Source organism: Pseudomonas sp. NGC7, assembly GCF_047159675.1.
GTDB classification, from domain to species: domain Bacteria; phylum Pseudomonadota; class Gammaproteobacteria; order Pseudomonadales; family Pseudomonadaceae; genus Aquipseudomonas; species Aquipseudomonas kermanshahensis.
Window position 1 is genome coordinate 1,244,964 of sequence record NZ_BAAFZY010000001.1, and the last position, 113,706, is coordinate 1,358,669.

At 62.1% G+C, this 113,706-nt stretch carries 101 protein-coding genes, 5 tRNA genes and 2 pseudogenes (1 of these 108 cut by a window edge); 52 read left to right on the top strand and 56 right to left on the bottom strand.

All coding sequences use genetic code 11. The annotated features are described in order from the left end of the window. The 8 genes from ACMCNM_RS05640 to ACMCNM_RS05675 form a co-directional block, all read left to right on the top strand. Positions 1–792, top strand: the 3' portion of a protein-coding gene (locus ACMCNM_RS05640; protein WP_412764063.1) for a nitrilase family protein. 105 nt of this gene lie to the left of the window's left edge; only the last 792 of its 897 coding nucleotides appear in the window; its start codon lies off the left edge, out of view; its stop codon occupies positions 790–792. Positions 793–803: 11 nt separating this feature from the next. Further along, positions 804–1,955 carry a hypothetical protein gene (locus ACMCNM_RS05645; RefSeq protein WP_412764064.1) on the top strand — a complete coding sequence of 384 codons (1,152 nt, stop codon included), beginning with the start codon at positions 804–806 and terminating at the stop codon, positions 1,953–1,955. After that, a complete protein-coding gene (locus tag ACMCNM_RS05650) occupies positions 1,952–2,941 on the top strand; it encodes an asparaginase (protein WP_186704240.1) in 990 nt (329 codons plus the stop codon). The genes ACMCNM_RS05645 and ACMCNM_RS05650 overlap by 4 nt, the downstream gene beginning before the upstream one ends. Positions 2,942–3,031: 90 nt before the next feature. Next, the gene (locus tag ACMCNM_RS05655) at positions 3,032–3,583 is read left to right on the top strand and encodes a UPF0149 family protein (RefSeq protein ID WP_027594714.1); all 552 of its coding nucleotides are present in this window, start codon (positions 3,032–3,034) and stop codon (positions 3,581–3,583) included. A 173-nt stretch (positions 3,584–3,756) separates the two neighbouring features. After that, on the top strand, positions 3,757–4,386 hold the full coding sequence (locus ACMCNM_RS05660) for a glutathione S-transferase family protein (RefSeq protein WP_412764065.1): 630 nt from the start codon (positions 3,757–3,759) through the stop codon (positions 4,384–4,386). 28 nt (positions 4,387–4,414) lie between these two features. Then, a complete protein-coding gene (locus tag ACMCNM_RS05665; protein ID WP_412764066.1) occupies positions 4,415–6,445 on the top strand; it encodes a pyridoxamine 5'-phosphate oxidase family protein in 2,031 nt (676 codons plus the stop codon). An 86-nt stretch (positions 6,446–6,531) separates the two neighbouring features. Next, on the top strand, positions 6,532–7,428 hold the full coding sequence (locus tag ACMCNM_RS05670) for a LysR family transcriptional regulator (RefSeq protein ID WP_027594711.1): 897 nt from the start codon (positions 6,532–6,534) through the stop codon (positions 7,426–7,428). Between the two features lie 171 nt (positions 7,429–7,599). After that, entirely contained in the window at positions 7,600–8,895 is a 1,296-nt protein-coding gene (locus tag ACMCNM_RS05675) for an MFS transporter (RefSeq protein WP_186704238.1), read from the top strand. 147 nt (positions 8,896–9,042) lie between these two features. Here ACMCNM_RS05675 and ACMCNM_RS05680 read toward each other — a convergent pair whose 3' ends face one another. From ACMCNM_RS05680 to ACMCNM_RS05715, 8 genes are all read right to left on the bottom strand, one after another. Then, a complete protein-coding gene (locus tag ACMCNM_RS05680; RefSeq protein WP_412764067.1) occupies positions 9,043–9,912 on the bottom strand; it encodes an aldose 1-epimerase in 870 nt (289 codons plus the stop codon). A gap of 25 nt (positions 9,913–9,937) precedes the next feature. Further along, on the bottom strand, positions 9,938–10,861 hold the full coding sequence (locus tag ACMCNM_RS05685; RefSeq protein ID WP_027594708.1) for an EamA family transporter: 924 nt from the start codon (positions 10,859–10,861) through the stop codon (positions 9,938–9,940). A 53-nt stretch (positions 10,862–10,914) separates the two neighbouring features. Then, on the bottom strand, positions 10,915–12,195 hold the full coding sequence (locus ACMCNM_RS05690; RefSeq protein ID WP_027594707.1) for a TRAP transporter large permease: 1,281 nt from the start codon (positions 12,193–12,195) through the stop codon (positions 10,915–10,917). Beyond that, entirely contained in the window at positions 12,196–12,723 is a 528-nt protein-coding gene (locus ACMCNM_RS05695) for a TRAP transporter small permease (RefSeq protein WP_186681017.1), read from the bottom strand. 66 nt (positions 12,724–12,789) lie between these two features. Beyond that, positions 12,790–13,761, bottom strand: coding sequence for a TRAP transporter substrate-binding protein (locus ACMCNM_RS05700; protein ID WP_027594705.1), 972 nt, complete (start codon positions 13,759–13,761; stop codon positions 12,790–12,792). A gap of 63 nt (positions 13,762–13,824) precedes the next feature. Beyond that, entirely contained in the window at positions 13,825–14,703 is an 879-nt protein-coding gene (locus tag ACMCNM_RS05705; protein ID WP_339549826.1) for a glucurono-1,5-lactonase, read from the bottom strand. A 25-nt stretch (positions 14,704–14,728) separates the two neighbouring features. Beyond that, on the bottom strand, positions 14,729–15,535 hold the full coding sequence (locus ACMCNM_RS05710) for an NAD-dependent epimerase/dehydratase family protein (RefSeq protein WP_085272384.1): 807 nt from the start codon (positions 15,533–15,535) through the stop codon (positions 14,729–14,731). Between the two features lie 246 nt (positions 15,536–15,781). Beyond that, on the bottom strand, positions 15,782–17,020 hold the full coding sequence (locus ACMCNM_RS05715; RefSeq protein WP_027594702.1) for an OprD family porin: 1,239 nt from the start codon (positions 17,018–17,020) through the stop codon (positions 15,782–15,784). A gap of 542 nt (positions 17,021–17,562) precedes the next feature. On the opposite strand from ACMCNM_RS05715, the gene ACMCNM_RS05720 reads away from it, so the two are divergent. Then, entirely contained in the window at positions 17,563–18,783 is a 1,221-nt protein-coding gene (locus ACMCNM_RS05720; protein WP_412765903.1) for a type II toxin-antitoxin system HipA family toxin, read from the top strand. Positions 18,784–18,887: 104 nt separating this feature from the next. Here the strand turns inward: ACMCNM_RS05720 and ACMCNM_RS05725 are convergent, their stop codons facing one another. Then, the gene (locus ACMCNM_RS05725; protein WP_412764068.1) at positions 18,888–20,366 is read right to left on the bottom strand and encodes a PLP-dependent aminotransferase family protein; all 1,479 of its coding nucleotides are present in this window, start codon (positions 20,364–20,366) and stop codon (positions 18,888–18,890) included. A gap of 101 nt (positions 20,367–20,467) precedes the next feature. Between ACMCNM_RS05725 and ACMCNM_RS05730 the strand changes: the two genes are divergently transcribed. Then, entirely contained in the window at positions 20,468–20,932 is a 465-nt protein-coding gene (locus tag ACMCNM_RS05730; RefSeq protein WP_412764069.1) for an N-acetyltransferase family protein, read from the top strand. A gap of 312 nt (positions 20,933–21,244) precedes the next feature. Here the strand turns inward: ACMCNM_RS05730 and ACMCNM_RS05735 are convergent, their stop codons facing one another. The 4 genes from ACMCNM_RS05735 to ACMCNM_RS05750 form a co-directional block, all read right to left on the bottom strand. Beyond that, the gene (locus ACMCNM_RS05735) at positions 21,245–21,577 is read right to left on the bottom strand and encodes a Bro-N domain-containing protein (protein ID WP_412765904.1); all 333 of its coding nucleotides are present in this window, start codon (positions 21,575–21,577) and stop codon (positions 21,245–21,247) included. 107 nt (positions 21,578–21,684) lie between these two features. After that, the gene (locus tag ACMCNM_RS05740) at positions 21,685–22,935 is read right to left on the bottom strand and encodes a ribonucleotide-diphosphate reductase subunit beta (RefSeq protein WP_027594698.1); all 1,251 of its coding nucleotides are present in this window, start codon (positions 22,933–22,935) and stop codon (positions 21,685–21,687) included. A 646-nt stretch (positions 22,936–23,581) separates the two neighbouring features. Beyond that, positions 23,582–23,713: a hypothetical protein gene (locus ACMCNM_RS05745; protein WP_256208043.1), complete on the bottom strand. Its 132-nt coding sequence runs from the start codon at positions 23,711–23,713 to the stop codon at positions 23,582–23,584. A gap of 138 nt (positions 23,714–23,851) precedes the next feature. After that, complete coding sequence (locus ACMCNM_RS05750; RefSeq protein WP_027594697.1) at positions 23,852–26,731, bottom strand: ribonucleoside-diphosphate reductase subunit alpha; 2,880 nt, start codon at positions 26,729–26,731, stop codon at positions 23,852–23,854. A gap of 623 nt (positions 26,732–27,354) precedes the next feature. On the opposite strand from ACMCNM_RS05750, the gene ACMCNM_RS05755 reads away from it, so the two are divergent. Next, positions 27,355–28,053: a response regulator transcription factor gene (locus tag ACMCNM_RS05755; RefSeq protein WP_099455097.1), complete on the top strand. Its 699-nt coding sequence runs from the start codon at positions 27,355–27,357 to the stop codon at positions 28,051–28,053. Next, entirely contained in the window at positions 28,050–29,657 is a 1,608-nt protein-coding gene (locus tag ACMCNM_RS05760) for an ATP-binding protein (protein ID WP_027594695.1), read from the top strand. Before ACMCNM_RS05755 ends, ACMCNM_RS05760 begins: the two co-directional genes overlap by 4 nt. A 3-nt stretch (positions 29,658–29,660) precedes the next feature. Here ACMCNM_RS05760 and ACMCNM_RS05765 read toward each other — a convergent pair whose 3' ends face one another. Beyond that, a complete protein-coding gene (locus tag ACMCNM_RS05765; protein ID WP_027594694.1) occupies positions 29,661–30,362 on the bottom strand; it encodes a 4'-phosphopantetheinyl transferase family protein in 702 nt (233 codons plus the stop codon). An 80-nt stretch (positions 30,363–30,442) separates the two neighbouring features. Beyond that, positions 30,443–31,234, bottom strand: a complete 792-nt coding sequence (locus ACMCNM_RS05770; protein ID WP_252825573.1) for a dienelactone hydrolase family protein — start codon at positions 31,232–31,234, stop codon at positions 30,443–30,445. Positions 31,235–31,363: 129 nt separating this feature from the next. On the opposite strand from ACMCNM_RS05770, the gene ACMCNM_RS05775 reads away from it, so the two are divergent. From ACMCNM_RS05775 to ACMCNM_RS05790, 4 genes are all read left to right on the top strand, one after another. Further along, entirely contained in the window at positions 31,364–31,969 is a 606-nt protein-coding gene (locus ACMCNM_RS05775) for an outer membrane beta-barrel protein (protein WP_027594692.1), read from the top strand. Between the two features lie 130 nt (positions 31,970–32,099). After that, the gene (locus ACMCNM_RS05780) at positions 32,100–32,777 is read left to right on the top strand and encodes a response regulator (protein ID WP_027594691.1); all 678 of its coding nucleotides are present in this window, start codon (positions 32,100–32,102) and stop codon (positions 32,775–32,777) included. Beyond that, positions 32,774–34,120, top strand: coding sequence for an ATP-binding protein (locus ACMCNM_RS05785; RefSeq protein ID WP_186681005.1), 1,347 nt, complete (start codon positions 32,774–32,776; stop codon positions 34,118–34,120). Before ACMCNM_RS05780 ends, ACMCNM_RS05785 begins: the two co-directional genes overlap by 4 nt. A gap of 383 nt (positions 34,121–34,503) precedes the next feature. Further along, positions 34,504–35,826 carry a dicarboxylate/amino acid:cation symporter gene (locus tag ACMCNM_RS05790; RefSeq protein ID WP_027594689.1) on the top strand — a complete coding sequence of 441 codons (1,323 nt, stop codon included), beginning with the start codon at positions 34,504–34,506 and terminating at the stop codon, positions 35,824–35,826. 59 nt (positions 35,827–35,885) lie between these two features. On the opposite strand, the gene tsaA is transcribed toward ACMCNM_RS05790, so the two are convergent. From tsaA to rimO, 5 genes are all read right to left on the bottom strand, one after another. After that, the gene (tsaA, locus tag ACMCNM_RS05795) at positions 35,886–36,581 is read right to left on the bottom strand and encodes a tRNA (N6-threonylcarbamoyladenosine(37)-N6)-methyltransferase TrmO (RefSeq protein WP_412764070.1); all 696 of its coding nucleotides are present in this window, start codon (positions 36,579–36,581) and stop codon (positions 35,886–35,888) included. A 6-nt stretch (positions 36,582–36,587) separates the two neighbouring features. Then, positions 36,588–37,049 (bottom strand): DUF1456 family protein, encoded by a 462-nt coding sequence (locus ACMCNM_RS05800; RefSeq protein ID WP_027594687.1) that lies wholly within the window; start codon positions 37,047–37,049, stop codon positions 36,588–36,590. A 49-nt stretch (positions 37,050–37,098) separates the two neighbouring features. After that, on the bottom strand, positions 37,099–37,809 hold the full coding sequence (locus ACMCNM_RS05805; protein WP_412764071.1) for an rRNA pseudouridine synthase: 711 nt from the start codon (positions 37,807–37,809) through the stop codon (positions 37,099–37,101). Between the two features lie 112 nt (positions 37,810–37,921). Then, positions 37,922–38,380, bottom strand: coding sequence for a GNAT family N-acetyltransferase (locus tag ACMCNM_RS05810; protein WP_412764072.1), 459 nt, complete (start codon positions 38,378–38,380; stop codon positions 37,922–37,924). A gap of 262 nt (positions 38,381–38,642) precedes the next feature. After that, the gene (gene rimO, locus ACMCNM_RS05815; protein ID WP_027594684.1) at positions 38,643–39,974 is read right to left on the bottom strand and encodes a 30S ribosomal protein S12 methylthiotransferase RimO; all 1,332 of its coding nucleotides are present in this window, start codon (positions 39,972–39,974) and stop codon (positions 38,643–38,645) included. A gap of 236 nt (positions 39,975–40,210) precedes the next feature. Between rimO and ACMCNM_RS05820 the strand changes: the two genes are divergently transcribed. Further along, on the top strand, positions 40,211–42,121 hold the full coding sequence (locus ACMCNM_RS05820) for a potassium transporter Kup (protein ID WP_099455088.1): 1,911 nt from the start codon (positions 40,211–40,213) through the stop codon (positions 42,119–42,121). 245 nt (positions 42,122–42,366) lie between these two features. On the opposite strand, the gene ACMCNM_RS05825 is transcribed toward ACMCNM_RS05820, so the two are convergent. From ACMCNM_RS05825 to ACMCNM_RS05845, 5 genes are all read right to left on the bottom strand, one after another. Then, positions 42,367–43,659 carry a virulence factor family protein gene (locus tag ACMCNM_RS05825; RefSeq protein ID WP_085272412.1) on the bottom strand — a complete coding sequence of 431 codons (1,293 nt, stop codon included), beginning with the start codon at positions 43,657–43,659 and terminating at the stop codon, positions 42,367–42,369. After that, complete coding sequence (gene mprF / locus ACMCNM_RS05830; RefSeq protein WP_412764073.1) at positions 43,659–46,301, bottom strand: bifunctional lysylphosphatidylglycerol flippase/synthetase MprF; 2,643 nt, start codon at positions 46,299–46,301, stop codon at positions 43,659–43,661. The genes ACMCNM_RS05825 and mprF overlap by 1 nt, the downstream gene beginning before the upstream one ends. Positions 46,302–46,566: 265 nt before the next feature. Beyond that, positions 46,567–46,643 (bottom strand) — tRNA-Met (locus ACMCNM_RS05835). 133 nt (positions 46,644–46,776) lie between these two features. Continuing rightward, positions 46,777–46,853: transfer RNA gene (locus tag ACMCNM_RS05840), tRNA-Met, on the bottom strand. Positions 46,854–46,987: 134 nt separating this feature from the next. Beyond that, positions 46,988–47,064 (bottom strand) — tRNA-Met (locus ACMCNM_RS05845). A gap of 221 nt (positions 47,065–47,285) precedes the next feature. Here ACMCNM_RS05845 and dinB point away from each other — a divergent pair. Continuing rightward, entirely contained in the window at positions 47,286–48,344 is a 1,059-nt protein-coding gene (dinB, locus tag ACMCNM_RS05850; RefSeq protein WP_172961409.1) for a DNA polymerase IV, read from the top strand. A gap of 28 nt (positions 48,345–48,372) precedes the next feature. Here the strand turns inward: dinB and ACMCNM_RS05855 are convergent, their stop codons facing one another. From ACMCNM_RS05855 to ACMCNM_RS05865, 3 genes are all read right to left on the bottom strand, one after another. Then, positions 48,373–49,326 (bottom strand): hypothetical protein, encoded by a 954-nt coding sequence (locus ACMCNM_RS05855; protein ID WP_027594678.1) that lies wholly within the window; start codon positions 49,324–49,326, stop codon positions 48,373–48,375. Positions 49,327–49,346: 20 nt separating this feature from the next. Beyond that, positions 49,347–51,062, bottom strand: a complete 1,716-nt coding sequence (locus tag ACMCNM_RS05860; RefSeq protein ID WP_186680995.1) for a proline--tRNA ligase — start codon at positions 51,060–51,062, stop codon at positions 49,347–49,349. Positions 51,063–51,222: 160 nt separating this feature from the next. Then, complete coding sequence (locus ACMCNM_RS05865) at positions 51,223–52,506, bottom strand: OprD family porin (protein ID WP_085272416.1); 1,284 nt, start codon at positions 52,504–52,506, stop codon at positions 51,223–51,225. 765 nt (positions 52,507–53,271) lie between these two features. On the opposite strand from ACMCNM_RS05865, the gene ACMCNM_RS05870 reads away from it, so the two are divergent. Continuing rightward, the gene (locus ACMCNM_RS05870; RefSeq protein ID WP_097151314.1) at positions 53,272–53,694 is read left to right on the top strand and encodes an HIT family protein; all 423 of its coding nucleotides are present in this window, start codon (positions 53,272–53,274) and stop codon (positions 53,692–53,694) included. Between the two features lies 1 nt (position 53,695). Further along, on the top strand, positions 53,696–53,902 hold the full coding sequence (locus ACMCNM_RS05875; RefSeq protein ID WP_027594674.1) for a SlyX family protein: 207 nt from the start codon (positions 53,696–53,698) through the stop codon (positions 53,900–53,902). 39 nt (positions 53,903–53,941) lie between these two features. Here the strand turns inward: ACMCNM_RS05875 and ACMCNM_RS05880 are convergent, their stop codons facing one another. After that, the gene (locus ACMCNM_RS05880) at positions 53,942–54,535 is read right to left on the bottom strand and encodes a cold-shock protein (protein ID WP_027594673.1); all 594 of its coding nucleotides are present in this window, start codon (positions 54,533–54,535) and stop codon (positions 53,942–53,944) included. A gap of 277 nt (positions 54,536–54,812) precedes the next feature. Here ACMCNM_RS05880 and ACMCNM_RS05885 point away from each other — a divergent pair, with 277 nt between their 5' ends. The 18 genes from ACMCNM_RS05885 to ACMCNM_RS05970 all read left to right on the top strand — a co-directional run bounded on the left by ACMCNM_RS05885 (position 54,813) and on the right by ACMCNM_RS05970 (position 68,434). Continuing rightward, a complete protein-coding gene (locus tag ACMCNM_RS05885) occupies positions 54,813–55,286 on the top strand; it encodes a Dps family protein (RefSeq protein ID WP_027594672.1) in 474 nt (157 codons plus the stop codon). A 181-nt stretch (positions 55,287–55,467) separates the two neighbouring features. Next, positions 55,468–55,797, top strand: coding sequence for a ribbon-helix-helix domain-containing protein (locus ACMCNM_RS05890; RefSeq protein ID WP_027594671.1), 330 nt, complete (start codon positions 55,468–55,470; stop codon positions 55,795–55,797). Positions 55,798–55,889: 92 nt separating this feature from the next. After that, positions 55,890–56,111 (top strand): FmdB family zinc ribbon protein, encoded by a 222-nt coding sequence (locus ACMCNM_RS05895; RefSeq protein ID WP_027594670.1) that lies wholly within the window; start codon positions 55,890–55,892, stop codon positions 56,109–56,111. A gap of 93 nt (positions 56,112–56,204) precedes the next feature. Next, on the top strand, positions 56,205–57,980 hold the full coding sequence (gene aspS, locus ACMCNM_RS05900) for an aspartate--tRNA ligase (RefSeq protein WP_412764074.1): 1,776 nt from the start codon (positions 56,205–56,207) through the stop codon (positions 57,978–57,980). A 114-nt stretch (positions 57,981–58,094) separates the two neighbouring features. Continuing rightward, positions 58,095–58,841: a YebC/PmpR family DNA-binding transcriptional regulator gene (locus ACMCNM_RS05905; protein WP_027594668.1), complete on the top strand. Its 747-nt coding sequence runs from the start codon at positions 58,095–58,097 to the stop codon at positions 58,839–58,841. 124 nt (positions 58,842–58,965) lie between these two features. Beyond that, on the top strand, positions 58,966–59,490 hold the full coding sequence (gene ruvC / locus ACMCNM_RS05910; RefSeq protein WP_412764075.1) for a crossover junction endodeoxyribonuclease RuvC: 525 nt from the start codon (positions 58,966–58,968) through the stop codon (positions 59,488–59,490). Between the two features lie 109 nt (positions 59,491–59,599). Beyond that, positions 59,600–60,217 (top strand): Holliday junction branch migration protein RuvA, encoded by a 618-nt coding sequence (gene ruvA, locus ACMCNM_RS05915; protein WP_027594666.1) that lies wholly within the window; start codon positions 59,600–59,602, stop codon positions 60,215–60,217. Further along, on the top strand, positions 60,214–61,260 hold the full coding sequence (ruvB, locus tag ACMCNM_RS05920) for a Holliday junction branch migration DNA helicase RuvB (protein ID WP_027594665.1): 1,047 nt from the start codon (positions 60,214–60,216) through the stop codon (positions 61,258–61,260). Before ruvA ends, ruvB begins: the two co-directional genes overlap by 4 nt. Before the next feature lie 124 nt (positions 61,261–61,384). Then, positions 61,385–61,837, top strand: coding sequence for a tol-pal system-associated acyl-CoA thioesterase (gene ybgC, locus ACMCNM_RS05925; RefSeq protein ID WP_027594664.1), 453 nt, complete (start codon positions 61,385–61,387; stop codon positions 61,835–61,837). Between the two features lie 2 nt (positions 61,838–61,839). Next, positions 61,840–62,535, top strand: a complete 696-nt coding sequence (gene tolQ / locus ACMCNM_RS05930; protein WP_008090219.1) for a protein TolQ — start codon at positions 61,840–61,842, stop codon at positions 62,533–62,535. A 14-nt stretch (positions 62,536–62,549) separates the two neighbouring features. After that, positions 62,550–63,002 carry a protein TolR gene (gene tolR / locus ACMCNM_RS05935; protein ID WP_012273765.1) on the top strand — a complete coding sequence of 151 codons (453 nt, stop codon included), beginning with the start codon at positions 62,550–62,552 and terminating at the stop codon, positions 63,000–63,002. After that, complete coding sequence (gene tolA, locus ACMCNM_RS05940; RefSeq protein WP_033694212.1) at positions 63,002–64,126, top strand: cell envelope integrity protein TolA; 1,125 nt, start codon at positions 63,002–63,004, stop codon at positions 64,124–64,126. The genes tolR and tolA overlap by 1 nt, the downstream gene beginning before the upstream one ends. A 26-nt stretch (positions 64,127–64,152) precedes the next feature. After that, on the top strand, positions 64,153–65,424 hold the full coding sequence (gene tolB, locus ACMCNM_RS05945) for a Tol-Pal system beta propeller repeat protein TolB (protein WP_033694211.1): 1,272 nt from the start codon (positions 64,153–64,155) through the stop codon (positions 65,422–65,424). 54 nt (positions 65,425–65,478) lie between these two features. Beyond that, positions 65,479–65,976 carry a peptidoglycan-associated lipoprotein Pal gene (pal, locus tag ACMCNM_RS05950; RefSeq protein ID WP_008090230.1) on the top strand — a complete coding sequence of 166 codons (498 nt, stop codon included), beginning with the start codon at positions 65,479–65,481 and terminating at the stop codon, positions 65,974–65,976. Positions 65,977–65,982: 6 nt separating this feature from the next. Then, positions 65,983–66,798, top strand: coding sequence for a tol-pal system protein YbgF (gene ybgF, locus ACMCNM_RS05955; RefSeq protein WP_027594661.1), 816 nt, complete (start codon positions 65,983–65,985; stop codon positions 66,796–66,798). 159 nt (positions 66,799–66,957) lie between these two features. Then, positions 66,958–67,605 carry a 7-carboxy-7-deazaguanine synthase QueE gene (gene queE / locus ACMCNM_RS05960; RefSeq protein WP_186680983.1) on the top strand — a complete coding sequence of 216 codons (648 nt, stop codon included), beginning with the start codon at positions 66,958–66,960 and terminating at the stop codon, positions 67,603–67,605. 17 nt (positions 67,606–67,622) lie between these two features. Further along, entirely contained in the window at positions 67,623–68,297 is a 675-nt protein-coding gene (gene queC / locus ACMCNM_RS05965) for a 7-cyano-7-deazaguanine synthase QueC (protein WP_027594659.1), read from the top strand. Positions 68,298–68,358: 61 nt separating this feature from the next. Continuing rightward, positions 68,359–68,434, top strand: a tRNA-Lys gene (locus tag ACMCNM_RS05970). Positions 68,435–68,503: 69 nt separating this feature from the next. Here ACMCNM_RS05970 and ACMCNM_RS05975 read toward each other — a convergent pair. The 4 genes and pseudogenes from ACMCNM_RS05975 to ACMCNM_RS05990 all read right to left on the bottom strand — a co-directional run bounded on the left by ACMCNM_RS05975 (position 68,504) and on the right by ACMCNM_RS05990 (position 73,087). Then, positions 68,504–69,463, bottom strand: a complete 960-nt coding sequence (locus ACMCNM_RS05975; RefSeq protein ID WP_412764076.1) for a cation diffusion facilitator family transporter — start codon at positions 69,461–69,463, stop codon at positions 68,504–68,506. A 138-nt stretch (positions 69,464–69,601) separates the two neighbouring features. After that, the gene (locus ACMCNM_RS05980; RefSeq protein WP_371097899.1) at positions 69,602–70,357 is read right to left on the bottom strand and encodes a methyl-accepting chemotaxis protein; all 756 of its coding nucleotides are present in this window, start codon (positions 70,355–70,357) and stop codon (positions 69,602–69,604) included. A gap of 102 nt (positions 70,358–70,459) precedes the next feature. Next, a pseudogene (locus ACMCNM_RS05985) lies at positions 70,460–71,668 on the bottom strand (HAMP domain-containing protein); the annotation flags it as partial. Between the two features lie 66 nt (positions 71,669–71,734). Then, positions 71,735–73,087, bottom strand: a complete 1,353-nt coding sequence (locus ACMCNM_RS05990; protein WP_186680979.1) for an APC family permease — start codon at positions 73,085–73,087, stop codon at positions 71,735–71,737. A 473-nt stretch (positions 73,088–73,560) separates the two neighbouring features. Here ACMCNM_RS05990 and ACMCNM_RS05995 point away from each other — a divergent pair, with 473 nt between their 5' ends. Both ACMCNM_RS05995 and nadA read left to right on the top strand, forming a co-directional pair. Beyond that, on the top strand, positions 73,561–75,069 hold the full coding sequence (locus ACMCNM_RS05995; protein WP_412764077.1) for a YdgA family protein: 1,509 nt from the start codon (positions 73,561–73,563) through the stop codon (positions 75,067–75,069). 215 nt (positions 75,070–75,284) lie between these two features. Further along, positions 75,285–76,343: a quinolinate synthase NadA gene (gene nadA, locus ACMCNM_RS06000; RefSeq protein ID WP_027594654.1), complete on the top strand. Its 1,059-nt coding sequence runs from the start codon at positions 75,285–75,287 to the stop codon at positions 76,341–76,343. A gap of 118 nt (positions 76,344–76,461) precedes the next feature. Here the strand turns inward: nadA and ACMCNM_RS06005 are convergent, their stop codons facing one another. Continuing rightward, on the bottom strand, positions 76,462–77,898 hold the full coding sequence (locus ACMCNM_RS06005) for a M48 family metalloprotease (protein ID WP_412764078.1): 1,437 nt from the start codon (positions 77,896–77,898) through the stop codon (positions 76,462–76,464). Between the two features lie 120 nt (positions 77,899–78,018). Between ACMCNM_RS06005 and ACMCNM_RS06010 the strand changes: the two genes are divergently transcribed. Then, on the top strand, positions 78,019–78,258 hold the full coding sequence (locus tag ACMCNM_RS06010; protein WP_027594652.1) for a sulfurtransferase TusA family protein: 240 nt from the start codon (positions 78,019–78,021) through the stop codon (positions 78,256–78,258). Between the two features lie 20 nt (positions 78,259–78,278). Continuing rightward, positions 78,279–79,349 (top strand): AI-2E family transporter, encoded by a 1,071-nt coding sequence (locus ACMCNM_RS06015; RefSeq protein WP_027594651.1) that lies wholly within the window; start codon positions 78,279–78,281, stop codon positions 79,347–79,349. Positions 79,350–79,384: 35 nt separating this feature from the next. On the opposite strand, the gene ACMCNM_RS06020 is transcribed toward ACMCNM_RS06015, so the two are convergent. Both ACMCNM_RS06020 and ACMCNM_RS06025 read right to left on the bottom strand, forming a co-directional pair. Beyond that, positions 79,385–79,858, bottom strand: a complete 474-nt coding sequence (locus ACMCNM_RS06020) for a peroxiredoxin (protein WP_412764079.1) — start codon at positions 79,856–79,858, stop codon at positions 79,385–79,387. Between the two features lie 10 nt (positions 79,859–79,868). Beyond that, a complete protein-coding gene (locus ACMCNM_RS06025) occupies positions 79,869–80,429 on the bottom strand; it encodes a glycine cleavage system protein R (RefSeq protein WP_027594649.1) in 561 nt (186 codons plus the stop codon). A gap of 259 nt (positions 80,430–80,688) precedes the next feature. On the opposite strand from ACMCNM_RS06025, the gene dapA reads away from it, so the two are divergent. The 5 genes from dapA (at position 80,689) to ACMCNM_RS06050 (ending at position 84,384) form a co-directional block, all read left to right on the top strand. Next, the gene (gene dapA, locus ACMCNM_RS06030) at positions 80,689–81,567 is read left to right on the top strand and encodes a 4-hydroxy-tetrahydrodipicolinate synthase (protein WP_099430204.1); all 879 of its coding nucleotides are present in this window, start codon (positions 80,689–80,691) and stop codon (positions 81,565–81,567) included. A 17-nt stretch (positions 81,568–81,584) separates the two neighbouring features. Continuing rightward, the gene (bamC, locus tag ACMCNM_RS06035) at positions 81,585–82,703 is read left to right on the top strand and encodes an outer membrane protein assembly factor BamC (protein WP_027594647.1); all 1,119 of its coding nucleotides are present in this window, start codon (positions 81,585–81,587) and stop codon (positions 82,701–82,703) included. Continuing rightward, positions 82,704–83,462 carry an MBL fold metallo-hydrolase gene (locus ACMCNM_RS06040; RefSeq protein ID WP_027594646.1) on the top strand — a complete coding sequence of 253 codons (759 nt, stop codon included), beginning with the start codon at positions 82,704–82,706 and terminating at the stop codon, positions 83,460–83,462. A gap of 29 nt (positions 83,463–83,491) precedes the next feature. Continuing rightward, positions 83,492–84,202, top strand: coding sequence for a phosphoribosylaminoimidazolesuccinocarboxamide synthase (purC, locus tag ACMCNM_RS06045; RefSeq protein WP_012315794.1), 711 nt, complete (start codon positions 83,492–83,494; stop codon positions 84,200–84,202). Between the two features lie 92 nt (positions 84,203–84,294). Then, positions 84,295–84,384: transfer RNA gene (locus ACMCNM_RS06050), tRNA-Ser, on the top strand. A gap of 63 nt (positions 84,385–84,447) precedes the next feature. On the opposite strand, the gene ACMCNM_RS06055 is transcribed toward ACMCNM_RS06050, so the two are convergent. The 3 genes and pseudogenes from ACMCNM_RS06055 to ACMCNM_RS06065 form a co-directional block, all read right to left on the bottom strand. Then, positions 84,448–84,723: a DUF3077 domain-containing protein gene (locus ACMCNM_RS06055; RefSeq protein ID WP_412764080.1), complete on the bottom strand. Its 276-nt coding sequence runs from the start codon at positions 84,721–84,723 to the stop codon at positions 84,448–84,450. A 108-nt stretch (positions 84,724–84,831) separates the two neighbouring features. Further along, positions 84,832–85,095: pseudogene (locus ACMCNM_RS06060) on the bottom strand (hypothetical protein). Between the two features lie 384 nt (positions 85,096–85,479). Beyond that, the gene (locus tag ACMCNM_RS06065; RefSeq protein ID WP_186680972.1) at positions 85,480–86,097 is read right to left on the bottom strand and encodes a LysE family transporter; all 618 of its coding nucleotides are present in this window, start codon (positions 86,095–86,097) and stop codon (positions 85,480–85,482) included. A gap of 205 nt (positions 86,098–86,302) precedes the next feature. Here ACMCNM_RS06065 and ACMCNM_RS06070 point away from each other — a divergent pair, with 205 nt between their 5' ends. Beyond that, positions 86,303–86,494 (top strand): DUF4223 family protein, encoded by a 192-nt coding sequence (locus ACMCNM_RS06070; RefSeq protein WP_027594641.1) that lies wholly within the window; start codon positions 86,303–86,305, stop codon positions 86,492–86,494. Positions 86,495–86,579: 85 nt separating this feature from the next. Here ACMCNM_RS06070 and ACMCNM_RS06075 read toward each other — a convergent pair whose 3' ends face one another. The 3 genes from ACMCNM_RS06075 to ACMCNM_RS06085 all read right to left on the bottom strand — a co-directional run bounded on the left by ACMCNM_RS06075 (position 86,580) and on the right by ACMCNM_RS06085 (position 90,684). Further along, positions 86,580–89,021 carry a TonB-dependent siderophore receptor gene (locus ACMCNM_RS06075; RefSeq protein ID WP_412764081.1) on the bottom strand — a complete coding sequence of 814 codons (2,442 nt, stop codon included), beginning with the start codon at positions 89,019–89,021 and terminating at the stop codon, positions 86,580–86,582. Positions 89,022–89,183: 162 nt separating this feature from the next. Continuing rightward, complete coding sequence (locus ACMCNM_RS06080) at positions 89,184–90,149, bottom strand: FecR domain-containing protein (RefSeq protein ID WP_412764082.1); 966 nt, start codon at positions 90,147–90,149, stop codon at positions 89,184–89,186. Between the two features lie 4 nt (positions 90,150–90,153). Beyond that, positions 90,154–90,684 (bottom strand): sigma-70 family RNA polymerase sigma factor, encoded by a 531-nt coding sequence (locus ACMCNM_RS06085; protein ID WP_412764083.1) that lies wholly within the window; start codon positions 90,682–90,684, stop codon positions 90,154–90,156. A gap of 334 nt (positions 90,685–91,018) precedes the next feature. Between ACMCNM_RS06085 and mqo the strand changes: the two genes are divergently transcribed. Then, on the top strand, positions 91,019–92,656 hold the full coding sequence (mqo, locus tag ACMCNM_RS06090; protein ID WP_027594638.1) for a malate dehydrogenase (quinone): 1,638 nt from the start codon (positions 91,019–91,021) through the stop codon (positions 92,654–92,656). Between the two features lie 245 nt (positions 92,657–92,901). On the opposite strand, the gene ACMCNM_RS06095 is transcribed toward mqo, so the two are convergent. Then, on the bottom strand, positions 92,902–93,237 hold the full coding sequence (locus ACMCNM_RS06095; protein WP_027594635.1) for an ArsR/SmtB family transcription factor: 336 nt from the start codon (positions 93,235–93,237) through the stop codon (positions 92,902–92,904). A 49-nt stretch (positions 93,238–93,286) separates the two neighbouring features. Between ACMCNM_RS06095 and xenA the strand changes: the two genes are divergently transcribed. After that, on the top strand, positions 93,287–94,378 hold the full coding sequence (gene xenA / locus ACMCNM_RS06100) for a xenobiotic reductase XenA (protein WP_412764084.1): 1,092 nt from the start codon (positions 93,287–93,289) through the stop codon (positions 94,376–94,378). A 237-nt stretch (positions 94,379–94,615) separates the two neighbouring features. Here the strand turns inward: xenA and ACMCNM_RS06105 are convergent, their stop codons facing one another. Further along, on the bottom strand, positions 94,616–95,080 hold the full coding sequence (locus ACMCNM_RS06105) for a multidrug transporter (RefSeq protein WP_186677806.1): 465 nt from the start codon (positions 95,078–95,080) through the stop codon (positions 94,616–94,618). Between the two features lie 170 nt (positions 95,081–95,250). On the opposite strand from ACMCNM_RS06105, the gene ACMCNM_RS06110 reads away from it, so the two are divergent. Both ACMCNM_RS06110 and ACMCNM_RS06115 read left to right on the top strand, forming a co-directional pair. Continuing rightward, positions 95,251–96,036, top strand: coding sequence for a hypothetical protein (locus ACMCNM_RS06110; protein ID WP_412764085.1), 786 nt, complete (start codon positions 95,251–95,253; stop codon positions 96,034–96,036). 265 nt (positions 96,037–96,301) lie between these two features. Continuing rightward, positions 96,302–96,748 carry a hypothetical protein gene (locus ACMCNM_RS06115; protein WP_412764086.1) on the top strand — a complete coding sequence of 149 codons (447 nt, stop codon included), beginning with the start codon at positions 96,302–96,304 and terminating at the stop codon, positions 96,746–96,748. 80 nt (positions 96,749–96,828) lie between these two features. On the opposite strand, the gene ACMCNM_RS06120 is transcribed toward ACMCNM_RS06115, so the two are convergent. The 12 genes from ACMCNM_RS06120 to ACMCNM_RS06175 all read right to left on the bottom strand — a co-directional run bounded on the left by ACMCNM_RS06120 (position 96,829) and on the right by ACMCNM_RS06175 (position 112,964). Next, complete coding sequence (locus tag ACMCNM_RS06120) at positions 96,829–98,283, bottom strand: mannose-1-phosphate guanylyltransferase/mannose-6-phosphate isomerase (protein WP_274888465.1); 1,455 nt, start codon at positions 98,281–98,283, stop codon at positions 96,829–96,831. Between the two features lie 37 nt (positions 98,284–98,320). Further along, positions 98,321–98,968: an alginate O-acetyltransferase AlgF gene (locus ACMCNM_RS06125; protein WP_412764087.1), complete on the bottom strand. Its 648-nt coding sequence runs from the start codon at positions 98,966–98,968 to the stop codon at positions 98,321–98,323. A 20-nt stretch (positions 98,969–98,988) separates the two neighbouring features. Further along, entirely contained in the window at positions 98,989–100,146 is a 1,158-nt protein-coding gene (locus ACMCNM_RS06130) for an alginate O-acetyltransferase (protein ID WP_412764088.1), read from the bottom strand. Between the two features lie 11 nt (positions 100,147–100,157). After that, positions 100,158–101,615 (bottom strand): MBOAT family O-acyltransferase, encoded by a 1,458-nt coding sequence (locus ACMCNM_RS06135; RefSeq protein ID WP_412764089.1) that lies wholly within the window; start codon positions 101,613–101,615, stop codon positions 100,158–100,160. 190 nt (positions 101,616–101,805) lie between these two features. Continuing rightward, on the bottom strand, positions 101,806–102,909 hold the full coding sequence (locus ACMCNM_RS06140) for a mannuronate-specific alginate lyase (RefSeq protein ID WP_412764090.1): 1,104 nt from the start codon (positions 102,907–102,909) through the stop codon (positions 101,806–101,808). 7 nt (positions 102,910–102,916) lie between these two features. Continuing rightward, entirely contained in the window at positions 102,917–104,356 is a 1,440-nt protein-coding gene (locus ACMCNM_RS06145; protein ID WP_085273970.1) for an alginate O-acetyltransferase, read from the bottom strand. A gap of 13 nt (positions 104,357–104,369) precedes the next feature. After that, entirely contained in the window at positions 104,370–105,929 is a 1,560-nt protein-coding gene (algG, locus tag ACMCNM_RS06150; RefSeq protein WP_186702499.1) for a mannuronan 5-epimerase AlgG, read from the bottom strand. A 22-nt stretch (positions 105,930–105,951) separates the two neighbouring features. Further along, positions 105,952–107,430, bottom strand: coding sequence for an alginate export family protein (locus ACMCNM_RS06155; RefSeq protein ID WP_085273971.1), 1,479 nt, complete (start codon positions 107,428–107,430; stop codon positions 105,952–105,954). After that, positions 107,427–108,869: an alginate biosynthesis TPR repeat lipoprotein AlgK gene (gene algK / locus ACMCNM_RS06160; RefSeq protein WP_412764091.1), complete on the bottom strand. Its 1,443-nt coding sequence runs from the start codon at positions 108,867–108,869 to the stop codon at positions 107,427–107,429. The genes ACMCNM_RS06155 and algK overlap by 4 nt, the downstream gene beginning before the upstream one ends. A gap of 12 nt (positions 108,870–108,881) precedes the next feature. After that, entirely contained in the window at positions 108,882–110,048 is a 1,167-nt protein-coding gene (locus ACMCNM_RS06165; protein ID WP_412764092.1) for a PilZ domain-containing protein, read from the bottom strand. Positions 110,049–110,084: 36 nt separating this feature from the next. After that, the gene (locus ACMCNM_RS06170) at positions 110,085–111,566 is read right to left on the bottom strand and encodes a glycosyltransferase family 2 protein (RefSeq protein ID WP_172960386.1); all 1,482 of its coding nucleotides are present in this window, start codon (positions 111,564–111,566) and stop codon (positions 110,085–110,087) included. A gap of 81 nt (positions 111,567–111,647) precedes the next feature. Then, positions 111,648–112,964 (bottom strand): nucleotide sugar dehydrogenase, encoded by a 1,317-nt coding sequence (locus ACMCNM_RS06175; RefSeq protein WP_027595311.1) that lies wholly within the window; start codon positions 112,962–112,964, stop codon positions 111,648–111,650. Between the last annotated feature and the right edge of the window lie 742 nt (positions 112,965–113,706).

Genomic DNA, 113,706 nt, shown 5'->3' on the forward strand with positions numbered 1-113,706 from the left:
GCATTGGCCCGGCGCGCCGTACGCGAAGGTGCCAACCTGATTGTGCTGCCAGAGCTTGCCAACACTGGTTATACGTTCCACTCGCGGGCAGAAGCCTATGCCCATGCGCAGACTCTGCAAGACGGGCGCAGCGTCCAAGCCTGGGCGGACTTTGCGCGGGACCATCACATCTATCTGGCGGCGGGGTTCGCCGAACGGGATGGGATGAAGCTGTATGACAGCGCCGTACTTTTCGGCCCGGAAGGAATGCTTGGGCACTACCGCAAAGCGCACTTATGGAACCAGGAGAAGCTGTGGTTCACGCCCGGTAACCTCGGGTTCCCGGTGTTCGAAACCCCCATTGGGCGTATCGGCCTGCTGATCTGCTGGGATATCTGGTTCCCCGAAGTCCCCCGGCTGATGGCTGCACAAGGCGCCGACATCCTCTGCAGCCTCAACAACTGGGTGTGGACGCCGCCGCCGCTGTTCGATGAGGCCGGGCGCTGCATGGCTTCTTACCTGACCATGACCGCAGCGCACGTCAACAACGTCTATATCGCCGCTGCCAACCGAATTGGCAGCGAGCGTGGCGGTCGTTTTCTGGGCTGTTCGCTGATTGCCGGCACCAACGGCTGGCCGATCGGAGAAGTGGCAAGCGCGGAAGAGGAAAGCATCCTCTATGCCGATGTGGACCTCAGTGCGGCTCGGTCTGCGCCGATCTGGAACAGCCTCAATGATCTGCCGCGAGATCGGCGTACCGATCTTTATGACCACACCCTCGGTTATCGCCTGCATGCCCCGATGCCGCGCTGAGGAGGCAGAACATGAACGAGATAAGCATCCCGACCAGGCAAAGGCCACCGCTGGTGATATTGGCCTGCCTGACCGTATTGCTGATAGTTAGCCTGGTTTTCGGCCAATGGCCGGACTACGCACAGCTCACCGCCACCCTTGATCAACCCTTGAGCCGTTTGCGCTGGATAGTCGGCGACATCAGCGAAGTCGCTTTCTACAAGCACGAGTTGCCGGCTTTGGGCCTGCTGCTGGGGGCCTGTCTGGCGCATTGGGCTGGCATTCGTGGCTACCGCTGGCAAGGTTTTGCCATTTGTTATGGCACTGGGCTGTGGCCGTGGGTGTTCACCAGCTCGCTGCTCGGCCTGCTGCTCAGTCACGTCTTGTGGGGGTGGACGCTGGCTGGGGGAGGGTGGCAACCGACCTTCGTCGCTTTCGTGTCGCTGCCGGCTGCCATGGTATTGCTGTTTGGCGGAGGCTGGCAGGTGACGATTACCGGGGCGCTACTCGCTGCGCTGCTGGTAACGCCTGCCAGCCTGCTCCTGGTCAATTACCTGTGCATTCCTTTGCAGTTGCCGGTGGTCATCGGCAACGTTGGCGGCATGGCCGTGGCGAGCGTAGTGGCTTTCCTGCTGTGCAAGCGTTTCCCGTCATGGGTGCACCAAGGCAAAAGGCCCGCTGGGTTGCAGCCCGTCACCCGTCAACCTGACTACGGTGTGGTCTGGACCCTTCGACGTGTATTGGCTGACTTCAGTGAAGCGCCATTTTTCGGCAATGAGCTTGCCAGCCTCGGGTTGTTGTTGGGCCTGCTGTTGGCCTGCGTGATTGCTCCTGCTGCACCGGCCTACGGTTCGCAACTGGTCGTGCAGATGGTGGCAGGCCAGGCGCTGGCGTCATTGGTGGGGGTGCTGGTGTGGCGTCGTCAATGGCAGGCGCGCGGCTGGTACCCCACTTACATTCCCATTGTGTCGATCGTTCCGGCTGCCGTGCTGATGCACGGTGGTGACTGGCAGGTCGTGGTAACCAGCGCGGTGCTGGGTGCGCTGGTAGCGCCGCCATTGGCGGTGGCCATCAGTGGCCGGTTGCCAAGCTATATGCATGGCTACATCGGCAATGTCTTGTCCATGGCCTTCAGTACATTGGCGATCGTGCCGCTGGTGGGGCTGATAGGAGGTGCGGCATGACTGAGTCTCCACAGTTGCCTCGGCTGTCGATCGCCAGCCTGGGCGGCACGGTCAGCATGCAGGTCGATACGGTTGAGGGGGGTGTAACGCCAACGCTCGATTGTGAGAAGCAACTGTCCTTGCTGCCAGCGCTCAGGCAGATGGCGCACCTCGAAGTGGCGACGTTAGGCATGCTGCCCAGCGCTTCGCTTGGGTTTGTGACGCTGCTTGAAGTGCTGGCGTGGGCGCGTGGTCAGATAGCGCGCGGTGCGCAGGCCGTGATGCTCACTCAAGGGACCGATACGCTAGAGGAGACAGCTTACTTCTTCGACCTGCTCTGGCCATTCGATGCCCCCTTGGTGCTGACCGGTGCCATGCGTTCGGCCAGCCAACCGGGCTGTGACGGGCCGGCCAATCTACTGGCGGCCGCGCAAGTGGCGTTAGCCCAGGCCAGTCAGGGTCGTGGCGTGCTGGTTGTGATCAACGACCAGATCCACAGCGCCGCGAAGGTTCGCAAGGTCGCCAGCCTGGCGATGTCCGCTTTTGAGTCACCAGGCAGTGGCCCCGTGGGCGAAGTGGTCGAAGGTGTTGCGCGCTATCACCTCCAGCCTTCACCACGGGAGGTACTGCCACTGCCGCATCGTCTCGATCATCGCGTTGCCCTGTTGGAGGCCTGCCTGGATGCGGACACTGCCTTGTTACAGGCCTTGCCAGCGCTGGGTTACGAGGGGCTGGTGATTGCGGGGTTTGGTGCCGGGCACGTCTCGGGCGCCTGGTCCGAGATGCTGGGCCAGCTCACGCCTGGCTTGCCAGTGATCGTGGCTACCCGCACAGGCAGGGGGCCTACGGCACTAGCGACCTATGGGTTTGTCGGCGGCGAGATCGACCTGCAGAAAAAAGGGCTGCACATGGCTGGGCAACTTTGCCCGCGCAAGTGCCGAGTCCTGCTCTGGCTGCTGATCGGGTCAGGCAGGCAGGCCCTGCTGCCCACGTGGTTGCCACGCTAGCGAAACTGCCCGCAGCCTCGTCGCTGCGGGCAGCCTTCTGGTGCGTGCTGTGCTAGGGTGCTTGCACTTTTGCTTTTCAGGACAACCCCCATGCTCCCCGCGCTCAGCGAAAAAGAACTCGACCGCCTCGAAGACCTGCTGATCACCTACGGCAACGATTATTCGGTACTCAACCTGGCCGAGCTCAATGGTTTTTTTACCGCCCTGGCCAGTTCCCCCATCACCGTCCACCCCGAACAATGGTTGCCAGCCGTTGCGGGTGGCAAAGTGCCGAAATTCAAGAAGCCCGCGCATGAAGAGGCGTACACGGCGTTGATGTTGCGTTACGCCAGCCAAGTGGCGGACGAACTGGGTGACAACATCGATCAGTTCGAACCGCTGTTCGAGGAAAATGAAACCGACGATGGCGCTGTGATCATCATGGAAGAGTGGTGCTTCGGCTATATGCGCGGTACCCAGGTCGCCAGCTGGGACGCGTTGCCGCCTGAGCAGGATCAACTGCTCAAGGCCATTTCCCTGCATGGGCTGGAGGACAACTTCGAGTTGCTCGATCAAATGCGTGAAGAGGACATTCAAGCCTGTGTGCCTCAGGTGATCGAGGCGGCACGCCAGTTGTTCAAGTTCCATAATCAGCGGCATTGAGCCGAAGATGCAGCCTGTGCACTGCACTGTAAAAGCGGCCTAGCGCCGCTTCTACAAGCATTATTCCGCCACGCGAAATTATGGTTTCCCCCCAGCACTGATTCTGCTGCCAGTCGAATCGGTCCAACATGGCCTCCACCAGCCCATTCCGGCGCTGACCAGGAGCCAAGCCCATGTCGACCAAGATCAAACTCTACAACTTCCCCAAGTCTGGCCACGCACACCGTATCGAGCTGATGCTCTCGTTGCTGAACCTGCCGACCGAGCTGGTTTTCGTCGACCTGGCCAAAGGTGAGCACAAGCAGCCTGCGTTCCTTGCCCTCAACCCGTTCGGGCAGGTGCCGGTCATCGACGACAACGGCACGGTCATCGCCGATTCCAACGCCATCCTGGTGTACCTGGCCAAGAAATACGACAACGGCACCTGGTTGCCCGAGGAGCCCGAAGCCGCAGCGCGCGTGCAGCGCTGGCTGTCGGTCGCCGCAGGCCCACTGGCCTTTGGCCCGGCTGCCGCTCGCCTGGTGACCGTGTTCGGCGCCGCGTTCAACACCGATGAAGTCATCGGCCGTGCCCATACCCTGCTCAAGGTGATCGACGCCGAACTGGCCAAGGCCCCCTTCCTGACAGGCAGTGAGCCCACCATCGCCGACGTTGCCAACTACTCCTACATCGCCCACGCACCAGAGGGCAATGTCTCGCTGGAGCCGTACGCCAACGTGCGCAGCTGGCTGGCACGGATCGAGGCGCTGCCAGGTTTCGTGTCGATGCCGCGTACCGCCACGGGCCTGCAAGCCGGCGATTGAGCTCAACCCCCCTTCGAGGAATGCCACCATGCACCAGCTTCCAGGCCATCGCGCGTCACCTTGGCACAGCGGTGAGAAGATCCTGCAGGAAAAGGTCGGTGTGTCGGAGCGCATGGAGGTGTTCGGGCAGAAGGTCATTCGCGACTTCATGCCAGACCAGCATCGCGCGTTCTATCAGCAGTTGCCGTTCATGGTGGCGGGCAGTGTGGATGCCCACGGCAGGCCGTGGGCAACCTTCCTCGAAGGCCCGCAAGGCTTCGTCAGCTCGCCCGACCCACGCCAGTTGCTGATCAACGTGGACCTGAAAGCGGATGACCCCGCAACACCAGGGCTGGCGAGCGGGCAGGCAATTGGGCTGCTGGGCATCGAGTTGCATACGCGCCGGCGCAACCGAATCAACGGCCTGATCGGCCAGGCACTTAACGGGCAACTGGAAGTGACGGTAGAGCAGTCGTTCGGCAACTGCCCTCAGTACATCCAGCTGCGCGAGTACACGCGTAGCGATGAGCTGGCAAAAGGGCGCGTCGATGCCACTGCACTGGATGCCCGCGCGGTTGCCATGATCGAAGCGGCCGATACCTTTTTTGTTGCAAGCTACGTCGAGCAAGACGATGGCCAGCGTTCGGTCGATGTGTCCCACCGCGGCGGTCGGCCTGGGTTCGTCAAGGTCGAGGGCAACCGCCTGACCATTCCCGATTACGCCGGTAATTTGCATTTCAATACGCTGGGCAACCTGTTGGTGAACCCGGTGGCAGGGTTGCTGTTCATCGACTTCGCCACCGGCAATGTGCTGCAGCTTTGCGGGCATGCCGAAGTGGTACTGGAGAGCGCTGCCATTAACGCGTTCGAGGGCGCCGAGCGGTTGTGGACACTGGACGTCGAGCACGTGGTATGGCGCCCGGCAGCCGTGTCGCTGCGCTGGGCCTTTAAAGAATACGCGCCGACCAGCTTGATGACCGGCACCTGGGCCGAGGCCGGCGAACGCCTGCAACAGCGTGAGCGTCAGCGTCAATGGCAGGCGTGGCGGGTGGTGCGCCTGGAGCAGGAGAGTCGTGATATTCGCTCGTTCTACCTGGCGGCAGATGCACCCGTGCAGTTTGCGCCAGGGCAGCATATTCCTGTGCGTATCGCGCTGGGCAGCGATGCCCCGCTGATTCGCACCTACAGCGTTTCCAGCGCCCCGTCGGACGGTTACCTGCGCATCAGCGTCAAGGCCCAGGGCGCGGCATCGCGCTATCTGCATGAGCGCATTGCGGTGGGGGACCTGCTCGATGTGCGCCTGCCCATGGGCAGTTTTACCCTGGATGAGCAAAGCGCACGGCCGATTGTACTGATTGGCGCGGGTGTGGGTATCACGCCATTGATCGCCATGCTGCGAGCACAATTGGCCCAGCGCCAGTCGCGGCCTATTCACCTGTTTCACGGTGCGCGAAGCCTGGCTGACTTGCCCTTCCAGCAAGAACTGGCGGCGCTGCGCCAGCAAGCGGGCGAATGGTTGCGTGTACACCGTTGCCTGAGCCAGCCTGAGGCCGAGGCGGTCAGGGGGCGCGACTACGAGCATGCTGGCCGGCTGGGCATTGAGCAGGTGAAAGCCCAGCTGGTGCTGGATGACTACGATTTCTATGTGTGTGGCCCAGCGAGTTTTACCCAGGACCTGTACGAAGGGCTGCGTGCCGTGCATGTACCCGACGCACGTATCCATGCCGAAGCCTTTGGGCCATCGACGCTCAGGCGGCACACCGATGACGACCAGCCGGTGCTGCAGCAACCTCCGGCTGCCAGCGAACCGGTGCCGGTGTACTTCGCCAGCTCGGCCAAGGAGGCACGCTGGGCGCCGGGCAGCGGTACCTTGCTGGAGCTTGCCGAGGCGCGTGGGTTGTCGCCGGATTTCAGCTGCCGGGGTGGTTCATGCGGCACCTGCAAGACCAAGGTGGTGAGTGGGCAGGTGCATTACCCGAACCCGCCTGCCGAGATGCCGGAAAGCGGTACGGCGCTGATCTGCTGTGCCGTGCCGGCTAAAGTGGAGGAGGGCGCGCAGGCCTTGGTGCTGGAACTGTAGTGCTGACTGTTGTGGCCTGCGCACAGGGCAGCGAAAAAACCGCAGATAATCGATAATCCACACCCCCCGACATTCCAGGAGCCGGCATGGATCAGATTCACCTGATGAAGGTGTTCGTAGCAGTCGGCGAGCTGGAAAGCTTCGCCGCTGCCGCCCGCCGGCTGGACATCTCGCCCGCCGCAGTGACCCGTGCCGTCAGTGCCCTGGAAGACCAGTTGGGGGTCAAACTGCTGCTGCGCACCACCCGCAGCGTGCGCCTGACCGAAGCGGGTGGCCGCTACCTGGAAGACACCCGGCATATTCTCGCCAGCATCCACGAGGCCAATGAAGCCGCGGCCGGTATCAACGCCACGCCCAAGGGGGACTTGGCCGTTACTGCGCCGATCCTGTTCGGCAAGAAGTTCGTCATGCCGTGCATCGTTCGTTACCTGCAGCAATACCCCGAGGTCGACGTGTCTGCGTACTTCCTCGACCGGGTGGTGAATATGGTCGAGGAGGGCATGGACGTGGCCGTGCGCATCGGCCCGCTGCCAGACTCCGGCCTGAAGGCGCTGCGGGTGGGCAGGGTGCGGCGCATGCTCTGCGCCTCGCCGGACTACCTGGCGCGCCACGGCGTGCCGCAACACCCATCGGACTTGCCAGGCCATGCGGTGATCGGCACCACCAACTTGTCGCCCCGGGCCGGTTGGCGCTTCGGCGTGACGGATGAGCCGACCTTGGTCCGCATGAAGCCGCGACTGACGGTGACCAGCAATGATGGGGCGATTGCCGCAGCCAGTGGCGGGCTGGGGATCGCACGGTTGCTGTCGTACCAAGTGGCAGACGAGATAGCAAACGGGCAGTTGCAGGTCATTCTGGCCGAGTACGAAGAAGCCCCCTGGCCGATCCATGTGCTGCACCGGGAGAGCAAGTACGGGTCCGCCAAAGTCAGGACCTTCATCGACATGCTAGCCCATGCGCTTCGAGCCCAAGGGCTGGATTGAGGTCGTACAACCCCCTGCAATAACACCCCTATAGATACACATCCGTTAACAATTTATGTTGTACGACGACCTACGACATGGCAATCTTGCGCCTGAAACAAATTGTCTCAATTAGCGCTGCCAGCGTTGAGGCACTCACCCGCACCTCTAAAAATAAGATTCAGGTGACCCATGAAGATCAAAGGCATCCGTTGGTGGATGGTCAGCCTCGTCACGGCTGGGCTCGTCGTCAACTACCTCGCCCGCAATACCCTCTCGGTGGCTGCCCCCACCTTGATGACCGACCTCTCCATCACGACCGAGCAATACGCCAAGATCGTCGCCGCCTGGCAGGTGTGCTACGCCCTTATGCAGCCGATCGCCGGCTGGTTTATCGACTTCATCGGGACCAAGCTCGGTTTTGCCGTGTTCGCCATGGCCTGGTCGGTGGCGTGTGCTGGCGCAGCTTTGGCCACGGGCTGGCAAAGCATGGCCTTCATGCGCGGGCTGCTGGGCATGACCGAAGCGGCCGGCTTGCCTGCCGGGGTCAAGGCCACCACCGAATGGTTCCCGGCCAAAGAGCGGTCGGTGGCGATCGGCTGGTTCAACATCGGCTCCTCGCTGGGTGCGTTGCTGGCGCCGCCTCTGGTGGTGTGGGCGATCCTGCACAGCGGCTGGCAACTGGCCTTTGTGATGGTCGGGGTGTCCGGCATCGTCTGGACGGTTTTGTGGATGCTGTTCTACAAACACCCTCGCGATCAGAAGCGCTTGAGCAGCGAAGAGCGTGACTACATCCTGTCTGGCCAGGAAGCGCACTTCAAGGCAGAGAAGCGCGAGAAGGGCGCCTGGAAACGCATCTTCAAGACCCGGAACTTCTACGCCATCGCCTCCGCGCGAATCCTCTCGGAGCCGGCCTGGCAAACCTTCAATGCCTGGATCCCGCTGTACCTGATGACCGAGCGGCACATGAACATCAAGGAAGTGGCGATGTTCGCTTGGCTGCCGTTTCTCGCGGCGGACATCGGCTGTGTGCTCGGTGGTTACCTGAGCCCGCTGTTCCACCGTCACTTGAAGGTGTCGTTGTTCACGTCGCGCAAGATGGTGCTGGTATTCGGTGCCAGCTGCATGATCGGTCCAGCGTGCATTGGCTTGGTTGAAAGCCCGTATACCGCGATTTTGCTGCTGTGCATGGGTGGCTTTGCGCACCAGACGCTGTCGGGGGCGCTGTATTCGATCACGTCGGATTCGTTCAGCAAGGACCAGGTGGCCACCGCGACAGGTATGGGCGGGATGTGCGGGTACCTGGGCGCGGCGGTGTTTACCCTGGTGTTCGGCATCCTGGTGACGCAGATCGGCTACAGCCCGCTGTTCGTGGTGCTGGCAGCGTTCGATATCGTTGCGGCGGTGCTGGTGTGGAAGGTTGCGCGTGAGGTACGGGGTGAGCCGGTCGCGCGGCAGGGCGTGGCCACCGGCGAAGTGCTGGTTTAAAGCTTGAGATCGCGGGGCTGCTCTGCAGCCCATCGCCGGCAAGCCAGCTCCCACCCGAACGGTGTAGCCTCCAAGGCTAGCGCCGCACCTGTGGGAGCTGGCTTGCCGGCGATGGGTCGCAAAGCGACCCCTATACAGGCAACCCCCTTACAGCGCCCGATACTGCATCTTGAACCCCAAGCTCATCGCCTCACCCAGCTGCAACAACCGCAACCCTGGCCGCCCAGGCAGGTGATGCGCGTTGATCGGGTGACTGACCGGCTCGAAGCAGAAAAACGCCTTGCCCGGTGGGCAGAACAACAGAAAGTGTTCACACCCACTGGCCGTGCATTCCAGGGCATAGCCTGCGCTGGGCTGTTCGATCACGCAGCTGCCAGGCCAACCACCGAACGCATGATCGACCACCCTGGTCGGCAACCCGGCCGGGGTGTCGAAGCACCAGTCATCAGGCAGCTCAGCCGGGTACGAAGGCAGCCGCCCCTCTTCTGCCAGCCACACATGCTGCGCCATAGCGCTTAGCCGGGTGTCCGGATAGCGCGGGAAGTAGGGGTGCAGCCCCAGCCCATACCAGGTGGCCGTTTCATCCAGGTGGGTTACATGCAAGTCGAGGTTCAGGCACCCGTCGAGCAGGTGCACATCCAGCGTCGCCCGGTAGGCAAAGGGCAACTGGCTGTCGAGCGTCAGCCGGGCACGGCGTTCACTGTGGTGGTCCACCTGCCAGGCCTGCTGCCAGGCGGTGCCATGAATCGGGTAGGGGTCGTGTGCGGTGTTGGGCGCCAGCGCCAGCCAACCCTCGGGGCGCTCGAAACCCCCTTGGGCAATCCGGTTGGACCAAGGCGCCAGTGGGTAGCACGCCAGTTGCCGCGGCGTGCCGCTGGCCAGCGCGTCTTGGTCAGAGTGGCGCAGCAGCGCCTGCCCGGTCGCTTTCACTTCCCAGTTGATCAGGCTGGCGCCCAGGTCCGGCGCCAGGCTCAGGCGGGTCAGGTGGTCTTGCAGGTGCAGTTCGGTGACAGCCATCAGCGGCTCCTTTCAGAATGTTTGCTCAGCTCGCCCGGCGATAGGTCAGCAGCACGATGCCGCACACCACCACGGCACCGCCGATCAGTTGCCAGGTACTCAGGCGCTGATCCAGCAACGCCCAGCCCAGCAGCAAGGTGGCGATCGGTTCGATGTTCATCACCGGCGCGTTCTGCGCCATGTTCAGCCGGGGCACACAGACAAACAGCAGGGTGAAGGCCACGCCATACAGCACCACCAGGCTTGCCAAGGCCGCCCACCCGCTGCTGCTGGCGGGCAGCGACAGCCCGGAAGGCATCACGCCGCTTGCGCCTGCCACCAGCATGCTGGAGAACACGATCAGCAAGGTCAGCAGGCTGCGTACCGGGCCGCGTACGGCGGCCAGTTTGTGATCGGTGATCCACAGCGCGCAGGCGAAGGCGCACGCGGCGCAGAAGGCCAGGCTGACGCCCAGGGCCCAGTGCGGGTTGGCGTCGGCGCTGTCGGCCAGCCGCGCCGGTACATCCAGCGCCAGCACCAGGCCGCAGAGGATCAGGCCCATGAACAGCACGGTGCGGCCAGTCGGGCGCGCCCCGCCCAACGCCCACGTGAGCAGCGCCAGCAACATCGGGAAGGTATTGCCCACCAGTAGCGCGAGTGCCACCGGGATGCGCGCCACCGCCGAATACAGGCACAGGCTCTGCGTGGCGATCAGCAGGCCAAGCAGTAATTGCCAGCGCCGTGTGCCGGTCGGCAGGCCCACTGCCTGGCGTTGCCACAGCAGCAGGCAGGCCAGGACCAGAAAGGTGATGCCGGAGCGGCAGAGAATCGCCAGCAGCACGCCGGTGCCGTCATCGAAGGCGATGCGTGCGGCAACGTGGTTGGCGGCGAACGAGCAGGCCAGCAGCGCCAGTAGCGCCAGCGCCAGCTTGCGAGGAAAGAGGGGAGTGGCAGAGGAGGGAACAGCCATGTGCAGGATCCATTTGCAAAAGAGGATGGGGCCGCAAGCGGCCCCATTTGGCTTTACAGCACCACGCTGGGCAGCCAGAGCGAGATGGCAGGGATGTAGGTCACGGCCATCAATACCAGGAACAACGCTAGGTAGAAGGGCAGCAGCGCCTTCACCGTCGACTCGATGCTCACCTTGCCGACGGCCGAACCGACGAACAGCACTGCGCCCACCGGCGGTGTGATCAGGCCGATACCCAAGTTCACCAACATGATCATGCCGAAGTGCACTGGGTCTACGCCGATGCCCGTGATCACCGGCAGCAGGATCGGGGTCAGGATCAGGATCAGCGGCGCCATGTCCATCACCGTGCCCAACAGCAGCAGCATGAAGTTGATGCACATGAGGATCACGTAACGGTTATCCGACAGGGTCAGGAACGCCGTGGTGATCTTCGAGGGGATCTGCATCAGCGTCATCACGTAGCCGAAGCTTGCGGCAAAGCCGATCAGGATCATCACGATCGAGATGGTGCGTACCGTGCGGTGCATCAACTTGGGCAGGTCACGCCACTTGTAGTCGCGGTAGATGAACATGGTCACGAAGAACGACCAGACCACGGCCACGGCGGCCGACTCGGTCGCGGTGAATACGCCCGACAGGATACCGCCGAGGATGATGACCATCGCCATCAGCCCCCACAGTGCCTCGCCAGCGATTTTCAGCGCCTGGCGCAGCGGGATCACTTCGCCTTTGGGGTAGTTGCGCTTTTTCGCGAAGATCAGGCACAGGCCCATCATCACCGCGCTCAGCAACAGCCCAGGCATCACCCCAGCCATGAACAGCGAAGCGATCGACACCGTGCCCCCCGCAGCCAGCGAGTACAGCACCGAGTTGTGGCTGGGCGGGGTCAGCAGCGCCTGCACCGAGCCACTGACGGTCACGGCGGTGGAGAATTCACGCGGGTAGCCTTTGCGCTCCATCTCTGGGATCAGCACCGAGCCCACCGACGCGGTGTCGGCCACCGACGAGCCGGAAATCGCGCCAAAGAACGTCGAGGCCATGATGTTGACCAGCGACAACCCCCCACGCACGAAGCCCACCAGCACCCCGGCGAACGCCACCAGCCGCCGGGACATGCCGCCCTCGGCCATGATTGCGCCAGCCAGTACGAAAAACGGAATCGCCAGCAGCGAAAACTTGTTAACCCCACTGGCCACCTGGATCATCATCGCCTGCAGCGGGATGTCGATCCACCAGGCGCCGATCAGTGCAGACAGGCCCAAGGCGTAAGCCACCGGCATGCCGATCAGGATCAGCGCGATGAAACTGCCCAACAGAATGAACGCATCCATTTACGCAGCTCCTTCGCTTTCTTCAGCCAGGTCGAAACGCACCACCTTGCGGTTGCTTTGGTCGCCCAGCAGGAGTTTTTCCACGACAAAGATCAGCGTCAGCACGCCCCCCACCGGGATCGGCGCGTAAGTCATGCCCACGCGTATGCCTGGCAGAGAAGCCAGCGACTGGTTCCAGGTGGTGATGCACAGCTTGGTGCCGTAATAGGTCATGAACACGCACACCACGATCATCAGCAGTTGCACCAGCAGTGAAACCAGCTGGCGCTGCAGGGCGGGCAGGCGGTCGGTGATCATCGCCACCGCCATGTGCGCCCCCGCCCGGTAGCTGGCGGCGGCGCCGACGAAAGTGAACACCACCATCAGCAAGATCGCGACCGGCTCAGGCCAGCTGGAACCGGTGCCCAGCACGTAGCGGGCGAAGATGCCCCACGGAATGATCAGCGTCATGGTCAGGATCGACAGGCCCGCAATCCAGATGCAGCAGCGGTACAGCGTGTCGTTCACGCTCAGGAAAAGCGATTTCATAGGCATCACCAAAGCGACAGGGCGGCGGCCGCCGCACTGTCGAGGTCGTCTTGGAAGGGGCCGGTATTACTGGACGGCGTCGATACGCTTCATCAGGTCGGCGTACGGTGCGCCGTACTTCTCGCGGACCGATGCGGTGGCGTCGAAGAACGGCTTTTTGTCGACAGTGATGAACTCGACACCGGCCGCCTTCAGCTTCTCTTCGCTGGCTGCGGACTTGGCGTCCCACAGCGCACGCTCTTCCATCTGCGCTTCACGCGCGACTTTCTTCACCAGTGCCTGTTGGTCTGCGGTGAGCTTGTTCCAGGTGGTCTTGGACATCACCACCGGTTCCGGCAGGATCAGGTGGCCAGTGAGGGTGTAGTACTTGGCACTCTGGAAGTGGTTGTGCTCGAGCAGCGTCGGCGGATTGTTCTCGGCGCCGTCGATCACGCCGGTCTGCAGGGCGCTGAAGATTTCGCCAGTGTCCATGGCAATGCCGTTGCCGCCCATGGCGTTCATCATGTCGATGAACAGTGGGTTGCCCTGCACGCGGATCTTCATGCCCTTGAGGTCTTCAAGGCTGCGCACCGGTTTTTTCGTGTAGATGCTGCGCGAGCCGCCATCCATCCAGGCCAGGGCCACCAGGTTGAATTCGGAGTTGGTGATCTTGTCGAGGATCTCCTGGCCGATGTCGCCGTCGATGATCTTGCGCATGTGTTCATGGTCACGGAACACGAACGGCATGTTGAACACGTTCACGTCCGGCACCACCGGGCCGACGATCCCCAGGCTGACGCGGGTCATTTGTACGGCACCAATTTGTGCCTGCTCGATCACTTCCTTCTCGGAGCCGAGCACCCCACCGGCGAACATCTTGAAGGTGATCTCGCCATTGCTGGCGGCTTCGAGCTTTTTGCCCATGTTCTGTTCGGCGACCACGGTCGGGTAGCCGGCCGGGTGAATCTCGGCAAACTTGATGTCCAGCGCGGAGGCCGGCATCGACAGGCTGAAGGCGAAGGGGAGTACGGCAAGGAGCAGCTTGCGTTTGAAGGTCATGGTGAAACTCCGTGGTTTTTATTATCCGGTTTCGTGTGTGCAAGTGTGTGGCAGAGCGGGGGTTCAGCCCCGGAAGGCAGGCTCCTCCAGGCCTTTGACGCCGAGTTCGAAGGCAAATACCCCACCGGCCAGCGGCTGGTCGGAGAGGTCAATGCCCGCAGGGCGGATCGACGTGACGAACAGGGTGTCCAGGTTGGCGCCACCAAAGGCGCACATGGCCGGTTTTTTCACCGGTACATTGAGCGAGCGGTCCAGGCGGCCATCGGGGGTGAAGCGGTGGACCTGGCCGGCGTCGTTGCCGCAGATCCAGTAGCAGCCGTCCTGGTCGATGGCGGCGCCGTCGGGGCGGCCAGGGTAGGCGTGCATGTCGACGAACAACCGCTTGTTGTGGGGCGTACCGCTGTCGATGTCGTAGTCGAACACCCAGATTTTCTGCACGTTGGGGTGCGAGTCCGACAGGTACATGCGCATGCCGTCGGGGCTGAAGGCCAGGCCATTGGGCACGATCATGCCGTCCTGCTGCAGGTGCAGGTGCCCTTCTCCGTCATGCCGGTACAGCGCCCCGACATGGGCACCCTGCGGCATGTCCATCAACATGGTGCCGGCCCAGAAGCGGCCCTGGCGATCGCAGCGCCCATCGTTGAAGCGCATGCCGCCCTGGGCATGTTCGACGGTGCTGAGCAGGCGGCTGTCGAGGCTGCCGTCGGCCTTGGGTTCGAGGTGGAAGATGCCGCTTTCCATCCCCGCGACCCACCCGTGTTCGGTGCGGGCGATGCAGGCGAGCATTTCGTCACCTTGCCACGCCTGCTGGGCCCCATTGGGCTGCCAGCGGTGCAGTGTGCGGGCAGGGATGTCGACCCAGTACAGGGCCTGTTCGGTAGGGTGCCACACAGGGCTTTCGCCGGTACCGTTGCGGGCGTCGACGATCAGTTCGCAGTTCATGGCCGTGCCTCCTGGCGCGCGGGGGTCAGTTGAACGGTCCGGCCACGGCGAAAGCGCCGCCCTGATAGACCATGCTCGGGTCATCGGCGGCGGGCGCCGGTTGGGCTTCGACGGCCTCGCGGAACACCTCAGAGGTGTCTTTAGGCGCATAGCCCAGGTGCGCGGCATGGCGGTTGTCCCACCACACGGTGCGGTTGTCGGAGGCGCCATAGACGATGGTGTGGCCGACGTTGGGCGTGAACAGCCCGCGTTCGATCAGCTGAACCAGGTCGTCGTAGCTCAGCCAGGTGCAGAGCATCCGCGGGTTCTGCGGTTGCGGGAACGACGAGCCAATACGAATGCTCACGGTCTCGATGCCATAGCGATCGAAGTAGAAGCTGGCGACATCTTCGCCGTAGCATTTGGACAGCCCGTAGTAGCTGTCGGGGCGGCGCGGGGAGTGGGCGTCGATGCGCTCGTCCTGGCGGTAGAAACCGATGGTGTGGTTGGAGCTGGCGAAGATGATGCGCTTGACGCCATGCTTGCGCGCCGCCTCGTAGACGTGGAACACGCCGCAGATGTTGGGGCCGAGGATGTCTTCGAAGGAATGCTCGGTGGACACGCCACCGAAGTGGATGATGGCGTCTACGCCTTCGACCAGGGCGTGGACCGCTGCCTTGTCGGCGAGGTCGCAAGCCACCACCTCTTCATGCGGGCCCGCGGCAGGTGCCATCGGGCTGATATCGGAAAGGCGCAGGACCTCGGCGTAGCCTTGCAGGCGTTCGCGAAGGACCTTGCCCAGGCCGCCTGCGGCTCCGGTGAGCAGCAGGCGATTGAGGGGAGTTGGGGTCATGGCCGGCTCGTTGTTAGTTGTTGTAGGTTGTCGTATGACTATGTGAATTATTGGCAGTGGGTTGGCTGTTGTCAATGAGCCGTGTGTGGGTTTTACCGGCTTACGCAATCCACTGTAGGAGCGGCCTTGTGTCGCGAAAGGGCTGCGCAGCGGCCCCAAACCTGCGCAGCCCTTACCATTGCTGGGCCGCTGCGCGCCCCTTTCGCGACACAAGGCCGCTCCTACACGGAGCGCGCTAGCTTCTTGTTACAACAGCGACAACGGATAGTTGAAGATCAACCGGTTCTCATCAAACTCGTTGTTGCTGTAATCCCGGCGAATGCTCGAGTTCCGCCACTTCACACTCAAATCCTTGAACGCCCCGCTCTGGATCACATACGCAAGCTCCGTTTCCCGCACCCACTCCTTGCCATCGGTAACCGCACCGGTGTGCACATCCTGCCCACTGATATAACGGTTCATCAGCGTCAAACCCGGCACCCCGACGGTGACAAAGTTGAAGTCGTGCCGCACCTGCCACGAGCGTTCGTTGGCATTGTCGAAACTGGAGTTGTAGCTATCGTTGGCCAGCGTCCCGCCGCTGGTGCCATTGACCCGCATCCAGGTATCGCCATCGACTTTTTGCAGCCCAACCCAGAAGGTGTTGCCGCCATACTTGGCCGAGAACATCCCCGAGTAGGTCTTGTTGTCCAGCTGCCCGGCACGCTCGGAGCCGTCTTCATCGCCATGGAAGTAGCCCAGGTTGGCGCCCAGGGTCCAGTCACCCACTGGCTGGCTGTGGCTCAGTTGCAGGTATTGCTGCTGGTAGACGTCCTTGAGCACCGCATTCCACAGCCCGACCAGTGTGCGGTCCTGGTTGAACTTGTATTCGCCGCCGACGAAGTTGAAGCGATCCGAAAGCGCCCCGCCATAGCTCATGTCTTCCATGCTCGCGTCATTGCGCGGGCTGTTGCCACGGAACTGCCCGCCATACAGCGTCAGCCCGGCGATCTCGTTGGAGGTGACCTGCCCCCCGCGGAACGTCTGCGGCAGCGAACGGCCATCGTCGGAGCGCAGGATCGGCAGCACCGGCATCCATTCGCCGATCTTAAGCTCGGTCTTCGAGATCCGCGCCTTGCCCGCCACCGCCAGGCGCCCAAAGTCATCGGCTGGGCGCCCATCGTCGTGGCGCGGCAGCAGCCCGGTGCCGTAGGTGCCGCCACCGCCATCAAGCTTCACCGACCACATGCCCAGCACATCCACACCGAACCCCACCGGCCCCTCGGTAAAGCCCGAGCGGGCATCGAGGATGAAGCTCTGCGTCCATTCCTCGGCCTTGCTTTGCGGGTTGCTGGGGTTGGTGAAGTTGCGGTTGATGTAGAAGTTGCGCAGGCCGAGCGTGGCCTTGGCATCCTCGACAAAGCCCGCCGCCAGCGTGGTACCCGGCAGGCTGCCGAGCATGCCGACGCCGAGCAGGGCAAAGGGAAGGGTTTGGCAGATTCTCATTATTGTTGTGCTCCACAAAAGGGTGTGGCGGCCCGTCCACCGTGCACGCGCAAGCGGCCAGCGGTAGGGGCGGGTAGGTAACGGGCCGGTCACGGCCAGGGAGGGTGAAACGGGCTTACGGCCCTAGGTGGCCGCGGGTGACGAAATCGGGAAAGGTGCAACGCGGGGGTATAGCGCGATTGAAGTCGACATGGCGATCGTCCACGGATTGTTGTTTTTGTTATGCGTTGTCGTACAACTGTGGCGATTTTTATCAAGTGGTGGTGGGGATGTCAACGCTTTGTGGTGTGATGAGGGTGAGATGTTGTCGCGGCATTCTGGGTGGTATGAGAGGTGGTGGGCTCTATACCGGGGCCAGGGGTTCGTATGGAGATACGATGACTGAGTCTTGTGTAGGGTAGGGGTGTCTTGATTTTCTCTAACCTCCATGACGATCAAGATCGTGTATGCGTATCTTAATTTAATTCCATTATTTTGTTGCTAAACTGATTATTTCATCAATAAGACACAGAATATTGTGATTAGGTTGGGGTGAGCGCTGGCTGTGGGGCACGCTCGTGTCCACCACGGCCGTCTCTAGCCGTCCGCAGATTGTGTTCGAGTACAGCAGCGAAGCGAAGCTGCGTGGGCTTGAGTTGTCGTCGTATGCCATGCCGTTGCAAGGTGACGCATTGCGTAGAGGCTTCCCTGCCCATCAGTCCGGTTTGCCGGGGCCTGTCTACGATGCGATGCCCGATGGCTGGGGCATGCTGCTGATGGACCGCCTGTTCAAGCGTCGTGGGCTCAACGTTGCTCGCGTAGGGCCATTGGAGCGGTTGGCTTACATCGGCAATAACGCCATGGGTGCCCTGTCGTTCGAGCCCGTTGCGGCCGAGGGGCTGCAACCTGCGGAGCATATCCCGCTCGACCTGCTGGCCGCCGAGGTACAAGAGGTACTCAAGGGGGACGGAGCCGCGTTTGTGCAGAAGCTGCTGCTGGTAGGGGGCTCCCCTCAAGGCGCCAGGCCAAAAGCCTTGGTCTATCGCGATCCGCACACGGGGGCATTTACTACCGTTGCCAGGGCAGGCCTGGAAGCTTGGCTGATCAAGTTCCCGGCGAGAGAAGAGCACCCTGAAGTCTGCGCTATCGAAATGGTCTATGCCGAGTGTCTACGTCAGTGCGGCATTGCGACGCCTGATACCCAGCATTTCAGTTTGCCAAATGGGCTGGCCGCTTTCGCCAGCCGACGTTTTGATCGCCAGGGGGATCTGCGTGTGCCGATGCAGAGCTTGGCGGCCTATACCGGCGCCGACTTCAGGTCACCCGGTGCCCTGGATTACGTCAACTTCTTGCGGGCGACTCATCTGTGCACCAACGACCTGCGAGAGAAAGCGCGCGCCTTTGAGCGAGTTGTTTTTAACGTGGTGTTCAATAACCGCGATGACCATCCCAAGAATTTTTCCTACGTGATGTCGCGAGCAGGCGAGTGGAAACTGGCACCCGCGTATGACGTGACCTTTTGCGAAGGCCCTGGCGGCTATCATCAGATGGATGTGATGGGGGAGGCCTTGGCGATCGACCGGAAAGCGATACTGCGCCTGGCAAGCGAAGCAGACATTACGCCGGCGTCCGCCGCCGCCATCATCGACCGCATATGCGCAGCAGCGAGCCAGTTTAGGTACATGGCCGAGCGTATGTATCCGCAGATGATCACCCAAGACACGCTTCAAACCGTGCAAGGCCGTATCGACGAAAACAGTGCGCTGCTCCAGTCGGTGAGTTGAAGCAGCTGCAATTGCTTCTAGACTTAGCAACGGTCTCACCCTCGACCACGTCTCTGGGCGCCCCAGTACGGCACATCGATGCCTTTGTGGCGGGGGCGAGGCCTCTACTTGAGCCCCGCAAACACCTTAGCCAGCTTCCCCACCGCTACACGCATCTCGCCAGGCGTCAGCGCCGCAAACCCCATCAACAGGCCCGCATCATTCCTCGGCGATGCATACAAACTGCCGAGCCCCAACAGGTCGATCCTCGCCGCATGCGCTGCCCTCACTACCGCATCCTCTGGCAAGTCCTGCACGAAGTGGCAGGGCATCTGCAGCCCCCCGGCCGGAATGCTTGGCGCCAGAAACGCCCTCAAGTGCTTGTGCACAAGCTCGGCCAGCATGTCCCGGCGCGCGGCATACAGCGCCCGCATGCTCCGCACATGCGCCGAGTAGTGCCCGCCCTCCATGAACCGCGCCAGGGTCAGCTGGGCAATGGAGGCCGTATGCCCGTCCTGCAGCGTGCGTGCACTGGTCATCGGCGCGACGAGAGCAGGCGGCAACAGCAAGTAGCCGATGCGCAGCCCGGCGAACAGCGACTTGGTGAACGTGCCGATGTACAGCGTGCGTTCATGCGGGTCCAGGCCCTGCACGCAGGCAGTCGGCCGGCCTTCGTAGTGGAACTCGCTGTCGTAGTCATCTTCGATGATCCAGGCGCGCTGCTGCCTTGCCCACTCGATGGCCTGCAGGCGCCTGTCCAACGACAATGTGGCGCCGGTGGGATATTGATGGGACGGCGTCAGAAACACCGCCCTGGCATTGGCGGCCAACGGCGCCATGCGTTCCACCTGCAGGCCGTTTTCATCCACTGGCACGGGCACGCCTTCGAGGCCTGCTGCCGCGACGGCCTTGCGCGTGCCTTGGTAGAGCGGGTCTTCGACCAGTACCTGATCGCCTGCATCCATGAGCACCTGCGCGCATAGGCTAAGCGCCTGCTGCGAGCTGGTGAGGATCAGCACCCGGTCGGCAGACGCCTGCGCGCCCCGTTCAAGGTTAAGGTAGTCAGCGATCGCGCTGCGCAGGCAGGCCATGCCCTGTGGCGCACTGTGCTCCAATGCCTGGGTGCCAAATTCTTTGTACACCTGGCGCTCCAGCCTTTCCCAGATCGCCAGGGGGAAGTGCCGGGTCTCGGCTACCCCCGGTGCAAACGGGCGCGGCCCTTGGAAATTATTCACGCCCCCGCTCTGCAGCACGGCCATCGCCCGGCGGCTCAGTTGAGGTGGCTCATCGCAGCGCGTTTCGCGTTTTTGCTGTCGCCGTGGCAGATGCCGAGCGCGTTGCGAGACGAAGCTTCCGCTGCCCACCCGACGCTCGATGAAGCCCTCTGCATGCAACTGGCTGTAAGCCGCCTCCACGGTATCCCGCGAGACGCCCAGCGACTGGGCCAATGGGCGTGAAGCCGGCAGCGATTTACCGACCGGCAGCGCGCCATCAAGGATCAATTGGCGAATCGCCCGCTGGATCCGCACATGCAACGACAACGCGCCATGGGCTGGGTCGCTCATCCAGGCTTTGACCGATTGCAGTTGTGCGTGTTTGAACATTGGTCTGGTTCGCTTGCAAAAAGTGGCGGGGCTATTCAGGCCATTCTATCGCTATAAATGCACCTGTTTTCAGACCATTCCCACATTGAAAGGGGTCCACCATGACAGTTGCACCAGCATTGATGTCAGTCCGCGAGTTGAAGCAGACCGATTTCCCTCAATGGTCCGCCTATTGGGGCCAGTACCAGGCGTTCTACAAAGTAGCGCTAAGCCAGGCCACCACCGAGCTGACCTGGGCCCGGTTTTTCGACCCGGCAGAGCCCGTGCACTGCGCCGTCGCCACGGACGGTGAGCGCATCCTCGGTTTCGTCCATTTTGTGTTCCATCGCTCGACTTGGGGGCGTAACGACTTCTGCTATCTGGAAGACCTGTACGTTTGCCCAAACGCGCGAGGGAGGCAGGTTGGCAAGCAGTTGATCGAGTACGTTCAGGGCCAGGCACGGGAGAAACAGTGCGACCGGCTGTACTGGCATACCCAGGAAACCAACCAGACTGCACAGCGGCTGTACGACTGGATAGCTGAAAAGCCGGGGGTGATCGAGTACCGGATGGCGCTGCCTACGTAGGGCACTGAGGCCCCAATCGGCTGCATGCGTTTCCGGACTGCTACAAGATCAAACTGCGTAGCAGTGGCTACCGGTTGGTTTACCAGGTGATCGACAATGAGGTTGTCGCCCTTTGGGCTGCATAAGCAGCCGGCCTGCCAATCCTGTGGGAGCGGGCTTGTCCCGCGAATAGGGCCACGCGGAGCATGGCACCGGCTTCGCCGGTGTTCGCGGGACAAGCCCGCTCCCACAGGCCCCGCTGAATCACTAATGAATGCGTTGTTCTACGAATGCGGTATTGCCGAGCGCGCGGGCAAAGCTGTAGCCGCTTTTTTACACCCCATGGAGCCGCAAGGCCCGCTGGGCACTCTGCCAATACAACAACGTTGCCGACACCCCACCAGGCCAACACATCTGCCCCAACTGCGGCACACCCTCGACATCATCAACCTGCCTATCACGAAGCACCGCCACTACCTCATGGGTCAGCCACCAGCGCAGGTGCCGGTTCTCCGGAATAGGGTGATGTGCTAGCAAGGTATAGGCCCCGGACTCGCTGACCATGGTGGTCTGCTGGTACTGACCGTTGCGCAGTAACAGCACGCTACGGTGCTGGTCTGTGTCGAGCTTTCGCAGGCAGTGTTCGTCAAAGAAGTGACCGCTCAGGCGGCCGAGCGCCTTCTCGAAGCTGAGCGGTGCGCTTCATAGAAGCGTTTAGTAAAGAATAAAAAAGGCTGCCATTCGGCAGCCTTTTCGATGCTCAGCCCGGACAATCAGTCCCAGCTCAACGCCCCACCAGTCTGATACTCAATCACACGCGTCTCAAAGAAGTTCTTCTCCTTCTTCAAGTCCATGATCTCGCTCATCCACGGGAACGGGTTGGTGGTGCCTGGGTACTCTTCCTTCAGGCCAATCTGGGTCAGGCGACGGTTGGCGATGAACTTGAGGTAGTCCTCCATCATCGCTGCGTTCATGCCCAGTACACCGCGCGGCATGGTATCGCGGGCGTATTCGATCTCCAGCTGGGTCCCTTGCAGGATCATCTGGGTCGCTTCTTCTTTCATCGAGGCATCCCACAGGTGCGGGTTCTCGATCTTGATCTGGTTGATCACGTCGATACCGAAGTTCAGGTGCATCGACTCGTCACGCAGGATGTACTGGAACTGCTCGGCAACGCCGGTCATCTTGTTGCGGCGGCCCATCGACAGGATCTGGGTGAAGCCGCAGTAGAAGAAGATGCCTTCCAGCACGCAGTAGTAGGCGATCAGGTTGCGCAGCAGCTCTTTGTCGGTTTCCGGGGTGCCGGTGTTGAATTCCGGGTCGGAGATGGCGCGGGTGTACTTCAGGCCCCAGGCGGCTTTCTTCGCGACCGACGGGATCTCGTGGTACATGTTGAAGATCTCGCCTTCATCCATGCCCAGCGACTCGATGCAGTACTGGTAGGCGTGGGTGTGGATCGCCTCTTCGAAGGCCTGGCGCAGGATGTACTGGCGGCACTCCGGGTTGGTGATCAGGCGGTACACGGCCAGGGCCAGGTTGTTGGCAACCAGGGAGTCTGCGGTGGAGAAGAAGCCGAGGTTACGCATGACAATGCGGCGCTCGTCTTCGGTCAGGCCGTCCTGGCTCTTCCACAGGGCGATGTCGGCGGTCATGTTGACCTCTTGCGGCATCCAGTGGTTGGCGCAGCCGTCGAGGTACTTCTGCCAGGCCCAGTCGTACTTGAATGGCACCAGCTGGTTGAGGTCGGCGCGGCAGTTGATCATGCGCTTTTCATCGACCGCAACGCGGGCAGCAGAGCCTTCCAGCTCGGCCAGGCCTTCGGCAACGTCGAGGGCGTCAAGGGCAGCCTTGGCGCGTTTTACGGCTTCGGAGTCAGAAGCGGTAGCGGCACGGGCTTCCAGGGCGGCGGCACCGCCGGCGCTGTCGAGCTTGTCGAGGGTGGCAGCGGCGTTGGCCTGCGCAGGGGTGTTGCCTTTGGCGGCTACTTCGCCGTCTTCCTTGTCGAATTCGTCCCAGCTCAGCATGGTTTGGCTCCTGCTTGAGGGTCGCCCTCAGGCAACCGGTTGGATTTTAAGAATGTGATGCCTGACGCAAGGCCGTTACGGCGAATGGACAGCTCGAGAGGCTGACTCTCGTTACATCTGGATGTGCTTGTGCCTGGCCAGGCCTCACCGAGGGGCCAGGGACTTGAAAGGTGCCCTTTTCAGAGGGGGCGCAGTATACCGGAATTCGCCTTCGATCGGGGTGCGAGTCTGGCCGGCGAGGGTAACTTTTTCGACCGGTTTAGCGCGCATCCGTTCACCAAGGGTGTGCCGTTCGTTCGGGCAAGAGTGTAGCCGCTAAACGAAGGTTTGGCACTATATGTTGTGTTTTTTTGTTTGTTAAACACTGTATATGGGGTTTGCGCGTCATGTAATCGATGGACTCGCCCCCGCCGAGGCATCACAGTGCCACGGTGGCGTTCAAAGAAGCCAACGGCAGCGAGGGCGAGACCATGAAGAAGCATACATAGATGCAACCGGGTTCCTAAGTTCAAAAGCAGCTAGACAGTGTGGGCGAGTCCATACATAGGAGCAGCCTTGTGCTGCGAAGAGGCCGGCGCATGCACAGCACATTTCGCTGCCATCACCGGCCTCTTCGCAGCACGAGGCTGCTCCTACACAGTACGTGTTAGCTGCACTGCTTGCGCAGGGTCTCGACCACATGTGTCTTGGGGTGCTTGCGTGCTTCTTCGACCGAGGTGAAGCGGCCGGTTTCAGCATTGCGACCAATTTTGCGAGTTGCCACTTTTTTCCGCGCCATGGGGTACATCCTTTTTTTGAGAGGTCCTGCTCTTTTACCGAGCCGCGCGAGCGGTGGGCAAAGGGCAAGGCTTCTCTGGAGCGCGGATACAAAAATGCCGCAAGGGGCGCCCGTGGGCACCCCTTGCGGCATCAGGCCTTACTGGCAGGCTTCGCAGTCAGGCTCGTCGATCGCACACGCCTTTGGCACAGGTGCCGGGCCGGCGGCCTGAACCGGGGCGCTGTCGCCGCCGCTGGAAACGGCGTTGAGCTTGCCGGTGTTGATGGTCGACTTCTCGGTGCTGGTCGCAGCCAGGGCACGGAGGTAGTAGGTGGTTTTCAGACCACGGTACCAGGCCATGCGGTAGGTCACGTCCAGCTTTTTGCCCGAAGCGCCAGCGATGTACAGGTTCAGCGACTGAGCCTGGTCGATCCACTTCTGGCGACGCGAGGCAGCATCGACGATCCACTTGGTCTCGACTTCGAACGCGGTGGCGTACAGGTCTTTCAGCTCTTGCGGGATACGCTCGATCTGCTGCACCGAACCGTCGTAGTACTTCAGGTCGTTGATCATCACCGAGTCCCACAGGCCGCGGGCTTTCAGGTCGCGAACCAGGTACGGGTTGATCACGGTGAATTCGCCCGACAGGTTCGATTTCACGTACAGGTTCTGGTAGGTCGGCTCGATGGACTGCGACACGCCAGTGATGTTGGCGATGGTTGCGGTCGGCGCGATGGCCATGATGTTCGAGTTACGAATACCTTTTTGTACGCGAGCACGCACCGGCGCCCAGTCCAGGGTCTCGTTCAGGTCGACGTCGATGTACTTCTGGCCACGGGCCTCGATCAGGATCTGTTGCGAATCCAGCGGCAGGATGCCTTTGGACCACAGCGAACCCTGGAAGGTCTCGTAGGCGCCACGCTCGTCGGCCAGGTCGCAGGACGCCTGGATCGCGAAGTAGCTGACCGCTTCCATCGACTTGTCGGCGAACTCGACAGCAGCGTCGGAACCGTAGGCGATGTGCTGCAGGTACAGTGCGTCCTGGAAGCCCATGATGCCCAGGCCAACAGGGCGGTGCTTGAGGTTCGAGTTACGCGCTTGCGGCACCGAGTAGTAGTTGATGTCGATCACGTTGTCGAGCATGCGCACGGCGGTGTTCACGGTGCGTTGCAGTTTGGCGGTGTCCAGCTTGCCATCGACGATGTGGTTCGGCAGGTTGATCGAGCCCAGGTTGCAGACCGCGATCTCGTCCTTGTTGGTGTTCAGGGTGATCTCGGTGCACAGGTTCGAGCTGTGGACCACGCCCACGTGCTGCTGCGGCGAACGCAGGTTGCACGGGTCCTTGAAGGTCAGCCATGGGTGGCCGGTCTCGAACAGCATCGACAGCATCTTGCGCCACAGGTCTTTGGCCTGGATGGTCTTGAACACCTTGATCTTGTTGTACTCGGTCAGGGCTTCGTAGTACTCGTAGCGCTCTTCGAAGGCCTTGCCGGTCAGGTCGTGCAGATCAGGCACTTCCGAGGGCGAGAACAGGGTCCACTTGCCGTCATCGAAGACGCGCTTCATGAACAGGTCAGGGATCCAGTTGGCGGTGTTCATGTCGTGGGTACGACGACGATCATCACCGGTGTTCTTGCGCAGCTCGATGAATTCTTCGATGTCCAGGTGCCAGGTTTCCAGGTAGGCACAGACAGCGCCCTTGCGCTTGCCGCCCTGGTTGACCGCAACGGCGGTGTCGTTGACCACTTTCAGGAAGGGTACGACGCCCTGGGATTTACCGTTGGTGCCCTTGATGTAGGAGCCCAGTGCACGCACAGGGGTCCAGTCGTTGCCCAGGCCACCGGCGAATTTCGACAGCATGGCGTTGTCGTGGATCGCGTGGTAGATGCCCGACAGATCGTCCGGCACGGTGGTCAGGTAGCAGCTGGACAGCTGCGGGCGCAGGGTACCGGCGTTGAACAGGGTCGGGGTCGAGGCCATGTAGTCGAAGGACGACAACAGGTTGTAGAACTCGATTGCACGGGCTTCTTTTTCTTTCTCTTCCAGCGCCAGGCCCATGGCCACACGCATGAAGAACACCTGTGGCAGCTCGAAGCGCACGCCATCCTTGTGGATGAAGTAGCGGTCGTACAGGGTCTGCAGGCCCAGGTAGGTGAACTGCTGGTCGCGCTCGTGGTTGATCGCCTTGCCCAGTTTTTCCAGGTCGAAGTCGGCCAGGGCCGGGTTCAGCAGCTCGAACTCGATACCTTTGGCGACGTAGGCTGGCAGCGCCTTGGCGTACAGCTCGGCCATCTCGTGGTGGGTGGCGCTGTCGGCAACGCTGAGGAAGCCCAGGCCTTCGGCACGCAGGGTGTCCATCAGCAGGCGGGCGGTGACGAACGAGTAGTTCGGCTCGCGCTCGACCAGGGTACGGGCGGTCATCACCAGGGCGGTGTTGACGTCCTTGATGGCCACGCCGTCGTACAGGTTCTTCAGGGTTTCGCGCTGGATCAGGTCGCCATCGACTTCGGCCAGGCCTTCGCAGGCTTCGCTGATGATGGTGTTCAGGCGCGCCATGTCCAGCGGCGCCAGGCTGCCGTCGGCCAGGGTGATGCGGATGCTTGGGTGCGGCTCGACCACGGCGTCGGTGTTGGCGCGGGTGGCGCGCTCTTTTGCACGCTGGTCGCGGTAGATCACGTAGTCGCGGGCGACTTTCTGCTCACCGGCACGCATCAGGGCCAGTTCGACCTGGTCCTGGATTTCTTCGATGTGGATGGTGCCACCCGATGGCATGCGACGCTTGAACGTGGCAGTGACCTGCTCGGTCAGGCGCGCGACGGTGTCGTGGATACGCGACGAGGCGGCGGCGGTGCCGCCTTCAACTGCGAGGAACGCCTTGGTGATGGCCACGGTGATCTTGTCGTCGGTGTAGGGGACGACAGTGCCGTTGCGCTTGATCACGCGCAGTTGGCCGGGGGCGGTGGCAGCCAGATCCTGGTTGGAATCGGCGGCCTGCGGCACCTGGGCCTGCGGGTTCTCGCGAGTTGTGTCGGTTTGCATGGGTGGGTGTCTCCACAGTTTCTATATTGTACAGGCGCCTTTTGGGCGCCCACCGTTCCGTCCACTTGCTCGATCACCCGTGCGGGGATGCGTCATGCGCGCGCATCCGCCCGCTCGGGCGTACCGACTTCGGGACAGACTCAGGAATAAGGGGCAATAGCTTGCCGCTCCCTGGCCGAAGTCAAAGGTTTTGGGCAGTACCCAAAAGCTGTTGCAGTTCAGTAGTCCGCTGGAGCGGTATGGCTGGTCAAATCACCTGAAGTTCAACCGGAAAATCGAATAATTTGCCGGGTTGACTTTTGTGTGTGATTTTGCACGAACCCCAACATGTAGTGGTTCGCTGCGATCGGGATACAAGATAATGCGGTATCAGGGTCTTTGCAAGGCGAGCGCCTGTGGATAAGTTGTGCGTACTTTGTGGGTATGGCCTGTAGGCCTTGTGCCAAGTGGTTTGCAGTATTTTTCTTCAGCGCGCTGCCCCAAGGCAGAATTTTGAGGGCGCGAACCCTACCACAAAAAACGGTTCAGTCCAGTGGCGAGTGCGGTACTGCAGGTCGGTTGGCAGTGCTCAGGGCGGAACGTAGTATCGGGCATAGAAAAACAACAATTGAAAGGCAAAGGCCATGGACCAACCCACCCCCCGCATCCTCATCGTCGAAGACGACCAGCGCCTGGCCGAGCTCACGGCCGAATACCTCCAGGCCAACGGCTTCGAGGTGGCCGTCGAGGGCGATGGCGGCCGCGCGGTGCGACGCATTGTCGACAGCCAGCCTGACCTAGTGATTCTCGACCTCATGCTCCCCGGTGAAGACGGCCTGAGCATCTGCCGCCGGGTGCGCGGCCAATATGCGGGCCCGATCCTCATGCTCACCGCCCGCAGCGACGAACTCGACCAAGTGCAGGGCTTGGACCTGGGCGCCGACGACTATGTGTGCAAGCCGGTGCGCCCGCGCGTGTTGCTGGCGCGTATCCAGGCCCTGCTGCGGCGCAGCGAAGCGCCCGAAAGCAAGCGCCTGGACCTGGCCTTCGGCCCGCTGCGCATCGACAACCGCCTGCGCGAAGCGCGGCTGGGCGAGCAACTGATAGACCTGACCGGCGCCGAATTCGACCTGCTCTGGCTGCTGGCCAGCAACGCCGGCCGGGTTTTGTCGCGCGAGCAGATTTTCACCGCCCTGCGCGGTGTTGGCTACGACGGCCAGGACCGCTCCATCGATGTGCGCATTTCCAAGATCCGCCCCAAGATCGGTGACGACCCGATCCACCCACGCCTGATCAAGACCCTGCGCAGCAAGGGTTACCTGTTCGTTGGCGAGGCGCCATGAACAACTCGATCTTTCTGCGCATCTATGGCGGCATGCTCGCCGTGCTGGTGCTGGTGGCGCTGCTCGGGGTACTCAGCCTGCACCTGGTCAACGAAGTGCGCGCCGCCCAGCACCGTGAGGGCCTGGCCCAAGGCACTTTCAGCCTGATGGCCGACAACCTGGCCGTGCAGAACGAAACCGAACGCAAGCGCTCATTGCTGATGTGGGAGCGCCTGCTTGGGGTGCCGTTGGCGCTGCAGCCGATGTCGGCGCGCACCCTTGACGGTGGCCAGCGGGCCCGGTTGTATCGCGGTCTGGTGGTGGTCGAAAAGACCGGCCCGCACGCCGCCCAGGTGCTGCGCAAGGTTGGCCGCGAGGATGTACTGCTGGTGGCCCAGATTAAGCAGGTCAGCGAGCAGTTGGCCCGGGCCACCCTTTACCTGTTGGCGGACGAGCTGGTGCGTTACCCGGTGACCGAGCAGCAGCAGCGCCTTGCGCAACTCAAGCAGAGCAAGGGGTTTGGTTTCGACATCGCCCTGCAACGCCTGGAGCGGGTCGGCCTGGATGACGACCAGCGGCGGCGGGTAGAGGAGGGCGATACCGTCATGGCCCTGGGCAAGGATGGCGATTCGATCCGTGTGTTCTCCGGGCTCTCGGGGTCTCCCTGGGTGCTGGAAATCGGCCCGTTGCATCAGCTCAACCCGTACCCGCCGCAGTTGCTGATCCTGATTGCCTTTCTCGGGCTGTGCCTGATCGGGCTGGTGGTGTATTTGCTGGTGCGCCAGCTGGAGCGGCGTGTGTCGGGCCTGGAGATTGCGGCCACGCGTATTGCCCAGGGCAGCCTGGACACCCGTGTGCCGGCCGGTGACGCCGATTCGGTCGGGCGCCTGGCTGCAGCATTCAATGGCATGGCCGAGCACCTGCAGCGCTCGTTGACCATGCAGCGCGAGCTGGTGCGGGCGGTGTCCCACGAGCTGCGCACGCCGGTGGCGCGCCTGCGCTTTGGCCTGGAGATGATCGAGACCGCGAGTACCGACCAAGCCCGCGCCAAGCACCTGGCCGGCATGGATGGCGACATCCAGGACCTGGACAAACTGGTCGACGAGATGCTGACTTACGCGCGCCTTGAGCAAGGTGCGCCGGCGCTGAAATTCCAGCGGGTCGACCTCGATGCCTTGTTTGACCGGGTGATCGAGGAACTGGCGCCGCTGCGGGCCGGCATCAAGGTGGTACGCGGTGCTTGCCAAGGGGCTGAAACCGATGGGGCCTGGGTCGAGGCCGAGCCGCGCTACCTGCACCGGGCGCTGCAGAACCTGGTGAGCAACGCCATGCGCCATGCCGAAGGCGAAGTTCGGCTCAGTTACCAACTGGGGCAGCAACGCTGCAGGGTCGATGTGGAAGATGACGGGCCAGGCATCCCGGAGGGCGTCTGGGACCGAATCTTCACGCCCTTCACCCGGCTCGACGACAGCCGCACCCGGGCATCCGGCGGGCATGGGTTGGGCCTGTCGATCGTTCGGCGGATCATCTACTGGCACGCTGGCAGGGCCACGGTAGGGCGCAGCGAGGCGCTGGGCGGCGCCTGCTTCAGCCTCAACTGGCCGCGGGCACAGGCGCCCCAGTAAAGGTCAGACGCTGATCAGGCTCAGCAGGTGGCCGTCCTGAAGGCAGAACTGGCCCTGCAGTTCACTGCCGCGTTGCCATTCGGGTGACAGGTCGGTGAGCAAGCGCAGGCGGGCCAAACCCTCGGTGGACCACTCCAGCACTTCGGCGTGCTCGAAATAGAAACGCTGGCGAGTCAGCGGGTAGAGGGTCTTGAACAGGCTTTCTTTGAGCGAAAAGGTCAGCGTCACTGTCAGGCCGAGCTGGCGGCGGTCCAGGCGCTCACGTTCGGCGGGGGTGAGGATTTCCGCCATCAGGCGCTCGGCACGCTCGTCATCCAGCAGCGACTCCTGATCCAGGCCCAGGCCGCGGCAGCTGCCTTGGCCCGCGACAACGGCGGCGGCCCAGCCTTTGCCGTGGGTGATCGAGCCGTGGATACCGGCCGGCCAGATGGGCGAGCGGTCTTCGTGGGTGCCCGGCACAAAGTCGCGGCCATCCAGGCGTTGCAAGGCGGCGCGGGCGCAGACACGGCCGGCCAGGTACTCGGCCTGGCGCTTGGCCACCGAGCGTTGCAGGCTGGCGCTTTGTGCAATGCCGGCACGCTGGAAGTCGTCGGCAGCCAGGTGGGCCGGGTCGAAGGCACAGCTGACCAGCACTGCACCCGGCAACGGGCGGGGCAGGGGCCAGTGGTGCTGAAGTGGGGAGCAGCAGGTGGGAAGTGTGTTCATGGGGGCTATTGTGCCAGCCGCGACGGCGGTGTGGGAGCGGCCTTGCGTCGCGATGGGCCGCAAAGCGGCCCCGGCGATCGTTACTTGAACACGTTCTTGAAGAAGGCCTGCATATCCGCCCATGAGCTTTCATCGGCTGCCTTGTTGTAACCAATGTCCGGCCCACCATGCTCGCCATGGCTCAAACGGTCGGCGTCCGGGTTGGTGAAGCCATGCTTGGCCCCGGGAATGCTGACAAACTGGTAGTTGACCTTGGCCGCGTCCATTTCCGCCTTGAACGCTTCGACCTGTTGTTCGGTGACCATGCTGTCCGCCGCGCCGTGCTCGACCAGTATGTCGGCCCTGACCACGCCCGGCTTGGCTGGCGTCTGGGTGGCCAGCGCGCCATGGAAACTCACCACGCCATCGAGTTTTTCTCCCCGGCGCGCCGCATCGAGCACCACCTTGCCACCGAAGCAGTAACCCACGGCGCCCAGTTGGTGCTTGTTGACGTTCGGCTGTTTTTTCAGCAACTCCAGGCCAGCGTCGAAGCGCGCGGCCGCGGCAGCCGGGTCTTTCATCGCTTCGGCCATGAACGCCTGAGCATCCTGCGGATGCTCGGTGTGCTTGCCATCGCCGTACATGTCGATCGCCAGCGCTTTGTAGCCCAAGGCTGCCAGGTCGCGGGCGCGGCGCTTGGCGTAGTCGTTCAGGCCCCACCACTCATGCACCACCACGATGCCCGGGCGTTTGTCGTCCAGCGCATCGTCATAGGCGTAGTAGCCGACATAGCGCTTGCCATCGTCGTCCTGGTAGGGGATCTCGCGGGTCACTACCGCCGCCTGGGCGAGGGCGGCGCTGCACATCAAGGTCAGGGCCAGCAGGGCGCGCATGTTTACTACTCCTTGTCTTGCAGACAGTTCGTTCAGCCCTGGTTCAGCCAGGGTTCAGTCACGGTTCAGGGTGCCCTCCTTACTCTAGCTTCCAGACAGAAACAGCGCATCCAACTGGAGTACGAAGCCATGAAAACCTTCAACACCTTGCTCGCCGCCATGGCCGTCTGCGCCGCAGGCATTACCACCGCCCAGGCCGCCGATGAAAACTTCGCCAGCCTGACCTACGGCCAGACCAGCGATAAAGTCCGCAAGTCGGGCCTGTTGCAACGCAACACCGACAACCTGAACGCCGACGGCATCATCGGCAAGGACGACACCTGGGGCGTGCGCGTGGGTAAGATCAACGACCAGGGTCGCTACTACATGACCTACGATAACGTCTCAGGCGACCACAGCGGCCTCAAGTTGCGCCAGGAAAACCTGCTGGGCAGCTATGACCTGTTCCTGCCGGTGGGCGATACCACCAAACTGTTCGGCGGCGGCAGCCTGGGCATGACCAAGCTGACCCAGGATTCCCCAGGTGCCAGCCGTGATACCGACTATGGCTACGCGGTGGGCCTGCAGGCAGGTGTGATCCAGGAGATCACCGACAAGGCATCGGTGGAGATGGGCTACCGTTACCTGCGCACCAATGCTGCAACCGAGGTGGGCGCCAGCGGCGGGCCGAAAGACGGCACCCTGCGCCTGACCAGCAGTGCACAAACTTATCTGTCGGCGAACTACAAGTTCTGAGGTAGTTGTTATCCTGCACTGGCCTCTTCGCAGCGCAAGGCTGCTCCTACATCGGGCAACCACTGTGCCTGTAGGAGCAGCCTTGCGCTGCGAAGAGGCCGGCACAGGCCATATAAACAAGGAGCAGCACATGAAACTGCTGGTGGTCGAGGACGAAGCGCTGCTTCGCCATCACCTCTACACCCGCCTGGGCGAAAGCGGCCACGTGGTCCAGGCTGTCGCCGATGCTGAAGAGGCCCTTTACCAGGCCGAGCAGTACCACTTCGACCTGGCCGTGATCGACCTGGGGCTGCCGGGCATGAGCGGCCTGGAACTGATCGGCCGCCTGCGCAGCCAGAACAAGACCTTCCCCATTCTCATCCTCACCGCCCGTGGCAACTGGCAGGACAAGGTCGAAGGCCTGGCCGCTGGTGCCGACGATTACCTGGTCAAACCCTTCCAGTTCGAAGAACTCGAAGCGCGCCTCAACGCGCTGCTGCGCCGCTCCAGCGGGTTCACCCAGTCGACCATCGCCGCAGGCCCGCTGCTGCTCGACCTCAACCGCAAGCAGGCGACCCTGGACGATCAGCCCCTGGCCCTGACCGCCTACGAATACCGCATCCTCGAATACCTCATGCGCCACCACCAGCAGGTGGTGGCCAAGGACCGCCTGATGGAGCAACTCTACCCAGGCGATGAAGAACGTGACCCCAATGTGATCGAGGTGCTGGTCGGGCGCCTGCGCCGCAAGCTGGAAGGTGATAACGGCTTCAAACCGATCGACACGGTGCGCGGCCTGGGTTACCTGTTTACCGAGCGCTGCCGATGATCCGTTCCCTGCGGGTGCGCCTGATGTTGGCGGCCGCAGTGCTGGCGCTGCTGTTCATGCTGGCGCTGCTGCCTGCCTTGCAGAAGGCGTTCAGCCTTGCCCTGCAGGAATCCATCGAGCAACGCCTGGCCTCGGACGTGACCACGCTGATCTCCGCCGCTCGCATCGAGCGCGGCCAGTTGCAGATGCCGACCTTGCTGCCGGACGAACGCTACAACCTGCCCTACACCGGCCTGCTCGGCTATATCTTTGACCGCGACGGCAACCTGGTGTGGCAGTCGCGGGCCACCGCCGACCAGAACATCAACTACCGCCCCCGCTATGACGGCCGTGGCAACGAATTCGCCCGCATCCATCAAGGCGATGGCGAAGAGTTCTTCGTCTATGACGTCGAGATCAAGCTGCTTGGCGGCCAGAGCGCGGCGTACAGCATCGTTGCGCTGCAACCGGTGCGCGAGTACCAGCACACCCTCGATGGCCTGCGCGAAAAGCTCTACCTGGGGTTTGGCGCGGCCTTGCTGGCGCTGCTGGTGCTGTTGTGGGCCGGCCTGACCTGGGGCCTGCGTTCGCTGCGGCGGCTGAGCCGCGAGCTGGACGAGGTGGAGGCCGGCGCGCGTGACGGGTTGAGCCGCGAGCACCCCCGGGAGCTGCTGCGCCTGACCGGGTCGTTGAACCGCCTGCTGCACAGCGAGCGCGAGCAGCGCCAGCGCTACCGTGACTCGCTGGATGACCTGGCGCACAGCCTGAAGACACCGCTGGCGGTGTTGCAAGGGGTGGGCGAGAGCCTGCGCCAGCGCAGCGGTGAGCGCGAGCAGGCGCGGGTGCTGCAAAGCCAGATCGAACGCATGAGCCAGCAGATCGACTACCAACTGCAGCGCGCCAGCCTGCGCAAGAGCGGCCTGGTGCGTCACAGCGTGCAACTCAAGCCCTTGCTCGACAGCTTGTGCAGCACCTTGGCCAAGGTCTACCGCGACAAGCAGGTCAGCGTCGCGCTGGACATACCCGAGGCCGCGCAGCTGCCGATGGAGCAGGGCGCGCTGCTGGAACTGCTCGGCAACCTGCTGGAAAACGCCTACCGGTTGAGCCTGGGGCACGTACGGGTGACCCTGGAAGAGGCGCCTGGCCAACTGACGCTGTGCATCGAAGACGATGGGCCAGGGGTGCCGGCCGATCAGCGCGAGCGCATTCTGGAGCGCGGCGAGCGGCTGGACAGCCAGCACCCGGGGCAGGGCATCGGGCTGGCGGTGGTCAAAGACATCGTCGACAGCTATGACGCCGGCTTGAGCCTGGGGGATTCGCCGCTGGGTGGCGCGGCCTTCCGGATCACCTTCACGCTGGATTGATCGGCAGTACCGGCCCTTTCACAGGCATGCACATGCTTGAAAGCAGTGCTCCCCTGTGGGAGCGGGTTCACCCGCGAAAGGGCCATACCGCCATACACTATGGGCGGATTCCCGCCATCACCCCTTGTACAAATTCCGCCAACGGGCGGAAATCCGCCAGCCTTCCTCAGCTTTTTCGCCCTGTCGTTGGGCACTTGTCCCTAGCAATCTCGGCCTTTGCACCCTTCGTGGGCATTTTGGCATTGCCCTTGCTATTGATCCTGGCAGAGGCCTGCCCAGGCAGCTCGAACACAACGACAAATCCCTCCATGTGCAGGAGGGTTAGCGATTCAGGTGCCCATCACCCTGGGAAGGGTGAACCGGCACACTTGAGGAAATTAGCCATGACGACACGTCAGCCGCTGTACAAATCCCTGTATGTCCAGGTGTTGGTCGCCATCACCATCGGCATCCTGCTCGGCCACTTCTATCCCGAAACCGGCGTTGCCCTCAAACCCCTGGGTGACGGGTTCGTCAAACTGATCAAAATGGTCATCGCCCCGATCATCTTCTGCACCGTGGTCAGCGGCATCGCTGGCATGCAGAGCATGAAGTCGGTAGGCAAGACCGGCGGCTACGCGCTCCTGTACTTTGAAATTGTCTCCACCATCGCCCTGATCATCGGCCTCGTCGTCGTCAACGTGGTCAAGCCAGGCGCTGGCATGCACATCGACGTCACCACCCTGAACGCCAGCAGCGTGGCCGCTTATGCCGCCGCCGGCGCACAGCAGACCACCGTTGGCTTCCTGCTCAACATCATCCCCAACACCGTGGTCGGTGCCTTCGCCAACGGCGATATCCTGCAAGTGCTGATGTTCTCGGTGATCTTCGGCTTCGCCCTGCACCGCCTGGGCAGCTACGGCAAGCCGGTGCTCGACCTGATCGACCGCTTCGCCCATGTCATGTTCAACATCATCAACATGATCATGAAGCTGGCCCCGGTCGGTGCCTTCGGTGCCATGGCCTTCACCATCGGCCAGTACGGCGTGGGTTCGCTGGTGCAGCTGGGCTACCTGATGGCCTGCTTCTACGTGACCTGCCTGCTGTTCGTCCTGGTGGTTCTCGGCGGTATCTGCCGCGCTCACGGCTTCAGCGTCCTCAAGCTGATCCGCTACATCCGCGAAGAGCTGATGATCGTGCTGGGCACGTCTTCTTCTGAGTCCGCGCTGCCACGCATGCTGGCGAAGATGGAGCGCCTGGGTGCGAAGAAATCGGTGGTTGGCCTGGTCATCCCGACGGGCTACTCGTTCAACCTGGACGGCACCTCGATCTACCTGACCATGGCCGCTGTGTTCATCGCCCAGGCGACTGACACCACCATGGACATCACCCACCAGATCACCCTGCTGCTGGTACTGTTGGTGGCGTCCAAAGGCGCTGCTGGCGTGACCGGTTCGGGCTTCATCGTGCTGGCAGCCACCCTGTCGGCGGTTGGCCACCTGCCGGTTGCCGGGCTGGCGCTGATCCTGGGCATCGACCGCTTCATGTCCGAAGCCCGTGCCTTGACCAACCTGGTCGGTAACGCCGTTGCCACCGTGGTCGTGGCCAAGTGGGTCAACGAAATGGACAACGACAAGCTGGCTTCCGAGCTGGCATCTGGCGGCGCACCGCTGGAAGACACCCGTCCGACCGACGACCTGGGCGTGGCTGAAGGCCCGGCGCGCTGATCGCGGTTAGGCAATGAAAAAAGGCGACCTTCGGGTCGCCTTTTTTGTGCACGCTCGGATCAATGATCCAACACGACTTCCTGCACGCGGATCAGCGCCGGCTGCGGATAATGCCAGCGCACCTGCACATCCCAGAACTTGACCCCATACACCCGCTCCGGGGGTGGCACCTGATACGCCGGCCGCGGGTCTTGCCCGAGGCACTGCTCAATCAGCTCCACCAGTGGCTCGCCCAGGCGCAGCGCATGCGCGTGGGCCTGGGGCAGGGCATCGTCGTGCCATTGCACGGCGATGGCGGCAGGCGCTTCGCTGGCCATCTGGTTGCTGGCACCGGCAATGCTGTCGGCATAGGGTACGTAAGGCTTGATATCCAGCACCGGGGTGCCATCGAGCAGGTCGATCCCGGACAGCAGCAGGCGACCAGGCTCTACGCCTTCCAGGCGTACCACCGACTGGCCAATACCATTGGGCCTGTGGGTGGCACGGGTGGCGAACACGCCCATGCTCTTGTTGCCGCCCAGGCGCGGTGGGCGCACTTTCAGGCGTGGCTTGTCTTCCAGGGCCTGGTGGAACAGAAACAACAGCCAGACATGGCTGACCTGCTCCAGGCCCGCCACGGCATCACCCTGGTCGAACGGCGGCAGCAGCTCCAGCACGCCACGCGCCGCGGGTGCCAGGTGGGGCTGGCGCGGGATGGCGAACTTTTCCTTGAAGCAGGAGCGGACGATGCCGACCGGTGAAACCGTATGCTGCATGGCCACTTAGCCGCGCACGCGCAGGGTCAGGCCCTTGAGGAAGTTGCGCAGCAGCTGGTCGCCGCAGGGCCGGTAGTTGTCATGGCCGACCTTGCGGAACAGCGCGCTGAGTTCGGGTTTGGAGACCGGGAAGTTGACCGACTTGAGTATCGCGTGCAGGTCTTCTTCCTTGAGCTCGAACGCCACGCGCAGCTTTTTCAGAATGGTGTTGTTGGTCACCGGCAGCTCGACCGGCTGTTGCGGGCGGCTGTCGTCCTTGCCGCGGCGATGAATCACCAGGCCATCCAGAAAGTGCGCCATGACCGGGTCGGGGCAGCGCACGAAGCCGGGCTCTTCCTCTTTCTTGAGGTAGCTGGCCAGGGTCTCGGCGCTGACCTCCAGGCCCGACAGCTTGATGATGCCGACCATTTTGGCATCGTTGATCTTGAGCATGTAGCGCAGGCTGCGCAGTACATCGTTGTGGTTCATTTGGCTGAAATCCTGTTCTGAGCCGTGCCATCCGGCGCGGCGGTATTGCTTAGAAACGTTCGCTGGTAGCCATGTAGCGCCACTGTCCCAATGGCAGCTTGCCCATGGACACACCGCCCAGGCGAATGCGGCGCATGCTGATTATCTGCAGGCGCAGGCTGGCGCACAGTTCGGAAATCTGCCCCGGCTGCGGGTTTTTCAAGGCCAGGCGCAGGTGGGTTTCGTTCTGCCAGCTGGCCTTGGCCTTGGGCAACTCCCGGTCATTGCGCATCACACCACGGGCCAGGCGCTCCAGCGCCTGCGGGGTGGCTTCGCCGCTGACTTCGATGATGTATTCCTGCTCCAGGCGACGCAGGTCGGCGTCGATCTTGCGCGCTACGCGCCAATCCTGGGTGAAAATCTGCAGGCCGCTGGCGCCACGCTCGAGGGGGGCAATGCAGGACAGCTTGGTGAAGTGCCCATGCAGCGGCCGAACACCTTCACGGTGCGCCTCGCTGAGGGTGTCCATAGTCATGCTGATACGGGCCGACTCGGTGTCCAGGCCGGCAGGCTGGTTGAGCAGGAGGGTCACGGGTTCGAGATTTTCGGCACGCGCACCGGGCAGCAGCTCGACGAGTTGGCCGTCGACCTTGAACTGCGGCTGCTCGACCACCACGCCATCGACCGTGACCCAGCCGCCTTCGATGTACAGCTCGGCTTCGCGGCGGGAACAGCCGAATTGCTCGATAAGGCGTTTGGACAGGCGGACGGGCTCAGACATGACGGCGATTCGCAAAGGCAGGGAAAGGCCGCCATTGTACCTGCCTGGGCGGTCGAGGGGCTGGGAATCTGTGTCATTTACGCCGTTTTGGCGAGACAACACGGCAGAAGCGTCAGGCCCCTGCGCGGATCAGCCGCAGGTGCAGCAAAGGGTAGGGCTGCCCCAGCCCATCGGTCTGCGAACGGCCAACTACCTCAAAACCTTCGTGCAGGTAGAACCCCAGCGCCTGCGGGTTCTGCTCATTGACATCCAAGCGTTCGGCATTCAGTTCATCGATGGCGTAATGCAGCAGCCGTTTACCAATGCCCTTGCCACGGTATGAGGGCGCGACGAACAGCATGTCCACCCGCCCATTGGCCACGCCGGCAAAGCCCTGGATGCGTTGCTGTGAGTCTTTGCAGCAAATCAGCATCACCGCATCGAGGTAGCGGTGCAGCACATGTTCGCGCAGCAGCAGGATATAGGCATCAGGCAGGAAGTCGTGTGTCGCGCGCACCGAGTCTTCCCAAACCTGGGTCAGCTCGGGGTAGTCGCGCAGATGGGGGGTATGCAGCGTCGAAACCTGGCGCATCCGTGTAATCCTCCTGGGCACTGAGGAAAACGATAGATGCAAAAGCAAAGGTCGGCGTCAGATCAGCCTAACCATTCCATTGTAGGAGCAGCCTTGTGCTGCGAAGAGGCCAGTGGCAATTCCGTAAATCTTCGCTGCTAGTACCGGCCTCTTCGCAGCACAAGGCTGCTCCTACCGGGAGTGCGCATGACCGGAGGGTGTGGGCGGATGTGGCAACACAAGGGGCGCAATGCGCCCCCGGTATTTCAGCGCTTTGCGTTGATCAGACAGGCTCTGCCCACATGTCGTACTCGTCGGCATCCACCACCCGGCAACGCACTTTGTCGCCGGGTTTGAAGCCATGGTCGCCATCGATGAACACGCTGCCGTCGATCTCTGGCGCATCAAAGAAGCTGCGGCCAACCGAACCTTGCTCCTCGACTTCGTCGATCAGCACTTCGATCTCTTTGCCGATGCGCAGCTGCAGGCGGGCGCTGCTGATGGCTTGCTGATGCGCCATGAAGCGGTCCCAGCGGTCCTGCTTGACGTCATCCGGCACTTCGTCCAGGCCCAGGTCGTTGGCCGGGGCGCCTTCGACAGGCGAATACTGGAAGCAGCCGACGCGGTCGAGCTGGGCTTCGGTCAGCCAGTCGAGCAGGTACTGGAAGTCTTCTTCGGTTTCGCCAGGGAAGCCGACGATGAAGGTCGAACGGATCACCAGCTCAGGGCACTGCTCGCGCCAGTTCTTGATGCGCGCCAGGGTACGGTCTTCGAAGGCCGGGCGCTTCATCGACTTGAGCACTTTCGGGCTGGCGTGCTGGAACGGGATGTCCAGGTACGGCAGGATCTTGCCGGCGGCCATCAGTGGGATCACGTCGTCGACGTTCGGATAGGGGTACACATAATGCAGGCGGACCCAGGCGCCCAGGCTGCTCAGCGCTTCGCACAGCTCGAGCATGCGGGTCTTGACCGGGCGGCCGTTCCAGAAGTCGGTCTTGTACTTGACGTCGACGCCGTAGGCGCTGGTGTCCTGGGAAATCACCAGGATCTCCTTGACGCCCGCCTTGACCAGGCGCTCGGCCTCGCTCAACACTTCCCCCACCGGGCGGCTGACCAGTTTGCCGCGCATCGACGGGATGATGCAGAAGCTGCAGCTGTGGTTGCAGCCTTCGGAAATCTTCAGATAGGCGTAGTGACGCGGGGTCAGCTTGACGCCTTGAGGCGGCACCAGGTCGATCAGCGGGTTGTGGTCCTGGCGTGGCGGCACCACTTCGTGCACGGCGTTGACCACTTGCTCGTACTGCTGCGGGCCGGTAACCGACAATACGCTCGGGTGCACATCACGGATGCTGCCTTCCTCGACACCCATGCAACCGGTGACGATGACCTTGCCGTTTTCCTTGATCGCTTCGCCGATCACTTCCAGCGACTCGGCCTTGGCGCTGTCGATGAAGCCGCAGGTGTTGACCACCACCACGTCGGCGTCCTCGTAGGTGGGCACGACTTCATAACCTTCCATGCGCAGCTGGGTCAGAATGCGCTCGGAATCGACCAGGGCTTTTGGGCAACCCAGGCTTACGAAACCTACCTTAGGGGTGGCGGGAGTGGTGGACATGACTAACCTCGGTATTGAATACAGGTCGCCCGACCGGAAACGGGGGCGATCTTGACGGGCGCTTTTGGGCGCCTCTGATCAAAAAGTGCGCAATTCTAGCGAGCGCAAGGTCGCTTGACTAGCAGAAATACGACGAACGCTGCGCTATGCTTCGCGCCGTTGCGTCCGGGTATCTGCCATGCCCTGACGTGGGGGTGAATTCTATCGGCCGAGAGGGCCGTCTGCGGGAGTGGTCGATGGTTCAGGCAAGCAGTCATGCCGAAGGCGGGCACGAGGGGAAGCAGGGTGCGACGCGGTCGCTGGGCCTGCTCGTGGCGGCGGTCGGGGTGGTCTATGGCGATATTGGCACCAGCCCGCTGTATACGCTCAAAGAAGTCTTTACCGGTGGCTATGGCGTGCCGGTCAACCATGACGGTGTGCTGGGGATCCTGTCGCTGATCCTCTGGTCGCTGCTGTGGGTGGTGTCGTTCAAATACGTGATGTTCATCCTGCGTGCCGACAACCAGGGCGAGGGCGGCACCATGGCGCTTACCGCGCTGGCGCGGCGAGCCACGGCGGCCCATCCGCGGCTGCGTACGCTGATGGTCATCTGCGGGCTGATCGGCGCTTCGCTGTTCTATGGCGACAGCATGATCACCCCGGCGGTGTCGGTCCTGTCGGCGGTCGAGGGCATGGGCCTGGCTTTCGACGGCATCGATCACTGGGTGGTGCCCATTTCGCTGGTGGTGCTGGTAGCGCTGTTCCTGGTGCAAAAGCATGGCACCGACAAGATCGGCAAGCTGTTTGGCCCGATCATGGTGGCCTGGTTCGTGGTGCTGGGGGCCTTGGGGGTGCATGGCATCTCGCAAAGCCCTGAAGTGCTCAGGGCATTCAACCCCGGCTGGGCGGTGAACTTCTTCATTGTTCACCCCGGCATGGGCGTGGCCATTCTCGGTGCCGTGGTGCTGGCGCTGACCGGTGCCGAGGCGCTGTACGCCGACATGGGCCACTTCGGCCGCAAACCGATTGCCCGCGCTTGGTTCGCCCTGGTGCTGCCGGCGCTGGTGCTCAACTACTTTGGCCAGGGTGCAATACTGCTGCAGAACCCGGAGGCGGCGCGCAACCCCTTCTACCTGCTGGCACCGTCCTGGGCGTTGCTGCCGCTGGTGGGGTTGGCGACCATGGCCACGGTGATCGCTTCGCAGGCCGTGATTTCCGGGGCCTTCTCCCTGACGCGCCAAGCTATCCAGCTGGGCTACATACCGCGCATGCAGATCCAGCACACGTCCAGCGATGAACAGGGGCAGATCTACATCGGTGCGGTGAACTGGACGTTGATGGTCGGTGTCGTGTTGCTGGTCATCGGTTTTGAATCGTCCGGCGCCCTGGCCGCGGCCTATGGAGTGGCGGTCACCGGCACCATGCTGATGACCACCATCTTGGTGTCGTCGGTGATGCTGCTGTTGTGGAAGTGGCCGCCGGTGCTGGCAGTGCCGATACTGCTGGGCTTTTTGTTCGTGGACGGGCTGTTCTTCGCCGCCAACGTGCCGAAGATCGTGCAGGGCGGGGCCTTCCCGGTGTTGGCGGGCGGCGTGTTGTACCTGTTGATGAGCACCTGGAAGCGCGGCAAGCAGATTCTTGTCGAGCGCATCGATGAAGGCGCGCTGCCGCTGCCGGTGTTCATCAGCAGCATCCGCATCCAGCCGCCGCACCGGGTTGAAGGGACGGCGGTGTTCCTGACGGCGCGCCCCGACGCCGTGCCCCATGCACTGCTGCACAACATGTTGCACAACCAGGTGCTGCACAGCCAGGTGGTGCTGCTGACGGTGGTCAGCGAGGACCAGCCACGGGTACCGGAGCAGGAGCGTTTCGAGGTGGAGGCCTATGGCGACGGGTTCTTCCGCGTGCTGTTGCACTTTGGCTTCATGGACGAGCCGGACGTGCCGGCGGCGTTGAAGCTGTGCCACCTGGAAGACCTGGATTTCAGCCCGATGCGCACGACGTACTTCCTTAGCCGCGAAACCGTCATTGCGTCGCGGCTGGAGGGCATGTCGCGCTGGCGCGGGAACCTGTTTGCGTTTTTGCTGAAGAACGCCAACGGCAATCTACGCTTCTTCAATCTACCGTTGAACCGGGTGATCGAGCTGGGGACCCAGGTCGAGATTTGAGCCAGGTCGGGCTGCTGGTATTGCGCAGCCCGTTCTGCCTTCATCGCCGGCAAGCCGGCTCCCACAGGTTCAACAGCGCCCTCAAGCGCTGCACACTTCCTGTGGGAGCAACTGTCTTGTGGTGCTTGTTCCGGCCTCTTCGCGGGCAAGCCCGCTCCCACAGGTGCGGCGCTAGACTTGGAGGCTACAGAGTTCGGGTGGGAGCCGGCTTGCCGGCGATTGGGCCGCATGGCGGCCCCTTTCTATCAGTTCTGCTCCGCCACGCTCGACTTGCCCTGGCGCGTCTCGATCTCGCCGATCAGGCGCTTGGCCAGCGCGGGGTAGTTCTCATCGAAGTGGTGCCCCCCCGGTAGCTTCAGTCGCTCACCGACGGCCGTCTTGTCGGTGCAGCCGCTTTCGTCGGTCTCTTCCACGCCGTAGACGCACACCACTTTGGACGCTGGCAGCTTGGCCATTTCTGGGCCGGTTGGCGCCTCCTGGCCTTCTTTGCCCAGCCAGCCCTCGACCTCGATCTCGAAGCTGCCGCTGCGGGCGAAGGCCAGCAGCATCACCGCGTCGATGCGTTGCTGGTCTTCGGCCGGCAGGCGGTTGTAGATGGCGGGCAGCACGTCGGCGCCAAATGAATAACCGGTCAATACAAAACGCTTGGTACCCCATTTCTGACGATAGTGCTGCATCAGTTCCGACAGGTCTGCGGCGCTTTGTTCCGGGGTCTTGTGTTGCCAGTAATAGCGCAAGGTGTCGATGCCGACCACCGGGTAGCCCAGCTTGGCCATTTCCCCGGCAACGTCCCGGTCCAGGTCGCGCCAGCCGCCATCTCCGGACAGGAACAGGGTGACGGTGTCGGTGGTTTGCCCAGCCGGCACCTCGACCACCGGGATGGCCAGGGCGTTGCCGTCATGCCCGACCAAGGCTTGGGTCAGCTGCGATTTGAGTACCTGGGGCAAGTGGATGTCGTAATCGCTGATGCTGGTTTCAGCGTTGGCCTGGTCGCGCACGAAGGCCGCGCTGGCGTCATCCGGGTTGTCGTTCCAGGCGACGTTCCAGTGGCCGTGGGCGGCCGACTTGGGCAGTGTGGCCTGGCAGCCGGGTTGCTCGAGGGTGAAGTCGACGGAAATGGCCCGCGCCTTGTCGTCAGTCTGTGCGGCCAACCAGCGCCAGGCTTGTGCCGCACCCGGGCCGATGCCGGCTACTAGGGTCGGTTTCTCGGCGAGCTGGGTCAGTGCCAGGTCCAGCGCTTGCTGCTGCTTGCTGCAGTCGCTAGGCGGCAGGATCACCTGCACCAGCTGGGCTTCCCCGGCCTGGCTCAGGTCCAGCAACTGCTTGTCGGTCAGGGCCTGGTCCTGGGGGACGCCGATGGCGACCCGGGCTTTGGCGTGCACGCCAGGGGTGACACGGGTGATGTGGGTGTCATTCAGGGTCAATTGCTCAAGGCGCGCCTCAGGGGCCGGGCGCGTCCACAACCAGAAGGCCGCGGCCCCGCCAAGGGCGGCCAGCAGCAGCGCAATCACCAGGTACAGCCAATAGCGTCGGATCATCAGCGTTTCACCAATCCAGTCAGGCCGCCAGCAATCAGGGCGGCAGTGTCGGCCAGTGCCACCAGCGGGTCGAGCCCTGCTGGCACAGCCATGTAACGGGGTTCCCAGTCCGGTTGGAACTTGTCCTTGAAGCGTCGAAGCCCCTGGAAGTTGTAGAGCTGTTCGCCGCGGCGGAACACCATTGAGCCCAGGCGTTGGGTCAACGGCGCGCCACGCCGTGGCTGCAGCCCGGAAAGCGGGACCATGCCCAGGCTGAAACGGCCGTAGTCATGGCTTTTGTAGTGCAGGATCAGGCCGATCATCATGAATTCCATGGTCAGCTTCGGCGCTTCTGGATGTGCGCGCATCAGGTCGAGGCTGGCCAGCTCGTTGCTGTGGGTTTCCAGCAGGTTGGCAAATGCAACGGGCCGGCCCTGGAAGCGAATCAGGGCAATCCGGAAATGCTGCAGGTACTCGGGGCTGAAGCGCCCGAGCGAGAACCCTTTCTCGCGCACGTTCTTGCCGCTGAGCCAGGCATCGGAGATTTCCTTGAGCTCTGCCAGTGGGGCGTGACCGGGCTCATGGATTTCCAGGCTAAGGCCGTCACGGCCGCCACGGTTCCAGGTGTAGCGCAGGTCCTTCATCTCCTTGCCCTTGGCGTCGAGGTCGAAACGGCGCAGGTCGACCCGGGCTTCCTCGCCCAGCTTGAGGGCGGTCAGGCCAATGTCCATATAGAAGGGCAGGTTCTCTGCGCGTACCTGATAGAACACCGGTCGGGCGTGGTGCAGGTCGCACAGGTCACGGAACTGCCAGATCATCTCGGCGCGCTCTTGGGTGGGGCCGATCGGGTCATACAGGGCCACCAGGCTGCGACCGCGACGGGCATACATCAGGAAGGCGTTGTCGCGTGGGTGGAACAGCAAGGCCTTGTCCCCCGTCAGCGCCAGGCCGCCATCGGGCTGGTCGGACGCCAGCAGAATACGATTGGCGCGTTGCAGCTCTTCGTCATCGGGCAGGTGGATGACCGGCGGTGCGGTGCGCAGCAGCCAGGTCAGGGCCACGGCCACCAGCAGCACGGCGCTGCCCATGGCTGCTCGCAGGCCGCGCGGGGCATCGGCATCCAGGGTGAACTGCCACCACAGCTGGTGGCTGTAGGGCACATCCTGGTAGGCAAACAGCAGCAACCACACCGAAGCACCCACCACACAGGCGCTGGCCACCAGGAACACCGGCGAGAAGGGCAGCTCCAGCAAGCGGCTGGGGCGGTAGAAGGAGCGGCGGAACAGGGCAAGCAGGGCAGCCGTGAACGTGAGCAGGCACGCTTCTTCCCAGTCAAAGCCCTTGAGCAGCGACAGCAAGGCACCGACCAGCAGCAATGTGGTGGTCAGCAGCCAGGCCGCCGACAGGCGCCGGCGCAGCCCTTGGGCCAACAGCAGGCAGAGCACGCCGATCAGGCTGGCGCCGAAGTGCGATGCATCGATCAGGCGATGGGGCACCAGAAAACCCATGTGCTCCAGGCGCGTGTCGATCTCCGGCGTGGCACCGGAGAACAGCAGTACGACGCCGGACAGGAATACCAGGATCGACAGCACCGGTGCGGCCAGCCCTGAAGCTACCTTGATCGCCTGTTGCGCGAACAGCAGGCGCCGTGCCTCGTTGGCCAACAACAGCACGCAGGCCAGCAGCAGCGGCAATACCACGTAGATCAGGCGATACAGCAACAAGGCTGCGGCCAGTGGCGCGGCGCCCAACTGGTCGGCAAAGGCTGCCAGCAAGATCGCCTCGAACACCCCGACACCGCCGGGTACATGGCTGAGCACGCCAGCGGCCAAGGCCAGCAGGTACACCAGGATGAACGCGCCAAAGGGCGGTGCTTCGGGCAGCAGCAGGTACAGCACGGTGGCTGCGGCGGCCACGTCCAAGGCAGTGATCAGCAATTGCAGCGCAGCCAGGCGGGCACCCGGCAGGCGCAGCGTGCGGCGGCCCAGTTGCACCAACAGGTTATCGGCCACGGGTTGTTCGGCCAGGCGCCTGCGATAGAGCCCGATCACCAACACTGCAAACAGCACCAGTACAGCAGCAGCGATACCCGCCAACAGGCCCGGCGAAAGGCCCAGCGCCGTGGAGGCGGCGGGCAGATCGCTCAAGGTCGCCAAGGCAGCCAGGGGCGGCAACGCACACCCCAGCGACAGGCTGGCAAAAACGGTCATCCGCGCAACTTCGGCAGCCCCAAGGCCCTGGCGCGCATACAGGCGGTAGCGTACCGAACCACCCGACAGCATCGACAGGCCAATGGCGTTACCGATAGCGAAGGCGCTGAAGCCGCCCAGGACCAGGCTGCGCGCGGGCAGTTTCACGCCGGCATAGCGGCTGGCCGACCATTCGTACCCCAGCAGGATCACGAACCCGACGACTGTCGCCAGCAACGCACCGAGCAACGACTGCGTCGGCACGCTGAGCATGGCATCGTGCAGCGCATAGATGTCCAGCTCGCTCAGCAGGTGGCGGCAGGCAACCAGCGCCATGGCGAATAGTACCAGCGTCACCGCCAGGCCAATGGGCTGACGATAGCGGCTCAAGCGCTCGATCATGGGCAGGCGCTGCGCAGCAGTCGGTAGCGCCGATGCGAGGGGCACCGGAGGTTCAGGGTTGTGGGAAGTCATCGATTGGTACCCCGAGCCGGCAGCGCGAGGTAGGGGAGAGGTGCGGCCAAGTGAAAGTCCCTTAGGAAAACGTATCCAATAGTACTCCGTGCACAGGCGCTTTCAGCGTTCTGGCCGGGTTAAAGATAGTTCATCCTGAGAGGGGTTTCTCAAGCCTGGGGGGCAGGCGAGTGGCAGCTTGGTGCCGTGGCGGTGAAAAACGTGGGGCCATAAAACAACAAACCCCGCGCTGCTGTTACACAGGCGGGGTTTGTTCTGACGAATATGGTTGCGGGAGCCGGATTTGAACCGACGACCTTCGGGTTATGAGCCCGACGAGCTACCAGACTGCTCCATCCCGCGTCAGAGGTGCGCATTCTACAGCTTGTTGAATCTGTGTAAAGCGTTAATTGTTGATTTCTCAACCTTTTTTCTTCTGCATCATTTTCGATGCAAAGAAAAAGGCCACTGCGTTAACAGTGGCCTTCTCTTTGTTTGGTTGCGGGAGCCGGATTTGAACCGACGACCTTCGGGTTATGAGCCCGACGAGCTACCAGACTGCTCCATCCCGCGTCTGTGGGGCGGATTCTACAGTTTATTGACGGTGTGTCAAGCGTTAGCTCTTGATTTATCGTCAATTTTCCACAATGACTTTTTCGAGACCAAAGAAAAAGGCCACTGCGTTAACAGTGGCCTTTTCTCGAATCTGGTTGCGGGAGCCGGATTTGAACCGACGACCTTCGGGTTATGAGCCCGACGAGCTACCAGGCTGCTCCATCCCGCGCCTGTGAGATCGAATTCTACGGATTTCCCGCCCTATGTCAAGCAATATTCCAAGAAAACCCTTTTTCGTTCAAACCCTTAGCGTTTGAGCAAGGCGCGCGGGGCAGGCGCGGCGGGCCTTGCAGGCCAATTGTCGAGGCATGCGCCGTGCAGGCTGTTGCGCCAGAGGGGCCATGCGATACTATCTGTATGAATCTACAGTACTGACGGTCATCCATGTCCTTGCGCAAGATCATCCATGTCGACTGCGATTGCTTCTACGCCGCGATCGAGATGCGTGATGACCCGCGCCTGGCCGGTCGGCCCATGGCGGTCGGCGGGTCGGCCGACCATCGCGGGGTCATCGCCACCTGCAACTATGAAGCCCGTGCCTATGGCGTGCGCTCGGCCATGTCCTCGCGCCATGCGCTCAAGCTGTGCCCTGACTTGTTGATCGTCAAACCCCGTTTTGAAGCCTATCGCGAGGCATCGCGTGAGATTCACGCCATTTTTCGCGATTACACCGAGCTGATCGAGCCCTTGTCGCTGGATGAAGCTTACCTGGATGTCAGCGACAGCCAGTGGTACGCCGGTAGCGCGACACGGATTGCCGAGGACATTCGCCGGCGCGTCGCCCGTACCTTGCATATCACGGTGTCGGCGGGTGTCGCCCCCAACAAGTTCCTGGCCAAGATCGCCAGTGACTGGCGTAAGCCCAATGGCCTGTTCGTCATCACCCCGGGGGAGGTCGAGGCGTTTGTCGCGGCCTTGCCCGTCGCCCGGTTGCATGGTGTGGGCAAGGTCACGGCGGACAAGCTGGCGCGGTTGGGTATCGATACCTGCCTGGACCTGCGCGAGTGGTCCCGCCTGGCCCTGGTGCGTGAGTTCGGCAGTTTTGGTGAGCGGCTTTGGGGGCTGGCGAGGGGTATTGATGAGCGTGCTGTGCACAATGACAGCCGCAGGCAATCGGTCAGCGTGGAAAATACCTACGATACCGATCTGCCGGACCTGGCCAGTTGCCTGGAGCGTCTTCCTGCGTTGCTCGACAGCCTTAATGAACGCATTGCCCGCATGGACAGCAGCTATCGGCCAGACAAGCCTTTCGTCAAGGTCAAGTTCCATGACTTCAGCCAGACGACCATGGAGCAGGCGGGGGCAGGCAGGGACCTGGAGAGTTACCGGCAACTAATGAAGCAGGCCTTCGCGCGGGGTGACAAGCCGGTGCGCTTGCTGGGGGTTGGGGTGAGGTTGCGGGATTTGCGCGGTGGGCATGAGCAACTGGAGCTGTTCCCACCTAAATGAACAAGGGCCGCTAAGCGGCCCCTTTCATTTATTGCACCCCTGGGTCAGCTACCAGCCGCCCGGTGGCCTTGGTCAGGGATTGCAGGAATTCCTGCTGCAGTTCCGGATCGTTGCGCGTCAGCTCGATCAGGCTCTGCTCCATTTCACTGGCTTCCTCTTCCAGGCCCAGTTCGGACAGGCGTTTGACCCGGTGCACCCACTGGCTGACATCATCGTCTTCCAGGTCGTCAAAGATCAGCTCATGCGCTTCAAGCAGCTTGTTGCGCAGGGTGGCGCTGACCAGCAGGCTGGCGTCACCGCGCACCGCATTGTCCTCATCGACCACCTGCAGGTGCAGGGTGCCGATGTGGTTGAGGTTCTGCTCGGAGAACGGGCTGTCGAGCAGGTTCAGGCGCAGCACGCCGTTTCTGTCGGTGGTCAGCTCGTGGGTGAGTTTGCCGGCCTTGACTTCGACCAGGCGCTCGCTCCAGGGCAGGCTGGTGGACTCCTCGCGCTGGTCCTTCTGCACTTCGCTGATCCCGGCAAGGTTCTGCTGGGCGCGACCGTTGGACTGCACGTTCATGAACGGGTTAAGCCCCGCCACGCCGTAGCTGAGCCAGTCGTGGGTCACGCTTTCAGGCAGGTTGCCCAAGGCGAACACGTTGACCACGTTGGCACCCACGCCCGCCACTACAGCCACCGCACCCAGTGGGATCTCGTAGATCTCCCGCCAGGGCTGGTAAGGCGTGTAGCGGTCGTAGCGCCGGGTTACTTCGAACTCGGTGACTTCGAAGCGCTTCAGCTCATGCACGCGCACACGTCGTTGCGGCAGCTCCATCACCTTCGGCTCGCCGACATCGATCTGCAGACTGTGTTCGAGCAATTTTCGCTCGACGCGCTCCTCGTGCTCGCTGCGCTGGGACATCTGGTTGGCGCAGCCGCTGATGAGCAGGGCGCCGCACAGTGCGGCGCCCCCCAGGGGAAAGGTACTTCGCTTGGACATGATCACTCGTGCATTGATTATCAGCGGCGAACGCGGGCCTGCAGGAACGACAGCACTTCATTGAGTGGCAGCGCTTGAGCATCCTGTTCGGTGCGGTGCTTGTATTCCAGGTTGCCTTCGGCCAGGCCGCGGTCGCTGACGACGATGCGGTGCGGGATGCCGATCAGCTCCATGTCGGCAAACTTGATGCCTGGGCTGGTCTTCTTGTCGCGGTCATCCAACAGCACTTCGAAGCCGGCGGCGGTCAGTTCGGCGTACAGCTTGTCGGTCGCTTCGCGAACCACGTCGGTTTCATAGCGCAGCGGCACCAGGGCGATCTGGAAAGGCGCCAGGGCGTCGTTCCAGATGATGCCTTTGTCGTCGTAGCTCTGTTCGATGGCGGCGGCGACCACGCGGGACACGCCAATGCCATAGCAACCCATGGACAACACGACAGGCTTGCCGTTCTCGCCCAGTACCTGGCACTTGAGTGCCTCGCTGTACTTGGTGCCGAGCTGGAAGATGTGGCCCACTTCGATGCCGCGCTTGATCACCAGGGTGCCCTGGCCGTCTGGGCTTGGGTCGCCTTCGACGACGTTGCGCAGGTCGGCGACTTGCGGAACCGGCAAGTCGCGCTCCCAGTTGACGCCGAAGTAGTGCTTGTCATCGATGTTGGCGCCGATGCCGAAGTCGCTCATCAGGGCAACCGAACGGTCGATGATGCACTCCAGTGGCAGGTTCAGCGGGCCGAGCGAGCCTGCACCGGCGCCGATGGCGTCGCGCAGTTCAGCTTCGGTCGCCATGACCAGCGGGTCGGCAACCTGTTCCAGCTTGGTGGCCTTGATTTCGTTGAGCTCGTGGTCGCCACGGACGATCAGGGCGATCAGCTTGCCTTCTTCGGCGCCGCGCACGATCAGGGTCTTGACGGTCTTCTCGATCGGCAGGCCGAAGTTTTCGACCAACTGGGCGATGGTCTTGGCGTCCGGCGTGTCGACCAGGCGCAGCTCCTCGGAAGGGGCAGGGCGCACGGTTTCACGCGGGATGGCCTCGGCCTTCTCGATGTTGGCAGCGTAATCGGAGCTGTCGCTGAAGATCACATCGTCTTCACCGGATTCGGCCAGCACGTGGAACTCGTGCGAGTAGCTGCCACCGATGGAGCCGGTGTCGGCTTGCACAGGGCGGAAGTCCAGGCCCAGGCGGGAAAAGATGTTGCTGTACGCCTGGTGCATGCGGTCGTAGGTTTCCTGCAGGGAAGCCTGGTCGGCATGGAAGGAGTAGGCGTCCTTCATGATGAACTCGCGGCCGCGCATCAGGCCGAAGCGTGGGCGGATCTCATCACGGAATTTGGTCTGGATCTGGTACATGTTGAGTGGCAGCTGTTTATAGCTGGACAGCTCGTTACGGGCCAGGTCGGTAATGACTTCTTCGTGGGTCGGGCCGACGCAGAAGTCGCGGTTGTGGCGGTCTTTCAGGCGCAGCAGCTCTGGGCCGTACTGCTCCCAACGGCCGGATTCCTGCCACAGTTCGGCGGGCTGGATGCTGGGCATCAGCACTTCCAGGGCGCCGGCGGCGTTCATTTCCTCGCGTACAACGGCTTCGACCTTGCGCATCACTCGCAAGCCCATCGGCAGCCAGGTGTACAGGCCAGAGGCCAGTTTGCGGATCATGCCGGCGCGCAGCATGAGCTGGTGGCTGATGACCACTGCGTCGGCAGGGGTTTCTTTCTGGGTGGCGAGCAAATATTGACTGGTGCGCATGGTGGGCCGTGTCGATTGCCTAAGACGTTGAAATGACCCCGCATTGTACGGGGGCGAAACGAAGGCGTACAGGATGCCCCAGGGCGTGACACTTGTCAGCCAAGAAAAAGCCCGGCGTGATCGCCGGGCTTTTTCAAGTGCGGGGCACTGCAAGCCAGGCTTACAGGATGCTCAGCGGGTACTCGACGATCAGACGCAGTTCGTCGATCGAGCTCGAACCGTAGTAGACACCGTCGCTGGAGCGGTAGGTGGCCTGGCGGACACGGAAGCTCAGGTCTTTCGCTGGGCCGCTCTGCATGACGTACTTGACGTCTACGTCGCGTTCCCATTCCTTACCGTCGTCGGTGGTGCGGGTGGTTGCACCGGTACCGCGTGCGTAACGGGTCATGAAGGTCAGGCCTGGTACGCCGAACTCGGCGAAGTTCAGGTCGTAGCGAGCCTGCCAGGATTTCTCGTCTTCGGCGTTGAAGTCGGAACGGGCGATGGAGTTGGCCAGGAACACGGTGCCGCCGCCGTCCACGCCGTAGGCGTAGTCACCGTCGCCGCTGACTTTCTGGTAGGCCAGGGTGAAGGTGTGGGCGCCGATGTTGTAGGCAGCCGACAGGCTGGCTGCGATGTTGTCGAGCTCGTTGGTGCCGTCGGACTTGGTGACGAATGCACCGGTGCGGTTGGCGCCGATCGACTTGGTGTCATAGATGTTGAAGTCGAACACCAGGCCTTGCTTGTCGCTGATCGGCAGCGCCCAGTTGATGTTGCCGTACCACTTACGGAAGTGATCTTCGATGTGCGAGTAGTAAACGCTGGTGCTGAGGCTGTCAGTGAACGCGTAGGTACCGCCGAAGATGTTGGCTTCGGTCAGGTTCAGGCTGTCATGATAGGTCTGAGCCTGGGCGTTCATGGCGGTGAAGTGACCGGCGTTCAGGGTCAGGCCATTGATCTCGTTGCTGGTGATCAAGCCGCCTTCGGCAACTTCCGGCAGCAAGCGGCTGTCGTCAGTGGCGAATACTGGCATGGCGGTGAACTGGTCACCGAACTTCAGCACGGTATTGGAGATGCGCATTTTTACAGCGCCGCCGCCTTCGGAGTAATCATCCTGCGAACGGCCGTCGGAGCCTTGTGGGAACAGGCCGGTGCCGGCGCGACCTTTGCCGCTGTCCAGTTTCAGGCCGAGCATGCCGATGGCGTCGACGCCGAAGCCTACGGTGCCTTGGGTGAAGCCCGATTCGTAAGTGCCGAGGAAACCAAGGCCGGTTTCTTCCACGCGGCTTTGACTGCCGGCTGGGTTGTTGCGGAAGTCACGGCTGAAGTACAGCATGCGAGTTTTAACGTTCAGCTGGCTGTCTTCGATGAAACCCTTGGACTCGTCTTGTGCAGAGGCGAAAGCCAATTGCGAGGTCCCTGCCGAAACGGCCAGGGCGATCATGCTCCACTTCATCACGCGCATCGTGATTTGCTCCTTTGGTTTTTTAGGAAGAGTACCGCTGCGCCCAAGTCTTTTAGTTATATGGGGCAGCTCTTTCTTGTTATGTCGGCGGAAATGTATAACACGCTGACTGTTGTTGGCGATATGGGCATATCCAAGGTTTCGGGAACTTTATGGCCATGTCGCTTTCAGGTATTTCCATGTCGCAAATCACGTCCCGGATTCCCGGGTCGTACAACGCCAGCGCTGTTCCTGTCACCGTAACGAATCTGTAACTACAGGTTCCGGTTAGGGAAACTCCCTGGTGTATCCAAAGCGGCTGTTGTTATTTGTTGCGTACATCGCTTGATGCAGATGTCGTGCCGACTTGGCGGGAGAGGAATGCAACAAGCGTGCTCAAAATTACCACCGGTTCATGAAATTTTCACAAATGGGGCTGCCGAAGGTCGGAAAGTACCGTAAATACGGGGCGGGACTTGTCTGATGGTGTGCCACAACACGGGCGGTTTTCAAATTCAAAACCTGCCATAAAAGTCAATGTGTTACCGGCAACTGTTCATGCGGAGTCATTCGTGTGGGTAAAAGCGTAGTGGTGCGCTCGTTTGCGGCCTCATTTTGGTGCGAAAAGTAGCGGTGTGTTACCGCGACTGTGCAGGCAGCAGGTATTCATGAACTTAAAGTGTGCAGTGCCGGGCTGCTGTTGCATGCCGGCGTGCGCGAAGCAAGGTATCCTTGCGCAATGTTCCCGTGTCTCGCGGGCCCGTTATCGAGTATTGGAGGTTGGCAGTGGTTGAGATGGATTCGCGTTTGCAGCAAGACACATTTGTACTTGGAGACTTCCCGTTGTGCCGTGTGTTGCTCAGCAAAGACGCCAATTACCCCTGGTTCATCCTGGTGCCTCGTCGCCCTGGGGTGAGCGAATTGTTCGACTTGAGCCAGGAAGACCAGGTGCAGTTGTGGAAAGAAACCACGTACTTGGCTGAAGCGCTGAAGGGCGAATTCAAGGCTGACAAGATGAACGTTGCCACCCTGGGTAACGTTGTCAGCCAGATGCACATGCACGTCATTGTCCGTCACACGCATGACGCCGCTTGGCCAGCGCCGGTATGGGGCAAAGTGCCCGCCGTCGAGTATGCGCCGGGGCAAGTCGACGCCATTGGTCAGCGCCTGCGCGCGCTGCTCAACGATGACTACCAGCAGGTGGCCTGAAGTGTCCTCTGAATCGCGAATCATCGAGCTGGAAACCCGCCAGGCCTTCCAGGACGACACGCTTCAGGCGCTCAATGATGTAGTGGTCGAGCAAGGGCGTGTGATCGAGCGCCTGCAACTGCAGATGGCCGAGCTGCTCAAGCGTTACGAAGAAATGGTGGGGCAATACGGCAGCGAAGGTGAAGAGGCGCCGCCCCCTCATTATTGAGTTGAGGCAGCCCTGGCCTTGCACCAGGGCTGCACACGGTCAGCGACGGGTTACCGCGACCACATCTTCGGCCTGCAGGCCTTTGTCACGGTGCATGACCGAAAACTCGACGCGTTGGCCTTCGACCAGAATGCGGTGGCCTTCGCCGCGGATGGCGCGGAAGTGCACAAAGATGTCATCGCCCGAATCGCGGGAAATGAAGCCAAAGCCTTTGGACGTGTTGAACCACTTGACGGTGCCCGTATCGCGGTTGCCGGCCTCCAAGGGGGCGCTTTGGCTGGTGCGGGCTTTTCGGTTGGCTCGGGCGAAGCCCGCAGCCAGGTGCAGCACCACGGCCAATGCCGCGCAGACCAGGGCGGCCAGGTTGCCCATCTCGGGGCGAGCCAGCAGCGTCAGGGTCTGCAATACCACGGCCACCACCAGCAAGGCGCAAGCCAGGTGCTGCAATTGTTGCCGGGCGCCTCGGTAATACAGCGGCACGACCGGGGCCAATACCAGGTTAAGCAGGCCGAGCAGTGCCAGGTAGACCGCGTCGGGTTGCTGCAGGAAGGGTGTTGCGTCGGTTTTCAGGCTGGGTATGAGCGATAGCAGCAAAGCCGCTACGCCCGTCACCAGATGGACGATCTTGAACATGGGTTGGCTCACAGTTGACAAGCTGATCACAGGAAGAGCTGGCGACACGGTGCGCATGAGGTGTAAAGCGCGAACACGTGATGGGCCAGCCTATGCACCCGGCAATAACAGTCCGCACGGGTGGCACCCTGCCTATTTAACAGCAAAGGCGCAGGCTACTCAAACCGCAGGCCGCCACAGCCGATGTGTTGCGCCATGTCACAGGCGGGTTGCGCCAAGTGTTGATACAGTTGGAAGGGCCTGCTTGATCATCAAGCCTTATGGAAAGGGGAACTTCATGGCAATTGATATCGGTATCAGTGAAGAAGATCGCAAGTCCATCGTCGATGGGCTGTCCCGCCTGTTGTCGGATACCTACGTGCTGTATCTGAAAACCCATAACTTTCACTGGAACGTCACCGGTCCGTCGTTCCGTACCCTGCACCTGATGTTCGAAGAGCAATACAACGAGCTGGCGCTGGCGGTGGACTCGATTGCCGAGCGGATCCGTGCCTTGGGCTTCCCGGCACCGGGGTCCTATGCTTTTTATGCGCGGCATTCTTCGATCAAGGAAGAGGAGGGCGTGCCGGCCGCGGAGGAGATGATCCGTCAGCTGGTGCAGGGCCAGGAGGCGGTCGTGCGCACCGCGCGCAGCATCTTCCCGGTGGTGGACAAGGTCAGCGATGAACCGACCGCCGACCTGTTGACTCAGCGTATGCAGGTGCACGAGAAGACCGCCTGGATGCTGCGCGTCTTGCTGGACGGCCAATAGTCGCCGCGTAGCGTCAGAAGCGTCTGAAAGGCCCGGCTGCCGGCAGTGCAGCCGGGCTTTTTGCGTTTCTGCGGGAAGGTTTTGCCGCTGCTTCGAAGGCGCAGGCTGGCGCTTCATGGTTGCTCTAGGGCCCCGGGTACAGGGGCAATGGCAGTCGCGATGGAGTGGCCGGATGATAGGCATGATGCAACAAGACAAGCGAGGCGGTGGTCAGGGGCGTTGGCCGGGCAAGCAATGCGTTGACCCCTTCAAGGCCGACTTCGACATGCTACAGATCAGGCCGGTGTCGCGCTCGGTCCGGCTCAACGGGTTTTCCACCTGCCTGCGCCTGGAAGCGGTCTACTGGGGGATCCTGGAGCGTATCGCCGAGGCCAACCGCTGCTCGGTCAGCGCGGTGTTGTCCTACGTGGACCGCGAGGTGCATCTGCGCCAGGGTGGGGTGCGCAACTTCAGTGGCCTGATTCGCGTTATCTGCGTCGCCTGGTTGCTTGATCCGCCGAGTGCACGCTGATCGCCAGGCGGGCTGCGCAGTGCTTGCTAACCATATATAATCCCGCTTTTTGCTGCCCCAGCAGCCAGTGTTATGGTTGACGAGAGACACCCATGCCCCTTTATGACTATCAATGTGCGTCCTGCGAGCACCGCATGGAAGTGCTGCAGAAGATCAGCGCTGCGCCGCTGACCGATTGCCCGGCCTGTCAGGCGCCGGCACTGAAGAAGCTGCTGTCGGTACCCGGCTTTCGTCTGAGCGGCACCGGCTGGTACGAAACCGACTTCAAGACCGGGGCCAAAAAGAACCTTGCAGGCGGCGACAAAGCTGACTGAGTTGAATGCTGTGACCGGGTCTTGCAGTATTAGCCCTCTGGGCGGCCAAGGCCTCCACCGAATACACGAATCACGAGAAGCGAAACCACCATCATGATGCGCAGCCATTATTGCGGCCAACTGAACGAGAGCCTGGACGGCCAGGAAGTCACCCTTTGCGGCTGGGTCCATCGTCGCCGCGACCACGGCGGGGTGATCTTCCTCGACATCCGTGACCGCGAGGGCATGGCCCAGGTCGTATTCGACCCCGATCGCGCCGAAACCTTCGCCGCCGCCGACCGTGTGCGCAGCGAATACGTCGTGCAGATCACCGGCAAGGTACGCCGCCGTCCGGAAGGCGCGGTCAACCCGAACATGGCTTCCGGTGGCATCGAAGTCCTGGGCTACGAGCTGCAAGTGCTCAACGAGGCTGAAACGCCGCCGTTCCCGCTCAACGAATACTCCGACGTTGGCGAGGAAACCCGCCTGCGCTACCGCTTCATCGACCTGCGTCGCCCGGAAATGGCCGACAAGCTGCGCCTGCGTTCGCGTATCACCAGCAGCATCCGTCGCTTCCTCGACGAGAACGGCTTCCTCGACGTCGAGACGCCGATCCTCACCCGTGCCACGCCAGAAGGCGCGCGCGACTACCTGGTACCGAGCCGTACCCACGCAGGCAGCTTCTTCGCCCTGCCGCAGTCGCCTCAGCTGTTCAAGCAGCTGCTGATGGTGGCCGGTTTCGACCGCTACTACCAGATCGCCAAGTGCTTCCGCGACGAAGACCTGCGTGCTGACCGCCAGCCGGAATTCACCCAGATCGACATCGAGACCAGCTTCCTCGATGAGTCCGAGATCATGGGCCTCACCGAGAGCATGATCCGCAAGCTGTTCAAGGAAGTCCTGGACCTGGAGTTCGGTGAATTCCCGCACATGACCTTCGAAGAAGCCATGCGCCGTTACGGTTCCGACAAGCCAGACTTGCGTAACCCGCTGGAGCTGGTCGACGTTGCCGATCAGCTCAAGGACGTCGACTTCAAGGTATTCGCCGGCCCGGCCAACGATCCGAAGTGCCGCGTTACCGCCCTGCGTCTGCCAGGCGGCGCCAGCATGCCGCGCAGCAAGATCGACGAGTACACCAAGTTCGTCGGCATCTACGGTGCCAAAGGCCTGGCGTACATCAAGGTCAACGAGCGCGCCAAAGGTGTTGAAGGCCTGCAGTCGCCGATCGTCAAGAACATCCCTGAGGCTAACCTGAACGTGATCCTCGATCGCGTTGGCGCGGTCGATGGCGACATCGTCTTCTTCGGTGCCGACAAGTTCAAGATCGTCAGCGAGGCCCTGGGCGCACTGCGCATCAAGGTCGGCAACGACTTCAACCTGCACACCTGCGAGTGGGCACCGATGTGGGTCGTCGACTTCCCGATGTTCGAAGAGAACGAAGACGGCAGCTTTACCGCGCTGCACCACCCGTTCACCGCGCCGAAGTGCTCGCCAGAAGAGCTCGAGGCCAACCCGGCCACAGCCCTGTCCCGTGCCTACGACATGGTCCTGAACGGTACTGAGCTGGGTGGCGGTTCGATCCGTATCCACCGCAAAGAGATGCAACAGGCGGTGTTCCGTCTGCTGGGTATCGAAGCGGCGGAACAGGAAGAGAAGTTTGGCTTCCTGCTCGACGCCCTGAAGTTCGGTGCACCGCCTCACGGTGGCCTGGCCTTCGGCCTGGACCGCCTGGTCATGCTGATGACCGGCGCCCAGTCGATCCGTGAAGTGATCGCCTTCCCGAAAACCCAGAGCGCTGCCTGCGTCATGACCCAAGCCCCAGGCATGGTCGACGCCAAGGCCTTGCGCGAGCTGCACATCCGCCTGCGCGAACAGACCAAGGTCGAGTAAGCGGGCCCCGGGCGCATCCAGATGGATGCGCCTTTGCGTTACGGCGCAGGTATTTTTGTCGTTGCGCCCCGTCAGGGGCGCAACTGTTTGTGTTTCAAAGAATTTGGAGTCGTTATGGCTGGTCATTCCAAGTGGGCAAACATCAAGCACCGCAAAGAGCGCCAGGATGCCAAGAGAGGCAAGATCTTCACCAAGTGGATTCGCGAGCTGACCGTTGCCGCCAAGCAAGGCGGTGGTGACCCGGCGTCCAACCCGCGTCTGCGCCTGGCCCTGGACAAGGCGCTCGGCGCCAACATGAGCCGCGATATCATCGACCGTGCCGTGGCCCGTGGTGCTGGCACCAACGAAAGCGACAACGTCGAAGAGCTCAGCTACGAGGGCTACGGCCCAGGTGGCGTGGCGATCATGGTCGAGGCCATGACCGACAACCGCAACCGTACCGCGGCAGCCGTGCGTCATGCCTTCACCAAGTGTGGCGGCAACCTCGGTACCGACGGTTCGGTGGCCTACCTGTTCGAGCGCAAGGGCCAGATCAGCTTCGCGCCGGGCGTTGATGAAGACGCCTTGATGGAAGCCGCGATGGAGGCCGATGCCGACGACGTCGTCGCCAATGACGATGGTTCGTTCGACGTCTTCACCTCGTTCAACAGCTTCTATGCCGTGCGTAATGCCTTGGAAGAGGCTGGCTTCAAGGCCGATGACGCCGAAATCGTCATGCAGCCGACCACCAGTGCCGAACTGGATCAGGAAGGTGCGGAGAAGGTGATCAAGCTGATCGACATGCTTGAAGACCTGGATGATGTGCAGAACGTCTATTCCAATGCGCAGATTTCCGACGAGATCATGGAAAAACTCGGCTAAGGTTTTCCTTTGGCCTTTGCGGCCATTCGCGGGCAAGCCCGCTCCCACAGCTACCGCACGGTGCCTATGGGAGCGGGCTTGCCCGCGAATGGCCACTACTGATTGCAACAACATTGCAGGCGTTATGACTCTGATTCTTGGTATCGACCCCGGCTCGCGCATCACCGGGTATGGCGTTGTGCGCCAGACTGCCCGTGGTTGCGATTACGTGGCGTCGGGTTGTATCCGCACGGGCAGTGGTGAGTTGCACGAACGTCTGCAGATTGTCTTTCGCGGTGTCAGTGAGATCATCAAGCTGCACGAGCCGGTGACCATGGGCATCGAACGGGTGTTCATGGCCCGCAACCCCGACTCGGCGCTCAAGCTCGGCCAGGCCCGCGGTGCGGCAATCGTCGCCGCCGCCGAGGCCGGCCTGGAAATCGCCGAATACAGTGCCACCCAGGTCAAGCAGGCCGTGGCGGGTACGGGTGGGGCCAACAAGGAGCAAGTGATGATGATGGTCATGCACCTGCTCAAACTCACGAAGAAGCCGCAGATCGACGCCTCCGACGCCCTGGCCATCGCCCTGTGCCATGCCCACACCCGCTCCAGCCTGGTACCGCACGGCCTGGCCACGGCACGGCGTCGCGGCGGGCGCTTGCGTCTGTAGTCGCTTCATGCGGTGATACACATTTTGTTCAGGTGAAGCGTTCACCTGAGGCATTTGCTGATAGGGTTGAGCGGTCTTTGATCGGCTCCCCAAGAGGAAGGATCGGAACGTGATTGGACGTTTGCGCGGCACCCTGGCGGAAAAGCAACCGCCACACCTGATTATCGACGTCAATGGCGTGGGCTATGAGCTGGAAGTGCCCATGACCACCCTGTATCGCCTGCCCAAGGTCGGCGAAACGGTTACCGTGCATACCCACCTGGTGGTGCGCGAAGACGCGCACCTGCTCTACGGGTTCCACGAAAAGCGCGAGCGCGAACTGTTCCGCGAACTCATTCGCCTCAATGGTGTTGGGCCGAAGCTGGCGCTGGCCTTGATGTCGGGCCTGGAAGCCGACGAGCTGGTGCGCTGCGTGCAGGCACAGGACACCTCGGCCCTGGTGCGCGTACCCGGTGTCGGCAAGAAGACCGCCGAGCGTTTACTGGTCGAACTCAAGGACCGCTTCAAGGCCTGGGAAACTTCACCGGCCATGTTCACCCTGGTGTCGGACGGGCCGGTGCCGGTCAGCAGTGCCTCCACGGCCGAGGCCGATGCCGTCAGTGCGCTGGTTTCCCTGGGCTACAAGCCGCAGGAAGCCAGCAAGGCAGTGTCCGCCATCAAGGACAAGGCAGGCCTGAGCAGTGAAGAGCTGATCCGCGCCAGCCTCAAAGGGATGATTACCAAGTGATCGAAGCCGACCGTCTGATCGCCGCCAGTGGGCGTGACCGCGAAGAGGTCCAGGACCGCGCGATCCGCCCCCTGCGCCTGGACGAATACATCGGGCAACCGGTGGTGCGTGAGCAGATGTCGCTGTTCATCCAGGCGGCTCGTGGTCGCAGCGAGTCACTCGACCATACCTTGATCTTTGGCCCGCCCGGCTTGGGCAAGACCACCTTGGCCAACATCATCGCCCACGAGATGGGCGTTTCGGTCAAGAGCACCTCGGGGCCGATCCTCGAGCGCCCGGGTGACCTGGCGGCGATGCTGACCAACCTCGAACCCCATGATGTGCTGTTCATCGACGAAATTCACCGGCTTTCACCGGTGGTCGAAGAAGTGCTCTACCCCGCGATGGAAGACTTCCAGCTCGACATCATGATCGGCGAAGGGCCCGCCGCCCGCTCGATCAAGCTCGACTTGCCGCCGTTCACCTTGGTGGGTGCCACCACCCGCGCCGGCATGCTGACCAACCCCTTGCGTGACCGCTTCGGCATCGTCCAACGTCTGGAGTTTTACAGCGACAAGGACCTGGCAACCATCGTCAGCCGCTCCGCTGGCATCCTGGGCCTGGTCATCGAAGATCAGGGCGCCTTCGAGATTGCCCGCCGTGCCCGTGGCACGCCGCGTATCGCCAACCGCCTGCTGCGCCGTGTGCGCGATTATGCCGAAGTGCGCGGCAAGGGTCAGATCACCAAGGCTGTGGCCGACCTGGCGCTGAACCTGCTGGACGTCGACGAGCGTGGTTTCGACCATTCCGACCGCCGCTTGCTGTTGACCATGATCGAGAAGTTCGACGGTGGCCCGGTGGGGGTAGACAACCTCGCCGCCGCCATCAGTGAAGAGCGTCATACCATCGAAGACGTGCTTGAACCCTACCTGATCCAGCAGGGTTACATCATGCGTACGCCGCGCGGCCGTGTGGTCACCCGGCATGCCTACCTGCACTTTGGCCTGAATGTTCCTGGGCGTTTGGGGGAGGGTGGTGATTTTTCCGAGCCAGGCGATGAATGACAGATCAAAACCGGCTTTTTGTGGTCCTACCGCTGGCATGCCCTCGGCGCGCTGGCAATAAGACATTAATGAGAAAAAACAGTTGCCGCAGCGGATTGGCAAGCTGAGGAGTAAGCACTAGAGTATGCGCGCGCAAAATCAGCTCGAACCGTTCGCCCACCGTTGTCGCGTCTACTACGAAGACACCGATGCGGGCGGCGTGGTGTATTACGTCAACTACCTGAAATTCATGGAGCGCGCGCGTACCGAGCGGCTGCGGCACCTGGGCTTTTCCCAGTTGCAGTTGGCCGGGGAGAACCTGCTGTTCGTGGTCCATTCCAGCGAGGCGCGCTACCACGCGCCGGCGCGGTTGGACGATGAACTGCGGGTGACCGCGCAAGTACTTGAACTCAATCGTGCCAGCCTGCGCTTCGTGCAGCAGGTCTGGCGGGAAAAGGATGAAACGCTGCTCTGCGAGGGGCAGTTCCTGGTGGCCGCCGTGCGCGCCGACACTTTCAAACCCCGAGCCATACCCCCCAAGCTGCGCGACGCCTTTATGGCGGACGGCTCGGGTACTCAATCGAATGCAGGAGAATAAGCGTGGAAGCTAACGTCGTCGACCATACCTCCATGTGGAGTCTGGTCAGCAATGCCAGCGTGGTAGTACAGCTGGTAATGCTGATCCTTGTGGCCGCCTCGGTCACCTCATGGATCATGATCTTCCAGCGCAGCACCATGCTGCGCGCCGGTCGTCGAGCGCTGGATGCCTTCGAGGAGCGTTTCTGGTCGGGTATCGACCTGTCCAAGCTGTACCGTCAGGCCGGCAGCAACCCAGACCCGGATTCGGGTGTGGAGCAGGTCTTCCGTGCAGGCTTCAAAGAGTTCTCGCGCCTGCGTCAGCAGCCGGGTGTAGACCCGGACGCGGTCATGGAAGGCGTTGGCCGAGCCATGCGCGTGGCCATCTCGCGTGAAGAAGAAAAGCTCGAGCAGAGCCTGCCGTTCCTCGCCACTGTCGGTTCGACCAGCCCATACATCGGCCTGTTCGGTACCGTATGGGGCATCATGAACTCCTTCCGCGGCCTGGCCAGCGCCCAGCAAGCCACCCTGGCCACGGTTGCCCCCGGTATTGCCGAAGCGTTGATCGCCACGGCGATCGGCCTGTTCGCAGCAATCCCAGCCGTTATCGCGTACAACCGTTTCGCCGCGCGCAGCGAAGTGCTGATCGGTCGTTACTACACCTTCGCCGACGAGTTCCAGGCGATCCTGCACCGCAAAGTGCACACCAGCGAAGAGTAATCAGGTAGAAGCCCATGGCCCGAGTTCGCCACAAACGCAAGCCGGTCGCCGAGATGAACGTGGTGCCCTACATCGACGTGATGCTGGTGCTGCTGGTCATCTTCATGGTGACGGCCCCAATGCTCAACCAGGGCGTGAAGGTCGACCTGCCCAAGGTTTCCAGTGAAGCCTTGCCGCAGGACAACAACGTCCAGATCCTCACCATTTCCATCAAGGCCGACAAGACCTACTACTGGAACCTCGGCAGCGAAGTCGATACCGACAAGCAGATGGACAAGGCCATGACCTTGCCCGACATGACCAACGCAGTGACCAAGATCATTGCCGCCGGCCGTGACCAGGGCAAGCAGACACAGGTCTTCATTCGTGGCGACAAGGCTGTCGACTACGGCGCGGTCATGGGTGCCATGGGCGGGTTGCAGAAGGCCGGTGTCGGTAACGTTGGCCTGATTACCGAGGCGCCCTGATGCAACAGCGAGAGCCATCCGCCTCGGAAAGCTACTTCTGGCCCAGTGTCTGGGCCATCGGTCTGCACGTGCTGGTGTTCGGCATGCTGTTCGTCAGTTTTGCCATGACGCCTGAACTGCCGCCTTCCAAGCCGATCGTCCAGGCTACCCTGTATCAGCTGAAGTCCAAGAGCCAGGCGACTACCCAGACCAATCAGAAGATTGCCGGGGAAGCGAAGAAAACCGCCTCGCGCCAGACCGAAGTCGAGCAGTTGGAACAGAAGAAGGTCGAGCAAGAGGCCGTGAAGGCCGCGGAACAAAAGAAAGCCGACGCCGCTCAAAAGGCCGAAGAGGCTCGCGAAGCCGCCGAGGCCAAGAAGGCTGAAGCCGCTGAAGCCAAGAAAGCTGAGGAGGCTGCCAAGGCCACCGAGGCCAAGAAAGCCGCCGAAGCCAAGAAAGCCGAGGAGGCGAAGAAGGCCGCCGAGAAACAGCAGGCCGACATCGCCAAGAAGAAGGCTGAGGAAGAGGCCAAGAAGAAAGCCGACGAGGAGGCCAAGAAAGAGGCCGCCGAAGAAGCGAAAAAGCAAGCCGCCGAGGACGCCAAGAAAAAGGCAGCCGAAGAGGCCAAGAAGAAAGCAGCCGAGGACGCCAAGAAGAAAGCGGCGGCCGAGGACGCGAAGAAGAAGGCAGCTGAAGAGGCCAAGAAAAAGGCCGCTGCAGACGCCCAGAAGAAAAAGGCACAGGAAGCGGCCCGCAAGTCGGCGGAAGACAAGAAAGCCCAGGCCCTGGCCGAGCTGTTGTCCGACACCACAGAGCGGCAGCAGGCACTGGCTGACGAGCAAGGCGACCAGGTGGCCGGCAGTTTCGACGACCTGATCCGTTTGCGAGCGGCCGAAGGCTGGGCGCGTCCGCCTTCCGCGCGTAAGGGCATGACGGTGGTCCTGCAGATCAACATGTTGCCAGATGGCACCATCACCAATGCCAGCGTTCTGCGCTCCAGTGGCGACGGTCCGTTCGACAGTTCGGCGGTGGCAGCAGTGAAGAACATCGGTCGTCTGACCGAAATGCAGGGTATGAAGCCGAGCGATTTCAATCAGTATCGTTCGTTCAAGATGACATTTACACCTGAGGATCTAGCGTTGTGATTAAACGTCTGAGAGGACTGCTGGTCATGCTCTGCTGCGTAGCAGGCATGGCGGTGGCAGATGAAAAGAACATCCTGGTCACCAGTGGCAGCGACCGGGCCACTCCCATCGCGGTAGTGCCGTTCGGTCTGCAGGGCGGCAGCGTGCTGCCCGAAGACATGGCCGAGATCATCGGCAACGACCTGCGCAACTCCGGCTACTACTCGCCGATTCCGCGTCAGAACATGATCAGCCAGCCTTCCCAGGCCAGCGAAGTCATCTTCCGTGACTGGAAAGCGTTGGGCGCGCAGTACGTCATGGTCGGCAGCATCGTGCCGTCCGGCGGTCGCCTGCAGGTGCAGTACGCCCTGTTCAACGTCGCCACCGAGCAGCAAGTGCTGACCGGTAGCGTGGCGGGCAGCGTCGACCAGTTGCGTGACATGTCGCACTACATCGCCGACCAGTCGTTCGAAAAGCTCACCGGCATCAAGGGTGCGTTCTCGACCCGTATGCTGTACGTGACGGCCGAGCGTTTCTCTACCAACAACACCCGTTACACCCTGCAGCGTTCGGACTACGACGGTGCCCGGGCAGTGACCCTGCTGCAATCGCGCGAGCCGATCCTGTCGCCACGCTTTGCACCGGATGGCAAGCGCATTGCCTATGTGTCGTTCGAGCAGAAGCGCCCGCGCATCTTCGTTCAGCACATCGACACCGGTCGCCGTGAGCAGGTCACCAACTTCGAAGGCCTCAACGGCGCGCCCGCCTGGTCGCCGGATGGTTCGCGCCTGGCGTTCGTGCTGTCCAAAGATGGCAACCCGGACATCTACGTGATGAACGTGGCGTCGCGTCAGATCAGCCGTGTCACTGCCGGCCCGGGTATCAATACCGAGCCGTTCTGGGGCAAAGATGGCAACACCCTGTACTTCACCTCCGACCGTGGCGGCAAGCCGCAGATCTATAAGCAGTCGGTCAGTGGTGGTGGTGCTGAGCGCGTAACTTTCGTGGGTAACTACAACGCCAACCCGAAACTTTCGGCGGACGAAAAGACGCTGGTGATGATTCACCGTCAGCAAGGCTTCACCAACTTCAAAGTGGCGGCACAGGACTTGCAACGCGGAAGTGTAAAGATTCTCTCGGAAACAAGTCTTGATGAGTCTCCCACTGTTGCGCCAAACGGCACCATGCTAATCTACGCCACCCGCCAGCAGGGCCGGGGAGTCTTGATGCTCGTGTCGCTTAATGGCCGCGTGAGGCTCCCACTTCCTACCGCTCAAGGCGAAGTCAGAGAACCGTCCTGGTCCCCTTTCCTGAACTGATTGCGGCGTAATACGTTTTGCTTAACACACTGGGGTTTCATTAGGAGTTTCACGATGGAAATGCTGAAGTTTGGTAAATTCGCTGCGCTGGCTCTGGCCATGGCTGTAGCTGTAGGTTGCTCCTCGAAAGGCGGTGACAACGCTGGTGAAGGCGCTGTTGACCCGAACGCTGGCTACGGTGCCAACACTGGCGCTGTTGACGGCTCCCTGAGCGAAGAAGCCGCCCTGCGCGCAATCACCACCTTCTACTTCGAATACGACAGCTCGGACCTGAAGCCAGAAGCCATGCGCGCTCTGGACGTTCACGCCAAGGACCTGAAGTCCAACGGCAACCGCGTTGTTCTGGAAGGCAACACCGACGAGCGCGGCACCCGCGAGTACAACATGGCTCTGGGTGAGCGTCGTGCCAAGGCCGTTCAGCGTTACCTGGTTCTGCAGGGCGTTTCCCCTGCTCAGCTGGAACTGGTCTCCTACGGTGAAGAGCGTCCGGTTGCCACTGGCAACGACGAGCAATCCTGGGCTCAGAACCGTCGCGTAGAACTGCGTAAGTAAGTTCCTATGCGAATGTGCCGCCGTGTTGTAACCGTCCTCGCACTCAGCCTGCCGCTCGCGGCCTGGGCTGAGGTCCCTGTAGTAGATGACAACGCGGGTGGGTATCCACCTGCGGGTTATGGCACGAGCGGCGCCTATGCCGGGGCAGGGGCTTCGACCCCTGCCTCAGCACAGGGCCAGCTGTTCATGCAGCTGCAACAGATGCAGGATCAGCTTTCCCGCCAGCAAGGCATCATCGAAGAGCTGCAAAACGATGTGTCGCGCATGAAGCAGGAAAACCTGGAGCGATACCAGGATCTGGACCGTCGCATCAATAGTGGTGCCGCGCCTGCCGCGACCCCTGACAATTCCGCTACCGGTGGCGCATCCAATGCCGCCGCCGGTGCAGCAGCAGGCGCCGCTGGCGCTGCTGCACAACAACCGGCCGCCAGCAGCGAGCCCGGTGATCCGGCGAAAGAAAAGCTCTACTACGATGCTGCTTTCGATCTGATCAAGCAGAAGGACTTCGACAAGGCCAGCCAGGCGTTCAACGCCTTCCTGCGCAAGTACCCCAACAGCCAGTACGCCGGCAACGCCCAGTACTGGCTGGGTGAGGTGAACCTGGCCAAGGGCGACCTGCCGGGTGCCAGCCAGGCCTTCGCTCAGGTGAGCCAGAAGTACCCCAAGCACAGCAAGGTGCCTGATTCGCTGTACAAGCTGGCCGACGTCGAGCGCCGCATGGGCCACACCGACAAGGTCAAAGGCATTCTGCAACAGGTCATCACCCAGTACCCCGGCACCTCTGCCGCACAGCTGGCGCAGCGCGACCTGCAGAAGCTCTAAGCAGCACCTTTCAAAAGAAACCCGCGCGAGTCGCGGGTTTTTTCGTTAGAATCAGTGCCCTTTTTCCTAAACACGCTGCTGCGGATAACGCCATGTCGAGTCCGCGACAGTGCCTGACGGAGGCGGACAGCCTGTTTAGCTGTCACGCCCGTGGCGATCATGCAAGACACATTACGCATCACCGAAGTCTTTTACTCGTTGCAGGGTGAAACACGAACGGCTGGGCTGCCCACGGTATTCGTGCGCCTGACCGGTTGCCCCCTGCGCTGTCAGTACTGCGACAGTGCCTACGCCTTCACTGGCGGCACTATTCGCTCCCTCGATTCGATCATGGAACAAGTGGCCGGCTTCAAGCCGCGCTACGTCTGTGTCACTGGTGGCGAACCGCTGGCCCAGCCCAATGCCTTGCCTTTGCTCCAGCAGCTGTGCGATGCCGGCTACGAGGTCTCGCTCGAGACCAGTGGCGCCCTGGATATTTCCGGCACCGACACCCGCGTCAGCCGTGTGGTCGACCTGAAGACCCCAGGCTCCGAGGAGTCGCACCGCAATCGCTATGAGAACATCGAGCACCTGACCCGCAACGACCAGGTCAAGTTCGTGATCTGCTCCCGTGAGGATTATGACTGGGCCGTGTCCAAGCTGATCCAGTACAACCTGGCCGAGCGTGCCGGCGAGGTGTTGTTCTCGCCCAGCCACCACCAGGTGAGCGCAAGTGACCTGGCCGACTGGATCGTTGCCGACAACCTGCCCGTACGTTTCCAGTTGCAGCTGCACAAGCTGCTGTGGAACGACGAACCCGGACGTTGATTGAGGAGTTGCAGTACATGACTGAGAAACGCGCGGTAATCTTGCTGTCCGGTGGCCTGGACTCGGCCACGGTGGTGGCCATGGCCAAAGCCGAAGGCTACAGCTGCTACACCATGAGTTTCGACTATGGCCAGCGTCATCGGGCCGAGCTCGATGCTGCCGCCCGTGTGGCGCGTGACCTGGGTGTGGTCGAGCACAAGGTCATTGGCCTGAGCCTGGACGGTATCGGTGGCTCGGCCCTGACCGACAGCAGCATCGACGTGCCGGAAACCCCAGGTGAAGGCATCCCGGTCACCTACGTACCGGCGCGCAACACCGTTTTCCTGTCCTTGGCCCTGGGCTGGGCGGAAGTGCTCGAAGCGCGTGACATCTTCATCGGCGTCAATGCCGTGGATTACTCCGGTTACCCGGACTGCCGCCCCGAATTCGTCGAAGCGTTCGAGCGCATGGCCAACCTGGCGACCAAGGCGGGTGTCGAAGGGCAGGGCTTCCGCATCCAGGCACCGTTGCAGAACTTGAGCAAGGCGCAGATCGTTCAAGCGGGCATCGCCCGGGGTGTGGATTACAGCCTGACGGTTTCCTGCTACCAAGCCGACGATCAAGGCCGTGCCTGCGGCAAGTGCGACAGCTGCCGCCTGCGTGCTGATGGCTTCAAGGCTGCCGGGGTGACCGACCCGACGCGTTATTTTTGATTTTTTTTATGGCGAGGTGTTGATTTCCCGTTAGAAATCAGTATTATACGCGCCATCCAACGGGTCGTTAGCTCAGTTGGTAGAGCAGTTGGCTTTTAACCAATTGGTCGTAGGTTCGAATCCTACACGACCCACCATACGCAGTAAGTCAAAGCCCGCTACCGGCAACGGTAGCGGGCTTTGTCGTTTCTGGCGCGAACTGCCGGTTACTCAGCCCACTCCGGATCCCCGGTAAACACCACGGTCAACCAACGGTCCGGCCCTTCGCCGCCCACGGCATCGCCGATCTCGTTGCGCAGCGCATCCCACTCATCGATGGTTTTCGCGCCCATGCCGGTAGGCACGATGAAGTACAGCTCGATCTCCCGCGAGCGCCCTACCTTGGCCACATAGGCGCGGTACGACTGCAGCCCGTGGCGCGCAACGAAGGCCTTGGCGACTTCGTCGACATGCAGTTTGAGGTCCCCTGGCGTCACCAGGAATATCTCTGAAAACGCCTGGCGTACCACCGACAGCGGCAGTGGAATAATCACCAGGCAGACCAGTGCCAGCACCGCCGGGTCGATGTACGGGGACATCCATTCCCACTGCGTGCCCTGTACCGCATAGCCAAAGCAGAAAGCGATCAGCAACGCGGCGGTGATGCTTGCCGACATCACCCAACCCTTGACGTCCATGCGTACGAAGTCCGACCCCAGCTTGCGATTGGCTCGGGCTTCGACGACTGCGATGGTCACGCAGGCGATCACGGTCACTACCGCGTAGACCATGGCGATGCCGAACTCCAGGTGCCGCCCGCCTTGCAGCACGCTGCTGACGGCGTTGATCAGCGCATAGATGGCCACGCCGCTGAGCAGGATGCCATTGAGCGCTAGCACCATGGGTTCCAGGTGCCAGAAGCCCATGGTGAAGCGCTCACGCAGCTTGCGTGACATCTGCAGGCTGGTGGCGTGAGAGGTGATCAGCTTGACCACCACCAGCGACAGGCCGCTCATGCTGGCGTCGACCAGTGAGTAAACGCCGTCGAAGATGATCGAGAACGAGCCCGAGGCCAGGCCGAAGGCAATGCCGATGGTGGCGATGAACAGGGTAACGGCGATCGAGGTGCGTAGCAGGCCTTGTTCGCTGGTGATGTCGAAGAACGGGGTTTTGTTTGTTGCTTGCATGGGTAAAGCTCTTTCAAAAGGTGGGTTGCCTGTGCTGGCCCTTTCGCGGGCAAGCCCGCTCCCACAGGGTAAAGTGCAGTTTCGAAGGCTGCACAGGTCCTGTGGGAGCGGGCTTGCCCGCGAAGAGGCCGGTACCGGCTAAACGCGAAACTGCTCCATCAAGGCTTGCTGTTGATTGGCCAGCCGGTTCAGCGCCTGGCTGATCCGCGCCGATTCATCGGCCTGGCCAGCCAGCGATTCTGTCACATCACGAATACCTGCCACGTTACGGTTCACTTCCTCGGCCACCGCACTTTGCTCCTCGGCTGCCGACGCGATTTGCAGGTTCATGTCGCTGATCACCGCCACCGCCTCGCCGATACGCTGCAGGGCCGGCAGCGCCTGTTCCATGCGCGTTGCGCTGGCCTGGGCCTGGCGCTGGCCCTCGTGCATGGCGCCCACCACATCCTGGGTGCCTTGCTGCAGGCCCTCGATGACCTGGCGGATTTCCTCGACCGACACCTGAGTACGCTGGGCCAGGCTGCGCACTTCATCGGCGACCACGGCGAAGCCACGGCCAGCCTCGCCGGCGCGGGCCGCTTCGATGGCGGCATTGAGCGCCAGCAGGTTGGTCTGCTCGGCAATCGCGCGGATCACCTCCAACACCGAGCCGATCTGATCGCTGCGGCTTTCCAAGGTGCGCGCCTCGTCCATCGCGGTGTTCATGTCGGCTGCCAGGCGGTCGATGGCCTGGCGTGTGCTGGCAATCAGTTGCAGGCCTTCGCGGCTTGCCTGGTCGGCGCCACGTGCCGCCTGGGCGGCTTGGGAGGCGTTGTGGGCTACATCCAGCGCGGTGGCGCTCATTTCGTTGGCCGCGGTGGCGACCTGCTCGATTTCCCGGTGCTGTTGCTGCATGCCGCTACTGGTCTGGCTGGCGATGGCGGCGGACTGGTCGGCAGTGCCACGGGCTTCCTGCAGCGAGCCTTTGACCTGGGCGATCACCGGCTGGAGTTTGTCGAGAAAGCGGTTGAACCAGCCGGTCAGTTGGCCCAGTTCGTCCTCGCGGGCATAGTCCAGGCGGCGCGTGAGGTCACCTTCGCCGCTGGCGATGTCTTTCAGGCGCGCGGCGACGGCAAGAATCGGCCGCGTCACGCCGCGGGCGGTCAGCCACACCAGTACCAGGCCCAGCACAGCGGCGCCAAGGCCGATCAGCAGGCTGGTGAGGTTGGCAGTTTGGTTGTGCGCATCCAGGCGTTGGTTGAGCGCCATGGCCGGTGCTTGCAGCACGCTTTCAGGCAACTCCAGCAACACTTGCCAGGGCGCTGCGTCGGGGATGGGGCTGAACGGGTGAGCAACGCGCAGCAAGCCGTTCGGTACCGCCGCGTCCAGCGCCTTGCCGAGCTGGCTGCTGTCGCGGCTGTGGCCCGCCAGCAGGCCGGCCGGGCTGACGATGCTGACCTGGCCCTGGCCGTCGAACAGCTCCTGGCGGCCGTTCAGGCTCAACTGCTGCAGGTTGTCCAGGCCTATGTCCAGGCCGACCACACCAACGACCTTGCCGTTTTCCAGCAGGGGCAGGGCAATGCTGGTCATCAGCACCTGGCGGCCGTTGACCTCGTCGAGGTACGGCTCGAGCATGCAAGTCCGCGCGGTTTCTTGCGGGCAGGTCAACCAGCGGTTCTGCGGGCTGCCGCTGGTGCTGGTGCGGGTGTCGGCGAGCATCGCCTCAGGCATGGCTTCTTGCTCCAGGGTGCCTGGGCGTGGCTGCGACCAGTACAGCGAGAAGCGCCCGCTGTCGTTGCTGCCCACGGCCTCCTGGGCGACGAACTGGCTGTCCTGGTGGTCCAGCGCGTCGGGCTGGAACACCAGGTACAGGCCGATCACGTCCGGGTTGCTGGCCAGGCTGGCGCGCGCCTCGCGGGTCAGCTCGCCACGCAAGTCGTTGCCGCCGCGGGCCTTCAGCACCTGTACCAGGCGTCGGAAGCCATTACCGTGCTGATAGGCATCCATGAAGTAGCGCTGGATACGCAGCGCCTGGGTTTCGGCGTGCGCCTGCAGGCGCAGGCGCGCGCTGTGGTCGAGCATTTCCGAGTTGGCCTGGCTGACCAATGCCGCGCTGCGCCGGGCCTGGGTCAGCGAGGTGGTGACCAGTAGTGCGACGATGGCCAGCAGGCACAAGCCGGCAAGCAGGGTGATCTTCCACTGGATGGAGAGGCGACGCAGCGACATGAGGGCTTTCCTTTTCGATCAAGGACAACGCCCGCGGTCAGGCGCGGGCGTTGTCGGCAGCGTGGGTCATTCAGCAATGCAGTTCGGTGGCGCAACCCTGAAGGCCTTGGTCAGCCAGGCCAGGTAGATCACCCCGAGCAGTGCCCAAAGCCCGCCGAACATCAAGGAGTGCTCGTTCAGGTCCAGCCACAGCGAAACGATGATGCAGAAGCCGATGGTCGGCAGTACCAGGTACTTCAGCTTGTTGGCCAAGCCTTTGCGGTTGCCTTCGCGCAGGTAGCAGTGGTTGATCACCGACAGGTTGACGAAGCTGAACGCGACCAGGGCGCCAAAGTTGATGATCGACGTGGCGGTGACCAGGTCGAAGAAGATCGCCGACAGCGAAATCAGCCCGACCACGGCGATGTTCATCACCGGCGTCTTGTAGCGTGAATGCAGGCGGGCAAAGATGCTGGCCGGGATTACATTGTCGCGGCCCATCACGTACAGCAGGCGCGAGACGCTGGTCTGCGAGGCCAGGCCCGAGGCGATGGTATTGATCACGGTGCAGGCGATGAACACGGACTGGAACAGCTTGCCGCCCACGTACAGGGCGATCTCCGGCAGGGCGGCTTCCTGGTCATGGAAGCGCGCCATGGTCGGGAAGTAGGCCTGGATGAAGTACGACACCAGGATGAACACCATCCCGCCGATCAGCGCGGTCAGGAAGATGGCCCGTGGGATGGTCTTGCCCGGGTCGCGGGTTTCTTCCGACAGGCACGTCACTGCGTCGAAGCCCAGGAACGAGAAGCACAGGATGGTGGCACCAGCGGCCAAGGCGCTGAGGTGGGTCTGGTTGTCGGCGAACGGCAGCAGGCTCCAGGTGGTGCCCAGCCCTTCGCCGTGGCCCAGGCCACGCACGCAGAGGTAGATGAACACCGCAATGATCGCGACCTGCACCGCCACGAACAATAGGTTGAAGTGCGCCACCAGGTTGATGCTGCGCATGTTGATCAGGCTGATCAGGCTGACGAACCCGGCCACCCAGACCCACGCCGGCACTTCTGGGAACATGGCCGACAGGTAGAGCTTGGCCAGCAAGGCATTGACCATGGGCAGCAGCAGGTAGTCCAGCAGCGATGACCAGCCCACCAGGAAGCCCACGTGCGGGTTGATGGCGCGCTGGGTGTAGGTATAGGCCGAGCCCGATTGTGGGAAGCGTCGTACCAGGGTCCCGTAGCTCACCGCCGTGAACAGGATACCGGCCAGCGCCAGGATGTAGGCGCTGGGCACGTGCCCGGCGGTGATGCCGGAAACAATGCCGAAGGTGTCGAACACGGTCATCGGCGTCAGGTAGGCCAGGCCGATGATCACCACGTGCCAGAGGCGCAGGGATTTGCGGAATTGGTCGCCGCCGGAAGCGCTGTGGTCAGGCTGCATGCTGGCATGGCTCCTGCGGCTGGACGTGAACGGCGGGCACAGTGAGTTGCGCATGCGGCAAGGGCGAGCGGGTGGGCTCCATGTTGTTCACCTTTATTGTTCGGAGCAGAGGGAGGCGCGTGCGAGGCGCCGGTTGTTCTTTGTGGGGTGGGCGCGGTGCAAGTGGTGAAAATAAAAAACGATGGGTAGGTTGGTGTCAAGTTAAACATGACAAGATGTTGCCAAACTGAAGCATTTATCGATTTCAATGGAGTTTTGTTCAGTTTTTGCGCGGTTTTTTGCGGTTTTGATCGATTTATATGTTCGTAAAATTGAACAAATAGGATGTTGCCTATGGGCCTATCAGACGGATCCTAAAAGCGGGTTTTCTCGGTTTCGGCCACCACCTGGCCGTGGCTGCGGTGATATTCTTCAGGCCTTGCGTGGCACCTTGGCCACGTGTAAGCCCTTATGGACAGCATTCGGTTCTATTCATGAAGAAATCAGTAGGCATCCTTACCGGCCTGGCCATTGCCATTGCCGTCGCAACCACCACTGGCGCCTGGTACACCGGCGAGCGCTTGCCTGCGGAGCTGGAATATTCCGTCAACCGCAGCAACGCCGAACTGAAAAAAGCCCTGGTGGGCGTCGGTGGCAGCCTGACCGTCGAACTGGTCTCGCTGGATCGGCACTTCTTCAGCAGTACCGCCCAGTACCGGCTCAAGGCCAAGGACATCAACCTGGGCGACGACGAAGTGGTCAGTTTCGATGTAGGCATGACCGACCAGATCGAGCACGGCCCATTCCCGTGGTCGCGGGTCAAGGCACTGAAGCTGATGCCCGTGCTGGCTGTCAGCAACAGCACCCTGCAGAAGGACGATTTCACCGCCCCCTGGTTCGCGGCAGCGGGCGAACAGGCGCCGGTCAGCGCGCAGACCAGCCTAGGCTACGGCGGCAACGTCGACAGTACGGTCCTGCTGGCCCCGCTCAAGGTCAACGAAACCGACGGCAACAGCCTCGCGTTCTCGGGCATGCAGTTGCAGCTCAGCGGCGACCGCGAAGGCAAGGCGACGAAATTCCAGGGCAGCGCCGAGCGCTTCGAAATGAAGTGGGTGCACGACGATCAGCCGCCTGCCACCTTCGAGCTGAAGGGCTTGAAGGTCGACGGCGACCTGGCCGCCACCCAGCATGATGCGATCTATGTCGGCAAGGTCGACCTGTCGCTGGCGGAAACCAAGGTGACCTTGGGGCCCAAGCAGCAGGTGCTGTTGATCAAAGGCTTTGAGCAGAAAGCCCAGCAAGCCCTCGACGGCCCGGACACCGTCGGTGGGCGCGCGGATTACACGCTGGCGGATATCACCTGGGACGGCCGCGCCGTCGGCAATGCGCAGATGGCCGTGAGCATCAAGTCGGTCAATGCACCGGCGCTGCAAGCGCTGTCGCACTGGTACCAGGCGCACTTGCCGGAGTTCGAGGCTGCGGCCGCAGCGGGCCAGGCAGTGCCACAGATCCAGATGGACGAAGCCGAGAAGGCCAAGTTCCAGGCTGACCTGCAGCAGCTGCTGGCCTCCAAGCCCAAGCTCGCGGTAGAAAACCTGTCGTTCAAGACCGCCAACGGCGAGAGCCGCTTCAACCTGGCAATGGACTTCGCCAGCCCGGCCTCCTTCGACCTGCCGCCCGACCAACTGAGCAAACAACTGATCACCGAGGTCAAGACGTCGCTGTCGCTGTCCAAGCCGATGATCGGTGACCTGGCAACTTTGCAGGCGCTTTTGGACGGGCAGACCGATGCCCAGGCCATCGCCATGCAGTCGAGCCAGGCAGGTGAAATGGTTGGCATGATGGCGCTGCAGAGCGGCATGGCCACGGTGCAGGGCAACGACGTGGTGACCCGCCTGCACTATGCCGATGGCATGGTCGACTTCAATGGCCAGAAGATGACCGTAGAAGAGTTCGCCATGCTGATGTCCATGCGTCTTGCCGCCTTGCAGCCGCAAGGTTGATTCGCTAAGCCTGCCCCGGCTCGTTCGCCGGGGCAGGCTGCATAAAAACCCCTTTTGAATTCCCTCGATTGTCTGTAGCCTTCGGCGTCCGATAATAATCCGCGCCCGCAGAGGGCCGTGATGGCCTGCGCGCCGTCCGGCGCCCTTAGCCGATCTGCCAGGGCCGGGTGATACACTCGATTTGATGCGCGCACGCGCTTGCAGGTCCAGCGATCATGACCCAGATTTCCGAACGCCTGTTGGTTCAGGCCCACCTCGACGCCAAACAGCTCAACCCGCTGACAGCCGAGCAGGAGGCCGAATACCGTGCGGCCATCGCTGCCGAGCTCAAGGCCCAGAACGCCGTGCTGGTCGCCCATTACTACTGCGACCCGGTGATCCAGGCGCTGGCCGAAGAAACCGGCGGCTGCGTATCCGACTCGCTGGAAATGGCCCGCTTCGGCAAGAACCACCCCGCCGAAACCGTGGTCGTCGCCGGCGTGCGCTTCATGGGTGAGACGGCAAAAATTCTCACCCCCGAAAAACGCGTGCTGATGCCCACCCTGGAAGCCACCTGCTCCCTCGACCTGGGTTGCCCGGTCGAAGCGTTTTCGGCGTTCTGCGACCAGCACCCGGAACGCACCGTGGTGGTGTATGCCAATACCTCGGCGGCCGTGAAGGCCCGTGCCGATTGGGTGGTGACCTCGAGCTGCGCACTGGAGATCGTCGAAAGCCTGATGGACAACGGCGAGACCATCATCTGGGGCCCGGACCAGCACCTGGGCCGTTACATCCAGAAGCAGACCGGTGCCGACATGCTGCTGTGGGACGGTGCGTGCATCGTCCACGAAGAATTCAAGTCGCGTCAGTTGGCCGACATGAAGGCGCTTTACCCGGATGCCGCGATTCTGGTCCACCCCGAATCGCCAGAATCGGTGATCGACCTGGCTGACGCGGTTGGCTCCACCAGCCAGTTGATCAAAGCCGCGCAGACCCTGCCGAACAAGACCTTCATCGTCGCGACTGACCGCGGCATCTTCTACAAGATGCAGCAGCTGTGCCCGGACAAGGAATTCGTCGAGGCCCCGACTGCCGGTAACGGTGCTGCGTGCCGCAGCTGCGCGCACTGCCCGTGGATGGCGATGAACACGCTGGAGCGGGTGTTGGAATGCTTGCGCACGGGCAGCAACGAGATTTTCGTTGATCCGGCGTTGGTGCCCAAGGCGATCAAACCGCTTAACCGCATGCTGGATTTCACCCAGGCGGCGCGCTTGAAGCTTTCGGGTAACGCCTGAAAATGCTGGGGCCGCTCTGCGGCCCATTCGCAGCACAACACTGCCCCTACAGGGGAATACGATCTCCTGTAGGAGCAGCCTTGTGCTGCGAATGGAGCGCAAAGCGCTCCCGAAAAACTCAGCGCCCCATCATCTCCCTGACCATCCGCTGCTGCTCCATGACCTCGCGCTGGCGCTGATCAATCTGTGACGCCAGCGGGAAGTTGCTCCCCGCACGACGCTTGGCGTAATCCAGCTGCTGGATAGCCTGGTCGAAGTCACCGACCAAGGTGAAGTACTCGGCACGCGCCCGGTGCAAGCCGATGGTATTACCCGACAACCCCCGCACTTCGGCAACGTCGTACCACACATCCGGATCATCCGGCCGGCTCTTGAGCAGGTCGTTCAGTACTTTTTCCGCTTCAGCTGGCTTGTTCTGCTTCACCAGCAGGTCGGCCCGCACCTGTTTCAGTGGGTAGTTGCCCGGGTACAGCCCCTGCATGCGCTCGGCACGCTGCTGGGCGTCAGCGAGGCGGTTGTTGGTGATGTCCAGGTCGATCTGCGCGAGGTTATAGGTAATGTCGTTGGGCGCTTTGGCCAGCAACGGCTTGAGCAGTTCGCGGGCTTCGTTGAGCTGGCCACCCTTGACCTGCGCCAGGGCCAGGCCGTAGCGTGCGGCGTCCAGCTTGGGGTCTTCATCCAGCTGGGCGCGGAAGCGCTTGGCGGCAAGGCCTGGGGTGCCTTCGTAGGTGAGGGCCACGCGGGCGCGGATCAACTGGTAGCGCTGGGTGTCTTCGATGCCGCCCTTGGGCGCCTGCTCGGCGCGGTTGCGGGTGTCGGCAACGCGCGACTCGGTAACCGGGTGAGTCAGCAGGAATTCTGGCGGCTTGGCATCGTAGCGGTACTGACGCGCCAGGCGCTCGAACATGCTCGGCATGTTGCGCGGGTCGTAGCCGGCCTTTTCCAGGTTCTGGATACCGACGCGGTCGGCTTCCTGCTCGTTTTGCCGCGAAAAGCGCCGCTGCTCTTGGATCGCCGCCGCCTGGGTGCCGGCAATCATGCCGATGCCAGCGTCGCCAGCGCCCCCGGCCGCCAGCACGATGCCAGCCAGCAGCGCTGCCATCATGGGCAGTTGCATGCGTTGCTGGGCTTCGACGCCACGGGCAAAGTGGCGCTGCGACAAGTGCGCCAGTTCGTGCGCCAGTACCGAGGCGTATTCGCCCTCGGTCTGGGCATTGAGGAACAGGCCGCCGTTGACCCCGACGATGCCCCCAGGGGCGGCGAATGCGTTGAGCTCGCGGCTGTCGATCAGGATGAATTCCAAGCGTCGGTCCTGCAGCTGGCTGGTTTCTGCCAGGCGGTACACGCTGGTTTCGACGTAGTCTTTGAGCTGCGGGTCGTTCAGCTGGTTGACCTGGCCACGCAACAGGCTGAGCCAGGCGCGGCCGAGCTGGTGTTCCTGCTGCGGCGAGACGATCGCAGAGCTGGCATCACCCAGTGATGGCAGGTCGTCAGCATGGCCGGGAAGGGCCATCAGGCAGGCCAGCGTCAACAGGGTAGGGCGCAGTAGATTCATGCACGAAGCTCGCGTCGGGTCAAAGGCCTCTACTGTAGCCCGCTCACACGTTGGCGACCAGTGGCGGTATCCTAGCGGGTCTGTTACCAAAGACGTCTACCCGCGTGTGGAGAACCCCTGATGAGTGACACCCTGACCTGCGACGCCGAACTCGACGCCAGCGGGCTGAACTGCCCCCTGCCACTGCTGAAGGCGAAGATGGAACTCAACCGCCTGGCCAGTGGCGCGGTGCTCAAGGTGATTGCCACCGATGCCGGCTCACAGCGTGACTTCCGCACTTTTGCCAAGCTGGCCGGTCATACGCTGCTGCACGAAACGGCCGAGGCCGGTACCTACACCTACTGGCTGCGCAAGGCCTGAGTCTTAACCAAGGATCGTCAATGTTCAAAGTGCTTCGCGACTGGATGCAGCGCTACTTCTCCGATGAAGAAGCGGTGGTGCTGGCGGTCCTGCTGTTTCTGGCGTTTACCGCGGTACTGACCCTGGGCGGCATGCTCGCGCCGGTGTTGGCGGGGATGGTCCTGGCGTTCCTGATGCAAGGCCTGGTCAACGCCTTGGAGCGTCTGCGCGTGCCTACTCGGCTGGCGGTGGCGGTGGTGTTCGCGCTGTTCATGGGGGCGTTGGCGGTCATCCTGCTGGTGCTGGTGCCGTTGCTCTGGCATCAGCTGATCACCCTGTTCAACGAGTTGCCCGGCATGCTCGGCAAGTGGCAGTCGCTGTTGTTGCTGCTGCCTGAGCGCTACCCACACCTGGTGTCGGATGAGCAGGTGTTGCGAGCTATCGAGTCGGTGCGCGGTGAAATCGGCAAGTTCGGCCAATGGGCGCTGACCTTCTCGCTGTCGAGCCTGCCTCTGCTGGTCAACGCCATGATCTACCTGGTGCTGGTGCCGATCCTGGTGTTCTTCTTCCTCAAGGACCGGGAAATGATCGCCCGCTGGGTCAGTGGTTATCTGCCACGCCAGCGCACCCTGTTGAACCGGGTGGGCAGCGAGATGAACCGGCAGATTGCCAACTACATCCGTGGCAAGGGTATCGAGATCCTGATCTGCGGGATTGCCACCTACATCGCCTTCATCAGCCTGGGGCTCAACTATGCCGCGCTGCTGGCGCTGCTGGTGGGCTTGTCGGTGGTGGTGCCTTATGTGGGCGCGGTGGTGGTCACCGTGCCGGTGACGCTGATTGCCTTGTTCCAATGGGGCTGGGGGGACCAGTTCATCTACCTGATGACGGTGTACGCGATCATTCAGGCACTGGATGGCAACGTGCTGGTGCCGCTGCTGTTTTCCGAGGCGGTCAGCCTGCACCCGGTGGCGATCATCTGCGCGGTGTTGTTGTTTGGTGGGCTCTGGGGCTTTTGGGGGATCTTCTTCGCGATCCCGCTGGCGACGCTGTTCAAGGCCGTGCTGGATGCCTGGCCGCGGCAGGAGCCGAGTGTTTCGCCACTGCTCTGAATGACACGGGGGCCGCTTTGCGGCCCCAACCAATCTCAAGCCTTGTTCAAAGCCTGGGCCGCCGCCAAAACGGCATCCACATGCCCGGCTACCTTCACCCCACGCCATTCCTGGCGCAGCACACCGTCCTTGTCGATCAGGAAGGTGCTGCGGTCCACACCCATGTATTCCTTGCCATACAGCTTCTTCAGCTTGATCACGTCGAACAGCTGGCACAGGGCCTCGTCCTTGTCGCTGATCAGCTCGAACGGGAAGCCTTGCTTGGCCTTGAAGTTCTCATGCGACTTGATGCCATCGCGCGACACGCCGAACACCACGGTGTTGGCTGCGGCGAAGGCGTCATGCTGGTCGCGGAAACCCTGGCCTTCGGTGGTGCAGCCCGGGGTGCTGTCCTTCGGGTAGAAGTACACCACCACCTGGCGGCCCTTGAGCTCGGCGAGGCTGACCGTCTGGCCGCTGGTGGCCTGGGCCTGGAAATCGGCAACGGGTTGGTCGAGTGCTACGGCCATAGGGGCTTCCTTACACGGGGTTCTGTGGGCGCCAAGGCTCGATCAGCGCATCCAGGTTCAAGGCATCGGCAAAGTCCAGGAACTGGTCACGCAGCCAGCTGATCTGGGTGCCGGCGGGCAGGATCACGGTGAACTGGGCGTTGAGCATGCTGCTGCCGGTTTGTGGCGCCAGGTAGGTGTCGCAGGTCATGGCTTCGAGCTCGACGCGGTGATCGAGGAAGAACTGGCACAGCTCATTGATGATGTCCGGGCGGTAGGCCGCACTGACATAGGCTACATAAGGCAGCGCCTGCGGGCGCACCTCCTGGTCGGCGCTGCGCACCACATCGAGGGTCAGGCCGTGCTTTTTGCCCAGGCCTGGCAGGGAAGCTTCAAGACGCGCCAGGGCGTCCCAGCTGCCACCGACCTGCAGCACCAGGGCGCTGGTCTCGCCATGGCGGCTCAAGCGCGAAGTGACGACCGCGCAGCGGTTTTCGAAGGCAGCGCGGCTGAGGACGTTGGCCAGTTCCATGGGGTTTGGGCCCAGGGCACTGATGACAAGGAATTGTTCGCGGACGGTGGGGGTGGACATGCAGCATTCCTAAAGCGATGAGCGGTCGGTGCAGGACAGGCAAAAGCCTCCAGTCGGCAGGGCCCGGGGCTCGCATGCGAGGTCGTGGACGCCGGCGGGGAGCAAGGTCGACGGCCCGGCGGGCCGCGCTGCACCGATCAAAGGGCCAAGGGTAGCGAAATAAGCCGCCGAGGGGAATGCTCCGCCCGCCTGCTTCGCTTGTGCAAGGCCGATGCCCCCAGTACCATTACCGCTCTCTTTTTCCGGCAGGAGCAGTTACATGATTGCGGGCAGTATGGTGGCATTGGTCACTCCCATGGATGCACAAGGGCGTCTTGACTGGGACAGCCTCGGCAAACTTGTAGACTTCCACCTGGAAAACGGCACTCATGCGATCGTCGCCGTCGGCACCACCGGCGAGTCGGCCACCCTGACTGTTGAAGAACACATCGAGGTCATCGAATTTGTTGTCAAACGTGTCAATGGCCGCATCCCGGTCATTGCGGGCACCGGCGCCAACTCCACGTCGGAAGCCGTGCACCTGACCCAGAACGCTAAAAACGCTGGCGCCGATGCCTGCCTGCTGGTCGTGCCGTACTACAACAAGCCGACCCAGGAAGGCTTGTACCAGCACTTCAAGCACATCGCTGAAGCCGTCGACATCCCGCAGATCCTCTACAACGTGCCCGGCCGCACTTCGTGCGACATGCAGGCCGAGACCGTGATCCGCCTGTCGACCGTGCCGAACATCATCGGCATCAAAGAAGCCACCGGCGACCTGGCCCGCGCCAAAGCCATCCTCGATGGCGTCAGCAAGGACTTCATCGTCATGTCCGGCGACGACCCGACCGCTGTCGAGCTGATCCTGCTGGGCGGCAAGGGCAACATCTCCGTGACCGCCAACGTCGCCCCGCGCGAAATGGCCGATCTGTGCGAGGCCGCCCTTGAGGGCAATGCCGAGAAGGCCCGCGCGATCAACGAAAAACTCATGCCGCTGCACAAAGACCTGTTCTGCGAAGCCAACCCGATTCCGGTGAAGTGGGCGCTCGTTGAAATGGGCCTGATGCACAAGGGCATTCGCCTGCCGCTGACCTGGCTGAGCGAAGGCTGTCACGAAAAAGTCCGTACTGCCTTGCGCCAGTCCGGCGTACTGGTTTAATCGAGGAAGTACACCGCATGAAGCGACTGGCTGGTCTTTCCGCCCTTGCCCTGATCATTTCCAGCACCAGCGGTTGCGGCTGGCTGTGGGGCGACGAGGGTTATTTCCGCGACCGCGGCAGCGATTACCTGCAGGCGCATCCGACTGCGCCGATGCAACTGCCGCCGGACGCCAGCAACGTCAAGCGCCTCGACCCGCTGTTGCCTATTCCGCGTAACGTTGCTGATGACCGCGCCACCGGCGAGTTCGAAGTACCGCGCCCGCAGCCCCTGACTGCGGGTGCCGAAGTCAGCGATTTCAGCCTGCAGCGCAGCGGCAACAGCCGTTGGGTCCTGGCCCAGCGCTCGCCCGCCGAAGTCTGGCCGGCAGCCCGTCAGTTCTTTGAAGACAATGGCTTCCGCATTGCTGAAGAGCGCCCACAGACTGGCGAATTCAACACCACCTGGCAGCGTTTCGACGAACTCTCCGCGTCACTCGGTCAGCGCCTGGCGAGCACCGCCAGCAGCGCAGACAGCGAAGTGCGCGTGCGTGTACGCATGGAGCCCGGCGTGCAACGCAACACCTCCGAGGTGTACATCGTCAGCGTCGAGCGCCCGGCCGGCAGCACCGCCGAACCTGGTTTCCCGTCCTCGTCCAGCAACACCGGCGCTGATGCCCTGCTGGTCGACGAAATGCTTGCCAGCATGAACCGCAGCGCCGAGAAGGGCGGGTCGGTCTCGCTGCTGGCCGCACGCGATTTCGATGCCCCGAGCCGCGTCAGCCTGAGCGAAGACGGCAGCGGCAACCCGGTGCTGTACCTGGGCGCCGACCTGGATCGCGCCTGGTCCAGCGTAGGCCGCGCCTTGGAGCAAGGTGGCGAGTGGCGTGTCGAAGACATCAACCGCAGCTTGGGCCTGTACTACATCAACCTGTCCGAAAAGCCTGACGACAAGCAGAACGAGCCGGGCTTCTTCAGCCGCCTGTTCGGCAGTGCGCCGTCCAAGGAAGAGCGTGAAGCCCGTGCCGAACGCTACCAGGTGCGCCTGAGCAAGGTCGGTGAAAGCGTCCAGGTAACGGTCGAGAAAAACATCAACACCGTGGCTCCGGCCGATGTCGCCCGCCGCGTGCTGAGCGCCATTCAGGACCACCTGGGTTAAGTGCGCTTCGCGGTACTCGGAAGCGGCAGCCAGGGAAACGGCACGCTGATCGCCAGTGGTGACACGCTCATCCTGGTCGATTGCGGGTTTTCCCTGCGTGAAACCGAGCGGCGCCTGGCGCTGCTCGGGGTCAGCGCAGCACAGCTGAGCGCCGTGCTGGTCACCCACGAACATGCCGACCACGTGCATGGGGTGGGGTTGCTGTCGCGGCGCTACAATGTACCGGTCTACCTCAGCCAAGGGACCTTGCGCGGCCTGCGCAAGCCGGTGGAGGTGGCCGGTTTTCTCGCGTGTGGCGACAGCCTGCGCATCGGTGGCCTGGAGGTGACGGCGGCGCGCGTCGAACATGACGCCTACGAGCCGTTGCAGTACGTGTTCAGCGACGGCCGACGGCGTTTCGGCATGCTCACCGACCTGGGCTCGTACGATGCGTTGTTGCTGGAGCGCTACCAAGGCCTGGATGCCTTGTTGATCGAGGCTAACCACTGCCGTGACCTGCTGGCGCGCGGGCACTACCCGGCCTTCTTGAAGCTGCGGGTGGGTGGCGCGCAAGGGCATTTGAACAATCACCAGGCTGCGCGCCTGGTGGACGAGTTGGGCTGGAGCAACCTGCAACACCTGGTACTGGCCCACCTCAGCAGCAAGAACAACCTGCCACAACTGGCCCGCCAGTGCTTCGTCGACACCCTTGGGTGCGACCCGGACTGGCTTCAGGTGGCGAATCAGGAACACGGGCTCGACTGGCGCGAAATCGCCTAGCCCAACTACTCAAGCAAGCGGAGCCCATCATGGAAAAACGCGAAGAACTTTACCGCGGCAAGGCCAAATCGGTTTACAAGACCGACGACGCCGACCGCTTGATCCTGCTGTTCCGCAACGACACCTCGGCGTTCGACGGCAAGCGCATCGAACAGCTCGACCGCAAAGGCATGGTGAACAACAAGTTCAACGCCTTCATCATGCAAAAGCTCGAAGAAGCCGGCGTGCCGACTCAGTTCGACAAGCTGCTGGGCGACAACGAGTGCCTGGTGAAGAAACTCGACATGATCCCAGTCGAGTGCGTCGTGCGTAACTACGCCGCGGGCAGCCTGGTCAAGCGCCTGGGCGTGGAGGAGGGCATCAAGCTGGAGCCGTCCACCTTCGAACTGTTCCTGAAGAACGACGAGAAGGGCGACCCCTTCATCAACGAATCCCACGTTGTCGCGTTCGGCTGGGGCACCGCCGAACAGCTGGCCGAAATGAAAAAGCTGTCGCTGAAAGTCAACGAAGTGCTGAACAAGCTGTTCGATGACGCCGGCCTGCTGCTGGTCGACTTCAAGCTGGAGTTTGGCGTATTCCACGGCCAGATCGTCCTGGGCGACGAATTCAGCCCAGACGGCTGCCGCCTGTGGGACAAAGAAACCCGCAAGAAGATGGACAAGGACCGCTTCCGTCAGGGCCTGGGCGACGTGATCGAAGCCTACGAAGAAGTTGCCAAGCGCCTGGGCGTGCCGCTGTAAGCGGCCTGTTCACGCAAGCGCCTGATACCACGCGAATTTTTTTGAAATAAAGCTTTGCGTTTCAGAAATTCGCTGGTATGATGCGCGCCATTGGAGAGATGCCGGAGTGGTCGAACGGGACGGATTCGAAATCCGTTGTACTGGCAACAGTACCTAGGGTTCAAATCCCTATCTCTCCGCCATACATGTGGTAGATGAAGCCCCTGAAAACGATGAGTTTTCAGGGGCTTTTTCGTTGTTTGGCCTTAACGCTTCATCATCCCCAGCCCCGCATCATCAAGCAGCGCTTTGGCCATCGCGCTCAGGTAATGCGAAGCCCAGATCAACTTCTGATCGCCCTCCATCAACCCTGTCAGGGTCATGTCGCGTACATAGCCCATCAGCTCGGATGCCTGTTCGCGGGCGCTTTGGCAGCAGATGCCTGGCTCGATGCGAAAGAGTGGGTGGGTTTGGTTTTCGTCTTGGTAGAACGTTGTCAGGCCGACCGTGGTGGGCGGCTTTGGGGTGGCTGTAGTCGTCATTTAACTCCCTGGAATCTTTAGTGCCGGGCCTGGCCTCTTCGCGGGTGAACCCGCTCCCACAGGTATAAAGAAGAGCCCTGTGGGAGGGGTACGCAGCTACTCGAACGTTCAATGCACCGTGCCCGGCGCTGCGGGGATGTGCGGCTGCATCTGCAATTGCATCAATGCGGACTCAACCAGGCTTTGTACTGCCTCCATCTCGTGGATGACTGCCTGCATCACGATCGAGTTGGGGGAGGTGGGCTTGAGTTGCACTGATTAGCGGGCTACAGACAGGGCACAGAGGACGTACTCTGTGGATTGGATCAGGGTGTCCTGCAATATCTGCGAGGAATCGAGGGAGTAGGGCGGATCGGGGACTATCTTGCGCATGAAAGCTACTTGGGTAAGTGGAGCTGCCTGGCAACGCTGTCAAACGAATGGAGGCAGTTATACACAGGTTGACAGACCGGTACCCAAGCACTAGCAACAGTTTGAGCGGATCGTGAGTATGTTTGGGAAATGGACTACAAGATAGGGGAAAAAACTGAAGGTTAGCTGTAGGGCGGATGGCTGATTCGCCATCCTTTACAGTTCAAGAAATGACAACTGCGCTCTTCTGTTGTTTATGCGTTTTGGGTAAACCTGGGGCCGCTTTGCGGCCCATCGCAGGCAAGCCAGCTCCTACAGGTAAAGCGCAAGCCTTGAAGGCAGTGCAGTACCTGTAGGAGCTGGCTTGCCTGCGATGGGCTGCGCAGCAGCCCCGGAAATCTCGAATCAGCGCATCGCCGCCAGCTTGATCCCGAACCCAACCAGGCAAACCCCCGCCAACCGCTCGAACAGGTTGGCAATCCGTGGGTTCGCGCGCATGCGTTCGGCCAGCTTGTGGGTCAACACCACCGCAATCAGCCCATACAGGAACGTCACCACCGCCACGGTCGCCGCCAGAAAGCCAAAGGTCAGCAACCCCTGGTGCTTCACCGGGTCGACGAACAACGGGAAAAACGCCATGTAGAACATGATGGCCTTGGGGTTGAGCAAGGTGATCATCATCGTCTGGCGCAAGTAGTGGCCGTTGTCCATGCGGCTTGCACGCGGGGCGCCGCCGGGTTTGCTCAGCACCATGCGCAGGCCCAGGTAGGCCAGGTACGCAGCACCCGCCCATTGCACCACGTGGAAGGCGGCAGGATAGGTGGCAAGTAAGGTGGCAACGCCGGCCACGGCCAGCCACAGCAGTACCTGGTCACCCAGGATTACCCCGAAGGTCGCCGCCAAACCGGCCTTGATGCCACCCTTGCCCGTGGCCGTGATCAAGGCAAAGTTGCCCGGGCCAGGGATGGCCAGGACGATGATAAAGGCGATGACGAAGGCGCCGTAGTCGGTAACACCGAGCATGGGGGGAACTCCTGTAATAGTGCAGGTGCAAGGCAGAACTACAGACTATCTTCCCCGGCGGCTTACTTTTCAACTGTCGGTTAATGCTGCGATAACGCGACGTATTGTTACATCGAGCCCTCTGTGACTTGGATCCAATGCTTTGGTTCTGTATCATCCGGGCGCCATCAGTACGATGGCCGACGATTCATTTAAAGGACTTAGTATGAAAAAGCTGTTGAAAGCCACTGTTGCTGTTGCTGTCGTTTCGGGCGTTGCCCTGCTGTCCGGCTGCACTGGTCAAGTCTACAACCAGCAGAAGAACTGCTCGTACGACTACCTGTTCCACCCTTCGGTTTCCATCTCCAAGGTCATCGGTGGCTGCGGCCCAATCGATAAACTGCCTCAGCCGCAGTAATCTTGGCGATACCCTGATCGCGACGCCTGCGGCGTGATCCAAGGACCCCGGTCATGCAGATGCCCGGGGTCTTTTGTTTAAGGGATCACCAGCGCAACGAAACGGTACCGAGCAAGGTCCGCTCTTCACCCCAGTAGCAACGCCCGGCGTTGTTGCAGCCTGCTACATACTCCTTGTCGAACAGGTTGCGGGCATTGAGCTCGACTGACCAATTTTCGTCGAGGGTATACCCCACCTTGGCATCCACCAGCGTGACATCACCGGTATCGAGCTTGCCGTACAGGCTCGCCGGGGTATAAGCGAAGGTGCTGTCGAAGTGACGCACGCCACCGCCGATCTGCAGCCCCTTCAACAGCCCGTCACGAAAATGGTAGGTGCTCCACACCGATGCCTGGTTGCGCGGCACGCCGGTCATCTGGTGGTCTTCATACAGCGAGCCCGCCACGTCCTTGGTTATGCGCGAATCGGTGTAGGTGTAGGCCGCAGTGAGGTTGAGGTTTTCGCTCAGGTCGCTGTTGAGCTCCAGCTCCACACCCTTGGCGCGGCTGGCGCCGATCTGGCGGTAGTCGCCGACGCTTGAGTCGAACAACACATCGTCCTTCTTGCGCAGGTCGTACACCGACGCGGTAAAGGCGGTGTTCCAGCCCTTGGGCTCGTACTTGATACCCACTTCGTACTGTTCGCTGGTGGTCGGGTCCAGCGGGCCGCTCTTGCTCTCGGTCTGCTGGGTGGGGGCAAAGGCGGTGGAATAGCTGAAGTACGGCGACAGGCCGTTTTCGAACTGGTACATCACGCCGGTCTGCCAGGTGAAATCGCTGTCCCAGCTGTCCATGTCGGCTTGTGCGTTGAGGGTGCCAGCTTTGTTGCGGAACTGGCTGTTGACCCGGTCCAGGCGCCCGCCGAGCAGCAACACCCAGTTGTCGACCTTGGTTTGCAGCTGGCTGTAGAGGCCGTACATGGTTTGATCGAGCAAGGCGTTCTGCACATGCAGGGGCGTGCTTGGTTTGCCGGTCCAGACCGGATTGAACACGTTGATGGTGCCGCCGTTGCCGGCGTCCCAATCCTGGTTGAACGAGGTGCGGTCAAGGCTCGCCCCCAGCAGCAGGGTGTGTTCGAACGCACCGCTGTCGAAGTGGCCTTCGAATTGGTTGTCCAGCGAGTAGGCGATGGACTTGTTGTATCGGTCGTAGGCAGTGTTGCCCAAGGTGGTGCCGAAGCCGCCGTTGTTCAGGCTGCCTGGCCACATCTCCTGGCGGTCGATGCGCGACTGCATATAGCGCGAATTCTGGCGGAACTGCCAGGTGTCGTTGAAGCGGTGGCTGAACTCATAGCCCAGGCTCCAGGTTTCGCGTTCGAAGTTGTCCCAGTCCGGGTTGCCGGACAGCTGGTCCTTGTCGATCTTGCCGTTGGGGTTGTGCAGCAAGGTGCCGGCCGCGGGGTAGCCCAACTCCATCAAGGTGCGGTCGCGCTGGTAGGTGGCCAGCACGGTCAGGCTGTTGAACTCGTCGAAGTTCAGGGTCAGCGATGGGGCGATGTAGAGGCGGTCATCAGGCTGGTGATCGACCTGGGTATCGGCGTTGCGGCCCATCATTACCAGGCGGCCAAGCACATTGCCTTCATCGTTCAACGGGCCGGAGACGTCGACACCCAGCTGGCGGCGGTTGTGCGAGCCATAGCTCAGCTGCACTTCGCCGCGGGCCTCGGCGGTCGGCCGTTTGCTCACCAGGTTGACCACGCCACCTGGGGCGTTCTCGCCGTACAGGATCGAGGTCGGGCCGCGGAACACTTCCACCCGCTCGAGGCCATAGGGTTCGCTGCTGGTGTCGTAACGGTTGCCTTGCACCCGCAGGCCATCGCGCAGCAGGCCGTAGCCATAGTCGGTGGCGTTGAAACCACGGATGAAGAACAGGTCGCCCGCCTGGCCGTCACCGCCGGCAAAGGGTGGCGAGAAAATGCCCGGTACATAGCCGAGCACTTCGGTGAGGGTTTGCGATTGCTGGTCGTCCATGCGCTGGCGCGTCACCACCGAGACCGAGCGCGGGGTGTCGGCCAGGGCGCTGCTGGTCTTGCTGGCCGTGGCGCTGGAGACCGCACGGTAGCCTGTGTCGCCCTGGCCATTGCTGACGGCCAGGGTGGCGGCGTTGATGGCGGTGGCGTCCAGTTGCAAAGCGTTGCCGTCTTCGACCGGTTGCAGCACATAGCCGCTGCTGCCTTGCGGTACAGCCTGCAGGCCGCTGCCTTGCAGCAGACGGGCCAGCCCTTGGGTGACGCTGTAGCGGCCTTGCAGGCCCTGGCTGGTTTTACCGGCGGCCAATGCGTTGCTGCCGGCCAGGTAGATGCCGGCCTGGCTGCTGAACTGGTTGAGGGCGCTGGTCAGCGAGCCGGGGGCGATGTTGAAGGCAGTCTCGGCATTGATCGCTTGTTCGGCGTGCGCCAAGGTCGCCGGCAGCATCAGCGGTGCAGCGGCACAAAGGGAAAGCGGGGCGGCAAGCGCCAGGCGAAAGGCGGGGTGGAGGGGCGTCGGCATGCTGGTCCCTGAGGTCGATACGGTCAGTTGAGGGAGGTTGTGAGGGGTTAACCGAACGAGATTGGGAAAAGGGAACCGGTTGGTGCGGTTTTTTTGCATGAGGACTTTGGGGGGGGGTATGGCGCTACAAACCTATCGGCAACCATCCATCAGCCCCACTCCTCACGCCGGCTCGACGCTCACCCACCAGGGTGTCAGCCTTTGCACACGAACCGGCAGCGCGGCCTGCAGCAGGTCGAGTGCGCGGTCGGTATCGTTGAGCGGAAAAGCCCCCATCACCGACAGCTGCGCCACCGACGGGTGCCAACCCAGATGGCCATGGCGATAGCGGCCCAGCGTCTGCAACAGCTGCGCCAGGGGCATGTCCTCGGCATTCAGGCGTTGATGAATCCATGACTCACCCGCGCTTTGCGCCGGGCGCGGCGCGCTGATGCCCTGGGCGGTGAAGACCACCTGCTGCCCGGCCTGGACGATAAGGCGCTCGGCCCGCTGCGCAGTGCACACTTCGACCGCACCGGCGTACACGTCCAGCCGCGTGGTCTCGCCCTGCTGGCACACCGCAAAACGGGTACCGAGGGCTTGCATGCGACCTTGCGCAGTGTCGACAAAAAATGGCCGGCGCGAGTCGGCGGCGGTTTCCACCAGGATTTCGCCAAAACGCAACGTGAGCACGCGGCTCAGCGCCGAGAACTCCAGGTCCACTGCACTCTGGGCGCCCAGCCACAGCTGGCTGCCGTCGGCCAAGCGGGTTTGCCGGGTTTCACCAATGCCGGTGGCAAGGTCGGCACCCCAGCCCGGCAGTGGCGCACCCCGCCAGGCCTGCCAGCCGAGCAGCGAGCTGGCGCCGAGCACCAGCAACGTCTTGAGCCCGGTGCGCCGGCTGAAGCGGCGCGGCTCGTGCTCGCGCAGGGCCCGGCCCGCGGTAGCGCCTTCGGCCTGCAAAGGCGCGAAGCGCTGGCCGACACGTTGCACGTAGTGCCAGGCTGCGCGGTGGTCGCCGTGCTGGTCGAGCCAATGTTGCCACTGGTGGTGCACCTGCGGGCCGGCGTCCTCGTCCTGCAATTGCACGTACCAGTACGCGGCTTCCTGCAAACTGGCGTGGCTGAGTTTCTGTGTGGGTGTGCTCATGGCGTCATTCCACCAGCACGCCGTCGAGTTCGGCTTCAAGGATGGCGCAGTGCAAAAAGGCCTGCGCCAGGTACTTCTTGATCATGCGTTCGCTGACGCCAATGTGCGCGGCGATATCGCGGTAGGCCAGGCCATCGAGTTGTGCCAGCAGAAACGCCTGGCGCACCTTGCTGGGCAAGCGCAACAGCATCGCGTCCACCTCGTGCAGGGTTTCGACGATGATCGCTCGCTGCTCGGGGGAGGGCTGCACGGCTTCGGGCTGCAACGCCAGCTGTTGCAGCCAGGCATGCTCCAGCCGCTGGCGCCGCCAGTGGTCCACGCACAGGCCACGGGCGATGGTGGCCAGGTAGGAGCGTTCAGCGCGCTCCCCATCGAATTGGCGCGGGCGGTTGAGGATGCGCAGGAACGTGTCCTGAACCAGGTCGGCAGCATCGCAACGGCTGCCCAGGCGCCGGTACAAAAAGCCAAGCAACCAGCGCGAATGGCTGTGGTACAGGGTATGGATCGAGGTGTTCAACTCAGGTATCGAAACCACGGCGGCATCCGGCGCGAGCGCGTACTGGTGCGAATGAGAAATGATCGCAATAGTAGAGGTGGCGGAAAAATACTGCAATCGCTGTCGAATATTCCCGCGTGGCTGGGACAACCTGTCGCCTTGACGCGCAGCCCCTCAATTTGTTTGTGCTGGCAATTCAGATACAATCGGAAAAACGTTTCAGCGATGGCGGGTCAATTCGACCATTGGCTGGGCGTTCACTGTTTCTCTTGGCTGCTGACTCCAATGATCAATAACAAGCGCGCGCTGAAGGACAGAACGACACGAGGCCCCGCCTAGGCCTCCCTTACGTGCTAACCATTGGGATTGATCAATGTTCAAGAAAGCTGGCAAGACCTTGCTGGGTCTGGCTGTCGCGGCGAGCGTCATGCAAGCGCACGCGGTAGAAACCAAGAAAGTCGACGTGCTGCTGGTCGGCGGCGGCATCATGAGTTCCACCCTGGCGGTCTGGCTGCACGAGCTGGAGCCGAGCTGGTCGATGGAAATGGTCGAACGCCTGGACGGCGTCGCCGAAGAAAGCTCCAACGGCTGGAACAACGCCGGTACCGGCCACTCCGCGCTGGCCGAGCTGAACTACACCCCGGAAGACAAAGACGGCAACGTCAACATCACCAAGGCCATCGAAATCAACGAAGCCTTCCAGATCTCCCGCCAGTTCTGGTCGTGGCAGGTGCGTCAGGGCGTGCTGAAGAACCCGCATTCGTTCATCAACAGCACCCCGCACATGAGCTTCGTCTGGGGCGATGACAACATCAAGTTCCTCAAGAAGCGTTATGACGCGCTGCAGGCCAGCCCGCTGTTCCGCCCGATGCAGTATTCCGAGGACCACGCGCAGATCGCCAAGTGGGTCCCGCTGATGATGGAAGGCCGCGACCCTAACCAGAAGCTGGCCGTGACCTGGACGCCGATTGGCACCGACGTCAACTTCGGCGAGATCACCCGCCAGTTCGTTGGCCACCTGAAGACCCAGGACAAGTTTGACCTGAAGCTGTCCAGCGAAGTGCAGGACATCACCCGCAACAAGGACGGCTCCTGGCACGTCGAGTACAAGAACCTGAAGGACGGTACCGAATCGGCCACCGACGCCAAGTTCCTGTTCATCGGTGCCGGCGGCGGCGCGCTGAAGCTGCTGCAGAAGTCGGGCATCCCTGAGGCCAAGGAATACGCCGGCTTCCCGGTGGGCGGCTCGTTCCTGGTGACCGAGAACCCGACCGTTGCCATGCAGCACATGGCCAAGGCCTACGGCATCGCCTCGACTGGCGCGCCACCCATGTCGGTACCGCACCTGGACACCCGCGTGCTGGACGGCAAGCGCGTGATCCTGTTCGGGCCATTCGCGACCTTCTCGACCAAGTTCCTGAAGAACGGCTCGTACCTCGACCTGCTGGGCAGCACCACGCTGCACAACGTGTGGCCGATGACCAAGGTCGGTATCGAACAGTACCCGCTGGTGGAGTACCTCGCGGGCCAGCTGATGCTGTCTGACGACGACCGCTTCGAAGCCCTGCGCACCTACTTCCCGAACGCCAAGAAAGAAGACTGGCGCCTGTGGCAGGCCGGCCAGCGCGTGCAGATCATCAAGCGTGATGCCGAGAAAGGCGGCGTGCTGAAGCTGGGCACCGAAGTCGTGGCCTCCGAGGACCGCACCATTGCTGGCCTGCTGGGGGCCTCGCCAGGTGCTTCCACTGCTGCGCCGATCATGCTGAACGTGCTCGAAACCGTGTTCAAAGAGAAGGTGGCGACGCCTGAGTGGCAAGCCAAGATCAAAGAGATCGTGCCGAGCTACGGTACCAAGCTGAATGATTCGGCAGCCGCCACGCAGAAAGAGTGGAACTACACCGCTGAAGTGCTGCAGTTGGAGAAGCCGCCAGTGATCGATGCCAGCGTCGATTTCGGTGCTGCACCAGGCAAAGCGGTTGAAAGCAAGCCTGAGAACGACATGGCGCTGTAAGCGACACTGTTGTGAACGAAAGCCACGGGGGTGACCTCGTGGCTTTTTTATTGCCTGTACCGGCCTCTTCGCGGGTGAACCCGCTCCCACAGGTTGGTAGGTTTGCACTGCGTAAGGATCAGACTTGATGCTGATTGTGCGGGCCTGTTCGCGGGCAAGCCCGCTGCTACAGGTACAGCACTGCCTTTGAGGTCAGTGAGGACTGTGTGGGAGCGGGCTTGCCCGCGAAGAGGCCCGCGCAGGAATCACTGCTGCCGCAGAATGCACGCCAGTAACCCAGGGAACCGTTCGTCGAGCATTTCGCTGCGCAACGAGTTCATGTGGGTAGTGCCGACATTACGCGTATGCACCAACCCCGCATCGCGCAACACGCGAAAATGGTGCGACATGCTCGACTTCGGCCGGCCGCCGTCCAGCTCGCCGCAGCTGGCCTCCGCCACGCCCGCCAAGTGGCGCACGATCTCCATGCGCACGGGGTCGCTCAAGGCGTAAAGCAGGCGCTCGAGGATCAGGTCTTCAGGGTTGGGATGTTTGTAGGCTCGCATGGTCGACATGATAACGGGCCTTTCAATTATTGCCATAGTTCGATTATGATCGAACTATCGTATTCAGATGAACCCGGAGTCCCTCATGTCCGCATTGTTCGAACCCTATACCCTCAAAGACGTCACCCTGCGCAACCGCATCGCCATTCCGCCCATGTGCCAGTACATGGCCGAGGACGGCATGGTCAATGATTGGCACCACGTCCACCTGGCCGGCTTGGCCCGGGGTGGTGCCGGCCTGGTGGTGGTCGAAGCCACTGCAGTCGCGCCGGAAGGGCGCATTACCCCCGGCTGCGCCGGCATTTGGAGCGACGCCCATGCCCAGGCGTTCGTGCCGATGGTGCAGGCGATCAAAGCAGCAGGCTCAGTGCCGGGCATCCAGATTGCCCATGCCGGGCGCAAGGCCAGCGCCAACCGCCCGTGGGAAGGTGACGACCACATCGCCACCGACGACGCCCGCGGCTGGCAGACCATCGCCCCGTCGGCCATCGCCTTCGGCGCTCACTTGCCGAAAGTACCGCGCGAAATGACCTTGGACGACATTGCCCGGGTCAAGCAGGACTTCGTCGATGCCGCGCGCCGTGCGCGCGAGGCGGGCTTTGAGTGGATCGAGCTGCACTTTGCCCACGGTTACCTGGGCCAAAGCTTCTTCTCCGAGCATTCCAACCAGCGTACCGACGCCTACGGTGGCAGCTTCGAGAACCGTAGCCGCTTCTTGCTGGAAACCCTGGCAGCCGTGCGTGAGGTGTGGCCGGAGAACCTGCCGCTGACCGCCCGCTTTGGTGTGCTGGAATATGACGGTCGCGATGAGCAGACCTTGGACGAGTCCATCGAGTTGGCCCGCATGTTCAAAGCCGGTGGCCTGGACCTGCTGAGTGTCAGCGTCGGCTTCACCATCCCTGAGACGAACATCCCGTGGGGCCCGGCATTCATGGGGCCGATTGCCGAGCGCGTACGCCGCGAGGCCGGCCTGCCGGTGACGTCGGCGTGGGGCTTTGGTACGCCGCAGCTGGCTGAAGGCGCGCTGAAAGCCAATCAGCTCGACCTGGTGTCGGTAGGGCGTGCGCACCTGGCGGACCCGCACTGGGCGTACTTCGCGGCCAAGGAGTTGGGGGTGGATAAAGCGTCGTGGACCTTGCCGGCGCCTTATGCGCACTGGCTTGAGCGTTATCGCTGAGTGATGCAGGGGGCTGCTGCGCAGCCCAATCGCCGGCAAGCCGGCTTGTGTCTTGAGGGGGTATTAGAATCAGGAGTGAGAGCGGTGAATGGCAAGCTGACTGCCGGAGGTGCTGCGAGCACCTCCCACGGTCTGTACTGCTGCGAACAGTCAGAATCGGGCATTTAGTCCCACCACCCCTTCAAGTCTAACCATACAAGCGGGCTTGCCCGCGAAAGGGCCCGACCAGGCGACAGATCAATTGGCAAATGTACCCTGCAGATGCTCAGCCCGAAACTCCAGTGTCTGCGGCCGATAGCCAGAGCGCAGTGGCGGCAAGGGCAGGCAATCCTTCCACTCGGCACCTGGCTGCAGCTCACCTGGCCCCCGGTAACGCGGCGCGCTGTAAGTGTTTTCGGCCAGGTTGACAGTATCCCCCGGCGCATACGCCCCCACCCGCCAACGCAGTTCGGTCAGCGGAGCCTTGTTGCCGTTCTTCATGTGAACCTGCAGCGCCCGGTCGGCGGGGCATTGGTCCGGGGCATAGTTCAGGCGCAAGTCCAGGCGTGCCAGTTGCGCGGCTTCGCGGCTGTCTTGCCAGGCCACGAACAGGGCGACCAGGCCGATGCCGCAGACGGCGGCCAGGGATATCGGCAACGCCTTCGCTGGGTAACGCAGCAGCAGTACCAGCCAGGTGAGAATTAGCACGGCGCCGATGATCATGGAGACAACCTTGATTGCACTGATCTGGCCATCCTAGCATTTCTGCCAGTACCGCCGTAGCCGCCCTCACCCTAATCTGAAAGCGCGTTAAAACTGGCTGCCTTCGTTGGCATCTGTGTGACAGGCAGCTTGTTACCACTCATTAAAATCATCAGCTTTCGGAGTCAATCATGAGCGTACTTAATACCCAAACCGGCAACGCATCTGGTGCGATGACTGCCACCCTGCCAACAGGCGAGCAGTTCATTGCTCAAGACGTCTGGTTCGACCCGCTCGGCGGTGTGCTGGGTATCCGCAACCCCGCGCAGGGCGTTGAAGAATTCATCTACATTGGCTTCCCGTTGGACATCAAGGATGGCGACCATACCCTCGGTGAGGGCGGCACATCGGCCTACTTGGGGAGTGACGTATCAGGCCCTGCGCACAGTGGCGTGATACAAAGCCTGGTATGGAACCGGGAGGAGTGTGGGGTCGCGGGTAAGTTTGATTTCAAAGGCAAAGATGAATATGCGCGTGACTTTCAAGTCTCAAAGGGTGTGTTTGATATTGCCTATGAAAAGCCCGCCTCTGCGCTGCAGCGCAACACCGCAAGTGCTGCCTCTGCGGTCATCGTTCCCGCACTGAAAAATAATACCAAGTTCAACGCTAATGAACAGGGTTACAACGGTGACCGTGAGCGCCCGACGTTTGTCGCGGTCAAGCAGTCCATCGGCCTTGAGGGCGGCTTGCTGGCCCTGGGGGCGGTGTTCCTTCTGGAGTACGATGAAAACAACCAACCTTCGGTCAAGCGCGCCTTTGCCAGCGTCAATCACGGCTTGATTGTGGCTGACGATTACGCCATTACCCAGTTGGCGTGGGCGCCAGGTAGAGCCTTGTCCTTCGCCTTCACGCTTGCATTCCACTACAACGCTCAGCCTTTCACATTTCAGGAAGGCCATGTCGACCTGAAGCTGTAAAACAGCAAAACGGTCATCCAAAAGCCCCACCTCTTTGCAAGAGGCGGGGCTGGCTTCGCATTACGGTGCGAGGGTCTTCAGGAAACGCACGCTGAACCGGAAGAAAATGGCACTGCGCAGGTGTTTTGGGACTGGGTAAAGGGGTGTTCCACCTAGCATTTTTGCCAGTTGCGCGTTAGTGGCAAAAGCCTAGAGTACAGCAGTGTTTGTGATGTTGAGCCTAATTTTTATTAATCCGCGTGAGGCGTCATGAGGAGCGGTGGCTATGGATTTAAATACCTTTGCAAACGCAAAAGCTAAAGCGAACCTAGTGAAACTTGAACCGCTTCCGAGAAGTGAGCGCGGCCGGATAAATGCTTATTTTAATGGTAGGTTGGCAGCGTTTACTGGTCAATTTTATTGGGGTTATCAGGATATCAATAATGACAGGGTACTTGCCGGTGACGTGGTGTTGGAGTCAGGTCGTAAAGATATATTTGCTATAAATTTTCCACTGGACCTTGAAGGACCTGACCACGCTATTGGCGAGTACGATAGTGGGCTGCCATGGGTTTATCTGATGTCGACCTCTGTGTCAACTACGGGTAGGATCTGGTCGTTTAAGTGGGAGCGGGGAATAATAATTCAGGGTGCTTTTGAATGCCAGCTCGAGGGTTTCGAATCGATCGCTGTGACAGGTGGAACTTTTTACATGAATTGTCCGACCCTCTAACGTTTATCCACGTAGTGGGAAGAACGGTGCTGAGTACGTAGCGCCTCACGCGTTAGTTCAATGTGAGGCGCTACGTTCGTTTACTGCGCGATGGTCTTCACCGAAACCCCACGCTCGACCGGCGTGGAAGTGCGCCCATACACATCTTCGAAGCGCTCGATGTCATCTTCACCCAGGTAGCTACCGGACTGCACTTCGATGATCTCCAGCGGGATCTTGCCCGGGTTGCGCAGGCGGTGCACCGAGGCGATCGGGATGTAGGTCGACTGGTTCTCGGTGAGCAGGAACACGTTTTCGTCGCAGGTCACCTCGGCGGTGCCGGACACCACGATCCAGTGCTCGGCGCGGTGGTGGTGCATCTGCAGCGACAGGCTGGCGCCTGGCTTGACAGTGATGTGCTTGACCTGGAAGCGGCCGCCCATGTCCACCGAATCGTACGAGCCCCATGGGCGGTACACTTCCAGGTGGTTCTGGGTCTCGCTGCGGCCTTGCTCGTCGAGGGTCTTGACCATCTGCTTGACGCCTTGGACCTTGTCCTTGTGGGCAATCATCATGGCGTCCTTAGTCTCGACCACGACGATGTTCTCAAGGCCGATCACCGACACCAACTTGCCGTTGCCGTGGATCATGCAATTGCGGCTGTCCTGCACCACCACATCACCCTTGGTGACATTGCCGTTGTCGTCCTTCTCGTGCACATCCCACAGCGACGACCAGCAGCCCACGTCGCTCCAGCCGGCCGACATCGGCACCACGCAGGCGCGTTGGGTCTTTTCCATCACCGCGTAGTCGATGGAATTGTCCGGGCAGCAGGCGAAGGTGGCTTCGTCGATGTTCAGCACATCGCCGTCTGCCTGACTGCGCTCCAGGGCCAGTACGCAGGTGTCATAGATGTCGGCGTCGTGTTTTTTCAGCTCTTCGAGGAAGCGGCTGGCGCGGAACAGGAACATGCCGCTGTTCCAGAAGTAGCCCCCGGCCTTGACGAACTCGGCGGCGCGTTTCTCGTCGGGTTTTTCAACGAATTGCGCCACCCGCGCCACACCTTCGGGCAGCAGTGCGTCCTGGCTGGAGCGGATGTAGCCATAGCCGGTCTCGGGTTTGGTCGCCGGCACGCCGAACAGCACCATCTCGCCACGCTCGGCGGCCACGGTGGCCAGGGCCAGGGCGCGCTGCAGGGCTTTCTGATCGTCGATCACGTGGTCGGCGGGCAGCACCAGCATCAGGTCGTCGCGGCCTTCGCTGACCAGCTTCATCGCGGTCATCGCCACGGCAGGGGCGGTGTTGCGGCCGAACGGTTCCATCAGGATGCCCTGGGTTTTCAGCTTCAGTGCCGAGAGCTGTTCCTGAACGATGAACGTGTGGTCCTTGTTGCAGACCACGATCGGCGCGTCCATGCCTTCGAACACCAGGCGTTGGATAGTTTGTTGGAACAGCGTGTGCTCACCGGTCAGGGCCAGGAACTGCTTGGGGAACTGCTTGCGCGACAGAGGCCACAGACGCGAACCGCTACCACCAGAAAGAATTACCGGGATCATGATGTTTCTCCAATAAGGTCGTTAATGAGGCAGGGGATCAGTTAGTGGACACTGGGCGGGTAACCCAGACCGGCGACAGGCTGCTGCCGGAACCGGTGACGTACAGCACGGCGGCTTCGCCGCGCTCCAGGGCGACGGGTTTGACGTCGCTGACTTTCTTGTCGCCGGCATACAGGGCGAGGTTGACCTTGACCGGGTTGATCTCACGCTCGCCACGGCCTTTGGCGGCGACCGGCGTGACTACTTCGGTCTTGCCATCGGCGGTCTTCAGGGTCAGCGACTGGTCGCTGAGGTTCTGTACGCGTACCAGGGCTTTCTGCTTGTTCTTGAACGGTGGCTCTTCGATCAGTTGCGGGTTGCCGCTGCCGCTGTTGACCAGGGTGTAGTACTTGTCCGAGGCCAGCTTGACCGGCATGCTCTTGCCGCCCACCTGGGCGGTGTAGTCACCGCCTGGGAGGAAGCTGAAATCGCTGCTTGCCTGGGCGCCGACCTGCTTGATCTGGGTGTTGCCGACCGAGGCGGCGGCAGGTGCGCTGGCGGCGTTGTACAGGCGCACGAAGGTTGAACCTTTCGGTGCAGTCGGGCCGTACAACGCGGCGTCGGCACCGGCGAAGGCCTGCATCGAAGCAAGGGACAGGCCTGCTGCGAGGGTGAGGGCTTTGGCAATGGAAGTTTTGGTAGTCATGTGCATTTCCTCTCTTTCGATCAGTGGTTCGTCCGGGTGGACGACAGGGCCAGGTTTTCTTCGGATTTACGGGAGTTCTTCAGCTGGGCGATCCACTGCGGATCGAAGCTGCTGAGGTCGTTTTTCATGGGCAGATAACGTTCGGGGAATTCCCACACCACCACTTGTGGCGCGGCATTTTTGAAGGCATCGCTTTGCAGGTACTTGAGCATCGGCAACAGTGGGCCGTGGCCGTCTTCGGCGTAGTTGGCGACGTCGCTGCGCAAGGCTTGCTGCAAGGCGCCGAGGAAGTTCCAGTGCGGGTTGGCGCTGTAGCTGGTGCCGACCAGTGCGACCGGGATCTGGCTGTCGGCGAACAGCGCGTCGCCCGCATCGCCAGCGGCTTCGGCTGGGCGCGTGGTGCGTTGCTGCAGGTTGTCTGGGCTCGGCAGCAGGTTGCTGAACAGTGGGTCGAGTGGCAGGAAGTTGGTCAGGTCGCCTTTGTAGGGCGCCGTATTACCGGCTTCGGTGATGAAGGTTTGCGGGTCGCTATTGAGCAGGCTCTGGCGGCTGACCGCTTCGGCCAGGGCTTGTGCGGCGACTTCCGCACCCATTGGCGTCCAGTGCGTGTCGGTACGCAGGAACACCTGGCCGCGGGCCTTGGCCTGCTCCATGGGCGCCATCAGGTCTGGGGCGAACACGTTGGCCTGGCGGGCTTGGGCATGGAAGCGGTTGTACAGGTCGTCGTGCAGGCTGGCGGGCAGCTCCTTGCCGACGTATTCGGAATAGACCCGCGCCTTGGCCGGCACGATTGCCAGCACCAGCTGGCTGCCGTGTTGTTGCAGGGTGTCGCGCACGCCACGGATCAGCGCCAGGTTTTCCTGCATCAGTTGCTCGGCACCGGCGGTGGGTTTGAACTCTTCATCGCTGAACAGCCACTGGTCGCGGCCCAGCACCACGCCCGGGCGGCCTTCGTTGAACAGCTTGAAGTCCAGCGCCGCCCAGAGGTTGGTGCCCAGGCGTTTGATCGGGAACTGCTCGTCGTAGTGGGTCTCGGCAGCCTTGGCCAGCTTGCCGTTGAGCAGGGTCATCTGCGCGGTGCGCTGGAAGCTTTCCAGGCCGCCGGTGGACCAGGCGCCCATGCCGACCAGCAGGCCGAGGAACGTCAGCGAATAGGTAATGCGTAATGTCCGGGTCATGGTCATCAACCTCAGAACTGGAAGTAAAGGAACGGCGAGTAGCTCTGCGCCGAAAGCTTGAGGATCGAGGCCACGAACAGCAGCAGGACCAGGGCGCGGGTCATCACCCGAGTCCAGTCCAGGCCGATCGAGCCGTCGGCGTTGACCTGCACCGGGGTTGCCTTGGGTGTTGGCTTGGCATTGCGGTAGAAGTCGCGCAGGCCGAAGAACGCCAGGGTGAGGTAGGCGATCACCAGGGTGGCCACCTGCAAGCCGGTCAGCTGGGCGCGGTTGAGCTCCGACAGCTGCCATTCACCAAAGCTGAACATGGCGGCGTACATGCGCCCGGCCACGTGCAGGTTCTCGGCGCGGAAGATCACCCAGCCGATCACGACCAGCAGGAAGGTGAAGGCCCACTTGACCGGGTTGAAACGCTGCGGGTTGGTGTCGATGCCCAGCGCCCGCTCGATCGCCAGCCACATACCGTGCCAGGCGCCCCAGAGGATGTAGGTGAAGTTGGCGCCGTGCCACAGCCCGCCCAGCAGCATGGTCAGGAACAGGTTGCGGTAGGTGTTGAAGGTGCCTTTGCGGTTGCCGCCCAGGGTGATGTACAGGTAGTCACGCAGCCAGGTCGACAGGCTGATGTGCCAGCGGCGCCAGAACTCGGTGATCGACTGGCTGATGTAGGGCTGCTTGAAGTTCTCCATGAAGCGGAAGCCCATCATCAGGCCCAGGCCGATGGCCATGTCGCTGTAGCCGCTGAAGTCGAAGTACAGCTGCGCGGTGTAGGCCAGGGCGCCCAGCCAGGCATCGCCGGTGGTCGGGTTCTGCAGGGCGAAACAGTGGTCGGCCACCACCGCCAAGGTGTCGGCGATGAACACTTTCTTGATGAAGCCCTGCATGAAGCGGGTGCAGCCTTCGGAGAACTTGTCCAGGGTGTGGGTGCGGTTGTTGAACTGGTCGACCAGGTCTTTGAAGCGCAGCACGGGGCCGGCGATCAGGTGCGGGAAGATCGCCACGAACGCCGCGAAGTCGATCAGGTTGCGGGTGGCCGGGGTGTCGCCGCGGTACACGTCGATGATGTAGCTGATCGACTCGAAGATGTAGAACGAGATACCGATCGGCAGCAGCACGTGGGTGAGGATGAACGGCTCCAGGCCGAACGAGGTGATGATTGCATTGAGGCTGTCGACGCCGAAGTTGGCGTATTTGAAGTAGCCAAGGATGGCCAGGTCGACGCCCACGCCCAGCAGCAGCCAGCGCTGGGCCGGTTTGGTACGCACGCCGGCGGCGCCGACTTTCAGGCCGATCCAGTAGTTCCACAGGGTCACGCCAGCGAACAGGGCGAGGAAGTCCACCCGCCACCAGGCATAGAAGATGTAGCTGGCGATCAGCAGCAGCAGGTTGCGATAGCGTTGCCCGCTCAGGTAGTACAGGCCGAGAAAGATCGGCAAGAACAGGAACAGGAACACGTTGGACGAGAAGACCATCCCGGTTCTCCTAATTTGTTCACAGCATCCAGGGCAAAGCGCCCCCCAAACCCCCCACGCAATGTGGCGGGTTACCTAGATCCCTGTAGGAGCTGGCTTGCCTGCGATGCAAGGCGAAGCCTTGCCCAGCGATAGTCAGGGGCCGCTTCGCGGCCCATCGCCGGCAAGCCGGCTCCCACAGGGTTTTGCGTTATTTCTTCGAAGCCGCGCTCGGGTCATAGACCCGGGTCAGGTTGCCGCCGAGCCTGAAGCTGTCGAACGGCTGCATACCGTGCTTGCGATCAAGGGTGTCGCCGACGCACTGGTACAGCGCGCACCAGGGCTCGAGCCAGGCGTACTTGCTGTCGACCTTGAGGTCTTTCATGTCCTGTTTTGCACCGGCGCGTTCAGCGAAATGGCGCGGGTCACGGGCGCCGGCCAGCACGCCTTCGCCCAGGCGCTGCAGGGCGAAGTTGTTCTCGCTGCGCAGGTCCACGCCATTGACCTTGGCAAAGCTGGCGATCATCGCCAGCGGTGGCAGGGCATAGTTGTGGTAAGCGAGGGCGCGCTGCTTGCGTTTGATTTCGTTGGGCAGGAAGCCTTGGTCGTCGATCTGGTTGGCGCCGACCTTGTATTCCTTCACGGCCCAGTCGAACAGGTCGCGACGGTCGGTGGCCACGGCGGTGGCCATCACCGACCAGGCCGCCCAGTAGCTGTGGTTGTTGATCTTCTCCAGCGGCAGGTCGCTCCAGTCGCGCACGGTCTGCTCGGCCAGGCGGGCGAACCAACGCTCGATTTGCTCGGCCTCTGCCTGGTGCGCGGCCAGGGGCTGCGCGTTGGAGAACTTCAGGCGCAGCCACGATCCGCTCATGCTGCCCAGTGCCCATTTGCGCATCGACTTGCCGGTGTGGTTGTAGTCGGTGGACAGTAGGGCGTCGGCCCGCGCCCAGGTTTCGAGCCAGGCCAGCGTGCAGTCGAGCTGCGCTGGGCGGCCGTCACGTATGTACTGGCCGACCATCTTGCTGACGCCTTTCTCCAGCGTGGTGATGTCGGCCGTGGAGTCGCGGAAGGCTTTTTCCGAGGCCACGTTGAGGGTCGCTCGGGCCTTGTCGGAGCCTTCGTACTTGCTGCGAAACTGCAGCGCGCCGGTGTATGGCTTGGGGGCGGGTTCGCAGCGGAACTTGCCATCGCTGGTCTTGAGCTTTTCGATCCCCTCGTAGTAACCCAGGGGCGGTACCAGCGCGGCGTGCGCGGCGCCGCCGAACAGGGCCAGGCTGAGCAGGGCGGGGCTGATGAGTCGCTTGAATGGGGTCATGGTCGCCTCACTGGCCGGCTTGCGCGGTTTGCGCAGGCACGGCGAAGTTGTTGCGTTTGCAGAGTTTGGCCTCGACCTTCTGGGTGCCTTTCTCCGGCCCCTGGACCTCGAAGGCCAACAGGTTCTGGCTGGCCCAGTCTTCGTCTTCGCGCATCTGGAAGACGAAGCGGCCGTCGGTGTCGGAGGTTTCCGGTTTCTCCAGCTTAATGTCCTCGTGGCGGCCGTTGAGGTACCAGAGGGTGGCCTGCAGCACCTTCACCGAAGGGTCTTCGAACTTGACGTCCATCTGCAGGTTGCGGTTGATCAGGTCTTTGATCACACCGCCCTTGCCGTTGACCATCAGCTCGTTCTTGCCGGGCTTGAGCGTGGTGCTGGCGCTCATCAGTGCCGGGCGTGCGTCACAGCCATCGTCGAGCAGGCCGAGGATTTGCCGCCAGATGGTTTCCTGGTCCAGGCGATACAGCGGGGAGAACTCCCAGATCAAAATCTTCGGCGGGTTTTTCTGGAACTCTTCGCTGCCCAGGTACTGGATCATCGAACCTTCCAGGCCACCGCCAGGGAAGGCGACGTTGAGCACGTCGGCGCCGATGTACTGTTCGAGGAAGCCCGAGAAGTTGTAGTTCTTGCCGCTGTGGCTGGTGCCGACCAAGGTGATCTGCGCGTTGCCGCCATCGCCGAACAGGTCGTCGCCGCCGCTCGCGCCTTTTGGCTCGGTGGCGAACTGGTCCATGTACTGCACGGCGTAGCTGGTGCCGCAGAGCTGGCCGGCGACGTTGTGCAGGGTGCCGGTCTTGCCCATGCGCCCGGACTTCTTGGTTTCGAATTCCTTGCGTGGGATGCCTTCGAAGGCCGGCATGTGGTGCACGGTGTCGGCCACGATCTTGGCGGCGCGCTCGGCGCCATACGGCGTCCAGTGCTGGTCACCGCGGAAGTAGAAGTCTTTGCCCTGGTCGGCGGCGGCCAGTTGCTCGTTGGTCAGCGGCGACAGGTCGGGCACGTTGTAGCCCATCTTGCTGAAGCGCTGGAGCATGGCCTGGTAGTTGCCCAGGGCCTTCTGGTAGTCGAAGGCGGCTTTTTCTTCCGGCTTGAGCATGTTGCGGTTCACCAGGCCACGGGTCGGCTGGTAGACCACGACCAGTTCCACGCCGCGCTTTTTGAACGCGTCGTGCACCTGCTGCAGGCGTTTGTAGCCGGCGGGGGTGGTGTTGAACTCGGTACGCAGGTCCTCGCGGGTACGGAACAGCCAGTCGCCCTGGGCCTGTACCAGCGTGGTGAAGTTCTGCTGGTAGCGGGTGGTGTAGCGGCTGGCGTCGTGCGCCTCGGGGCACAGTTGGCAGCAGGGTTCGGCGCTGAACGTCGGGGCTTTCACCTCGTCGGCGCGCACGCCCTGGCTGATCGCCAGAAGGGCGGCGGACAGGCCCAGCAGTTTCATCAGGTGTGGAGTCATGGTCTGGGCTTCCTTAATCGATCATTTCGGTCTGGCGTTCGACCGGGTCGATCAGCACAGCCTTTTGCTGGCGCACCAGCAGGTCGAGGATTTCGTCCTGGCGCTCGCCGAGGATGCCGTTGAGGCTGATGCCGTTGGCCTTGCGCGGCGCGAGCATCGACACCTTGTACAACTCGACCGACAGCGGCGAGTCGATCGACAGGGGCCCGGAGCCGTTGGCCGCCAGCTCACCGCCCACCACGATCAGCGAGACTTTGGTATCGAACGGGTCGAGGGCGATGTCGCGGTCGGTGTCGGACAAGTCCTTGATGTGCCCGTAGACACCCACCAGGCCATTGGCCATGGCGACGTTTTCGTACAGGCGGATGTTCACGCTGTTGCGCACGCGGATGCCGTGGCGGCGGTTGTTGATCAGCTTGTTGCCCCAGATCAGGTTGTCGCCGCTTTCGTACAAGGTGATGCCGTCGGTGTGGTTGCGGTAGATCTCGTTGTAGGCGATCAGGTTGTTGACGCTGTTACGGTCGATCACCACGCCCGAGAGCTTGTTGTCGTAGCTCTTGTTGTTGATGATCCAGCTGTCGTTGACCTCACGCGAGACGATGATCCCGTGCTTTTTCTTGGTGCCGTACACCGTGTTACCGGCGATGATCAGGCGGTGCGAACGGTCGTGCGGGTCGATGCCGTAGACGATGTTGTCGCGGTAGGTGTTGTCCTTGACCACGAAGTCCTGCGTCTCGTAGCAGTAGAAGCCGTACCACATGTCGCTGAATTCCGAGCCGATGATCCAGCCGGTCGGCTCCGGGCGGCCCATGCGCTTGGCCATGTTCGGCGTGTACTGCGAGATGCTCACACCGTACGACTTGGACTTGGCGTAGCCGAAGCTGGCCATCTTGGTGTTGACGATGTAGGTCTCGGTGCCGCCCCACGACAGCAGGAAAGGGCGGAATTCCTTGGGCGAGCGGAAGGTCGCCGGGCCGTTGTCCTTCTCGCGCCAGCCGGTGACCTGGGTGTCGCTGACGAACAGCTTGCCGTCGTTGACCAGAAACGCGCCGCCCTCCTGGGACAGGCGCAGTTGCTTGACCTTGCCGTTGATTTCGAGGATGCCCTTCTGCCCGACCACGATTGGCAGGCGCGCCAGGTACACCCCTGGCTCGACTTCGCTGAGGTACTGCTTGGGTACCTTTTTGCTCAGCTCGATCAAGTCGACATGGCCGTCATCGACGAAGATCGCCTGGGGGATGCCGTGCTGGCGTTGCACCCATTCGGCGGCCTTGTTGTCGCCACCGATGAACTCCTTCAGCGACTCTTCCTGCAGCATGCGGCGCACGCTGACTTTGCCTTTGTGGCGGCGGTCGATCTTGTTCTGCACCGCCTCGGCAGTGAAGCCGCTGAGGTCGGGCAGTTTCGGTGGGTCCATGTGCAGCGGCTCGGTGGGCGCGCTGGACACGGTGTAGGTCTTGGCCTGCTGCAGTTCCTTGGCGATCACCGTGGGCTCTGCGGCGACGGCAAGGCCTGAGGCCAGCAGCAAGGCGCTGGCCAGGAGGCTGTGACGTAGGTGCGGGTGAAGGGGCATGACAAGAAATCCTCTACCGGCCTCAGAAGCGCCAGATCACGTCGACAAAGGCACGGTGCATGTACGAGTCCGCTTCCTTGCCATAGGCGTCACCTGGCTTGAACACACCGGCGCGCAGGCGCACCAGCGCGGACGGTTCGTCGATTGCCTGGCTCATCGAAGCGGGCAACAGGCCCTGCTTGAAGTACTTGGTGACGACCACGTCCATCTCCTGGCCGAGGTCTTTTTCGCCATTGATCAGCGGGCGGTTCACGCCGTTGTCGTTGACCGCAGCGTTGATGCCGCTGGAGCCAATGTTCTGCTCGCCATCGACGCGCCAGAACTTGTGGTAGATCAGGCTGGCGTCGTAGTCGTCGCGCAGTTGCCACGAGGCAAACAGGGTGGCCGCCTGCAGGTTGCCCAGCTCGCCACGGAAGGCCTCGCCGAAGCGGTGCACGCGCGAGCGGGTACCGGTGAAGTTGGAGCGGTTGCTCTCAAGGCCGGTCTGCTCGAAGTTGTTCGAGCCGTCATCGCCACCGCCGCCGCTGCCACGGGCGTAGGCCGCACCGACTTGCCAGTTGGGGTCAAGGCGCAGGCGGATGCCGAGGTCGGTGGCCCAGGCGTTGACGTCGCCGCTCTGCTTGCCGGTGGCCACTTGATCGTCGCCCACCTGTTGGCTGCTGAGCTTGTCGCGGTCACCGGTCAGCCAGGTCAGGCTGCCCCAGTAGTTGACGGTGTGGTCGTTGCGCCAGTTGTAGGCGTCACTGTTGGCTTCCAGGCCAAGCCAGGTGAGGTCGCCGGTGCGGGTCTTGTCGAGCGCGTCGATCGTCTCGCCGGGGCTTTTCAGGCTGCCGCTGTCATGGGTGTGGTGGGCACGCAGGCCGACCCAGTGGCCGGGGGTCCATTGCGTGGCGACGTTACCGTAGAGGTGCGTGCGGTCTTTGTCTTCCGGGGCCAGTTCGGTGAGGTCGGTGCGGTACTCGCTGAAACGCTGGGCCACGCCCAGGTCGGCCTTGAGCAGGGTGGTGTCGAAGGTCCAGTTGAGGGCTTCGATGTTGGTGTCGCGCCACATGCCGTCGTCGCTGCGCAGGCGCTGGCGGCCTAAGCGCAGTTGCTCGCCAGGGTACTGGGTGAGGCCGCTGTAGCCGACCCAGAACTCGCGCATGGCCAGGTAGCTTTTGTCCGGCTTGCGGCTGTCGTCACCGGTGTCGGTGGTGGTGCCGTCGTCGTTCTGGCGCAGGGTGTCGGTTTCGATGGTGTCGGTGGCCGCGACGGCCTGGCCCATGGCGTAGGCGCTCCAGTTGCCGCGCTCGCCGTACACCCAGGGGCGCAGGTCGAGGCCGAGGCCGTTGACGTCACCGCCGGGCCGGGTGCCGAGGTCGCGATCGTCTTCCGACTGGCCGGTGATTTTCACGTCCAGGCCGAAGTTTTTCTGCGCGGTCATGTCGGCCAGGGTCGGGCAGGACCACAGCAGGGCGAAGCTCAGGCCGATGCCGGCTTTCACGAAGGGATTGAGCGTCATAGCGAGTCCTCACCGTCTACTTCTTGTTCGTCGTCTTGCAGGGCTTCGAGGGCCAGGGTGCTGTTGGCGCCTTGGGCCATGCTGCCGCGCGCCTGTTTTTCCTGCGTCAGCAGGGTTTGCGCCTGGCTGCGCTGGTCTGGCGTGAGTTGCTGATCGAGTTGCTGCAGCAGTTCGGCCGACTGTGGCGTCGGGTTGGCCTGCGACAGTTGCGCGAACACCCAGGCGTTGCCCGGTTGCGGGCGGATGCCATGGCCTTCGCTGAACAGCTGGGCCAAGGCATAGTCGGCGCTGTTCTGGCCGCCACGGGCGGCAGCGAGCAGGTGGTCGACGGCCTTCTGTGGCTCGACATTGCCCAGGTAACCGCGGCGGTACAGCTGGCCCAGGTAGTAATGGGCGCTGACCTCGCCAGCGTCGGCGGCGGCCTGCAGGTGCTGTTCGGCTTTTGCCGCATCGGCGGGCAGCGTCTTGCCTTCGTAGTAGAGGCGGCCCAGCAGCAATTCGGCGCGTGGCTGTTCGGCGGCGCGGCCTTTGTCGATGTAGGCCATTAGCTGGTCGGTGTCGCCCAGCTCGGGGAAGTCGTAGACCAGTTGCGCAAGGCTGACCCACGACGCCGGGTTGGCCGGCGCCACCTGTTCGAGCAGGTCCTTGGCGGTTTTTTCGTTGGTCTGGCCGAGGCTGCGGTCAGCCAGCACACGGGCGACGCTGTCGACCCGGGTGGCCGGTACGGCGCCGCGGGCATAGGCTGCCTTGAGCTGGCCGAGCAGGGCGGCTTGCTGGTCGGGCTGGCCGCGCTTCTGGTACACGGTGGCCAGCTCGACGTAGCAGATGTCGGTGGTATTGAGCGCGGCTTTGCAGATGCTCTCGACCTCGCCCAGGTGCTGGTCGTAGGTGCCTTGGGTGCGATACAGCAGCACCTGGGCCAGGCCCGCTTCCGGGTTGCCGGCGGCGCGCCACTGGTCGATCTGTTGCTGCGCGTTGACGTTGGGGAAGCTCTGCGGGTATTGCAGGTAGAGCATCGCCAGCGGGATCAAGGTATTGCTTTCGCCTTGCTGCGCGGCGCGTTTGAGCAGCGTTTCGGCCTCTTCACGTTCAGCCTGGGTGCTGTCGGGCTTGGCCACCAGCAGGCGGCCTAGCCGAGCCTGGGCCCGTGGCGAAGTGGAGGCTGCGGCGCGGTAGGTAACTTCGGCTTGCTTGATCTGCGCGGGGTCGCGGGTGGCGACCTTGATGTCGGCCAGGCCGACTTGCGCATCGCTGTAGCCGAGGTCGGCCAGGGCCTTGTAGTTGCGCTCGGCCAAGGCGGTGTCGCCGCGCTTGAGGGCTTCGTTGGCCAGGCGCTGGTCAGGCAGGCCGGCACAGCCGGCGAGCGTGATGGCGGCGGCTAGGGCGCACATCCCAAGGTTCACTCGGGCCCTGTGGGAGCCGGGTTGTGTGCTAGTCATCGGCTTGTCCTCTTAGAGCCCACGGGCCACGGCTTTGTCGATCAGCCAGTTGAACGACGGCCCGCGGTCGCTGCTGACCGAAGCAGGGCGCCCGGCAAGTTCTGCTGGCAGGCCGCTGTCAGGCTTGATCTGCACACGGATGTCGGAGGCCAGGTCTTCGCTGTTGAGGCTGGCGCTGCTGACGATCTGGCCGGTGCGCACTTCGTCTTCGCCGGCCACCTGGAAGTTGACCCGGGTGCCGGGCGTGACCTCGTCGAACTGGCGGTAGCTGAAGCGCGCTTCGACCATCGGGTTGGTGGTGCGTGGGATCAGCTGGAAGATCGGTTGGCCCTTGGCGGCGTACTGGCCGTCATCCACCAGTTGGCGGGCGACCACGCAATCGCAGGGGCTGGTGAGGGTGCCGGAAAGCTGCTTGCCGAACAGTTCCTCAACCTTGGCCGGCTCCAGTTGCGAGTCGTCCAGGTGGCCTTTGAGCATGTCCAGCATGCTGGTGCTGAAACTCGCCAGGGGCGCGCCCTTGACCACTTGGCCGCCGCTTTCGACCAGGCTGTTCACGGTGCCGTCGCGGGGCATGGTGACGCGGGTGGTGGGCACTGCCACCACGCCAGCTTCGGCGTGGCTGACGAAGTACATGCCGTACAGCGACTTGGCAACGAAACCGAAGGCGGCCACGCCGATCACGAACACGCCGAGGGTCACGCTGACCGCCTTGAGGCGGCCAAAGGCGGTCAGGCCGGCACCGCCATCCTTCTGCTTGCGCGCCTTGGTGAAGTTATCGCGCTGCAGCGTGCTGAGCACATCACCGATGCTGATCAGCTCACCCGACAGGTGGCTGGTGATGATGTGCCGCAGGGTGGCGATGTCGCGCGGCTCCAGGTTCTGGAACTGCGCGCCAGTACGGCCATTGCTGGGGTTGAAGGAGCGCACCTGGAACTCGATGTCGATCGACAGGCCCAGGTTGTCGACCACGAACTGCAGCCGCCCGCGCAGCACTTCGCCCACCGACAGTTGCTGTTTGGTGTGGAAGCTCAGGCCACCGGCGGATAGGTCATCGACCTTCACTTCGTGGGTTTGGCGCTGGTTATCCAGAAAGCGCAGCTTGGCTGGAATGCGCACCCGGGCGTGTTGGCGCTGGGCTTCGGACTCATGCACGACGTTGACGTTCACGGCGGTATTCATGGTGGTTTGTTCCTGTTAGATCCGATCCGGTTGGGCTCACACGACCATGAACAGCACAGCAACGAAGATGCTGGCCGCCGAGAAGGTCATGGTCCGCGAGGACCAGGTGTTGAACCATTGTTGAAAGCTGGCGAGGTCACGTTTTAGGGCAGTGGGCTGGCGGGTCCAGGACTGCTTGTCGAGGCGGAAGAACACGTAGATCTTCATCATCGCGCCGACGATCTGGTTGTAATAAAGGATCAGCGGATAGGCCGGCCCGACCTTGTGCCCGGAGCACAGCAGCATCACGGTCAGGATCAGGCGAGTGATGCCGATCCACAGCAGGTACACCAGCAGGAAACCCAGGCCAAACTTGAGGCTGGCGATCACCGCCACGGTCAGGCCCAGCAGGCTGGTCCACATCGACACGCGCTGGTCGAACAGGACGATGCTGGTGAACAGCCCCAGGCGCCGCAGGCCCAGGCCCAGCGCGCGGGAGTTCTGCCGCAGGTTGTTGCCGTACCAGCGGTACATCAGTTTGCGGCTGGCCTTGAGGAAGCTTTTTTCGGGCGGGTGCTCGACGGTGTTGATGGCGGCATCCGGCACGTAGAAGGTGTCGTAGCCCAGGCGCATCAGGCTGAACCAGCTGGACTTATCGTCACCGGTGAGGAACTTGAAGCGGCCCAGGCGCCAGTGCATCAGCGAGTCGCTTTCGACGTCGGCGATGAACTCGGGGTTGGTCACCACACTGGCGCGGAACATCGACATGCGCCCGGTCATGGTCAGCACGCGCTTGGACAGGGCCATCGAACACATGTTGATGTGGCGCTGGGCGAAGCGCAGCTTGTGCCACTCGCTCATGATGTAGCCGCCGCGCACTTCGCAGAATTCGTTGGTGGTCAGGCCACCGACATTGGGGTAGAGCTTGAACCACGGCACGGTCTTGCAGACCACGCCATCGGCCAGCACGGTGTCGCCGTCGATCACGGCCACCACGGCGTTTTCGTCTGGCAGCATCCGCGAGATGGCGCGAAAACCATAGGCCAGGCCGTCACGCTTGCCGGTGCCGGCGATGCGCACGATGTCCAGCTTGACGTGTGCCGGCGGGTTGTATTTGGCCCACAGGCTTTTCACCAGCAGTTCGTCCGACATCTCCACCAGCGAGCAGACCACGGTGGTGGGGAAGCCGCAGTTGATGGCTTCGCGGATCACCGAGCTGTACACCTGCGCGGTGGTCAGCGCATCGATACGAAAGCTGGTGACCATCAGGTACACGTGGGACGGGTCCGCAGCCTTGCCTAGCTTCTGCACCTTGCGGCGCAGGTACGGGTAGACGGCGTACAGGAAGATCATGCCGCGGATGAAATGGGTGGCGCCCATCGAATAGCGCCAGATGCCGACTGCGCCGACCAGGAAGATGAAGTGCTTCGACTGCGAGTCGAAGATATCGGCCGGCAGGGCCAGGGCGATCAACATGAGCAGGCTCATGTAGAGCAGCCACCCGGCGCACTGCAACAGCACTGTCTGGAGCCTTTGCATGTTCAGCATCCGTCGCGAAATCAGGGAAGGAAGGGCAGCGCTTGTCCCCTGAGGAGCACCTGCGCTGCCCGGCCAAGGGTGTTACCAGCAGATGCCTTCGGTACGGCTGGTGCCGCAGGTGGCTTTGCTCATGAAGCCCACCAGGTCGATCACCTGTTTGCCTTCCGGCGCTTGCTGGGCAAGGGCGCGGAACTGCTCGTCACGGTTGCCCAGGACGATGATGTCGGCGTTGTCGATGACCTGCTGGAAGTCGGCGTTGAGCAGCGAGGAAACGTGCGGGATCTTTGATTCGATGTAGTCCTTGTTGGCGCCGTGAACACGGGCGTACTGGACGTTCTCGTCGTAGATGCCCAGCTGGTAGCCCTTGCCGATCAGGCGCTCGGCCAGTTCCACCAGCGGGCTTTCACGCAGGTCGTCGGTGCCGGCCTTGAAGCTCAGGCCGAGCAGGGCGACCTTGCGCTTGTCGTGGGCTTCGATCAGCTCGAAGGCGTTCTGCACCTGCGACTCGTTGCTGGCCATCAGCGAATCGAGCAGTGGCGCTCGCACGTCGAGGCTGGCGGCGCGGTAGGTGAGGGCGCGCACGTCCTTCGGCAGGCACGAGCCGCCGAAGGCGAAGCCTGGGCGCATGTAGTACTGCGACAGGTTCAGTACCTTGTCCTGGCAGACCACGTCCATCACGTCGCGACCATCGACACCGACTGCCTTGGCGATGTTGCCGATCTCGTTGGCGAAGGTGACCTTGGTGGCGTGCCACACGTTGCAGGTGTACTTGATCATCTCGGCCACTTCGATCGGCTTGCGGATGATCGGGGCGTCGAGTTCTTCGTACAGGCTTTGCAGCACGTCGCCGCTGGCGCTGTCCAGTTCACCGATGACCGTCATCGGTGGCTGGTCGTAGTCCTTGATCGCGGTGCTTTCGCGCAGGAACTCAGGGTTGACTGCAACACCGAAGTCGACCCCGGCCTTTTTGCCCGAGCAGTCTTCGAGGATCGGGATCACCACGTTCTTCACGGTGCCCGGCAGCACGGTGCTGCGGACCACGATGGTGTGGCGACGGGTGGTGTCACGCAGCACGTAGCCGATTTCGCGGCACACCGACTCGATGTACTCAAGGCCCAGGTCGCCGTTCTTCTTGCTGGGCGTACCGACGCAGATCATCGACACATCGCTGGCGCGGATGGCCTCGGCGAAGTCGGTGGTGCCGCGCAGGCGGCCATTGGCGATGCCCTGTTGCAGCAGTGCTTCCAGGCCAGGTTCGACGATGGGCGACTTGCCCTGGTTGATCAGGTCGATCTTGGTGCTGGACACGTCCACACCAATCACTTCATGGCCTCGCGCCGTCAGGCAGCCTGCACAGACCGCCCCTACATAACCCAAACCAAAGATGCTGATACGCATCGCTATCACCTCATGTGTGTTTATCACGCCGGCTCCTTCGGAAAGAGCCGGGCCAGGTTGATTAACAACAGTTTTTGGGCGCACGGGTCCATGGCGAATGCACACTTCGCCGAGCGCAGGCAAAATTATTCCGGAGCGCGAAAAGTTATGCGCTCAAACTTGGCAGTAAAAAGCCATTATTAAAAAACGTGCCTTGGCGTGCAGCCGTCTTTATTGCAATGCGCTACGTGGCGCGCTGCTGTGCTTGTTTTTTCAAGTGGATAAATCCTTTGAAATCAACCACTAGGACGATTTGTAAGGGCGCGTCTCTCCTGCGTGGACAGGGCTCTTGGGGGGTGCCCGTTATACCTGTCGAAGTTGCTTTGGCGGGCAGTGGATACCTGCCTTTGTCATCTGTAAGTCATCTCTCACAGCCCAGGGGCAGGAAAATCGTTACGGCACTATGAGCGATCCGGTATGACAGAAGTTCCTGGCTGGGTTTTGCCCGGATGAAAGATTTCTAAATAATTCTTCAGTGATAAATAGTTTCAATCTGATAGCACTGGGGTGTTTCGTCCCGGTATATAAAGGGCGGGATTGAGGGGGGATGTTTTAATGCCAGTATCGAAAAATATTTTTCAAAAAACGTCAAAAAAGGTACGAACGGTCTTATGGCGTTTGGCGATAAAGGGTGGGGTGGTGGTTTTTTGGCGTCGGGATTGTGGCGTGATGGCGGTTTGATTGGGGCCGGTGTTGGGGGAGG

Bases quoted from the DNA above. Each gene is read 5' to 3' on its own strand.
- ACMCNM_RS05645 (WP_412764064.1), top strand. From the start codon at position 804: ATGAACGAGATAAGCATCCCGACCAGGCAAAGGCCACCGCTGGTGATA.
- ACMCNM_RS05650 (WP_186704240.1), top strand. From the start codon at position 1,952: ATGACTGAGTCTCCACAGTTGCCTCGGCTGTCGATCGCCAGCCTGGGC.
- ACMCNM_RS05655 (WP_027594714.1), top strand. From the start codon at position 3,032: ATGCTCCCCGCGCTCAGCGAAAAAGAACTCGACCGCCTCGAAGACCTG.
- ACMCNM_RS05660 (WP_412764065.1), top strand. From the start codon at position 3,757: ATGTCGACCAAGATCAAACTCTACAACTTCCCCAAGTCTGGCCACGCA.
- ACMCNM_RS05665 (WP_412764066.1), top strand. From the start codon at position 4,415: ATGCACCAGCTTCCAGGCCATCGCGCGTCACCTTGGCACAGCGGTGAG.
- ACMCNM_RS05670 (WP_027594711.1), top strand. From the start codon at position 6,532: ATGGATCAGATTCACCTGATGAAGGTGTTCGTAGCAGTCGGCGAGCTG.
- ACMCNM_RS05675 (WP_186704238.1), top strand. From the start codon at position 7,600: ATGAAGATCAAAGGCATCCGTTGGTGGATGGTCAGCCTCGTCACGGCT.
- ACMCNM_RS05680 (WP_412764067.1), bottom strand. From the start codon at position 9,912: ATGGCTGTCACCGAACTGCACCTGCAAGACCACCTGACCCGCCTGAGC.
- ACMCNM_RS05685 (WP_027594708.1), bottom strand. From the start codon at position 10,861: ATGGCTGTTCCCTCCTCTGCCACTCCCCTCTTTCCTCGCAAGCTGGCG.
- ACMCNM_RS05690 (WP_027594707.1), bottom strand. From the start codon at position 12,195: ATGGATGCGTTCATTCTGTTGGGCAGTTTCATCGCGCTGATCCTGATC.
- ACMCNM_RS05695 (WP_186681017.1), bottom strand. From the start codon at position 12,723: ATGAAATCGCTTTTCCTGAGCGTGAACGACACGCTGTACCGCTGCTGC.
- ACMCNM_RS05700 (WP_027594705.1), bottom strand. From the start codon at position 13,761: ATGACCTTCAAACGCAAGCTGCTCCTTGCCGTACTCCCCTTCGCCTTC.
- ACMCNM_RS05705 (WP_339549826.1), bottom strand. From the start codon at position 14,703: ATGAACTGCGAACTGATCGTCGACGCCCGCAACGGTACCGGCGAAAGC.
- ACMCNM_RS05710 (WP_085272384.1), bottom strand. From the start codon at position 15,535: ATGACCCCAACTCCCCTCAATCGCCTGCTGCTCACCGGAGCCGCAGGC.
- ACMCNM_RS05715 (WP_027594702.1), bottom strand. From the start codon at position 17,020: ATGAGAATCTGCCAAACCCTTCCCTTTGCCCTGCTCGGCGTCGGCATG.
- ACMCNM_RS05725 (WP_412764068.1), bottom strand. From the start codon at position 20,366: ATGTTCAAACACGCACAACTGCAATCGGTCAAAGCCTGGATGAGCGAC.
- ACMCNM_RS05730 (WP_412764069.1), top strand. From the start codon at position 20,468: ATGACAGTTGCACCAGCATTGATGTCAGTCCGCGAGTTGAAGCAGACC.
- ACMCNM_RS05740 (WP_027594698.1), bottom strand. From the start codon at position 22,935: ATGCTGAGCTGGGACGAATTCGACAAGGAAGACGGCGAAGTAGCCGCC.
- ACMCNM_RS05745 (WP_256208043.1), bottom strand. From the start codon at position 23,713: ATGGCGCGGAAAAAAGTGGCAACTCGCAAAATTGGTCGCAATGCTGAA.
- ACMCNM_RS05750 (WP_027594697.1), bottom strand. From the start codon at position 26,731: ATGCAAACCGACACAACTCGCGAGAACCCGCAGGCCCAGGTGCCGCAG.
- ACMCNM_RS05755 (WP_099455097.1), top strand. From the start codon at position 27,355: ATGGACCAACCCACCCCCCGCATCCTCATCGTCGAAGACGACCAGCGC.
- ACMCNM_RS05760 (WP_027594695.1), top strand. From the start codon at position 28,050: ATGAACAACTCGATCTTTCTGCGCATCTATGGCGGCATGCTCGCCGTG.
- ACMCNM_RS05765 (WP_027594694.1), bottom strand. From the start codon at position 30,362: ATGAACACACTTCCCACCTGCTGCTCCCCACTTCAGCACCACTGGCCC.
- ACMCNM_RS05770 (WP_252825573.1), bottom strand. From the start codon at position 31,234: ATGCGCGCCCTGCTGGCCCTGACCTTGATGTGCAGCGCCGCCCTCGCC.
- ACMCNM_RS05775 (WP_027594692.1), top strand. From the start codon at position 31,364: ATGAAAACCTTCAACACCTTGCTCGCCGCCATGGCCGTCTGCGCCGCA.
- ACMCNM_RS05780 (WP_027594691.1), top strand. From the start codon at position 32,100: ATGAAACTGCTGGTGGTCGAGGACGAAGCGCTGCTTCGCCATCACCTC.
- ACMCNM_RS05785 (WP_186681005.1), top strand. From the start codon at position 32,774: ATGATCCGTTCCCTGCGGGTGCGCCTGATGTTGGCGGCCGCAGTGCTG.
- ACMCNM_RS05790 (WP_027594689.1), top strand. From the start codon at position 34,504: ATGACGACACGTCAGCCGCTGTACAAATCCCTGTATGTCCAGGTGTTG.
- tsaA (WP_412764070.1), bottom strand. From the start codon at position 36,581: ATGCAGCATACGGTTTCACCGGTCGGCATCGTCCGCTCCTGCTTCAAG.
- ACMCNM_RS05800 (WP_027594687.1), bottom strand. From the start codon at position 37,049: ATGAACCACAACGATGTACTGCGCAGCCTGCGCTACATGCTCAAGATC.
- ACMCNM_RS05805 (WP_412764071.1), bottom strand. From the start codon at position 37,809: ATGTCTGAGCCCGTCCGCCTGTCCAAACGCCTTATCGAGCAATTCGGC.
- ACMCNM_RS05810 (WP_412764072.1), bottom strand. From the start codon at position 38,380: ATGCGCCAGGTTTCGACGCTGCATACCCCCCATCTGCGCGACTACCCC.
- rimO (WP_027594684.1), bottom strand. From the start codon at position 39,974: ATGTCCACCACTCCCGCCACCCCTAAGGTAGGTTTCGTAAGCCTGGGT.
- ACMCNM_RS05820 (WP_099455088.1), top strand. From the start codon at position 40,211: ATGGTTCAGGCAAGCAGTCATGCCGAAGGCGGGCACGAGGGGAAGCAG.
- ACMCNM_RS05825 (WP_085272412.1), bottom strand. From the start codon at position 43,659: ATGATCCGACGCTATTGGCTGTACCTGGTGATTGCGCTGCTGCTGGCC.
- mprF (WP_412764073.1), bottom strand. From the start codon at position 46,301: ATGACTTCCCACAACCCTGAACCTCCGGTGCCCCTCGCATCGGCGCTA.
- ACMCNM_RS05855 (WP_027594678.1), bottom strand. From the start codon at position 49,326: ATGTCCAAGCGAAGTACCTTTCCCCTGGGGGGCGCCGCACTGTGCGGC.
- ACMCNM_RS05860 (WP_186680995.1), bottom strand. From the start codon at position 51,062: ATGCGCACCAGTCAATATTTGCTCGCCACCCAGAAAGAAACCCCTGCC.
- ACMCNM_RS05865 (WP_085272416.1), bottom strand. From the start codon at position 52,506: ATGCGCGTGATGAAGTGGAGCATGATCGCCCTGGCCGTTTCGGCAGGG.
- ACMCNM_RS05880 (WP_027594673.1), bottom strand. From the start codon at position 54,535: ATGTTCAAGATCGTCCATCTGGTGACGGGCGTAGCGGCTTTGCTGCTA.
- ACMCNM_RS05885 (WP_027594672.1), top strand. From the start codon at position 54,813: ATGGCAATTGATATCGGTATCAGTGAAGAAGATCGCAAGTCCATCGTC.
- ACMCNM_RS05890 (WP_027594671.1), top strand. From the start codon at position 55,468: ATGATGCAACAAGACAAGCGAGGCGGTGGTCAGGGGCGTTGGCCGGGC.
- ACMCNM_RS05895 (WP_027594670.1), top strand. From the start codon at position 55,890: ATGCCCCTTTATGACTATCAATGTGCGTCCTGCGAGCACCGCATGGAA.
- aspS (WP_412764074.1), top strand. From the start codon at position 56,205: ATGATGCGCAGCCATTATTGCGGCCAACTGAACGAGAGCCTGGACGGC.
- ACMCNM_RS05905 (WP_027594668.1), top strand. From the start codon at position 58,095: ATGGCTGGTCATTCCAAGTGGGCAAACATCAAGCACCGCAAAGAGCGC.
- ruvC (WP_412764075.1), top strand. From the start codon at position 58,966: ATGACTCTGATTCTTGGTATCGACCCCGGCTCGCGCATCACCGGGTAT.
- ybgC (WP_027594664.1), top strand. From the start codon at position 61,385: ATGCGCGCGCAAAATCAGCTCGAACCGTTCGCCCACCGTTGTCGCGTC.
- tolR (WP_012273765.1), top strand. From the start codon at position 62,550: ATGGCCCGAGTTCGCCACAAACGCAAGCCGGTCGCCGAGATGAACGTG.
- tolA (WP_033694212.1), top strand. From the start codon at position 63,002: ATGCAACAGCGAGAGCCATCCGCCTCGGAAAGCTACTTCTGGCCCAGT.
- tolB (WP_033694211.1), top strand. From the start codon at position 64,153: ATGCTCTGCTGCGTAGCAGGCATGGCGGTGGCAGATGAAAAGAACATC.
- pal (WP_008090230.1), top strand. From the start codon at position 65,479: ATGGAAATGCTGAAGTTTGGTAAATTCGCTGCGCTGGCTCTGGCCATG.
- ybgF (WP_027594661.1), top strand. From the start codon at position 65,983: ATGCGAATGTGCCGCCGTGTTGTAACCGTCCTCGCACTCAGCCTGCCG.
- queE (WP_186680983.1), top strand. From the start codon at position 66,958: ATGCAAGACACATTACGCATCACCGAAGTCTTTTACTCGTTGCAGGGT.
- queC (WP_027594659.1), top strand. From the start codon at position 67,623: ATGACTGAGAAACGCGCGGTAATCTTGCTGTCCGGTGGCCTGGACTCG.
- ACMCNM_RS05975 (WP_412764076.1), bottom strand. From the start codon at position 69,463: ATGCAAGCAACAAACAAAACCCCGTTCTTCGACATCACCAGCGAACAA.
- ACMCNM_RS05980 (WP_371097899.1), bottom strand. From the start codon at position 70,357: ATGCAGCAACAGCACCGGGAAATCGAGCAGGTCGCCACCGCGGCCAAC.
- ACMCNM_RS05990 (WP_186680979.1), bottom strand. From the start codon at position 73,087: ATGCAGCCTGACCACAGCGCTTCCGGCGGCGACCAATTCCGCAAATCC.
- ACMCNM_RS05995 (WP_412764077.1), top strand. From the start codon at position 73,561: ATGAAGAAATCAGTAGGCATCCTTACCGGCCTGGCCATTGCCATTGCC.
- nadA (WP_027594654.1), top strand. From the start codon at position 75,285: ATGACCCAGATTTCCGAACGCCTGTTGGTTCAGGCCCACCTCGACGCC.
- ACMCNM_RS06005 (WP_412764078.1), bottom strand. From the start codon at position 77,898: ATGAATCTACTGCGCCCTACCCTGTTGACGCTGGCCTGCCTGATGGCC.
- ACMCNM_RS06010 (WP_027594652.1), top strand. From the start codon at position 78,019: ATGAGTGACACCCTGACCTGCGACGCCGAACTCGACGCCAGCGGGCTG.
- ACMCNM_RS06015 (WP_027594651.1), top strand. From the start codon at position 78,279: ATGTTCAAAGTGCTTCGCGACTGGATGCAGCGCTACTTCTCCGATGAA.
- ACMCNM_RS06020 (WP_412764079.1), bottom strand. From the start codon at position 79,858: ATGGCCGTAGCACTCGACCAACCCGTTGCCGATTTCCAGGCCCAGGCC.
- ACMCNM_RS06025 (WP_027594649.1), bottom strand. From the start codon at position 80,429: ATGTCCACCCCCACCGTCCGCGAACAATTCCTTGTCATCAGTGCCCTG.
- dapA (WP_099430204.1), top strand. From the start codon at position 80,689: ATGATTGCGGGCAGTATGGTGGCATTGGTCACTCCCATGGATGCACAA.
- bamC (WP_027594647.1), top strand. From the start codon at position 81,585: ATGAAGCGACTGGCTGGTCTTTCCGCCCTTGCCCTGATCATTTCCAGC.
- purC (WP_012315794.1), top strand. From the start codon at position 83,492: ATGGAAAAACGCGAAGAACTTTACCGCGGCAAGGCCAAATCGGTTTAC.
- ACMCNM_RS06055 (WP_412764080.1), bottom strand. From the start codon at position 84,723: ATGACGACTACAGCCACCCCAAAGCCGCCCACCACGGTCGGCCTGACA.
- ACMCNM_RS06065 (WP_186680972.1), bottom strand. From the start codon at position 86,097: ATGCTCGGTGTTACCGACTACGGCGCCTTCGTCATCGCCTTTATCATC.
- ACMCNM_RS06070 (WP_027594641.1), top strand. From the start codon at position 86,303: ATGAAAAAGCTGTTGAAAGCCACTGTTGCTGTTGCTGTCGTTTCGGGC.
- ACMCNM_RS06075 (WP_412764081.1), bottom strand. From the start codon at position 89,021: ATGCCGACGCCCCTCCACCCCGCCTTTCGCCTGGCGCTTGCCGCCCCG.
- ACMCNM_RS06080 (WP_412764082.1), bottom strand. From the start codon at position 90,149: ATGAGCACACCCACACAGAAACTCAGCCACGCCAGTTTGCAGGAAGCC.
- mqo (WP_027594638.1), top strand. From the start codon at position 91,019: ATGTTCAAGAAAGCTGGCAAGACCTTGCTGGGTCTGGCTGTCGCGGCG.
- ACMCNM_RS06095 (WP_027594635.1), bottom strand. From the start codon at position 93,237: ATGGCAATAATTGAAAGGCCCGTTATCATGTCGACCATGCGAGCCTAC.
- xenA (WP_412764084.1), top strand. From the start codon at position 93,287: ATGTCCGCATTGTTCGAACCCTATACCCTCAAAGACGTCACCCTGCGC.
- ACMCNM_RS06105 (WP_186677806.1), bottom strand. From the start codon at position 95,080: ATGATCATCGGCGCCGTGCTAATTCTCACCTGGCTGGTACTGCTGCTG.
- ACMCNM_RS06110 (WP_412764085.1), top strand. From the start codon at position 95,251: ATGAGCGTACTTAATACCCAAACCGGCAACGCATCTGGTGCGATGACT.
- ACMCNM_RS06115 (WP_412764086.1), top strand. From the start codon at position 96,302: ATGGATTTAAATACCTTTGCAAACGCAAAAGCTAAAGCGAACCTAGTG.
- ACMCNM_RS06120 (WP_274888465.1), bottom strand. From the start codon at position 98,283: ATGATCCCGGTAATTCTTTCTGGTGGTAGCGGTTCGCGTCTGTGGCCT.
- ACMCNM_RS06125 (WP_412764087.1), bottom strand. From the start codon at position 98,968: ATGACTACCAAAACTTCCATTGCCAAAGCCCTCACCCTCGCAGCAGGC.
- ACMCNM_RS06130 (WP_412764088.1), bottom strand. From the start codon at position 100,146: ATGACCCGGACATTACGCATTACCTATTCGCTGACGTTCCTCGGCCTG.
- ACMCNM_RS06135 (WP_412764089.1), bottom strand. From the start codon at position 101,615: ATGGTCTTCTCGTCCAACGTGTTCCTGTTCCTGTTCTTGCCGATCTTT.
- ACMCNM_RS06140 (WP_412764090.1), bottom strand. From the start codon at position 102,909: ATGACCCCATTCAAGCGACTCATCAGCCCCGCCCTGCTCAGCCTGGCC.
- ACMCNM_RS06145 (WP_085273970.1), bottom strand. From the start codon at position 104,356: ATGACTCCACACCTGATGAAACTGCTGGGCCTGTCCGCCGCCCTTCTG.
- algG (WP_186702499.1), bottom strand. From the start codon at position 105,929: ATGCCCCTTCACCCGCACCTACGTCACAGCCTCCTGGCCAGCGCCTTG.
- ACMCNM_RS06155 (WP_085273971.1), bottom strand. From the start codon at position 107,430: ATGACGCTCAATCCCTTCGTGAAAGCCGGCATCGGCCTGAGCTTCGCC.
- algK (WP_412764091.1), bottom strand. From the start codon at position 108,869: ATGACTAGCACACAACCCGGCTCCCACAGGGCCCGAGTGAACCTTGGG.
- ACMCNM_RS06165 (WP_412764092.1), bottom strand. From the start codon at position 110,048: ATGAATACCGCCGTGAACGTCAACGTCGTGCATGAGTCCGAAGCCCAG.
- ACMCNM_RS06170 (WP_172960386.1), bottom strand. From the start codon at position 111,566: ATGCAAAGGCTCCAGACAGTGCTGTTGCAGTGCGCCGGGTGGCTGCTC.
- ACMCNM_RS06175 (WP_027595311.1), bottom strand. From the start codon at position 112,964: ATGCGTATCAGCATCTTTGGTTTGGGTTATGTAGGGGCGGTCTGTGCA.